The sequence below is a fragment of the Candidatus Nitrosocosmicus oleophilus genome, assembly GCF_000802205.1.
Lineage (GTDB): Archaea > Thermoproteota > Nitrososphaeria > Nitrososphaerales > Nitrososphaeraceae > Nitrosocosmicus > Nitrosocosmicus oleophilus.
On record NZ_CP012850.1, the window covers coordinates 3,171,929 to 3,287,271 of the forward strand.

At 34.0% G+C, this 115,343-nt stretch carries 111 protein-coding genes and 3 tRNA genes (2 of these 114 running past the window's edge); 50 read left to right on the plus strand and 64 right to left on the minus strand.

Annotated features, from left to right (window positions below; all coding sequences use genetic code 11):
- Together NMY3_RS15270 and NMY3_RS16765 are read right to left on the minus strand one after the other, a co-directional pair.
- A protein-coding gene (locus NMY3_RS15270) for a hypothetical protein (RefSeq protein WP_196816668.1) crosses the window boundary here: on the minus strand, positions 1-134 show its 5' portion. It extends 175 nt beyond the left edge of the window; 134 of the gene's 309 nt are visible here — the first part of the coding sequence; the start codon lies at positions 132-134; the stop codon falls past the left edge of the window.
- Positions 135-403: 269 nt separating this feature from the next.
- Positions 404-868, minus strand: coding sequence for a collagen-like protein (locus tag NMY3_RS16765; protein WP_261340106.1), 465 nt, complete (start codon positions 866-868; stop codon positions 404-406).
- Positions 869-1,153: 285 nt separating this feature from the next.
- Here NMY3_RS16765 and NMY3_RS15280 point away from each other — a divergent pair.
- Positions 1,154-1,228, plus strand: a tRNA-Val gene (locus NMY3_RS15280).
- Positions 1,229-2,433: 1,205 nt separating this feature from the next.
- Positions 2,434-2,637, plus strand: coding sequence for a hypothetical protein (locus tag NMY3_RS15290; protein ID WP_196816671.1), 204 nt, complete (start codon positions 2,434-2,436; stop codon positions 2,635-2,637).
- A 56-nt stretch (positions 2,638-2,693) separates the two neighbouring features.
- On the opposite strand, the gene NMY3_RS15295 is transcribed toward NMY3_RS15290, so the two are convergent.
- Both NMY3_RS15295 and NMY3_RS15300 read right to left on the minus strand, forming a co-directional pair.
- The gene (locus NMY3_RS15295) at positions 2,694-4,004 is read right to left on the minus strand and encodes a right-handed parallel beta-helix repeat-containing protein (RefSeq protein WP_196816672.1); all 1,311 of its coding nucleotides are present in this window, start codon (positions 4,002-4,004) and stop codon (positions 2,694-2,696) included.
- Between the two features lie 877 nt (positions 4,005-4,881).
- Positions 4,882-5,214 carry a hypothetical protein gene (locus NMY3_RS15300; protein WP_196816673.1) on the minus strand — a complete coding sequence of 111 codons (333 nt, stop codon included), beginning with the start codon at positions 5,212-5,214 and terminating at the stop codon, positions 4,882-4,884.
- Between the two features lie 271 nt (positions 5,215-5,485).
- Here NMY3_RS15300 and NMY3_RS15305 point away from each other — a divergent pair, with 271 nt between their 5' ends.
- Complete coding sequence (locus NMY3_RS15305) at positions 5,486-5,725, plus strand: hypothetical protein (protein ID WP_196816674.1); 240 nt, start codon at positions 5,486-5,488, stop codon at positions 5,723-5,725.
- Positions 5,726-6,916: 1,191 nt separating this feature from the next.
- Here the strand turns inward: NMY3_RS15305 and NMY3_RS15310 are convergent.
- Positions 6,917-7,150: a hypothetical protein gene (locus tag NMY3_RS15310; protein WP_196816675.1), complete on the minus strand. Its 234-nt coding sequence runs from the start codon at positions 7,148-7,150 to the stop codon at positions 6,917-6,919.
- A gap of 759 nt (positions 7,151-7,909) precedes the next feature.
- On the opposite strand from NMY3_RS15310, the gene NMY3_RS15315 reads away from it, so the two are divergent.
- Positions 7,910-8,608: a hypothetical protein gene (locus tag NMY3_RS15315; protein WP_231100123.1), complete on the plus strand. Its 699-nt coding sequence runs from the start codon at positions 7,910-7,912 to the stop codon at positions 8,606-8,608.
- A 1,026-nt stretch (positions 8,609-9,634) separates the two neighbouring features.
- Here NMY3_RS15315 and NMY3_RS15320 read toward each other — a convergent pair.
- Together NMY3_RS15320 and NMY3_RS15325 are read right to left on the minus strand one after the other, a co-directional pair.
- Positions 9,635-9,877, minus strand: a complete 243-nt coding sequence (locus NMY3_RS15320) for a hypothetical protein (protein WP_196816677.1) — start codon at positions 9,875-9,877, stop codon at positions 9,635-9,637.
- A gap of 656 nt (positions 9,878-10,533) precedes the next feature.
- Positions 10,534-10,905 carry a hypothetical protein gene (locus NMY3_RS15325; protein ID WP_196816678.1) on the minus strand — a complete coding sequence of 124 codons (372 nt, stop codon included), beginning with the start codon at positions 10,903-10,905 and terminating at the stop codon, positions 10,534-10,536.
- An 859-nt stretch (positions 10,906-11,764) separates the two neighbouring features.
- Between NMY3_RS15325 and NMY3_RS15330 the strand changes: the two genes are divergently transcribed.
- Positions 11,765-12,040, plus strand: coding sequence for a hypothetical protein (locus NMY3_RS15330; protein WP_196816679.1), 276 nt, complete (start codon positions 11,765-11,767; stop codon positions 12,038-12,040).
- On the opposite strand, the gene NMY3_RS16770 is transcribed toward NMY3_RS15330, so the two are convergent.
- Positions 12,032-12,316, minus strand: a complete 285-nt coding sequence (locus NMY3_RS16770) for a hypothetical protein (RefSeq protein ID WP_231100124.1) — start codon at positions 12,314-12,316, stop codon at positions 12,032-12,034. The two genes, NMY3_RS15330 and NMY3_RS16770, sit on opposite strands and share 9 nt — an antisense overlap.
- A 189-nt stretch (positions 12,317-12,505) precedes the next feature.
- Here NMY3_RS16770 and NMY3_RS15335 point away from each other — a divergent pair, with 189 nt between their 5' ends.
- Positions 12,506-12,718, plus strand: coding sequence for a hypothetical protein (locus tag NMY3_RS15335; protein WP_196816680.1), 213 nt, complete (start codon positions 12,506-12,508; stop codon positions 12,716-12,718).
- Between the two features lie 317 nt (positions 12,719-13,035).
- Here NMY3_RS15335 and NMY3_RS15340 read toward each other — a convergent pair whose 3' ends face one another.
- The gene (locus NMY3_RS15340) at positions 13,036-13,212 is read right to left on the minus strand and encodes a tautomerase family protein (protein ID WP_196816681.1); all 177 of its coding nucleotides are present in this window, start codon (positions 13,210-13,212) and stop codon (positions 13,036-13,038) included.
- A gap of 1,260 nt (positions 13,213-14,472) precedes the next feature.
- Between NMY3_RS15340 and NMY3_RS17125 the strand changes: the two genes are divergently transcribed.
- Positions 14,473-14,625, plus strand: a complete 153-nt coding sequence (locus tag NMY3_RS17125; protein WP_196816682.1) for a transposase family protein — start codon at positions 14,473-14,475, stop codon at positions 14,623-14,625.
- Positions 14,626-15,283: 658 nt separating this feature from the next.
- On the opposite strand, the gene NMY3_RS15350 is transcribed toward NMY3_RS17125, so the two are convergent.
- From NMY3_RS15350 to NMY3_RS15375, 6 genes are all read right to left on the minus strand, one after another.
- Positions 15,284-16,927, minus strand: coding sequence for an MFS transporter (locus NMY3_RS15350; protein WP_196816683.1), 1,644 nt, complete (start codon positions 16,925-16,927; stop codon positions 15,284-15,286).
- 751 nt (positions 16,928-17,678) lie between these two features.
- Entirely contained in the window at positions 17,679-18,209 is a 531-nt protein-coding gene (locus NMY3_RS15355; protein WP_196816684.1) for a potassium-transporting ATPase subunit C, read from the minus strand.
- A 13-nt stretch (positions 18,210-18,222) separates the two neighbouring features.
- Positions 18,223-20,460, minus strand: a complete 2,238-nt coding sequence (locus NMY3_RS15360) for an HAD-IC family P-type ATPase (protein WP_196816685.1) — start codon at positions 20,458-20,460, stop codon at positions 18,223-18,225.
- Positions 20,461-20,488: 28 nt separating this feature from the next.
- The gene (gene kdpA, locus NMY3_RS15365) at positions 20,489-22,123 is read right to left on the minus strand and encodes a potassium-transporting ATPase subunit KdpA (RefSeq protein ID WP_196816686.1); all 1,635 of its coding nucleotides are present in this window, start codon (positions 22,121-22,123) and stop codon (positions 20,489-20,491) included.
- A gap of 830 nt (positions 22,124-22,953) precedes the next feature.
- The gene (locus NMY3_RS15370; protein WP_196816687.1) at positions 22,954-23,157 is read right to left on the minus strand and encodes a hypothetical protein; all 204 of its coding nucleotides are present in this window, start codon (positions 23,155-23,157) and stop codon (positions 22,954-22,956) included.
- Positions 23,158-23,478: 321 nt separating this feature from the next.
- Positions 23,479-24,258, minus strand: coding sequence for an ion channel (locus tag NMY3_RS15375; RefSeq protein WP_196816688.1), 780 nt, complete (start codon positions 24,256-24,258; stop codon positions 23,479-23,481).
- A gap of 186 nt (positions 24,259-24,444) precedes the next feature.
- Between NMY3_RS15375 and NMY3_RS15380 the strand changes: the two genes are divergently transcribed.
- Positions 24,445-25,209 carry an MBL fold metallo-hydrolase gene (locus NMY3_RS15380; RefSeq protein ID WP_196816689.1) on the plus strand — a complete coding sequence of 255 codons (765 nt, stop codon included), beginning with the start codon at positions 24,445-24,447 and terminating at the stop codon, positions 25,207-25,209.
- A 662-nt stretch (positions 25,210-25,871) separates the two neighbouring features.
- Here the strand turns inward: NMY3_RS15380 and NMY3_RS15385 are convergent.
- On the minus strand, positions 25,872-26,342 hold the full coding sequence (locus NMY3_RS15385; protein WP_196816690.1) for a hypothetical protein: 471 nt from the start codon (positions 26,340-26,342) through the stop codon (positions 25,872-25,874).
- Positions 26,343-26,699: 357 nt separating this feature from the next.
- Between NMY3_RS15385 and NMY3_RS15390 the strand changes: the two genes are divergently transcribed.
- Both NMY3_RS15390 and NMY3_RS15395 read left to right on the plus strand, forming a co-directional pair.
- Positions 26,700-27,161, plus strand: coding sequence for a universal stress protein (locus NMY3_RS15390; protein WP_196816691.1), 462 nt, complete (start codon positions 26,700-26,702; stop codon positions 27,159-27,161).
- A gap of 558 nt (positions 27,162-27,719) precedes the next feature.
- Positions 27,720-27,968 carry a hypothetical protein gene (locus NMY3_RS15395; RefSeq protein ID WP_196816692.1) on the plus strand — a complete coding sequence of 83 codons (249 nt, stop codon included), beginning with the start codon at positions 27,720-27,722 and terminating at the stop codon, positions 27,966-27,968.
- Between the two features lie 419 nt (positions 27,969-28,387).
- Here NMY3_RS15395 and NMY3_RS15400 read toward each other — a convergent pair whose 3' ends face one another.
- Entirely contained in the window at positions 28,388-29,608 is a 1,221-nt protein-coding gene (locus tag NMY3_RS15400) for a hypothetical protein (protein ID WP_196816693.1), read from the minus strand.
- 248 nt (positions 29,609-29,856) lie between these two features.
- On the opposite strand from NMY3_RS15400, the gene NMY3_RS15405 reads away from it, so the two are divergent.
- On the plus strand, positions 29,857-30,339 hold the full coding sequence (locus NMY3_RS15405) for a hypothetical protein (protein ID WP_196816694.1): 483 nt from the start codon (positions 29,857-29,859) through the stop codon (positions 30,337-30,339).
- A 480-nt stretch (positions 30,340-30,819) separates the two neighbouring features.
- On the opposite strand, the gene NMY3_RS15410 is transcribed toward NMY3_RS15405, so the two are convergent.
- From NMY3_RS15410 to NMY3_RS15425, 4 genes are all read right to left on the minus strand, one after another.
- On the minus strand, positions 30,820-31,911 hold the full coding sequence (locus NMY3_RS15410) for an NAD(P)-dependent alcohol dehydrogenase (protein WP_196816695.1): 1,092 nt from the start codon (positions 31,909-31,911) through the stop codon (positions 30,820-30,822).
- A 326-nt stretch (positions 31,912-32,237) separates the two neighbouring features.
- A complete protein-coding gene (locus NMY3_RS15415) occupies positions 32,238-33,131 on the minus strand; it encodes an IS5-like element ISThar1 family transposase (RefSeq protein ID WP_196815659.1) in 894 nt (297 codons plus the stop codon).
- A 71-nt stretch (positions 33,132-33,202) separates the two neighbouring features.
- Complete coding sequence (locus NMY3_RS15420) at positions 33,203-33,790, minus strand: methyltransferase domain-containing protein (RefSeq protein WP_196818606.1); 588 nt, start codon at positions 33,788-33,790, stop codon at positions 33,203-33,205.
- Positions 33,787-34,095: a hypothetical protein gene (locus tag NMY3_RS15425; RefSeq protein ID WP_196816696.1), complete on the minus strand. Its 309-nt coding sequence runs from the start codon at positions 34,093-34,095 to the stop codon at positions 33,787-33,789. The genes NMY3_RS15420 and NMY3_RS15425 overlap by 4 nt, the downstream gene beginning before the upstream one ends.
- A gap of 293 nt (positions 34,096-34,388) precedes the next feature.
- Here NMY3_RS15425 and NMY3_RS15430 point away from each other — a divergent pair, with 293 nt between their 5' ends.
- Positions 34,389-34,766 (plus strand): DUF4760 domain-containing protein, encoded by a 378-nt coding sequence (locus tag NMY3_RS15430; protein ID WP_196816697.1) that lies wholly within the window; start codon positions 34,389-34,391, stop codon positions 34,764-34,766.
- Between the two features lie 217 nt (positions 34,767-34,983).
- Positions 34,984-36,210, plus strand: coding sequence for a lactonase family protein (locus NMY3_RS15435; protein WP_196816698.1), 1,227 nt, complete (start codon positions 34,984-34,986; stop codon positions 36,208-36,210).
- A gap of 307 nt (positions 36,211-36,517) precedes the next feature.
- Here NMY3_RS15435 and NMY3_RS15440 read toward each other — a convergent pair whose 3' ends face one another.
- The 3 genes from NMY3_RS15440 to NMY3_RS15450 form a co-directional block, all read right to left on the minus strand.
- On the minus strand, positions 36,518-36,925 hold the full coding sequence (locus NMY3_RS15440; protein ID WP_196816699.1) for a DUF1428 family protein: 408 nt from the start codon (positions 36,923-36,925) through the stop codon (positions 36,518-36,520).
- 559 nt (positions 36,926-37,484) lie between these two features.
- Positions 37,485-38,627 (minus strand): DNA primase noncatalytic subunit PriX, encoded by a 1,143-nt coding sequence (gene priX, locus NMY3_RS15445; protein WP_196816700.1) that lies wholly within the window; start codon positions 38,625-38,627, stop codon positions 37,485-37,487.
- 23 nt (positions 38,628-38,650) lie between these two features.
- Positions 38,651-39,592, minus strand: coding sequence for a cache domain-containing protein (locus tag NMY3_RS15450; protein ID WP_196816701.1), 942 nt, complete (start codon positions 39,590-39,592; stop codon positions 38,651-38,653).
- Positions 39,593-40,019: 427 nt separating this feature from the next.
- Between NMY3_RS15450 and NMY3_RS15455 the strand changes: the two genes are divergently transcribed.
- From NMY3_RS15455 to NMY3_RS15465, 3 genes are all read left to right on the plus strand, one after another.
- Complete coding sequence (locus NMY3_RS15455) at positions 40,020-40,247, plus strand: hypothetical protein (RefSeq protein ID WP_196816702.1); 228 nt, start codon at positions 40,020-40,022, stop codon at positions 40,245-40,247.
- 461 nt (positions 40,248-40,708) lie between these two features.
- Entirely contained in the window at positions 40,709-40,960 is a 252-nt protein-coding gene (locus tag NMY3_RS15460; RefSeq protein WP_196816703.1) for a hypothetical protein, read from the plus strand.
- Positions 40,961-41,592: 632 nt separating this feature from the next.
- Positions 41,593-42,618: an alpha/beta fold hydrolase gene (locus NMY3_RS15465; RefSeq protein ID WP_196816704.1), complete on the plus strand. Its 1,026-nt coding sequence runs from the start codon at positions 41,593-41,595 to the stop codon at positions 42,616-42,618.
- A 162-nt stretch (positions 42,619-42,780) separates the two neighbouring features.
- Here NMY3_RS15465 and NMY3_RS15470 read toward each other — a convergent pair whose 3' ends face one another.
- Entirely contained in the window at positions 42,781-43,674 is an 894-nt protein-coding gene (locus NMY3_RS15470; protein WP_196815659.1) for an IS5-like element ISThar1 family transposase, read from the minus strand.
- Between the two features lie 473 nt (positions 43,675-44,147).
- Here NMY3_RS15470 and NMY3_RS15475 point away from each other — a divergent pair, with 473 nt between their 5' ends.
- Both NMY3_RS15475 and NMY3_RS15480 read left to right on the plus strand, forming a co-directional pair.
- Complete coding sequence (locus NMY3_RS15475) at positions 44,148-44,993, plus strand: sialidase family protein (RefSeq protein ID WP_196816705.1); 846 nt, start codon at positions 44,148-44,150, stop codon at positions 44,991-44,993.
- Positions 44,994-45,198: 205 nt separating this feature from the next.
- Entirely contained in the window at positions 45,199-45,999 is an 801-nt protein-coding gene (locus tag NMY3_RS15480) for a PsbP-related protein (RefSeq protein ID WP_196816706.1), read from the plus strand.
- 496 nt (positions 46,000-46,495) lie between these two features.
- On the opposite strand, the gene NMY3_RS15485 is transcribed toward NMY3_RS15480, so the two are convergent.
- The 3 genes from NMY3_RS15485 to NMY3_RS15495 form a co-directional block, all read right to left on the minus strand.
- The gene (locus tag NMY3_RS15485) at positions 46,496-48,469 is read right to left on the minus strand and encodes a DEAD/DEAH box helicase family protein (RefSeq protein ID WP_196816707.1); all 1,974 of its coding nucleotides are present in this window, start codon (positions 48,467-48,469) and stop codon (positions 46,496-46,498) included.
- A 388-nt stretch (positions 48,470-48,857) separates the two neighbouring features.
- A complete protein-coding gene (locus NMY3_RS15490; RefSeq protein ID WP_196816708.1) occupies positions 48,858-49,478 on the minus strand; it encodes a hypothetical protein in 621 nt (206 codons plus the stop codon).
- An 800-nt stretch (positions 49,479-50,278) separates the two neighbouring features.
- Positions 50,279-50,491 (minus strand): hypothetical protein, encoded by a 213-nt coding sequence (locus NMY3_RS15495; RefSeq protein ID WP_196816709.1) that lies wholly within the window; start codon positions 50,489-50,491, stop codon positions 50,279-50,281.
- Between the two features lie 396 nt (positions 50,492-50,887).
- Here NMY3_RS15495 and NMY3_RS15500 point away from each other — a divergent pair, with 396 nt between their 5' ends.
- From NMY3_RS15500 to NMY3_RS15510, 3 genes are all read left to right on the plus strand, one after another.
- The gene (locus tag NMY3_RS15500; RefSeq protein WP_196816710.1) at positions 50,888-51,847 is read left to right on the plus strand and encodes a GNAT family N-acetyltransferase; all 960 of its coding nucleotides are present in this window, start codon (positions 50,888-50,890) and stop codon (positions 51,845-51,847) included.
- A gap of 543 nt (positions 51,848-52,390) precedes the next feature.
- The gene (locus tag NMY3_RS15505; protein WP_196816711.1) at positions 52,391-55,144 is read left to right on the plus strand and encodes a glycoside hydrolase family 38 C-terminal domain-containing protein; all 2,754 of its coding nucleotides are present in this window, start codon (positions 52,391-52,393) and stop codon (positions 55,142-55,144) included.
- A gap of 345 nt (positions 55,145-55,489) precedes the next feature.
- Entirely contained in the window at positions 55,490-56,809 is a 1,320-nt protein-coding gene (locus tag NMY3_RS15510) for a cupredoxin domain-containing protein (RefSeq protein WP_196816712.1), read from the plus strand.
- Positions 56,810-58,221: 1,412 nt separating this feature from the next.
- On the opposite strand, the gene NMY3_RS15515 is transcribed toward NMY3_RS15510, so the two are convergent.
- From NMY3_RS15515 to NMY3_RS15530, 4 genes are all read right to left on the minus strand, one after another.
- Complete coding sequence (locus tag NMY3_RS15515) at positions 58,222-58,629, minus strand: hypothetical protein (protein WP_196816713.1); 408 nt, start codon at positions 58,627-58,629, stop codon at positions 58,222-58,224.
- A gap of 261 nt (positions 58,630-58,890) precedes the next feature.
- The gene (locus NMY3_RS15520; RefSeq protein ID WP_196816714.1) at positions 58,891-59,751 is read right to left on the minus strand and encodes a DNA double-strand break repair nuclease NurA; all 861 of its coding nucleotides are present in this window, start codon (positions 59,749-59,751) and stop codon (positions 58,891-58,893) included.
- A 102-nt stretch (positions 59,752-59,853) separates the two neighbouring features.
- A complete protein-coding gene (locus NMY3_RS15525; RefSeq protein ID WP_196816715.1) occupies positions 59,854-61,854 on the minus strand; it encodes an AMP-binding protein in 2,001 nt (666 codons plus the stop codon).
- Positions 61,855-61,940: 86 nt separating this feature from the next.
- On the minus strand, positions 61,941-62,603 hold the full coding sequence (locus NMY3_RS15530; protein WP_196816716.1) for a hypothetical protein: 663 nt from the start codon (positions 62,601-62,603) through the stop codon (positions 61,941-61,943).
- A gap of 86 nt (positions 62,604-62,689) precedes the next feature.
- Between NMY3_RS15530 and NMY3_RS15535 the strand changes: the two genes are divergently transcribed.
- On the plus strand, positions 62,690-63,511 hold the full coding sequence (locus NMY3_RS15535) for a class I SAM-dependent methyltransferase (protein ID WP_196816717.1): 822 nt from the start codon (positions 62,690-62,692) through the stop codon (positions 63,509-63,511).
- 153 nt (positions 63,512-63,664) lie between these two features.
- Here the strand turns inward: NMY3_RS15535 and NMY3_RS15540 are convergent, their stop codons facing one another.
- The 4 genes from NMY3_RS15540 to NMY3_RS15555 form a co-directional block, all read right to left on the minus strand.
- On the minus strand, positions 63,665-64,753 hold the full coding sequence (locus NMY3_RS15540) for a tyrosine--tRNA ligase (protein ID WP_196816718.1): 1,089 nt from the start codon (positions 64,751-64,753) through the stop codon (positions 63,665-63,667).
- 93 nt (positions 64,754-64,846) lie between these two features.
- A complete protein-coding gene (locus tag NMY3_RS15545) occupies positions 64,847-66,013 on the minus strand; it encodes a hypothetical protein (protein WP_196816719.1) in 1,167 nt (388 codons plus the stop codon).
- Positions 66,014-66,141: 128 nt separating this feature from the next.
- Positions 66,142-68,319 (minus strand): CDC48 family AAA ATPase, encoded by a 2,178-nt coding sequence (locus NMY3_RS15550; RefSeq protein ID WP_196816720.1) that lies wholly within the window; start codon positions 68,317-68,319, stop codon positions 66,142-66,144.
- A gap of 187 nt (positions 68,320-68,506) precedes the next feature.
- A complete protein-coding gene (locus tag NMY3_RS15555; RefSeq protein WP_196816721.1) occupies positions 68,507-69,286 on the minus strand; it encodes a hypothetical protein in 780 nt (259 codons plus the stop codon).
- 270 nt (positions 69,287-69,556) lie between these two features.
- On the opposite strand from NMY3_RS15555, the gene truD reads away from it, so the two are divergent.
- The 3 genes from truD to NMY3_RS15570 all read left to right on the plus strand — a co-directional run bounded on the left by truD (position 69,557) and on the right by NMY3_RS15570 (position 72,103).
- Positions 69,557-70,837 (plus strand): tRNA pseudouridine(13) synthase TruD, encoded by a 1,281-nt coding sequence (gene truD / locus NMY3_RS15560; RefSeq protein ID WP_196816722.1) that lies wholly within the window; start codon positions 69,557-69,559, stop codon positions 70,835-70,837.
- 97 nt (positions 70,838-70,934) lie between these two features.
- Entirely contained in the window at positions 70,935-71,222 is a 288-nt protein-coding gene (locus tag NMY3_RS15565; protein ID WP_196816723.1) for a hypothetical protein, read from the plus strand.
- A 140-nt stretch (positions 71,223-71,362) separates the two neighbouring features.
- Positions 71,363-72,103: a hypothetical protein gene (locus NMY3_RS15570; protein ID WP_196816724.1), complete on the plus strand. Its 741-nt coding sequence runs from the start codon at positions 71,363-71,365 to the stop codon at positions 72,101-72,103.
- A gap of 24 nt (positions 72,104-72,127) precedes the next feature.
- On the opposite strand, the gene NMY3_RS15575 is transcribed toward NMY3_RS15570, so the two are convergent.
- Positions 72,128-72,634, minus strand: coding sequence for a DUF4149 domain-containing protein (locus NMY3_RS15575; protein ID WP_196816725.1), 507 nt, complete (start codon positions 72,632-72,634; stop codon positions 72,128-72,130).
- A gap of 88 nt (positions 72,635-72,722) precedes the next feature.
- On the opposite strand from NMY3_RS15575, the gene NMY3_RS15580 reads away from it, so the two are divergent.
- The gene (locus tag NMY3_RS15580; RefSeq protein ID WP_196816726.1) at positions 72,723-73,223 is read left to right on the plus strand and encodes a hypothetical protein; all 501 of its coding nucleotides are present in this window, start codon (positions 72,723-72,725) and stop codon (positions 73,221-73,223) included.
- Between the two features lie 71 nt (positions 73,224-73,294).
- Here the strand turns inward: NMY3_RS15580 and NMY3_RS15585 are convergent, their stop codons facing one another.
- Positions 73,295-73,765, minus strand: a complete 471-nt coding sequence (locus tag NMY3_RS15585; RefSeq protein WP_231100126.1) for a MarR family transcriptional regulator — start codon at positions 73,763-73,765, stop codon at positions 73,295-73,297.
- Positions 73,766-74,181: 416 nt separating this feature from the next.
- On the opposite strand from NMY3_RS15585, the gene NMY3_RS15590 reads away from it, so the two are divergent.
- Complete coding sequence (locus NMY3_RS15590) at positions 74,182-74,319, plus strand: LapA family protein (protein WP_196816727.1); 138 nt, start codon at positions 74,182-74,184, stop codon at positions 74,317-74,319.
- Between the two features lie 326 nt (positions 74,320-74,645).
- Here NMY3_RS15590 and NMY3_RS15595 read toward each other — a convergent pair whose 3' ends face one another.
- Together NMY3_RS15595 and NMY3_RS15600 are read right to left on the minus strand one after the other, a co-directional pair.
- Complete coding sequence (locus NMY3_RS15595) at positions 74,646-74,915, minus strand: hypothetical protein (protein WP_196816728.1); 270 nt, start codon at positions 74,913-74,915, stop codon at positions 74,646-74,648.
- A gap of 392 nt (positions 74,916-75,307) precedes the next feature.
- Complete coding sequence (locus tag NMY3_RS15600; RefSeq protein WP_196816729.1) at positions 75,308-76,657, minus strand: adenylate/guanylate cyclase domain-containing protein; 1,350 nt, start codon at positions 76,655-76,657, stop codon at positions 75,308-75,310.
- An 819-nt stretch (positions 76,658-77,476) separates the two neighbouring features.
- Here NMY3_RS15600 and NMY3_RS15605 point away from each other — a divergent pair.
- The 4 genes from NMY3_RS15605 (at position 77,477) to NMY3_RS15620 (ending at position 80,085) form a co-directional block, all read left to right on the plus strand.
- The gene (locus NMY3_RS15605) at positions 77,477-78,418 is read left to right on the plus strand and encodes an ATP-binding cassette domain-containing protein (protein WP_257720035.1); all 942 of its coding nucleotides are present in this window, start codon (positions 77,477-77,479) and stop codon (positions 78,416-78,418) included.
- A 35-nt stretch (positions 78,419-78,453) separates the two neighbouring features.
- Positions 78,454-79,236 (plus strand): ABC transporter permease, encoded by a 783-nt coding sequence (locus NMY3_RS15610; RefSeq protein WP_196816730.1) that lies wholly within the window; start codon positions 78,454-78,456, stop codon positions 79,234-79,236.
- 273 nt (positions 79,237-79,509) lie between these two features.
- Complete coding sequence (locus NMY3_RS17130; protein ID WP_196816731.1) at positions 79,510-79,668, plus strand: helix-turn-helix domain-containing protein; 159 nt, start codon at positions 79,510-79,512, stop codon at positions 79,666-79,668.
- Between the two features lie 30 nt (positions 79,669-79,698).
- Positions 79,699-80,085 carry a hypothetical protein gene (locus tag NMY3_RS15620; RefSeq protein WP_196816732.1) on the plus strand — a complete coding sequence of 129 codons (387 nt, stop codon included), beginning with the start codon at positions 79,699-79,701 and terminating at the stop codon, positions 80,083-80,085.
- A 589-nt stretch (positions 80,086-80,674) separates the two neighbouring features.
- Here the strand turns inward: NMY3_RS15620 and NMY3_RS15625 are convergent.
- The 7 genes from NMY3_RS15625 to NMY3_RS15655 form a co-directional block, all read right to left on the minus strand.
- Positions 80,675-80,800 (minus strand) — tRNA-Gly (locus NMY3_RS15625).
- An 85-nt stretch (positions 80,801-80,885) separates the two neighbouring features.
- Positions 80,886-81,497, minus strand: coding sequence for a hypothetical protein (locus tag NMY3_RS15630; RefSeq protein ID WP_196816733.1), 612 nt, complete (start codon positions 81,495-81,497; stop codon positions 80,886-80,888).
- A 73-nt stretch (positions 81,498-81,570) separates the two neighbouring features.
- Positions 81,571-82,344 carry a precorrin-3B C(17)-methyltransferase gene (gene cobJ, locus NMY3_RS15635; protein WP_196816734.1) on the minus strand — a complete coding sequence of 258 codons (774 nt, stop codon included), beginning with the start codon at positions 82,342-82,344 and terminating at the stop codon, positions 81,571-81,573.
- Between the two features lie 182 nt (positions 82,345-82,526).
- Positions 82,527-83,927, minus strand: coding sequence for an aspartate kinase (locus NMY3_RS15640; protein ID WP_196816735.1), 1,401 nt, complete (start codon positions 83,925-83,927; stop codon positions 82,527-82,529).
- Positions 83,928-84,076: 149 nt separating this feature from the next.
- Positions 84,077-84,826, minus strand: coding sequence for a proliferating cell nuclear antigen (pcna) (pcn, locus tag NMY3_RS15645; RefSeq protein WP_231100427.1), 750 nt, complete (start codon positions 84,824-84,826; stop codon positions 84,077-84,079).
- A gap of 60 nt (positions 84,827-84,886) precedes the next feature.
- Positions 84,887-85,231 (minus strand): transcription factor S, encoded by a 345-nt coding sequence (locus NMY3_RS15650; protein ID WP_196816737.1) that lies wholly within the window; start codon positions 85,229-85,231, stop codon positions 84,887-84,889.
- A gap of 19 nt (positions 85,232-85,250) precedes the next feature.
- A complete protein-coding gene (locus tag NMY3_RS15655) occupies positions 85,251-85,529 on the minus strand; it encodes an RpoL/Rpb11 RNA polymerase subunit family protein (protein WP_196816738.1) in 279 nt (92 codons plus the stop codon).
- 55 nt (positions 85,530-85,584) lie between these two features.
- Between NMY3_RS15655 and NMY3_RS15660 the strand changes: the two genes are divergently transcribed.
- Together NMY3_RS15660 and NMY3_RS15665 are read left to right on the plus strand one after the other, a co-directional pair.
- On the plus strand, positions 85,585-86,100 hold the full coding sequence (locus tag NMY3_RS15660) for a hypothetical protein (RefSeq protein ID WP_196816739.1): 516 nt from the start codon (positions 85,585-85,587) through the stop codon (positions 86,098-86,100).
- 53 nt (positions 86,101-86,153) lie between these two features.
- Entirely contained in the window at positions 86,154-86,300 is a 147-nt protein-coding gene (locus tag NMY3_RS15665) for a hypothetical protein (RefSeq protein WP_196816740.1), read from the plus strand.
- A 58-nt stretch (positions 86,301-86,358) separates the two neighbouring features.
- Here the strand turns inward: NMY3_RS15665 and NMY3_RS15670 are convergent, their stop codons facing one another.
- Positions 86,359-86,712, minus strand: coding sequence for a Rieske (2Fe-2S) protein (locus tag NMY3_RS15670; protein ID WP_196816741.1), 354 nt, complete (start codon positions 86,710-86,712; stop codon positions 86,359-86,361).
- A 66-nt stretch (positions 86,713-86,778) separates the two neighbouring features.
- Positions 86,779-87,042 (minus strand): winged helix-turn-helix domain-containing protein, encoded by a 264-nt coding sequence (locus NMY3_RS15675; protein WP_196816742.1) that lies wholly within the window; start codon positions 87,040-87,042, stop codon positions 86,779-86,781.
- A gap of 481 nt (positions 87,043-87,523) precedes the next feature.
- On the opposite strand from NMY3_RS15675, the gene asnS reads away from it, so the two are divergent.
- From asnS to NMY3_RS15695, 4 genes are all read left to right on the plus strand, one after another.
- Positions 87,524-88,834: an asparagine--tRNA ligase gene (gene asnS, locus NMY3_RS15680; protein ID WP_196816743.1), complete on the plus strand. Its 1,311-nt coding sequence runs from the start codon at positions 87,524-87,526 to the stop codon at positions 88,832-88,834.
- Positions 88,835-89,648: 814 nt separating this feature from the next.
- Positions 89,649-90,809: an aconitase X gene (locus tag NMY3_RS15685; protein ID WP_196816744.1), complete on the plus strand. Its 1,161-nt coding sequence runs from the start codon at positions 89,649-89,651 to the stop codon at positions 90,807-90,809.
- Positions 90,810-90,853: 44 nt separating this feature from the next.
- Complete coding sequence (locus tag NMY3_RS15690) at positions 90,854-91,279, plus strand: aconitase X swivel domain-containing protein (RefSeq protein WP_196816745.1); 426 nt, start codon at positions 90,854-90,856, stop codon at positions 91,277-91,279.
- Positions 91,280-91,643: 364 nt separating this feature from the next.
- Positions 91,644-91,820 carry a hypothetical protein gene (locus NMY3_RS15695; protein ID WP_196816746.1) on the plus strand — a complete coding sequence of 59 codons (177 nt, stop codon included), beginning with the start codon at positions 91,644-91,646 and terminating at the stop codon, positions 91,818-91,820.
- On the opposite strand, the gene NMY3_RS15700 is transcribed toward NMY3_RS15695, so the two are convergent.
- From NMY3_RS15700 to NMY3_RS15710, 3 genes are all read right to left on the minus strand, one after another.
- The gene (locus NMY3_RS15700; protein WP_196816747.1) at positions 91,817-92,761 is read right to left on the minus strand and encodes a TIGR00269 family protein; all 945 of its coding nucleotides are present in this window, start codon (positions 92,759-92,761) and stop codon (positions 91,817-91,819) included. The genes NMY3_RS15695 and NMY3_RS15700 overlap by 4 nt on opposite strands.
- Before the next feature lie 570 nt (positions 92,762-93,331).
- Positions 93,332-93,841, minus strand: coding sequence for a hypothetical protein (locus NMY3_RS15705; protein WP_196816748.1), 510 nt, complete (start codon positions 93,839-93,841; stop codon positions 93,332-93,334).
- Positions 93,842-93,932: 91 nt separating this feature from the next.
- Complete coding sequence (locus tag NMY3_RS15710) at positions 93,933-94,355, minus strand: zinc ribbon domain-containing protein (protein ID WP_196816749.1); 423 nt, start codon at positions 94,353-94,355, stop codon at positions 93,933-93,935.
- Positions 94,356-94,451: 96 nt separating this feature from the next.
- Between NMY3_RS15710 and NMY3_RS15715 the strand changes: the two genes are divergently transcribed.
- The 7 genes from NMY3_RS15715 (at position 94,452) to NMY3_RS15745 (ending at position 99,666) form a co-directional block, all read left to right on the plus strand.
- Positions 94,452-94,898 (plus strand): 30S ribosomal protein S15, encoded by a 447-nt coding sequence (locus NMY3_RS15715; RefSeq protein WP_196816750.1) that lies wholly within the window; start codon positions 94,452-94,454, stop codon positions 94,896-94,898.
- Between the two features lie 3 nt (positions 94,899-94,901).
- Positions 94,902-96,428: a hypothetical protein gene (locus NMY3_RS15720; RefSeq protein ID WP_196816751.1), complete on the plus strand. Its 1,527-nt coding sequence runs from the start codon at positions 94,902-94,904 to the stop codon at positions 96,426-96,428.
- Entirely contained in the window at positions 96,412-96,690 is a 279-nt protein-coding gene (locus tag NMY3_RS15725; protein WP_196816752.1) for a KEOPS complex subunit Pcc1, read from the plus strand. Before NMY3_RS15720 ends, NMY3_RS15725 begins: the two co-directional genes overlap by 17 nt.
- A complete protein-coding gene (gene serS / locus NMY3_RS15730) occupies positions 96,683-98,023 on the plus strand; it encodes a serine--tRNA ligase (protein ID WP_196816753.1) in 1,341 nt (446 codons plus the stop codon). Before NMY3_RS15725 ends, serS begins: the two co-directional genes overlap by 8 nt.
- A 171-nt stretch (positions 98,024-98,194) precedes the next feature.
- Positions 98,195-98,470 carry a hypothetical protein gene (locus NMY3_RS15735; protein ID WP_196816754.1) on the plus strand — a complete coding sequence of 92 codons (276 nt, stop codon included), beginning with the start codon at positions 98,195-98,197 and terminating at the stop codon, positions 98,468-98,470.
- A 62-nt stretch (positions 98,471-98,532) separates the two neighbouring features.
- The gene (locus NMY3_RS15740) at positions 98,533-99,186 is read left to right on the plus strand and encodes a hypothetical protein (protein WP_196816755.1); all 654 of its coding nucleotides are present in this window, start codon (positions 98,533-98,535) and stop codon (positions 99,184-99,186) included.
- 87 nt (positions 99,187-99,273) lie between these two features.
- Complete coding sequence (locus tag NMY3_RS15745) at positions 99,274-99,666, plus strand: hypothetical protein (protein WP_196816756.1); 393 nt, start codon at positions 99,274-99,276, stop codon at positions 99,664-99,666.
- A gap of 7 nt (positions 99,667-99,673) precedes the next feature.
- On the opposite strand, the gene NMY3_RS15750 is transcribed toward NMY3_RS15745, so the two are convergent.
- The 6 genes from NMY3_RS15750 to NMY3_RS15775 form a co-directional block, all read right to left on the minus strand.
- Positions 99,674-100,150: a cupredoxin domain-containing protein gene (locus tag NMY3_RS15750; RefSeq protein WP_231100128.1), complete on the minus strand. Its 477-nt coding sequence runs from the start codon at positions 100,148-100,150 to the stop codon at positions 99,674-99,676.
- Positions 100,151-100,265: 115 nt separating this feature from the next.
- Positions 100,266-102,062 (minus strand): cytochrome b, encoded by a 1,797-nt coding sequence (locus NMY3_RS15755; RefSeq protein ID WP_231100129.1) that lies wholly within the window; start codon positions 102,060-102,062, stop codon positions 100,266-100,268.
- Positions 102,043-102,657 (minus strand): ubiquinol-cytochrome c reductase iron-sulfur subunit, encoded by a 615-nt coding sequence (locus tag NMY3_RS15760; protein WP_231100130.1) that lies wholly within the window; start codon positions 102,655-102,657, stop codon positions 102,043-102,045. The genes NMY3_RS15755 and NMY3_RS15760 overlap by 20 nt, the downstream gene beginning before the upstream one ends.
- A 216-nt stretch (positions 102,658-102,873) precedes the next feature.
- Positions 102,874-103,845 (minus strand): rhomboid family intramembrane serine protease, encoded by a 972-nt coding sequence (locus NMY3_RS15765; RefSeq protein ID WP_196816757.1) that lies wholly within the window; start codon positions 103,843-103,845, stop codon positions 102,874-102,876.
- Between the two features lie 397 nt (positions 103,846-104,242).
- Positions 104,243-104,473: an Lrp/AsnC family transcriptional regulator gene (locus NMY3_RS15770; protein ID WP_144728919.1), complete on the minus strand. Its 231-nt coding sequence runs from the start codon at positions 104,471-104,473 to the stop codon at positions 104,243-104,245.
- A 78-nt stretch (positions 104,474-104,551) separates the two neighbouring features.
- Positions 104,552-105,361: a helix-turn-helix transcriptional regulator gene (locus NMY3_RS15775; protein ID WP_196816758.1), complete on the minus strand. Its 810-nt coding sequence runs from the start codon at positions 105,359-105,361 to the stop codon at positions 104,552-104,554.
- Positions 105,362-105,473: 112 nt separating this feature from the next.
- Between NMY3_RS15775 and NMY3_RS15780 the strand changes: the two genes are divergently transcribed.
- A tRNA-Asp gene (locus tag NMY3_RS15780) sits at positions 105,474-105,572 on the plus strand.
- A 355-nt stretch (positions 105,573-105,927) separates the two neighbouring features.
- Here NMY3_RS15780 and NMY3_RS15785 read toward each other — a convergent pair.
- Positions 105,928-106,203, minus strand: coding sequence for a hypothetical protein (locus NMY3_RS15785; RefSeq protein ID WP_196816759.1), 276 nt, complete (start codon positions 106,201-106,203; stop codon positions 105,928-105,930).
- 821 nt (positions 106,204-107,024) lie between these two features.
- On the opposite strand from NMY3_RS15785, the gene NMY3_RS15790 reads away from it, so the two are divergent.
- Positions 107,025-107,189, plus strand: coding sequence for a hypothetical protein (locus tag NMY3_RS15790; protein ID WP_196816760.1), 165 nt, complete (start codon positions 107,025-107,027; stop codon positions 107,187-107,189).
- A gap of 547 nt (positions 107,190-107,736) precedes the next feature.
- Here the strand turns inward: NMY3_RS15790 and NMY3_RS15795 are convergent.
- Together NMY3_RS15795 and NMY3_RS15800 are read right to left on the minus strand one after the other, a co-directional pair.
- Positions 107,737-108,123 (minus strand): response regulator, encoded by a 387-nt coding sequence (locus tag NMY3_RS15795; protein ID WP_196816761.1) that lies wholly within the window; start codon positions 108,121-108,123, stop codon positions 107,737-107,739.
- Positions 108,124-108,456: 333 nt separating this feature from the next.
- A complete protein-coding gene (locus tag NMY3_RS15800; protein WP_196816762.1) occupies positions 108,457-108,690 on the minus strand; it encodes a hypothetical protein in 234 nt (77 codons plus the stop codon).
- Between the two features lie 456 nt (positions 108,691-109,146).
- Here NMY3_RS15800 and NMY3_RS15805 point away from each other — a divergent pair, with 456 nt between their 5' ends.
- Complete coding sequence (locus tag NMY3_RS15805; RefSeq protein ID WP_196816763.1) at positions 109,147-109,428, plus strand: hypothetical protein; 282 nt, start codon at positions 109,147-109,149, stop codon at positions 109,426-109,428.
- A 112-nt stretch (positions 109,429-109,540) separates the two neighbouring features.
- On the opposite strand, the gene NMY3_RS15810 is transcribed toward NMY3_RS15805, so the two are convergent.
- From NMY3_RS15810 to NMY3_RS15820, 3 genes are all read right to left on the minus strand, one after another.
- A complete protein-coding gene (locus NMY3_RS15810) occupies positions 109,541-109,984 on the minus strand; it encodes an anti-sigma factor (RefSeq protein ID WP_196816764.1) in 444 nt (147 codons plus the stop codon).
- Positions 109,985-110,167: 183 nt separating this feature from the next.
- Positions 110,168-110,374, minus strand: a complete 207-nt coding sequence (locus NMY3_RS15815) for a hypothetical protein (RefSeq protein WP_196816765.1) — start codon at positions 110,372-110,374, stop codon at positions 110,168-110,170.
- 89 nt (positions 110,375-110,463) lie between these two features.
- Positions 110,464-111,000, minus strand: a complete 537-nt coding sequence (locus NMY3_RS15820; RefSeq protein WP_196816766.1) for a hypothetical protein — start codon at positions 110,998-111,000, stop codon at positions 110,464-110,466.
- 120 nt (positions 111,001-111,120) lie between these two features.
- Here NMY3_RS15820 and NMY3_RS15825 point away from each other — a divergent pair, with 120 nt between their 5' ends.
- From NMY3_RS15825 to NMY3_RS15835, 3 genes are all read left to right on the plus strand, one after another.
- Positions 111,121-112,032 (plus strand): transcription initiation factor IIB, encoded by a 912-nt coding sequence (locus tag NMY3_RS15825; protein ID WP_196816767.1) that lies wholly within the window; start codon positions 111,121-111,123, stop codon positions 112,030-112,032.
- A 213-nt stretch (positions 112,033-112,245) separates the two neighbouring features.
- The gene (locus tag NMY3_RS15830) at positions 112,246-113,517 is read left to right on the plus strand and encodes an NAD(P)-dependent malic enzyme (RefSeq protein ID WP_196816768.1); all 1,272 of its coding nucleotides are present in this window, start codon (positions 112,246-112,248) and stop codon (positions 113,515-113,517) included.
- A 379-nt stretch (positions 113,518-113,896) separates the two neighbouring features.
- Positions 113,897-115,343 carry the 5' portion of an NAD-dependent epimerase/dehydratase family protein gene (locus NMY3_RS15835; protein WP_196816769.1) on the plus strand. The gene runs 11 nt beyond the window's last position, so the window shows 1,447 of its 1,458 coding nt (coding positions 1-1,447); it begins with the start codon at positions 113,897-113,899; its stop codon lies beyond the right edge, outside the window.

Genomic DNA, 115,343 nt, shown 5'->3' on the forward strand with positions numbered 1-115,343 from the left:
TCAGTTGTATTTATACCAAAATCATATAGGATTTCTTTGGCAGCAATCTTGATTATCCCTAAAGGAATATCAATTGGAATAAGATTAAATTCATAGCCATCAACGGGGTCAGGTTGGAATAAGAATTTTGACACAGTTGTAAATCTTCGAACCTAATGGATATTAAGATATTTAGTAATAGTTCGTGGATTGAAATTATTAGACAAACAAAAAGGAGTTAAGGGTTGTCGAAGCAAAATGCAAAAGCCTGAAACCTCATCGTGTCACCAGTATTGCCTTGTGCATCCACCCTGAATGTATCTCCGCTCGGAGGTATTTGTTCACGGATCTGTTTAATGGAGCCAGGATTATTTGCATTAGCTACAGAATGAAATCCAGAAATTAGACTATCACCTGTGTTGCATTAAGCATCAGATGGTGCAGTATTTGGTGAAATCACTACAACAAGATTCCCATTAACCGTATAGATTTTACCTCCAACAGATTGGAGTCCGGCTGCTCCTGTTGCTCCAGTTTCACCTTTTGGCCCTTGTGATCCTACCGCACCTGTTGCTCCAGTTTCACCTTTTGGCCCTTGTGATCCTACCGCACCTGTTGCTCCAGTTTCACCTTTTGGCCCTTGTGATCCTATTGGTCCAATGAAACCTTGTGGGCCCTGAGCCCCATCTGGTTCCATAGGTCCAGTCGCACCATCTTTACCAGGTTCACCTTGAGGTCCTGTAGTACCGGTAGCACCATCTTTACCTGGTATTCCTTGCGGACCACGTTCACCTTGTGGTCCAAGAGGTCCTTGTTCTCCCGGAACAGAGGTACCTATACTTACTGAAGATAGATTGTTATAACTTAAAGAGGTCCTTTCCCCAGACACACACATACTATTTTGATTAGTTACTTGGGAACTTGATTTGTTCTTTATTACCTAATCTTGAACTTACTAAATTCAGTAAGATTCAAAATAAAGATAGGAGGTTAGATGATCTTACCAAAAACAGTAAGAATTCTAAATATGTTCATAATCAAGGTGAAAGCAAGAAGGACACTGAGGTTTCAAAAGGCTTTAGGAACCAAGATAGACCTTCACCTTCCAGCGAGGAAGAAAATAATGAACAATTATATATAAAGAGCAGAAAGAAATTGAATAATTGTAATACAAGGGCCGGTGGTCTAGCCTGGTTAAGATACCGCCTTGACATGGCGGGGGTCGTTGGTTCGAATCCGACCCGGCCCATTCGGAAATTTAGCCATTCTGAATAGATTTATTGAGATTTTCATGACTAATTGGCGTACTAGTTGAAGGATTTGGAGAACACCTTATAATATTTACAGAATTGCTGGAATTACTATTTTTCGTAGCGCCAGTGTCTTGGACATTACTAAATTCCGTAGCGGGGGTCGAATCTTCCTTAACTGAGGATGAACTTTTGAATTGAAGAGAATTAGAATCAATGTTTGAAAATTTTAATACCGCGTTATGGTAGCTTCCCTATATTTCTCCCTCATCAAGCCCTTGCGATATGGCTTTGTTCTTAACTTATACTTACAGCATGGACAATATGAATTTTCATCCCATTGTATGAAAAGCTCACATACGGTGCATCTTTTCTGTCCTCCCGGATATCTAGATGGGATATTGGGATTTCTTTTGACTCTGTATCTTTCGCATATTCCATTACAATTCAATTAACGTATTTTACGAAGAAATTTATACTTATAATCATTCTGGTACTTTTTTTTGTACAAAATATCTATTATATATTTACATTTGGTTGTACAATGGTTCGAATTTTGGATTTGAATAGTCGCCCAATTGGTGCACCTGGCTCTAATTTGGAGTTTGTGTTCATATATTTTGGTAAAAATGAGGTTGGTCTAACTAACTGAAATATCACCTGACCTTTTTTTTATATTACCATTGCTAGAAAAGGTAAAACACAGGGAACGGAACATATCGATCTCGATATTAGGGATCCAAAGCAGTTCGAGCCTATTATTACTATCCCAATTCCAAATTCGAGCTATTCTGCGATTCTCTTTGTCGATACCTATAGTAGTGTTAATTCATTCTTTTTATCATTAAATAATATTTTGAGATAATATCCTACCAACCGATCTACTATCGACAAGGCTCATCTAAGTTTCTAGAATGAGTAAAGAGGAACAACTTTTAGTTTATCCTTTTCTACCCAATTCTAGTTATTCCTTATGTAAACCGTTCTTAGCTTTTCGTTTAGACTAAAATCTTAATGCCTATCGAAAGAGATTTGAGATCTTGTTGGTATGATTATAATGTTTTGTTGATATTGTATATTGAGATAACCAGAATGGCCAGAGAATTTTGTTGACACATTTAGAGAAGATTATGAAAGTGAATGTATAAAACATGATTTAGTGATTTTTAGGTATTCTGGAGATCAAAGAGGAGTTTACTACCTAATGTATGGACGTAATATTGCAAGTGCTCCTCTAGTGTATTGTCCAAGTTGTGGTAAAAGGCTAGTTGAATCTCTAGAATCCTACAGGCAAGTAACCAATGTGGCTGAGCTTTCAGCTTATGAAAAATTCACCATAGTTCAACAACGTATGGAAATTGGTGCAAATTATGATATTCTAAGAAATTTCTGTTCCTATTTCCAATAAATATCTAATTAATTCTATTAAAAAAAGAGAAGATACAACCTATCTATTAAAGGATGTTAAACAATCCTTGCTGTGGTTCCAAAGTTCCGCACTAAGTCAACTCCTATATTTCCCTTGTTAAGGTTGACAAAAGAGTTGAGATATTTTGTGTCTATCGCTATGCCGTTTGTATTACCTTGTTCCTGTACACATCCTACTGGAAACTTTGTACCAGATTTGTAGAAGGTGTTGTTTACAAAACTGTTCCATTCGTTCTTGGGAATAAGGATAGTATTGGAATTATAGGCAATTATTCCACCCGTCCCCTGAAAAGTGTAGTACCCCAGTAATCTGTCTGAATGGTTCCCATAATTAGTATCCGTAAAAATGTTATTATCCAATACTGTTCGCAAGAAGGATCCTTGGATTCCGTTTCTTTCGGTTCTGTAGAATTTGTTTCCTGAAATCTCATCATCTATTGATATTGCTGCTTCTATTCCACCAACACCATAACTAAAGTGATTGTTAACACATTTGTTGTTTCTAGATATGTGTATGGAATTCTGTTCCCACCCTCCAGACAACTTTATTCCATAGGTATTCCAAAGTATGTTGTCAGAGATGAGGTTGTTTTCACAGAGGCTTTCATAACCTACACCATTACCTACGTTTAGGAACCTATTGCTTTGGATTATGCTGTTAGTTGATGCCCCCACACCTATAGCTTGGGCTGTGAGATTTCGAAACTCGTTGTGCGAAAAGTCACAGTCTACTAGGTTCCCACAGCCTAACATATCTTGACCCATTAAAGGCCCTTCAAATCTGCAATTCTGTATAATTAATGATTGATTGTTGTTTGTATTTTGAGCTGTGTCTAGGAAAAATCCAATGGTGGGGGTCGCTGGCTCGGAGAAAGACTTTAGCCATATATTAGATATGCGGCAGTTTTTAGTACCAGAAGATATCCATGCAGATTCAGACCGTCCAGTGCCATTGCCATTACAATTGTTTAACTCGATTTTTAGATTAGAAAGTGTAAAATCTTCTAAAGGAGTTGATGAAGGGCCTTGCCAATATCTGAATACGGTATCAGTAGTAAGATGGGACCGGAGTATGGTTTTTTCTGGATCTTCGCCTACCAAACCAGTAAAATGTTTTAAGATTATGGGTTTGTCTGCAATAGGATATAACCCGTTACGGATACAAGCTATACCACCCCCCAATGCATACATGGCCGTTATCACAGAATTAAATACAACAGATGCGCTTAAGTTTTTGAATTCAATTGCACCTGTGATGGTGTTTTTAGCCTGGAAACTACCTCCATCTAAGAATATTATAAAAGAAAAGGGACTCATTTTCTCAATTCTTTCTAATATAACTCGCAATCTACTATTTCAGTCCTTTCTCCTCTTGTCTTGCAGAATTAAAACCTGATAGGCAGAATTAAGAATTTGATTAAGGATATGGAGAATATCAAAGCGAATGGTATATTGATTGAATAGATAGATTGATTTTTCACTGGTATTTTTAATCAGCTTGAACATGCTTACAACCCTTTTCTAAAATAGGTTTTTGATAACATTGCAATAACATATTCATCTTAAAAAAGCAGACCTGTAGGCGATTTTGGCAAGAATGTTAACTTATACGGTGAAACAATCAGGTTATATCCTATTTAGGATCCCTCACAGGATATAACGCTGAACACATAACACTTAGACATGAGATTGCATCGACGGCCGATTCAACTATATCTAATTAGGATTTTAAAGATTTAAGTTTTTCTCATTTATTCAAATCGTATTCGATAGATCCAAATTTTATTATTGAGTAGGGCTGATAGAATACAGTGAATTGTGATCGTTTAGTCTTATTTTTGAGATTGGTCGCTGGCTATTTAACAAAGCTCGCTTACTAGCACCATATACAAAATGAATCAAAATTGAACAGATAGAATTGAGACATGTTAACAGAGATCAACTGTCAATATTCTGGCTAATCATTAAATCGACGTATAGAAATTAATAGTATGAATCAGCCCACAACTTGGACAGATTTTTTGGATTGGTCTTTGGTCATCAAGTTAAACCGAATTGATGAAAGTGTAAGGAGAAAAGATGAAGATATCAAAAAAGAATTTGAGAGGTTGTATCGCTAATTGGCTTGACTTCCTGTAATAAACCCCGTTAGAATAACAGAGTAGGTCATTTATCTGATTTGACCAAATTTGAAAGTGGGTGGCCCGTCATATTGGCAAAAATTTCATTGTTTTTTTTCTTTTAGATTAATAATTTGATTTTCTAGTCTTTTCATTTGCGAATTTAGTTGGTTTATCTGATCCTTAAGCTCTTGTTTTAATCTAAACATCTTTAATTCAATAGAGATATCGGCTTTTTTATATTGTAATGACAATTTATCAGCTTCAACTAATGGCATGGAAATTGCCTTTTCATACAGGGATAATCTCTGGTTAAGTATCTTGTAGACTTCATTGACCTGTAAATCCTTCCCCGCAATTTTGGATGCCAATTCAATATCGAGTTTTATGATTTTATTAACAAAATCATGGCTTGCCTCTCGATTTGATTCATCCATCAACTTATATGAAAAAATTTTACTAATTTAATGTTTTTCATGATATTCGATTTTTGATACAACATTGTATCAGAATTACAAAAGTTTAAAATATCATTGGATATTCTAACACAATTCAATAGTATTCATGAGATACATAATTCATAAACGATTTCAAATCTATGGCTATGCACTTAGGATCCTAGTAGATAGGTTTCCTAGAGGTATTCTGACTCTATTGTATAGAACTAAAAAGCGGAAATGTTAAAAAAGTTAAAATCAGTATATATTTTTGGATGACTTCATATCCCAAGACAACTGGTTGGGTGTCTGGATGAATATAGGTAGTGGATTATATGGTCCTGCCACAAATGTAACTCCTAATGGCGAGAAGCACTGGCCTCCCCTCAATGAGAGAGCAAGAACAGAATATATGGATAAATTGTGGCTTGATGAATGTAGTGCGGAACGCATGTTTCTTTCTTGGTTGACTAAATGTAAACATTATACTGCAGAATATTATGAAGATTGATTATCCATCTTGATGAATATTGAGTTTAATTCGGTGTTCGATGCCGCTAGAGGCCTTAAATCTTAAATTGTTGGAGAAAAAGGGCAAGAGTCAGCCTAAACCATAGTAGACAGATTCAAAACGATCATTTTTGATTTGTACATTTCAATGACCCATCTGGTTGTGTAAGTCGTAGAAGTGGGGACCTGTCTCTTCTCAAATTATTAATATCATTTTTCATCTGTATTTGTATCTAGAACCTCAACATAGTATGTGGAGAAAATGTATCTTTGTAAAAACTTTCTTCAATAGGATGACAGATTTTTATCTCTTTTTAGTTCCAAAAATTACTAAAGATGATAAATATTTAAGATAGAAGTTTAACGAAGTAGAAGACTAAAGGGATAAACTTCTTACATCTATATAGAGTGGTAAAAAAATGCTCTAAGAAAAACACCCTTTAGCATCTCATTACCAAGGCCTATCAAAAAATGAATGGCCTTGAAAATTTGGCCTATCCTATACTGATAATCGCTGTTTGGCATTATTGGAATATTTCGAGTCGGATTAAAAATGTCATTTTAAACCCCTTTTGAATATTAGCGTAACTATCGTATTTACCATTTAGAGCTTAAAGTGACCATTTGGGATGAAACGAATAAAAATCGCGACGTCGTATACTTGAGTATGAACTCTTACAAGGTTACCACTAATCTCAAGCTATTGGTCTACACGATAAAGACAAGACTATTTGGAAAATCAAAGCGGGTCGAAGTCTAACTAGTTAGTTGATTTTAACATATATTTGTCCTCATCTCTTGTAAAAAATTTGACCCATGGCAAAACTTGTAGAAATTGAATATGATAATCCAATACCTATTCTTCTAACAAAAAATTTCTAAATCTGAGGTATATACTAAAAAGCTCAACATTAGATTAATGCAATCAGAAGATGATACAGAATGTTTAGTCTAATGGTAACAAGATTATAGCTGGTGGGAGTTGTTGTGGTCGTGGCCTTCTCAAGTTGTCGTCCAAGAAACAGTAGAATGATCAGAAACATTTGAATATGGATACAGATTATTCAGCATTTGAAAAACTCCAAATTTCAAACTTAAAATATGGCTTGTGTATAAGTCAGCCTTAATAATTCCATATAGTAAACTTTTGTAACTAGCTGGATGTAGGCCTATTCAAACGATATACTCTTTCTCAAGCAACAAGTTGATCTTTTATCTTATCTATTTGAGCCTTCGATTCGATTAAATTTTTTCTATCCTGTATAATTTTGAATATTCTTAATTCAAAGCAAATCTCATTTATTCTGTAGTCCAAAAATTTTCTATCATCCTCAATTAGTGGCATATTTGAGGCCTGTTCATACAATGATAGTCTTTCCCTAAATATCCTGTAAATATTCTTATCGTCTGATATGTTCTCGGACATCCTAGATATTAACTCAGCATCTCTCTTTAGGAGTTCATTGACATATATTCCACTTGCTTCACTAGATGGTGAATAATACATCACTGTTAAAAGCATTTTGAATATATATAAACTTTTTCATAGTATTCAAACTTTATTGCAATTATCGACTAATCTTTATAATCTAAAGATGTTATGAAATGTTGAATACAATTAGAATTATCTCAGGATGTATCAAAAATCAGCATGTATGTAAAATTAATATTCGTTAGCATGCACATACCCAAGTATTGCTATCAATTGGTACTATGCTTAGATTCACCAATCCTATGCTTTAGATCGTCGGAGAGGCGCATTGAAATATTCCACAACTCTATGAAATAGCGAATATTGAATATTACTATAAGGGTTCTCAAATAGGTAGCAGCTAATACTGAATTTTTGTATTCTTACTGAAAATACAGAATGTGCTTGGCATCTTTGCTACTTAGAGAACCACTAAAATAAAGTCCATGTAATCGAATATTGATATAAACACTGACACTTTTCTTATGTATTGCATTTTCTTGAACATGTGTCGGAAATCAAGGAAAGAGTAAAGGTCATCTCATGATGACAAGTTTGATAAAAAATCCAATTTAATCTATCGATAGTGTTTAAAAATCAATACCATGGCATAGGCAACTAATTAGTAGAAAGTCTAAAATTGGATGATACTTTTCTTAATTGTGGTGTATTAGGATAATAAGGAATTGGTATGGTGCCCATGTCGAAAATTTGATGCTCATACCCATATTAACCATAGCAACCATTTTCATTATTCTCTCCACAATACAATCCATACATGCTTTTCCCATTAACAATATTGATTCTACAAAACTCCAATTACCTAATCCACAGAAATCAATATCGCTAAATGAGATGAATATAGGTAAAATTATTCTGTATAGCATAGTAATCATAATTTTGGTTGTTACCAGGCTCAAATGGGCCAAGCATGGAAGAAAAGTAACGAGAAAGAAAATCATAATCGAGTCGATTTTCTTTTTGGCAATAGGCTCTATTGTTATCTTTGATTCATTTTATAATGTTGGTATCCCGATTTTATATCTTATTCCTTATCTGGTTGTGTTTTTTGGTTTACAGCATTATTCATTTCTTCATTCAAATAGCTTCATATCGTTCTGGGCAGATTCAAAGACTAAATCTATTTATGTAAAGGGCGGAACACACATACATTTAGCATATGTAATAGGAACAGCATCCCGTATCATTATATCTGTCTTGTTTATTGGCAGTTTGTTTACGCCTAGCCGACATGGGGTAATTTACATTGATAATTCGACGCAAGTACTTGCAACTGTTGTATTTGATTTGCTATTGATGATTTCTCTTGGTTTGTTAGTAGGAATAAATAGGAGAATACTCATTCGATATAATTTAATTAACACAGGAAAAGAAAAAATTTCTGAAAAGTAAAGATATGATTGTATAAATTCCTTATCAGATTGGGATTTTCAACCCATGGATTAAAAATTTAAACGTCGATAACTCCCTCCTTACTTCATTCCTAGGTATCGGAGGTAATACCATATGCTTCCACAATGTAAATATTGTCATGGTACTAATTATAGGATATTTCTAACCTAGATATTTTGACTAGAAAATCATGACTTGTGCTCAGTATATAACATTGTGACCTCAATCCTCAACCGAAAATTACTTACACACTTCTACATCATGTTTCTTTACATTTTTTATCATTTCTTCATCTGTTCCAGATTAGATTGTGTCGGAATACACATGGTCCAACATCTTAGATCAAGACGGAGCTCCACATACTTGAAGTATTTTGCTTCAAATTAAAGTTAACTTTCAAATTCCTTCTTTTAATAGAAGGTAAAGGAAAACCATTCTTTAATTTTAACGATTTGTTACCTACATTTTTAACAGGATCGTAACATCACAATGGACTAATTCCCTCTCGCGAAAACCGGTAAGGATGTGCATAATCTTTCGATCAATTCATTCTTGCATTATCGTAAATGACAAGATAAATCCCACATTATTAAAAGTACTTGATCAATTTTTGATTTTCTGTAATCGACTTTTAAAGAACTGTCCCAATACATTTGGGATCATTAGATTTAGTGATTCAACAAAGATGGTTGCTTTCCAATTTGAATGTGTAATGTCACGGAACTAAATTGGGTGGATCCGAATCCGTAGTAGACGATTGTAAGAAAACAAAGGTAGATAACTAATGGGGTGTAGACTACTATCGTATTTCTTACACGGGTCAATCCAACTGACTACGATAAAGTATAAGACTAGTCGTATATTTGACTAAATAAATAAAAAAGATCAGCTCAAACCTTTTGATGAGCAATATCACTCGAGAAAATTAAGGTAAATTTTTCAACCCTATTATACCAATATTTGAGAACACTCAACCTGTCTATATAGGAATTAAGTCGTTTTGAATAGAATTATCGAAATATTTTTTTATAGAGATTTGCCTAGATTTTCAAGAGTTCTGACTATCAGGTAGTCCTTGTCACCATACATGAACCCGACTCTTTGCACCCCATTAATACCGTGAAACGCTATGTAATCCAATACAAATTGTTCACAACCCTGTCTAATTTCCTGATATGAGGACCCGCTCCCAACAAACTCCAAATAAACATCACTTCTCCTTGCTACTGCTACCTTAACCTTTACAGTTAGAGTTATATCAAATGCCATATTTTTGCCCTGAGAAAAGAGACTATAGGACTAAGTATTTGTTTGTTTGTTTATGTGAGAAAATACTAGGTATGGTTGGTAAATTACCTTGTCTTGATGAATTCTTTCCATTCCACAATTTGTTTGGAAGTACTTCACCCATCAAGATCTGTGAATGATATTGGTCTATAAGATGCAATAGAGTCATAATTTCTGATATCTTTTTACCAGGGAATCGGATGAAATGCTCCCAGACTTTTTTATAAGGTCTATTTAGTCACAAAGGTCTTGATTGGCATCTCTATAACTATGTTTGATTTTCTTGTTATCCATTCGGGGCTTTGCAAACATCCCCAATTACTGCCCCAACTGCTGATTATCCACCTAAGTTTGCGTTTGTTGTTTGACCTAGTACATGGTTTGCTTTTTCTGTTGTTGCAATAGCATTGTCTGTGAAGTGGGTTGGGGTTAAAGGTGGGAAGCACATCACTCACATCAACAACTTCACTTTGAATTACTCGAAATTATCAATAATTGATTTTGACAACAAAGGAATTTCCATTCGTAGATCTTTTAACCTCTTTCTAGTCAGGCATTCCAACTTTCTTTCATATGATTGAGAAACTTTACTTACAAGTAGGTAGAGGGACAATCGAGGAACTAAAAGTGTTGTATTATCATCTTTTGGTAAAAATGATTATTGCAGTAATTATAACGTATGATATCTGAAATATTTCTATTGCAACTGCCAGTTCAAGTACCCCAGGTGGTGTCAACTGCGGATTCCTAACCGATTCAATGACTACGTAGCCAGTTAGACCCACTAATACAGCGGTACCCGCAAATCCAATAACATTCCAAATCCTACCCCATTTTTTTACCATCGGCAAAACCCAAAAGAGCTGTGCCAAACCAGAAATCACAAAAAACGTTGTGTATTGGATACCAGCAGTAATTGAGCTTGGAACTAGCATGAGGTGTAAAATTCCAGCTATACCGGTACATGCTGCAGCACCCAGATAAAGGAGTGTTCTATTAATATTTGCCATTTCTGATCCAAACTACCTATCTATGATTAATGCTGTGAATTGTCAGCACTCCGCTATATAATCCATTTGTTGTGGGCTAATTTATCTAATGAGTCGACACAGTATAAAATACAAAGTAGCATGATGCATAGAATAAATAAAATATGAACATTCTATCCTGGACTAAATTATTGGTAATTAATTCCAAAAGTCCATCACAACAAAGAAACTGATATTCAAAATTATTTTCCCACGATAGCATCAAGATCTTTTACACCGTCTCATTGTTTTATCTTTAATATGATTATTTCCTTAAAATAAAGTACATGTCCATATACCGTTTTATGCTTGGTCAGTAATTCGACGATATTAACATGTTAGACGAATACAAAAGGAAAAGAAATTTCAATTCTACTTCAGAGCCTAGCGGGATGCAATACTGCCAATAAAAGTTCCTATCTAAAATTAGTAAGCAGATGAGCGGAAACTTTCGATTACTGACATACTTGACCTGAAGTTCGGGATCAATTAAAATTTTACGATGGCATTAGAATATGAGGTTGGATTGAGAGCACTGTTCTTGATTATCAAAATTGATTCAGTTGTCATCAGTTGGGCGTTACTGTTATAAAGTCTACTGAGCCAGCTTATGAAAAACACTTCTCTTGAAAATTTGTTACCATCTATGTATGAAAAACTCCTTACCGCAAGGAACTTAATCCCCCGCGTATCCGGGCCCACTACTCTATTATAATATCTATTTGAGTAAGATAATAGTAGGATTTTCAAAGATTCAATATTCTTTCTAGACGATGAAATATCAGATTTTTAAATAACTATCAATCAAAATCTTTATTTTTAGTCTCGTATCTACTTCAAGGTGTTTGAAGATAGAGATATTGCTGGAATTGATGCAACAGTAATTGCAGGTATCTTGATTTTAGCAGGTGTTACCACTGTTAATCCGAACATACCTGAACAACTAAGAATTTCTGAAGCATTTGCTATAACCTGGGAAATGATTTTACCATTTGCAATTTCAGCAGTATTCGCATTGGCTGGGCGTGTAAAGATTGCTAAAATTCTTACTGCTGCTGGTTTTATACTTCTCATCATAATGTTATTTGCAACATGGCAAGAAACTTACCTAAGGTAGAACTCCATTGAGTTTTATTGGAGAATATGATGGAGGGATCGACTGAACGTTAACTAAATTTGAATAATTGTAGATTGTATTCAAACTGTTCGCTTGCATTAGAACCCTATTGTCACGAGGAACATATTCCACCCCGCATGAGAACTGAGATGGAATATAAAGATATTGTTTCAGAATGATGTGATTGGGTGTTCGATTTGTAGTTTTTGTTTTATCATCTATTTCAATTAGATCAATCTTGTAATCTACATTCTTAAGAATATGTAAAGTATTCATTCAATTTTACATGTGTTACGATTACTGATACCTAAATATAAGACCTTATTTTACATAACATTTATGAGAAAAAAGATAAATATTTATGATGAAATCTTTTTCTTGGAAAAATGAAGACCATTCCAAAAAATCTTTGGTGATCCAAAGCCCTACTAAGAATATTAAATATATAGATGATGAGGTAAAGACATGGAAAGTACTAATGATTCCATTGAAATATTAGCTAATTTGGAAGGAAACAGCCTATCAATAGTAGGTGATACTTATCGAATTATAATAGGCAGCGAACAGACCAGTGGTGCTTATTCCATCGTGGATATGCTAATTCCTCCAAATGTGGACCCACTACCTCATTCTCATAGCAAGTTCCAAGAGGCATTCTACATAATAGATGGAGATTGAAGTAATAACAAAGGGTAGAAAATACACTGCAGGAAAAAGTTCACATGTAAACATTCCCTTTGGTGGACCAGGACAGAAACTATAAATTTCGAATTATTTGGACTAAATCTACATGAATTAATTTTTGTCGAACTTTTTTTCTAAAACCGATATATTTTACTCGATCTGTTTTCATGTCATATTTGCAACTTCATCGTAATTGCAGACTAATAAGTCAAATTGAGGAAACCAATTAGGAGATCTTTGAACCGTACTACTATCACTACTGCTGCGACATGGAACTAAAAGTTAATGGATAATATTTTCTTAGTTGTACCTTACAGACGGACACCAGATGCATACCAATTTCCATGAGGTGCTTCAGTAAATACTATTACAACTTCTTCTTTACCAACTCTCAATATTTTAACTACATCCTCTGTAATTGCTTCTGCCAATCTGTCTTTTTCTTTTTGAGTTCTTCCAGTAAATAGTTGTACATTAACTATAGGCATGGTAAATATGCGTTATGGACACTAATAAGATTTCATTTGATTTCAATATCTATGTGGTCATAAACATATGAACGCGATTCCATAAATGCTACTTTAGAACAATAATTTTGTGTTCTCTTTGAATACTATAGAAGATATGCCTGAGCAATCGAAGACAGATAAAATGATAAAATAAAAAAGGAATTAGAAGAAAAAATTGTCAAAAAATGAACAATTATCTTCATCAAGTAATCATTGAGTTAGATTATCAGTTCAATGTAATGTGATGGACGGAATATAAGAGTTATGAGATTTTTTGCTATTTGGTCCAAGGATGTTAACTAGATCTCTTGCTTAGTTAGTCCAAGCAGCACTTTTGAAAAGATGGTCATGAATATCGTAATTTCTCTAAATTATTTTAAAGGATACTAGAAAAATTAAACGATGTTTGTCTTATAAAGGGAGGAGGTTAGATTTTCTAACGGTTTAATTTATTTATAAATGAGATTGCCTATAGATATATTAGGGGAAATTAATTAAATGAATGTGTCTCAAGTGACACAGGTTAACTTTTCTTAAAAAACAAAACTAAATTCCTATTGATAATAAAATCCACAATCCAATCACCAGATTTTGACTATATAGTACATAGTATGTTAATAAATATAAAAGATAAAAGTGAATCTACATTTTTCAGGTCTTGGAGTGGTTTTATAACATATCAAGAAATAAGTCAATGTTTTATAAAATTCATTTGACCGATATTTAACACGATGTCTGATAATTCTTTTACTGGTTTTCACTAAAATGCTCCTAATTATCTTTAAATTGAGTTAATCAGATCTTGCGTATAGCCAAACAGCTTTATTTCCATCCTTCTCTGTTATGTAAAGATGTCATTTCCCTTTGTTATCCTACTCCAAATTATCCAGAAAACCAATTATTTTCATATCATTCACAGTTCTTTCGGTCAAACAGTTTGACGACATCTATAAGGAAATAGAATCAAAGTATGCAAAACACGAGATAAAGCTTCTGTCTTCCAAAAGAAAAAGAGGACGAGATATAGGTGTGGGGATGCGTTTCAAGCTTATTTTGAAGGATAGAGTATTCATGGTTTTGGTGTACTGTAGTCTGTACGTCACCTATACATTGATGTAATTTCTATTTGGTTTAGACCAGAATAACGTATGCAGGGATATAGAAAAGATAGAATCCTTGATTAAAAATTGTTTACCAATCCATCAAAAACTGTACAATGTAACTAAAAGGTTGAAAACGATGGAAGAATTTGAAGAGTATTTCCCTGGCTTTATGGCTTTTGTAGACTGTACAGAACAGCCTATACCAAGACCATCAAAGAACAAAAAGAAAAGAAGACTATTCTATTCTGGTAAGAAAAGGATGCACACGGTCAAGATCTGTACGCATTAGGGGACTGATAATCCATAAAACAAAACACAACCAAGGAGGCAAAAAGCATGATTACAACGTTTACAAAATTAATCGTCCTGTTGATATCTCAAAGAATGTCCTAAACATGTTTGACCTTGGGTTCTTTGGTGTAGAAGAAGACTATCCGGAACAAAAATCATCGCCACATATCAAGAGGGGATAGACCGCGAGTTATTTGTAGAAGAAAAGGAGCACAACCGTAATCATTCCAGAAGTAGGATAGTAGCGGAACATGTCATCTGTTGGAAAAAAAATACAGGATAATGAATGAGGTATTCAGAAACAGACTCCGAAGATACGATAATATATCAAGCATACAGTATCAGGACTGGTAAACTATAGAATAATGAATTTCATATAGTTAAAACACTAATAATAATAGCCAGAAGAACACATTAACCTGTACTAATTATGCACTAGATCGCTTAACCAAGACTGAAGCCGGTCCTTTCTTGTATAAAATGATGTTAGTTTTCATTTCTACTTTTTTCAAGGAAATGTTTGGTTGATGAACAAACTAATTGAAGAAGGAAAAGTAAGGACACAAAGTATCATAGGGCTAATCTCAAGGATTTTCGAAATAAACCCAGTAAAGTTTGAATTTATTCTTACGCGCAAATATGACTCTATAGAGAAGCTATTTGAGAGGTGATTTTCCTATATAGTGCGATATTGTAGGTGTGGGGCAATTCTTGATAAGTGCACGGATTCTATCTTCCATAACTTGAACGTTTTTGGTAACATATTCATGCTGACGCATATGATCAGTCCAAGTATCGGCTATTCTGATTTCTATGTAGTGACCGGTATCTGTGGGATCTTGGAATAATTCCCAATATGCCATTCCTTCACTCTTAAGAAGACGTCCTAATTCATGTACATTATGCTCAAACTCATCAGAGAGACTTGGATCAATCTTGTTATATTCAATTGTTATTAGTGCTTGATTTTCATACTGTGAAGGGTCAATTGAAGATTGAGGGGGAAGAGACCAATGATCGCTTACGGGTGTAAAATCCAGATCGTTCAACAAAGTGCTGCTATAACGTTTCTTGGCAATAATGGTTGCAGCCAAGGCTAATGAGGCAACTGAAAGTGTGATTTGGATACCAAATACATTAGCAACTGTACCCCAAATTACACTCCCTATCGCCAAGCCACCATTGAGTACAAGAAGATAGATTGCTAACACTCTAGCTCCAATCCACTTTGGTGCAGATTTTATTCCAATCGTATAAAATGTTGACAATATTGTAATGTAACCTGCTCCACCAAAAGCCATTACGATGCAAAGAATTAAGAGATCTTGTATATATCCTATTGCAAATGTTACAATAGAAAGTAATACTACAGAACCTGTAATCAGAGATTCTACCGACGCCTTAGGGCGTAACCTTGGCAAAATTGCAATTCCACCAGCTATAGCGCCCATACCAAATGACCCTAACAGGAGTCCAAATCCAGTGGAATCAAGCCCTAATTCATGTCTAGCTAAGAATGGTAAGAGAGATAATACAGCACTGCTACATAATGTAAACAGACCAGCACGCACAATTAATACACGTGCAGCTTGAGAATGACGTATATACCGTATCTGAACCCGGATAGCTCTTACTATATTCTCTGGCGGTAGTGAGTTTTGATTTTGCGAAATATCAGACTTTCTTGGCAATCTATTTACGATAATGATCATTCCAATAAAGGCAGCTGAATTAATGAAAAATACGGCCCAGGGCGCAATTGCGGCCACAATGAGACCACCAACTGTTGGGCCAATTACACGGGCTATGTTACCACCCAGAGCACTAAGAGTAAGAGCCGCAGGCAGTTCGGATCTTGGAACGAGTCCGCTCAATGTGGGGATGATAGGAGTTTTAATCATAGTCAGACCCGCGCCTAATGCAAAAGTAAATATCAAAAGTACTGTTGGAGTGGTAAGACCAATGAGAGTAAGAATTCCTAGTAAAGTAGATATTATAAACATGTATGCACAAGTAACAAGGAGTATGCTGCGCCGATCAAAAATGTCAGATAATATTCCTGATGGTAACGCAAATAGAAAAATTGGTAAAGCAGTAGCGGTTGTGATGAGAGAAACAAATAATGGATTAGATGAAAGAGAAGTCATTAACCAAGATGCCCCCACGTCGTACATTGCGGCACCAACATAAGAGAAGAGAGCTGCTATCCAGAGTGTTCTATACATAGCAGATTTGAAAGGACTCAGTCCTGATTTCGAAAAATTTTCTTGTTTGTCATCGATCCTTTCATTTTCATTCATTGAAAATAGGTAAGTGAGAGTTAGTCATACGTTTTTCTATGTGTCATGTTATCCATATGCAACATAAATCTCAAATGAGGTTCAAGCTAGGCAGTTTTGAGATTTATTTGATCTAGCAAGGATAATTTTAGTCCCCTTAACTTTCATCTCATTCTGCTTTGATGTATTTTGAGCAAAGAAATTGGTAGTAGGGTAAATAAGAAACTGTGATCGTACTTTTGAACAAAATGTCCTTAATGGAATATTTTAACTCCCCGAGTATTAAGCCATCTGTTCCTCTAGTATCAAATGCTTTGTATAGTTATTGTAGTTCTCTAGTTAGATCAAATGAACTTCTAATGATCTTATTAGAATTAGGATTCACTATAAGAATGCTAACAAGAGGATCAAATTACAAAAAGTTAAAATTAATACTACTATTATGACCGACCAAAGTACAGCATTAATATTTCTTTGTTCAATTCTTATATTTCCAAATTACAAATAAACGTGCTCCTGGACAACACTCATAACCAGCACATATCAAATCAGACACTGACAGGAAATGACAGTCCGTGGAAAACAAAGTCACAGAAGCTATGAGTCAGGATGAATAGCTGCTAGTTCTGCCGTGTAATTATCTAATACTATTTCTCTGCTTTAACCAATGAGTATCCTAAAGAAACTGCAGATATCACCAAAAAAGAGATAAATGCACTAACAACAATCAATCCTTCCAATTATTTAATCACCTCTCTTCCTTTCATCTTTTTCAATTGAGATTAGATACCTCCGAGCGATTGTAGACTTCTGGGTACTGATTTACTAATTCTAAGTTTACTTGTAATACATTCACGTAATCTGGAGCAAAGAAAAGTGCATTTGTTACCTTGTTCTGTTCAATGTTTAGGTTCAGCAAGGTTCTCAGCGTATTTTGATGTATCCCCGTAGCTTCACTTACGTTTTTGATTTGAGCATATGCCGATTCTGGAGTTAAATGGGGATCTACTGTTGAAGCAGAATCGCTTGGCGGCCTTGAGTGAAAGAACATGTCTGAATCAAATTCCTGAGCTATCAATTTTGAACCAGTTTTCTCGCCTTTAAATTCTATAATGCTACCACTAGATTGGAAAGGCAAAGTCAGCTGTCCTACTTCGGCCAGAATAAGTGGATAGGCAATTCCAAGAACTACTACCATGACAACCAAAACTCTAATTGCAGTTTTCAGGTTACCAAGTATCAAACTAGCTGTAAGCTTTTCGTTATTAGATTCGTTTTCTTTTTCATAGTTTTTATTTTCCATTTTTTTCACCTCTTTAACTCATGAATGTTGAAAGTAACATGTCTATTGCCTTTATTGCTACGAATGGTAATGCTGCGCCCCCTACTCCATAAATAAGAATATTTCGCACAAATAACTGCTGTGTTTGCTCAGCTTTGAATTTTATTCCTCTTAATGAAAGAGGAATAAGTGCAGGAATTATCAGAGCATTAAAAATTAATGTTGAAAGAATTGCAGTTTCTGGACTTGAAAGTTGCATTATGTTTAGGGATGCTAGTTTAGGATTATCATCTGCAAACATCGAGGGAAGAATTGCGAAATATTTTGCAGCGTCATTAGCGATACTAAAGGTAGTAATTGCACCTCTAGTCATCAACAATTGTTTTCCTAGTTTTACTACTTTGAGGATTTTAGATGGGTCAGAGTCAAGATCTACCATGTTTGCGGCTTCTTTTGCAGCAGCTGTTCCACTATTCATGGCTAATCCTATATCAGCCTTAGCCAATGCAGGTGCATCATTTGTCCCATCGCCAACCATCCCTATAATGTGGCCTTTTTGTTGTTCTTCTAATACTCTCTGTAGCTTGTCAGTTGGTTTGGCTGCAGCCATTACTTGATTAACGTTTGCTTCTCGAGCTATTACTTGAGCCGTTACCTGATTGTCTCCTGTTATCATAATAGTAGTTATTCCTGCAGTATGGACTTCATCGAGTTTTTGACGGATATTTTCTTTGAGGTTGTCCTTTAAGACTACCAATCCTATTACTTCGTCGTTAATCGCAATTGCTAACGGGGTTTCACCCTTCTTGGCTACTTCTTGAGCTTTCCATTTTAGTTCGGCAGTATTTAAGCTAGGATTCGACTTTGCTAATTCAATAATTACATCCACCGAACCTTTGAGAATTTTTACTGGATTTGCAAATGAGTTTTTCTCCATATCTAGTAACATATCATGTATTTTACCATGACTAGACCTGTCGATAACATCTTCCAGATTCTCAAGTGTTGATGAATCTGCTTCTTGTTGACTTGTAACTGTTTTTGCAAGATTTCGTAGCTCTTCTTCATCGTCTTTATCCAGTTTAACAACTTTACTTGGGATGAATTCTATGCCACTTACCCTAGTTTCTGCAGTAAATTCAATAGGTCTTGCAGAAATCATTTTTTCTAGCATTGGTGGAAGATGCTTTCTCTCCTCAGATAGGTCCACAATTGATTTACCTTCATGAGTATTGTCTTGTATAGATGCTGCATATGCTGCTTGACCTACATCTTCTTCGGTATATTTTGCCATAGGAATAAATTCAATAGCACTTCTGCTACCTTCTGTTATTGTTCCTGTTTTATCTAAGATAAGAATATCACAATCCCCGGCTGCCTCAATTCCTTTACCTGACTTGGCTATGATATTATCTTTACCTAATCTAGTAATACCTGCCACACCAATAGCTGGAAGTAAACCTCCAATGGTGGTGGGCATTAGCGCAACCAATAATGCTACCAACGTGGCTATGTCTGTATTGTAGCCCAAAAAATAGGCAGAAAACAACAAAGTTACAATCACGGTAATAAAAATAAGAGACAGACCAGCCAAAAGAATGGTCAAGGCTATTTCATTTTGTGTTTTGGGTCTAGTTGCATTTTCAATTAAGCCAACCATTTCGTCTAAATAGCTTTTTCCAGCTTCTGCAGTTATTTCTACTACGATACTATCTGTGGTTACTATGGTCCCACCCAGTACGTGATCATCTTTTTCCTTAAATACAGGGTTGGACTCACCTGTCATCATTGATTCATCGATAAAGGTTACCCCGCTTACAACCAATCCATCCCTAGGAATATATTCGCCAGCATACACTTTTACTTCATCACCTGGTTTAAGCTGAGATGATTTGACGACTACTTCCTTTCCGTGTTCTAATTTTCTTGCAGTCACCTCCTTTTCCAACTTCTTTAGCGAATCTACACGAGCCCTTGCTTGAGCTTCGGACAAAGACTCTGAAAAGGTAGCAAACCATACCGTGAGAATAAGGATGATGGCTACTTCTATATAGAATATTTGATTTTGAGATACAAACGTTTCAGATATGTTCGGGAATATTGCCGCAAAAAGGACAACTAGAAATCCTAGTTCTACAGTGAACATAACCGGGTTGTTTTTTGCAAGGTACCTTGGATCCATCTTTGTTATTGAATCAAGTATTACTATGGAATTAATAGCTGATATTATACTGCTTTTACCGTTATTGTTATTTGATTTTGATACAGTCATATTCCTGTTATCCTGGCTCCTTAATCTCCTAAATTGAAAATGGCCCCAAAATTATGAACGGGAAGAAAGTCAAGGCGGTTAGTAAGAAGGTAAGCGTAACTAATACCGTTATAAACAGTGGACCCTGAGTTTTAATTGGTTCTATTACTTCTTTCCTGTCCTTAAGTGTAAATGATCCTGCTATTGCTAACATTAAGGCAAGTGGCAAATATCTGCCAAGAAACATCACAATTGCAGTAGAGTAGTTCCAAAATGGAGTATCTGCTGATGCGCCAAAGTAATCCGACCCGTTATTAGCGGCTGCTGAGGTATATTCATACAATGTTTGAGTGTAGCCCATTGGGGTAACTTCGTTACCTATTATCGCCTGTGCATTTCCCGTACCTAACGCTATAACAGTGGGTATCAATATTATTGCAGGATGTAAAAGAAAGATATAGACGGCTAACTTGATGTCCTTGGGTCTTATTTTCATGCTCATAAACTCTGGTGTTTTACCCACCATGAGTCCTACTATAAACAGGGTCAATAGAACGAAGATAATCATACTCATCATTCCTGTCCCTACTGCTCCGGGAATAGCTTGCACAAACATAGCTAGGAAAAAGGAAATCGTGGCTTCAGGCGACATTCCCGCTAAGGCAGAATTTGCCGCTCCCGTGTTTGTTCCTAAAGAAACGGTATCAAATAGAATACTTCCAAAACTTCCAAATCGGGTTTCAAGTAGTAACGGACCGCTTTCTACTGAAGTTGCGATTACAATTAGAGTTCCAAATCCGATCAGCATGGCTATAAGAATTGCTATTCCTCTCCCCTTACCCATTAATCGAGCATATGCTATTGGAAAGGAGAGTGGGATTATAAGCATCAAAAACATCTCATACATATTTGATAATCCAGTTGGGTTTTCAAATGGATGAGCAGAGTTAGAACCAAAGAATCCACCACCATTACTACCTAGTAGTTTTATTGATTCAAGAGATGCAACGGGTCCCATATTGATAGTTTGAGTATTTGATGAATTATTATTTACAAGCCCTTCTAGTGTGTTTGTCTCTATAGAAGGTTGAAGGGTCTGTGGAAGTCCAATAACCATCAAGACAAGTGCAGAAACGACAGCCACCGGAAGTAAAAGTGTTATAATAATTCTTGTCAAATCTACATAGAAATTGCCAAGGCCATAGTTTTTTCGTATGAAGGAGCGGATAAATGCAAATGCAGCCGCAATTCCTGATGCCGGGGCTATAAACATCGTAAAAGTTATAGCGACCATCTGAGAAGTTATGGAAAATTGCTGGTCGCCAACATAATGTTGTAAATTTGTATCAGTGATAAAGGAAATCGCCGTATTAACAGCAAGATCGAAAGAAAACCCCCCCTTACCTTCTGATAAAGGTAAATAATTCTGAAATGTTAAAATGAGGATAATAAATACAACTACTGCCATATTTGTTATAAATAAAGCAAGAAAATACTCTTTCCAACTCATTTGTTTAGTTGCGTTTATTCCAATTACTCTATAAAAGCCGCTTTCTACTCTAGCTAGAGTTTTTTCCAATGGTCTCATTTCGAAGGTTATCATTCTAGCAAGGTAAGTACCAAAAATGGTTGCTAGACCTATAGTCCCCACTATGAGAACACAAAACTGAATTGTCGTATCCAACTATTTCATCTGGTTTTTAATTTTAGTAACCTAAATCCTCTTAACAGAACGCTAATATATAAGGATTATCTTATCACAAAAAATGGAATGGTAATTCATAGTTGAAAATATATATAGTATCACTTCAATTTGATATAAATATTACATAAAATTAATCTAAATATCAATATAATTATATCAAGTCACAGAAAGACTGAACAAATAAAAAAAGGTCATGCAGGTCATAATACTCTTAATTCCTATATGCATTTTAGAGACAAGTTATTGAATTTGTTCACAAACTTTGATCTTTAACTATATGTATTTGACCGCATATCATAATATTAACACAAATAAGAAAAGGGTAAAGAAGCAAGAATCAATTTTGAAGGACAGTTTGGGATTTAGGCGACGACTAAGACAGGTTACATGGAACTAAAGGATCGAATGCTATATAGAAAGAATTGTGCTCAAGTATATCTGACTATGTTTAAATCATGAAAACATTTTGATGATGTCAGTCATAGTTGCTGTGATAAAAAACGATAGTATTATTAGGAACGTATATGCTATATTAATCATCGATTCGCAATCGTAAAAGATATTGTCCATTTTTGTTTACTTCGAATTACTTTTAGTCTGTTTTAAATAGTTGCCAATTTAGTATCCAATATTTTGAAAATCATAGCCAAATAATGATATCCTCAATAATATTTTTTAAATTAAGGAGGTTTTTGAGATAATAAACCGTCACTTCTGACTCTTAATTTGAGAAGATCAAAATAGATATTGATAGAAAAAAAAAGGAGGTAATAAAAAATTAATTTTGCTGCTTTAAAGGCAACTTACACCTAATACGGTGCAGTTGAGTTGTCTGTGCCAGTGACGTTTCCACTGGTTCCTGTTGCATTTGAGGCGGCTGTGTCTGTTGTTGAGCTTGCGTCACTACTTGGTGTCGTTGGGGCTTGAGCCATTGCTGTGAACGTAAAGGTACCTGCCATCAAGGAAGCTGTTGCAAGAATACTTGCTATTGCAAATAAGTATATTTTATTCATGGTTTTTTAGATTATGAATTATCACTTATATTTATTATCTAAAACATTGCTATACTTTTATTACATTCAGGTTATATAGTATGTTGTAATTACAAGGTTTTTATTCATACAATAAATTACAATATAACCATATCTGTATGTTCTCGTTGCTATTTAACTTGGACTAAGTAGGTAATTAAGAACTAAATCCATCCATCCCATTTCACCAGTAATTGTTTAACAGATTCTAACATATTCTCATCTCATCAACCATTTGTGTGGAGTAAGATCATGAAGAAAGGAATTCACAATCTTAGCACGCTTCTTCCCTGAAGCATTTGATTAATTCTTTCCTTCAGATGATATCAACCTTTTAAGTTCTAAAAAAACTTCTTTGGTAATCTCGCCCTTTGCTAATCTCATCTTGAGTATCTGTTCGGGGTCGTTTTCGTTGTTAGGTGTATCTTTAATCCGGGACTTGGTCAATCCTGCAGCAAGGGTTGAAATAAAAGTGCCAGTAATTCCAACACCAACAAACATAGTAATAGTTCCTACTATTCTGCCCACGTCGGTAGTTGGATTGGGTCCGAAAGTAGCTGTTGATGTAGTTTGGATTGTCCACCAGAGGGCATCACCCATATTTTTTATTTGAGAATTGGGGGTTTTATGTTCTGCAGAATAAAACAAGAATGTTAAGATTATAAGAGTCAAAAAGAAGATTATAAACAGTTGCAATAGTACGTGCCCGCCCAGTATTTTTGATTTTTCCTCCAAATTAGGCGATAGCTTAAATGCATTTATCATCGCTAATCCTCTTAACATTACTCCTACTGTAATGATTCCATCAGGAATATCTGACCCTTGTGCAACCAAAGCAAACACTACAATTGGGATCATTCCAGGTATTTCATACCAATACTTGAACAGGAATCCTTTCCTATGTTTGGATACTTTTAATCTTCGACTAAAACTAAAAGCGAGAAGACAGACTACCAAGAAATCAAAGGAATAAATAATGCCCCCTGTGGCATTGGTGGGTAAAGTTAGAAGCATTCCAACAAGTACAATTAGATCCGCTATACTAAGCAGAACAATTAGAAGAGGTCCTATTTTCCTTTTCATGGCCAAGTAAAGGTACTGAAATTAATAAGACTTGCTCTTTTTCGCGTTAACTAATGGTAGCATGAACTAAATTTCTGACAGATTATTCAATATGATAACCGGTTTTGCGATATAGTGGCACCCAATCGGAATTGATATAAAACTATATAAGTTTACAAATCCATTTGGTTAGCTAATTGAAATCGTATGGCACAGATAACTCCCAAGGTCTACTCAATTGAAGGTATAACCCATCCTGATCCCCGCGGAAAGGTATTCCCTTACTTGTTTGTAGAAGATCAAAATGATTTGACATTGATCGATCCTTCTTTTCTTTCACAGTTACCAATACTTGAAGACTATCTGATCGACATTGGTTATAATATTAAGAATGTAAAACGTATAATCTTAACTCATGTCCACATGGATCATTCACAAGCCGCCAATGAAGTAAAAAGGAAATCTGGAGCTAAGATTTATTCCCATTGGATTGAGGCAAGATATCTGAGCCATAACCCACCCTATAGTGGTCCTCCTACCGCACAAGAAACAGTTAATAAATTAGAAAAGCTTGGAGTCTCAATGGAAGCATTGACAAAGGAATATGGTAGTTTCGATGTCGAACCTATTATGGTGGATGAGCAGATATCTGATGGTGATACGATTGGAAGTCTTAAGGTCATTCACACTCCAGGGCATACACCGGGACATATTTCACTTTACTATGAAGAGGATAAACTCCTTCTGGGAGCAGACAGTATATCCAAACATGTATTTGGAGCAGACGGTATGTATATTTCTGCACCTCAAGTATCGATAGATCCGGTTACTGCAATAGTGCCTGCACAGAGACTCTCCAAGGTCAATTTTGACAAGTTATTGATGGCCCATCAGGATTCTCTATTATTGGAAGGGGCAAGAGAGGCTGTTGAAACACTAGTTGTTCAAAGCATTCAAAAACTAAAGAGATAACGGATTTGATCTATTTATGTTACTTTTTTGGTTAATTCTGCAGATTTACATACACTTGCTAGTTATGCAATAAAGCAGACCGGGTAGTCTGTGGATCTGTGGATCAGACATATTATAATCTTTCATCTTTAGGGGTTTTACTATTGTCATGTTGGGATCGTGATAATCCATGAACTCTGGTTTCATCTGTTACTCCAATATAATATTAATCGTCATAAAGATCAATATACTTTTTTGTCTTACTTTTTTCAATTTTCATTAATTAGAATTTATTGTAGACCTACAAGTCAACTTGAAAATAAAGAAACAAAAGAACAAATGGAATATTATGTCTGAAGCCTGTTCATCTTGTGGATCATTCCAATAGAAAAATCATGTGAAGAAATTTAGCCCGAGTTATCTGTAAGATTATTACTATGGTTATAACAATGTCTATTTGCAAAAAAAGGAACTTTGTTAAATAATGATAAATCCTAGCCTTATGCTTTATTCTCTAGCGATCTTTATAGTAAGGATTATTTAGAGCAAATATGTTAGATTTGAATCGAGAAATCATATTTAATTTAGAATTGCGATGTGGATAATCCATCTAGCTAGTTTGATTTACAAGATACTATGAAGATAACTAAAACAAATAAAATGAAAAAGATTAAAGATATGTATTATTGTTGTCCTAGTGCGTTGTTTCCAGAATTTTCTTGGTTTTGGAAGTTGAAATTGTTTCCTGAGCCTATTGAATCTCCACCAGAAACTACTTGGCTGTTCTGCTTTGATGATTGGGATTGAACAATAGCCTGTGAAGCACTATTACCACCATCATCATCACCATCGTTGCTCTGTGCCAAAGCGTTGTTACCTTCGTTTTCTTGGTTTTGGAAGTTGAAATTGTTTCCAGAATCCTCAGTATCGCCACCAGAAACTACTTGGCTGTTCTGGATAGAGTGTTGAACTTGTGCTATAATTTGTGATGCACTATTACCATCATCATCATCGTTGTCATGGTGTTTTCCACCTGCAAATGCGAAGTTGTTAGAAAAGTTCATTCCAACTGGAGACACGGTCATTACAATTGCCATCGCTGTGACTACAGCCAAAATCGAGATTTGTTTCTTGTTGATATTGATATTGGTCAATTTGATAAATAACACTTAATATTATACGATATAACTTGTATCAAAAATCGTTAGGGTAAAATTATCGATAAGAATGTAATATAACAGTTTACTATTTTCTTGACAAACATAAGAATGGATTGAAAATAGCAAGACTGAACTCATGACTAATACGGCATAAATGGATGATGCTTACAAGGATGACACATTATCTCAGAATACTAAATTCAGTAATTACAATTTACAATGGTAACAATATAGCACAAAGGTCTACTTACCCATTGATTTTTCTTCTAATTCTAAACTGAAAACGACTGTTTTAAGTTTTGTAAAATAATTCTCAGATATTATTAAATAATTCGTTTTAATAATATACCTATGTTTCCAGATCCGACAGTGTTTCCAGATCCGAAAGAGTTTATTTCCGAATTTATTCTCCCATCCTTTAGAAAAATTCTAGTAACTCATGATGGAAAAGATAAATCAAATAAGGCAATTAATTATGCTATTTATTTATCAAAATTGTCAGGTGCCGAGATAACAATTCTACAAATCATTAATGATGTAAAAAAACAAGATAATGTGAATAATATTGAAGGTGACTTGATAGATTCAATGGAAGAGAAAATAAAGAAGATTAAACATGCTGGTTGTGAGAAAGTCTCATATAAATTTAAGACAGGTAACACCATAGATGAAATAGTTGATGAAATTAATGAAATGAATTATGACTTGGTTGTATTGACATCTTCTCATTTGAGTTCCTGGATGGAATCACTATTTAGTAATACTAGAAAGATAATTAGTAACATACACACTAGTGTTTTGATACCTCAATAAATAACATTATTAACAACTTCTCGAAAGAAACGGAAGTTTTTACTATCAGATCCCTCTGATTTCGGTTTGAGCAACGTATTGAATTATCTTAATAGTTTTCCAAATAAGCATTTAGACCAATTGGATATATACGATACAATTTATCTAAATCCAATTCCTTGCAAGTTTAAAGTATTAATTATTTGCTTCTAGCAAGATTCACTATTATACAAAATGTTTAATCCTATTTGTTATATTAACGAATGACAATCAAAATACCGTATCATTTAACATACAGGGTCACAATTCATTCAAACCATGGCTATAGTTAGTATCTCATTTCTAACAGCGCAGCAATTCTAGATGATCAAGAGTGATTTGATATCCAAGGATCAACCGCAATTTTTCTGTCATGTTCAAACTCCATTGGAAAGATCAAACTAATTTGCTCGTCCCCTTGTAAATTAAAAAATGTAGACAATTAATTATTTAATCAGAATGTTTGTTATTTTGATATCCAATAAAACAAGTTTGAATTTCATGGAAATTTTTCATATGTGAACGTATCATGAAAATTCAATGAATCCTCAGTCTAAAACTTTTTTTACTGTCGCACTAATCGCTTTTGGTCTCTTTAGTATGATTGAAATCAACATATATCAGTCGTCGTATGCAACAATTTGTTTTGATTGTCCTGATGCGAACTCTCATTTAGATGAAGCAAAGAAATCAATAGATAAAGGTGATTACAGTGGTGCAAAAAATCATATCGACCAGGCTAAGCAACTGATTGGACAACGTGATTCCACTAATCAGACTGATGCCTAGAATCAACCAATTCTACTTATGTTGCAGGTCGATGAAAAAAAACATAATCAATAACTGAATTATTAATTTACCCATTATTTCTATAGACTTTCTAAATAAGAATCATGTAATTATGAAATATAATTTGAGATGGCTCATATTGTAGATTAAGGAGATTACTTACATAGTGGATGATTAAACCTTTGTTACCTGTATCACTTCGAACAAGGGGTTCAATGAAATTCTATTACTACAAGGTATTTAATCTCCCACTAATTCGATCCAACCGTTGTTTGAATAAGTAATTTGCAAAATTCTCATGATTTGGTAGACTAATCAGGTCATAAGTTAGGATATTTTCTACCGCGTACATTGACTTGAATTATTGCAGGTGTTAATCATAAAGTAGTAAGGCATTAGTTGAACAAAGACTACGCCGATTACTGCGCCGGATTCTTATTCTTATTCTTATTCTTTCTTTCTTTTATATATTCGAAGAATAATGTTGACAACCCGCCAGCAAATCCTGCCATTATTAATGTTATCATCGAACCATAGGCCGACCAAAAGTTTTTTAATTCCTCTTGAAAAGTTAATGGTTCGATCACATTAACTGTGAAATTCCCGTTTTTGATTTCATATCCTTTAGTATCAATAAAAATTGGATATTTATTCTGAAACTCGATAAAATTTGAAGGAAAATTGGATCCAAATGAAATATTGGCCGTAACCGGAATAGTATGTATCCCTATTTTAGCATCTTCAGGTGCACTAATTCCGATTTGGATAGGTTCGGTAGTTGAACCTCCGATTGTGGAATTAGTAAGATTATCGTTTTGATTTATTAATTCAACGTTAAGAGATGTATAATTTTCAAGGTCGGATAGATCGGTAATGGCAGATATTTTCCCACTACTAGATAAAATTTGCAATCCTATAGTTTTTGTCTCACCCTTTCTTAATGTGATTTCTTCAGGTGAGGTAGATATTGTGAATGCATCATCAGGAATATTTATCCAATTGGTTAAATCGATTCCTATCGTCCCATCATTATACGATACTAAGTTATAAAACATCATTCTGTATGCTGGGCTGACAGAAATCTTTCCCATGTCGAGTGAAAATACTACATAATTATTATTCTTCCCTTCAAAGCTAGGATAACCAGTATAGTTTTGCCGCAAATCTATAATTTTATATTGACCTAGAGAAGAATATTCCAGTAACAGTTTGTTCCAATTTTGCAAGTTTAGTGAACTAGTGCTATTAATCCATTGGAGTTCTAACTGGTAGTCAACGCCTTCTTTACCAGTTGAAGAATCTCTGTCACCATCAATTAATATTCCATATGCTACAGAAGAGATATTATTGATGTCGTTCGAACTTAGTAGGTTATCACCAACCCACATTGTAGAATTTAATTGATTTATTTTTTCAAAAAATGCAACTCGTTGTACATCTAGTGCCGATGTCGAGAGGGTATTTAATGACCTATTCTGAACAACCTCTCCAGTTTCTAGACTTATTATTTTAACATCCTTCAAATCATCCATTATTTCTTTTCTTGGGATATCAGAATAAACGGAGCCAATGGATACTAGGATAGAACATAATAACAGGTATGGAATCAAACACACTAGAACAAGGATTACTGACTGCATCTTCTTAACAAACTTCAAGTTGACCAAAAAGTTATTTGTTTGTTGCTTGTAACTTACCGCTGAAATTCGACCCTGTGGTAATAAACCACAGGAAAGATATACACTATTTCAAGGATAACGAATGAGATTTGATTAATCTAGGTCCAATTCTTCCACCCTTTGGCTAAATATTAAAGAGAATTTGAGATCTCCATCATTCTCGTATATACTCCAACATAATAGCAAATAACCATATTGATGGGTATCAAGTGAATCGAATAAATATTAAAATGGATGGATGGTATAAAGATAACTATAATATGCTTCTTTTTTACTTTGCTTCGTTGTCTTTGTTTGTCATGCTTGCATTTTTTATAACAAACAACTTCATAAACAATAATTCAATCTTTGGAATTTCATTCCAGAAGGTTTGTTGTCAGCCTCTGCTTCTATCACCGATGGCCTCTTCGGGAAATAATCTCTATATCGTATGGCCGGATAATAAGACTGGAAATTGGGAATTATTTTTTACCAGAAGTGTGGATGGAGGACATACATTTGATATCCCAGTTAACATAAGTAATAACACTTCTTTTTCAGCCAATGCTACAATAATAGCTCATGAAAATCATGTTTCCATCTCATGGTGGGATAACAAAACCGGCGAAATACAACCATTTGTAAGATCAAGTCATAACAACGGCGAGAGTTTTGAGAATACATTGATGCTAAATACATCTTTCACTGGTTAGAACTCTCGAAGTATATTTATAAGAGGATCCCTAGATTAGTAATTTATAATATGAATCGGTTACTTCGATTTTACTTTTACCAAGGTTAAATGTCAATGCAAAAGGAAAATCTCTAACTGTAATCGTATTTATTATATTATTATCTTTGTCTATAACTACACTGAATCTGATTCTTTGTTTCCAAAGTTGCGATTCCAATACTATGGTTTATACCATGCCATCTGGAAAAGGTAATATTTGATTATCTAAATATCATTTTGTTTATTGTAATTAACACTACTTTACCTAATATAGGGTTAAAATACTACTAATGATATCATCAATAGTAACATATGAATAAACCCATTGATTAAGCTTTAACAAGGCAATATTGGTTCATATTATGTTACCATAAAATTGATGAGCATAAATATTATTGTAAATTTTAGCTCCTATTGAGCTGTTTTAGACATAAAATTAAAAGTAGTAGGCCTCGCCATGTTACTGAGATTTAAGAGAGGACATATCAATTGAGAAGCGATACTTTACATCTGCACGGGACAATCGCTCATAAGCCTCGTTTACCTTTTGGATCGGGATGATTTCCACATCAGCGGTAATGTTATGTTTGCTACAAAATTCGAGCATCTCCTGTGTTTCGGCAATACCTCCAATAAGCGAGCCAGAGAGGCTGCGACGATTGAATAAAAGACTTAAAGCAGAGACAGCATGAGGCTTGTCCGGAGCGCCAACGAGTGTGAGGTTGCCATCGGGGCGGAGTAATTGTAGGTACGCGTTAATATCGTGCTCTGCAGAAACGGTGTCGATTATAAAATCGAAACTGCCTACGTGCTTATTCATCTCATCGGTATTTTGCGAAACAACCGCTTCGTCTGCGCCTAAGGTCATTGCATCTTCTTTCTTCTTAAGTGAAGTAGTAAAAACTACGACATGGGCCCCAAGTGCATGAGCAAACTTTACGGCCATATGACCTAGTCCTCCAAGGCCTACTACCCCTACCTTTTTCCCCGTGGTAACACCCCAATGACGCATGGGAGAGTATGTAGTTATACCAGCGCATAAGAGAGGAGCGGTTCCAGCAAGATTCATGTTGGAAGGAACGTGTAGAACAAAGTGCTCTTTGACGACAATACTATCGGAATAGCCTCCATATGTGACACCTCCAAGGTGTATATCTGAAGAGTTGTAGGTCAGGGTCATGTGCGGACAGAACTGCTCCAGACCAGATTGGCAGTTGGGACATTCGCCATCAGAGTCGACCAAGCAGCCGACGGCAGCTAGGTCACCGGGTTTGAACTTTGTGACTGCGTTGCCAACCTTTGTGACTCGGCCAACAATCTCATGTCCAGGAACGCATGGATAAACGGTAGGCATTGCACTCCACTCATTACGAATTTGATGTAGGTCAGAGTGACAAATACCACAGAAAAGGATCTCGATCTGAACATCGTCATCACCAGGATCTCGTCTTGGGATCGATGTTGGGACAAGTTGAGATTTTGGGTCCGCGGCAGAGTAAGCCCTTGCTTCATACTGTCCACGTGATTGTGAACTAAATTGAGTAGTTGACATGGCAGTATGAATGAGGGTTGGATATAAATGGATTGGTGATCAGGGCTTCCATCTCCCCATAGACGTTACGTGCATTTTTGTCTTGACCGGGATAAGAAAAATAAAGCATTAATATTTCGCAAACGACCCTACATATATCAAAAATGCATCCTTGTGGACCATAATTAAGACTAGTAAATTAACAATCTAAATTCATTATCTAGTAGATTTTTGTTTGATATTGCAATCAAGCATAGGAAAGCGCATGGACCTTCCATCAGGAATCATCAATCGAACTGCTTTGTTGCATAATTCCTTATTCTCCGGTTATCATCATGATCATCATGTTATATTCTTCTAAAAATGTTATACAATGATACTTTTATCATGATCTCCTTTACCATGTTTTGAAACCTGTTTGCTGATGTGTATTCACCAAACATTCTCTTTATAGCTGAGAACACAGTTTCAGATATCCATCTCTGTCCGTATTTTCTTTTTGTCTTCCATTTCAACAGATCCTTTGCTTGTAACTTTACTTCGTTGTTCCTTAACCTATTGTTTTTAGGAGAAACAATAGAGTTCCTTCTTACCTTTATACCTGGATTGATCTTTTTGTCCTCAAGATACACAAAGTTTGGATTTGAATCATAGGCTCCATCAGCTAGTACCGATTTTATCTTTACAGTGTTTGGTTCTCTCGAATCCAAAACATGATTGACTAGTTTCTTTAGCATTTTCCCATCATGTACCTTCTCATCTGTCACTTCCAAAGCAATGATTTTCCTGGTCTTTATGTCTACAGCAACGTGGATCTTGAGATATCCTTTTCTATTTTGTGTATTCCATTTCTCATCCATCCACTGACCTCTGTTAGTAATCTTGATACCTGTACTGTCTATTGATATTATTAGGTCATCATCGTCATCCATCTTGTCTCTTTTAATATCGATGTTTAGCTTGTTGATTCGTTTACAGATGTGACCATAACTTGGTGGATTAGCAGGTAACCTTTTTCCTGTGGCCTTAATTATACCTTGGGTTTGTCTGTATGGTAGGTGAAATAAATAGCGAATGTAACCAATGGCCAAGATGAAAGAATCTGGAAATACAAATGGTTTACCCTTTTTGTTTATATTCATATTCTCTATCTCTGAACCCCAACCATCAAGGAAATCATACGAGAAGAGGATCTCACCGCGTTGAACTAATGAGCGATTGTAAGAGGGCCAGTCTATCACAAATAATCAATCTGTTCATTCCAGCTAAATATGTTGAGTTAGGCGACAAAGCACAATCGAACACTAATAGATCATTTATTGCTAGCAGTTGCAATTAGTACATCCCAAGGAAAATTAAGTAATCCAGTTTTATCTGTAAATTTATTAGCGTTTATTTTCAAATCCTCTTTAATAGTTGAAAGTTCATGTGTACCTTCTGACTCAATTGTAGAACGTATTGAATTTGCAGTGGAAGACATATAGTCAGACCAATACTCATCAAAAGTACCTGCCTTATAAAAATAAGTGTATTTCTTAACTGAAATATCATAAAAACATGCATTTTCTAATGTAATGTATGAATCGCCAGGATTACCAAATGTATGAACTGATGGAGATCCTTTTGGTCTAATATCAGGAATAGATTTTAAAATAGAATTCATAATACAGCTAAAATAAGGAACACATTCAGAAGTTCCGTGAACAGATATGACCAATTTTCCTCCCTTGATCAAAAGATCGTTTATCTGTTTAAGAACATGTACTGTATTTGGAAAAAACATCAGACCAAACTGACACAAGACCTTATTAAAAGAGGCTTTACGAAAGCCTAAATTCTCCGAATCCATTTCGACAAAAAATGACTTTTGGAATCTACGGGTTATCGATGATTTAGCTATTGAAAGGCGACTCTAGATATATCAGTTCCCACCAGAACGGCTCCATTATTAATATGATCATCATGGTGATTATCATAAATGCGTTTAATTACTTCATTTGCAACTGCACCTGTTCCGCAAGCTAAATCCAAAACTACGTCATTTTGATTTATTTGAGCTAGTTTAACTAATTCAATTGTTGATTTGAAAGGTCCTGTGTAAGTGCTGGCCCAATCCTCATAATATTTAGGAGCAACTGTATTCCAATTTAACCTTGTATTATTCTCATATTGAATGGGATCAAAAATATAATTAGTATAAGTCAAAGATCAATTACCTAATTCCCTTACTAATATTCGTGGAATAATAATTATCATTATGAATAATATTTTCTACTATCTTGAAATTAGTTTTTTCTCCCTCCTAACCACAAGAAGATATTAGAGTAGTATCTCTATTGTAAAGGACCTTGCCTAATCCTACTATATTAGCTAACTCATCTCAGCATCAACTCAAAACAACATGAGACTTAACCCGCGGGGTTCAGTAATTAAATAATATTAGTAAACCAGCAATAGATATTCATATCTTTATCAGGCACAATATAATGTAGTATAACGTGTCTTCCGATAATCAAGCAGGTCTAATTCTAGACTTGTACAAAATATATGATACTCATAGAGATTCCAGACTATGGTTTTTAGATGAATTAGATGCTATTAGTTACAAAGAGTACCATGAAAAATATTCTGGAACATCAAAAGAAAGATCGCATTTTGTTGCAGTGTGTGGATTTTTTGAATTGTCAGGGACATTTATTAGTCATGGTCTAATTTCCGCGGACATTTATTTTGATATTTTTAATCCTAGCCCATTTTGGCATAAGGCAAAACCCATAATAGATGGAATGAGAGAATCAAGGCCCCATATATACGAAAATTTTGAGAATCTAACTGAAAAGAGAACCAATTGGAAAAAGAAAAATCAGAAAATTTAGAATATGGTATAAGGTACGATCTAAACGTTTGCAGGAAATAAGATAAAGTCCTGCGAATAGGCCGGACAAAACAACAATCACATGATCGCAAAATAATCAAAACTATAATTCATTAATATTTTGCCTCATTTTTGATGCTACCGAACTAAATTAGATACACATTTACAACATGTGATCAAGTAGAGATTTTGATATATCACTAGGAACTCTTGTTTGCTTGAGCAAGAAATTTATTTATACTAGTTATAGATACCAATACGATCTATTAATGACAGAGAAAACTACTCTATTTGCTCTCAGAATTCCACTCTTAATGACTGCATTAATAATTCCAGCTTTATCCATGGGAATAAATCAATCCTATTCAGAGCAAACATTTGTGTATGTTTCTAATGGCGAAGATGGAGATATTACAGTCATGAAGCTGGATCCCGAAACAGGTGACATTAAAATAGTGGAAAAGGTGCCTGCTGGATCTAATGTAAAGCATATGGCTTTGAGTCCAGATCATCGATTCCTTTATGCCTCGGTTCGTTCAGAACCTTTTTCAGTGATTACATATTCTATCAATCGGGAAACTGGTAACCTAAATCAGCTATCTAAAGAATTATTACCTCATAACATGGCTTACATCTCAGTTGATCAATCGGGAAGGTATCTTTTTTCAGTATCATATACCGATGCTAAAATTGAGGTAAATCCAATAGGACTAGACGGGGTTGTGAAATCAGAGCCTGTTCAGGTAATTTCCACGGGTCCCAACCCCCATTCAATTCTAGTTGATCGATCAAATCAGTTTGTTTATGTACCTCATTTAGGTAACGCACAGATAAAGCAATTTTTGTTTAATGAAACCTCAGGAGTTCTTACACCAAATGACCCGGAGGCGGTATACACTCAAGATGATTCTGGACCAAGACATATTGATTTCTCACCAGATAACAGATTTGTGTATGTATCGAATGAAATGGACGGTATGGTTTATTCCTATAAGATAGACAACGAGACAGGGATTTTAGATGAAATACAAAGAATTTCAGCAATACCTCGAAACCTAAGCCCTGAACCATCAACTCCTGCAGATGGAGATGGAGATGGGGCGCAAGAAACAGAAGATGAAGTTACTACTTTTGGAGTTGCAGATATTCACATTACGCCTAATGGTGAATGGCTTTACGTAAGTGTAAGAGCTACTAATACAATTACTGCCTTTGGTGTTGACCCTCACTCAGGGAATTTGACATACATTGGAAGTTATGATACTGAAAAAATACCTCGCGGTATTAACATTGATCCTAGAGGTAAATTTGTGATTGCAGCGGGGCAAGAGTCAGGTTATATATCTATACATGCAATTAACGAAGAAACTGGTGAACTAAAATTTTTGAATAGATATGAGGTAGGCAGAGATCCCAACTGGATTGAATCTGTTGAATTTAAGTAAGAGAATATTACAGTAAAATGGATTCTAGGAAAAGTCCCAGCATAATCAGCAGGTAAATCAGCTCTAGATGGTTCATCGGCCAAAGCCCACCATACTAACGGCATATTCGAACCAAAGATAAAACCAAAGGGACTTTAAAAGTTAAATGGTACAGAGTTAAAAATAGAATGGCAAGTAAACCCTATATCTTTTTTTGGGCTATTGTAAATTACCGTTTCCAAGCGACTTCCTATTATAGTAACTGATTTGAATAGATTTTTTGCAAAAAAAGGGGAAATAAAAGGAAAAAATTCGATGAGTTAGATATCTAAGATATTTGTTCTAACTTACTAAAATCCCCAAAAGTAACTATTGAACCTGGTGTAATAAGCTCCATAAAGTCCTTATACATTTCATCACCACTTTTATCACCTTCCATTGCCTTCATAAATTCCTGTACATGCTTGGCATCTCTATATGACTGGATTTCAAGCCACACATCCTCATCATCATTAGCAGAAATAGTCTTTGATAAGTTTACAAAATCCATCATGTTTTCTCTTGAATTGAGATTAAAGACTTCAAATTTTGATACTCCGTGTTTCATAAAAAAATCATGAGAGTGCTTGTTTATCTTTACTAAAGCATCATGATTTTTCTTTGGGGAGCGGTATAGGAAAATGGCTACCTGAGCCTGAGAACCTTTTTGGTTTGCAGAATTATCCAAATTACTCATAAGATTGGTAAAGTAATATGATATAAAAATAGTTAAGGGATCAAAAGTATATTGGTACTTGATAGATTATCTCAATGTTTGTTTGAACTGTGGTTTTTAATTTAATTTATGATGATACCTTGGATAGGATCTAATATTAAGGACAAATACACCCTATATCCATTCTGGACGAATTATGAAACCTTAACAAATGCCTCCAAAAATTATTGTCGACCTATACCTTAGTACCAAATAGATATGGTTTCTATTATTATTTATTTTATGCTTACCATGCTTTCTCACAGGACCACATTCAATTAGGGACAAGTCGATTCCATGTAATACACAACATCATTGCATTATTTGTATTTGTTTTGTGGAGGCCATAGTCTTATTTTATTGAGGCAGAACAGCATCCTGATCTCTAGACAACTAATTATGTTGGCATTTTTGGAACATCTTACCCGTTCTGTGAGAGTATTATGTGTTATTACAATGAGTACCATATTCAGGGTGGGAGACTTCTATGTGATGGTCAAATTTCACTTAATCGACATTAATAAGAGATTTGATAAAAAATCTATTTGGAAATATTTTCTAAATTCTTCTTCTGTAGGAACAAATAAAGTTCTTCATTTTCATCCTTAAGTTTAGAGTAAGAAATTGGCTTGAATCCTTTATTGCCCTTAATTATACCATATATCTTGATTCTAGGTTCAAAATCTAATTTCTTTAGATGACTACATTGGTATAACCATTTTTCCATCGTTTTGGCAGTTTCTGCTTCTGAGATATGTTTAACATTCAGTAGGTACGGACTAATAATTCGCCACAAGCAGTATTTTCTTTGATCGTCTATAGGAATTTGTAAAAGCCGTTCAATCCATTCAATTCTAAAGCTAGATTTGTCTTGATGATGACTCTCTCCTGTGCCAAGGTATCTAGTTCTATTTTTTTTAGTAGGATTGGACCTATTAGAAGATGAATTGTTCAGATTAATCTCTTGTCTTATTAACCATATCAAAAATTCGTGCGTGATGGCATCACCGTCAATTCTTTTTCCATCCCATTTCTGAAGGATTCTTACTTTGGAGTCCTCCAAGCTTAATCCTCTATTCAGACATTTGGAATTAAAAGTATCAGGGATCCTAATTAAACAAGTTTTGTATTTCGGTCGATGGTTGGGATCGGCCCTTCCACTTGTGAAAAAATCTTCTGCATATTGCATGAAGGCTTCAGATACAAAGTACTGTGAATATTTTCCCTTCAAAGAAAATAACTTTGGAAACTTATCCTTAGAAAAAACATACTCATTGTCCAGAACTGAAACGTTTATAGGCAGGTAAATATGATAACCATTCCCAGTCCAAGAAAGTGTCGGATGTGAACCATGCATTTGTTCCATTTTTCTCAAAGTACTGTTTTTTACTTTATTCAATTTGTTAATATCATTATCAAAATTGCCTAGATCCAAGTCAACAAAGACAAAGTTTGGCGCTTGAATTAGCATGCCTTCCTTCACTATAGTTTCAGGATACGCATTAATGCGACAATCTTTAAAGTCAGATTGCTCACAACGTTTCAAGATTTCTTGTTTTGTATTTACGGTAAACTGTCCATTTGATCTAAAGGTCATCATTTTACAAGGAAATTGGCCAGAGGAACTATCGAAATGTGACAAAATGAAATCTATTGGAGGGTTAGGAATATTGTCTTTACCCACTATATTCATATCATAATTGTGAATCAATCTTTCGTCGACATTAACAATACAATCCAGTTAGTTTGAGCAAACTTTATTGGAGTATAGGAAATGTACATGTTTTTGCCATTTACTTTCTCTACCAATATCCCTGATTCACCATTTTTGGCATTTTGAAAACTTTGAAGCTCCTTATACAATTCCATGTTTTTGTTGTCAGAGGACGAATCAGCTATTTCTGTACCGTTGCTATCTATTATTACAAACCTCTTATTACTATCCTCTGGTAGCATTGCTGATTTCACCAGATCATTGAAGTAGGTATAGTTCAAACCTAACACTTGCACTCCTATCAATGTATTATTGTTTTTCGCATCTGAATAAATTGGGTTCGCAAGTATCGCAAGTGGTTCACCTGTAGATACTGCATTTAATGTATTACTCAAGTATGGTTGATTTGTTTCCACGGCACCAATAAAGTGATCCCTATACGCAAAGTTGGTTATAGAACTATTAGTTTGATATGGTGAGTATGGTTCACCAAAATAGCGATCTCCATTTGGTAACAGCAACCCTACATATAGTAAAGCCTTGTTAGTAGCCAGTAGTTTTTTAGCTTCATTTCTCTTTTCTAGGTCTAGGTCGCTAGGGATCCCATGATATTTCATTTTCATTTCACTTGTAATATTTACCATAGGCATGTTTCCAAAAGAATTAGAGCCGTTCATTGAGGCTTCTGCTATATCCATTAAATCCGATATGGTATTATTCAGACTTTGAGAAAGAGTATGAAGATCCAGCTGTTTCAATAATGTAAGGTTTGTAGTAATGGAAAATTGTGATTGATTTGTATTACTATTATTTTGGTTTTCATTCATTACTGAATACGTGCTCATGGAAGGAATGAACATGAATGTTATGGCAGAAATTCCGATTATCAGAAACAAGACAGGTATTACCATCAAACCTAATCCTTTTACCATCATCTATAAAATATCCTTGTTATTAATAAGAATTGTCACTTTATCCAGAATTGCCGGTTTGTATTGAAATAACCATAGATTTTGACTAATTAGTCAAATATCACACAAGATATTGTACTTGAGATAAATGTAGAATATTTTGGATAAGGGACAATAAACTATTAAAGGAAATTACACCCACATTTCGGTTACACACTAGACAACAAATTGAGTATATTCCAATTGTCAGATGAAAATATTAACCATTCAATATCAAATGACTAAATGCCATTATGGTGGAAAAAATTGAAATATCATCTATATTCGTGTATGCCATTTGAAACAGATGTTTGAGCGATATAAACTTCAATATCATAGTAGAATTATTCAGCTATTTTCATAGTAAAAAATCCGGGTATACCTTAAATCCGACAATGCAAATAAATGTCATATGACTAAAATAATTAAACTTCAAGTCATATCGCCGTCTAACGCAGAGAAAAGGACAATTTTTAGTAGTGATGATAAGGATGCGTTAGTCAAAGGGGTCGAACTGGAATCCCACGTTTGTGGCTGCTGTGGATTTGTTTTAGCAGAAAATGTAATGACATACAATTATCACAATATAATATTACAATGCCCCAATTGTAAATCCTATAACGAGGCACCAAAAAATTAAAAATTCGGTCACATAACTTTTGCAAAATATATCAAAAAATTTATCAACCTAACATATTATGCAAATAGAGAGCATATTTGCATGCTACCGGCTAGTTTGGCATGTTTTCTAGTTTAACTTTCTTATTTTAAGAGAAGAAATTAGTGTGAGAGATTAGCTGTCTCCATCCACATGAGTTTTGTATGTTTTTTTGTTTATAACAAATAGATAATCTAGTAAGACCTGCATTGAGTATAAACATGAAACAAAATATGAAAATCAACCAATTTGCTATCATTTCATCGAACTTTATTGCCTTTGGTTCAAATATATTTATGGATACTGAAAATATAAGATGTATCTTAAATTTACAGTTCCAATTTAGATCATATATAAAAAATCTTCCAGGTTCAAACTATTTGTAATTATTGACAAGAATAGGAAAATGACAGATTATATTGATAGGGGGTGAAATTAAAAGAGTGGACATCAAGAATCCTTTTGACTCCCCCAGCTCTGCAAACCCAGAAAGAGACAGGTGTCCTATTGATTTTGTATTTTGTAATATTTGTTCGACTGCTATCTATGTGGAAGACTTGCAGGATGAAGATATTATATGCGTAGATTGTAAAGCAGAGGTTGAATATTTAAGATCAATACTATTAGATAATAAGAAACATTATAACCTGAACTATTTTCTGCTAAGTTTTATTTGGGCGTGTATGTTTCTTTAAAGCTCTAATGTTAATGCCATTGAATCAATTCTAGTAATCTTAAGCAAATTAAACTCCTAACCTTTGAAAAGCTTTATCCATGCTTTTTCTACGTTGGTAATCAGAGTCTTTGCTTATCATATACTGAATTTAAGACCCAAATTTCTTGTTCAATTTTCCCCTCCCCCCACCATCCTTCCACAGCCTCCATCACAGTCTTTGAAATTATGGATCAATCTGTGAATCAATTGGTTACTAAAACGTCCAATAGTCTTCCTTCTTATTGCGATCTGTAATTTACTAAAATTATCAACTTTGTTGTGAGCTAAGTGTTACTGATATTCTTAATATTCACATAATATTGATAACAATTCCAAATTTGTTTAAGGCAACAACCATAGAATATACGTGATTTTTTATGTTTTTACCTTGTTTTCAAACTTGAAACCATTGTTGTATATCTATATTGCGAACCAAATTTCATCTAATCACGCAAACATCTCATAATTGATCAGAATGTCAAAAGAATTAAAATGAATTTGCAAGTTGATACGTTTAGTGATTAGTTTTATCCAAAAATATCTCCATTCAATATGGGATTGCAAAGTTGAACGATTAATCATATTATATACAGAATAAAACAAATAAGACTCATGAAAGGGGAACCGTCCTTCTTTGGCCAAATCTTGGTAGCGATCGCAATCATAACTATGGCTGGATTGACAGGCTTTATCACTGGTCAAAAGTTACAAATTTCAAATTCGATATCAGCTAGCGGCCAGGTAGAATCTATTAGTAATAATGAATCAACACTGCCTGATAGTAATTCTGAGTCTGTATCGATTGATAAAGTCAACACAAAAAAAGTCATTGTGGGAGATATAGAAATGGCATACAAGACTTTTGGAAGAGGAGAGCCAATCATACTCATTAGCGGTAGCGGGAATGTAATGGATGTCTGGCCCTCACATTTTCTGAATGAATTGGCTAAAAGTCATAAGGTAACTATCTTTGATAATCGAGGTGTTGGGAATTCTACAGAGGGAACAAAACCTTTCTCCGTAAGACAATTTGCAAATGATACTGTTGGTTTAATGAATGCTCTAGGAATACAAAAAGCTGACGTGCTTGGATTTTCCATGGGTTCTTTTGTTGCTCAACAGTTGGTTATTACTTACCCAGAAAAGATAAACAGATTAGTATTGTATGGTTCATCATGTGGCGGGCATGAAGGCATTCCTCAAAATCCCAAAGTGATTAGTATATTAACGGATTTTGTAAATAATCGCACGAAAGATGCCTCTGCCTTCTTAGAAGTTACATTTCCACTCCAATGGATCAAAGAAAATCCAAATTTTTTAGAATCGATTCCAAAGACCTCTGAAACTATCCTTTCCTCTACAGTAAAAAAACAGTTTGAGATAAATGAGCATTGGCTTTCTACTTATTGGTCTGGAATCTGCGATTTACTCCAAAAAGTGACTAAACCCAGTTTAATCATAACGGGTATCGAAGATGAAGCGGTTCCTTCTGGAAACTCACTAATTCTTGTAGATAAGATCCCAGGATCATGGCTTGTCCAAATCGAAGGTGCTGGACATGGCTTGATGTATCAATATCCCAAAACCTTTACCGAAATCGTTGAAACATTTTTGAATGTATCAGAAACAATAAGGTAACAATCAGACAAGCCTACCTTTTCTCGGACCATCCTCTAACATTGGCCAGTATTGAATTCTCGTGAATGTGTTTGTTATGATTATTAACTTTCTTGAAATATGTATTTCATTATGCTTTGTTGCATAATTCCTTATTCTCCGGTTATCATCATGATCATCATGTTATATTCTTCTAAAAATGTTATACAATGATACTTTTATCATGATCTCCTTTACCATGTTTTGAAACCTGTTTGCTGATGTGTATTCACCAAACATTCTCTTTATAGCTGAGAACACAGTTTCAGATATCCATCTCTGTCCGTATTTTCTTTTTGTCTTCCATTTCAACAGATCCTTTGCTTGTAACTTTACTTCGTTGTTCCTTAACCTATTGTTTTTAGGAGAAACAATAGAGTTCCTTCTTACCTTTATACCTGGATTGATCTTTTTGTCCTCAAGATACACAAAGTTTGGATTTGAATCATAGGCTCCATCAGCTAGTACCGATTTTATCTTTACAGTGTTTGGTTCTCTCGAATCCAAAACATGATTGACTAGTTTCTTTAGCATTTTCCCATCATGTACCTTCTCATCTGTCACTTCCAAAGCAATGATTTTCCTGGTCTTTATGTCTACAGCAACGTGGATCTTGAGATATCCTTTTCTATTTTGTGTATTCCATTTCTCATCCATCCACTGACCTCTGTTAGTAATCTTGATACCTGTACTGTCTATTGATATTATTAGGTCATCATCGTCATCCATCTTGTCTCTTTTAATATCGATGTTTAGCTTGTTGATTCGTTTACAGATGTGACCATAACTTGGTGGATTAGCAGGTAACCTTTTTCCTGTGGCCTTAATTATACCTTGGGTTTGTCTGTATGGTAGGTGAAATAAATAGCGAATGTAACCAATGGCCAAGATGAAAGAATCTGGAAATACAAATGGTTTACCCTTTTTGTTTATATTCATATTCTCTATCTCTGAACCCCAACCATCAAGGAAATCATACGAGAAGAGGATCTCACCGCGTTGAACTAATGAGCGATTGTAAGAGGGCCAGTCTATCACAAATAATCAATCTGTTCATTCCAGCTAAATATGTTGAGTTAGGCGACAAAGCATTTCATTATGCTGACAAAATTTAATTCCAGATTTGGTCAATAAAGTAGGAAACCTATGTTGAGTATTTTCCCTGTGGATGAGATAAGTAGTCATTACTGACTTTCATACCACTTTTTTTCTTACCTCATAAGATTTTGATTAGCTATTCTGTTAGAAAAATAATTCATCAACAAAGTATCAATGCTTTAAAAAAGGTTACCTAAACGACATTTTCAACACTTAGATAAATTGTCCTAATGCTTTGTGACACAATCTCATGGATCAGAATTCTATTTTATTAATTTGGGGATTCACGATATCTACTTATGGGGTAGAACAAAGCAACTAGAAATTCAAAATCATCAGATGACTTTTTATCCAATTTTTATTATTTTAAACAAGAATATTTGTTTTTATAATACCCGTCTATAGGATTAATAATGAAAAATAAATTAGAGATAAAAATAATTTTATCGCTATGTTTTGTAACAATAATCACTGCGGTAACTGCAGTACCCCTCCAATCTGCACATGCCTTCTCTTGGCCTTGTATCGACAGAAGCGACGGTAAGGCTCCTATCGCCGTGTCTGATGACAATGTCTACGTTGCATGGTGGGGAAATACTACCGGAAATTATGAGGTAATGTTCAAGGCATCTAATGATGGCGGTAAGACCTTTGGTGATAAGATTAGCCTGAGTAACTCTACGAATGGAACTTCAGTAGAAGCAGATGTAGCTGCATTTGGCAATAATGTTTACATTACTTACGCAGACAACAAGACAGGAGATGCCGATGCTTATATTAGGACATCTAATGATAATGGAAAAACATTTGGTCCTGAATTCAAATTGACAAACAATTCTGACTCCAGTCTCACATCTTCATCACTCCCTCAAGGAATGAAGTCGTATGATAACGTCAAAACTTCCCCATATGAACTCAAGGTCGCCGCTGAGGGCGACAATGTCTATGTAATTGCTACTGGAGGTGACAAAAACGATACGACCTATCAGCCTGATGTATTCATAAGAGTATCAAATGACAGTGGAAAAACATTTGGTAAAGATATCAACTTGAGTGAATCAAAGGGGATTGTATCAGAGCGCACAGAAATTGGTGTATTAGGTGATAAAGTATTCGTTACTTGGTGGGATAAAGGCTCTGATGGGACAGACACGCCATTATTGAGAATAAGTGACGACAGAGGACAAACATTTGGTGACATCATAGATCTTTCAGCGAATGCTACAGACTCCAACACAACAAATACAACGTCCTCCTAATTTTTTTAATTTGTTCTTAATATAGAATAGAAAAAAGACAGTAAAATGTGATATAAACTATCACTTTCGACTTTAATATTTTATATTCACATAACAAATGAAATTTTCAATCAATAACAACATTATTCTGTTCTGAAATCAATGTTTTTGCAAGGACGATTGTCATTAGACAGCTTAAATAGTATCCAATATAAATCAGAATAACTTGGTCATTAAATCCTCAACATTATCGATATCCATATCTGTTTCAGTTTCATTTATTATTATCATGATATTTGTTTTATCCTTAACAAATGGTGAGAACAAATTTTGGAATATTTCCGCCTTAACAGAAACACCTGAATTTGACCTAACCACTCAAGACAATAATAGTAATATTAAAAATATTACAAAAGAGAATAATTTCTCTTTATCTTTACCCTCAGTCTCATACTCTAACTCAACTTATGGAATAAAAATAGATTATCCATCAGATTGGACAATAAAGGAGGGAGGAGCAGCAACAATTTTTCATAATCAGAGTAAATCACTTAATGTTGTAGCTGAAATCTTAGCTCCTATTCAGAGTGATTACTATAATCCCAAAATAGGAGCTTCTCACAATAGTATCCGATTAGTTGTTGAAGATTATGACACCTTTGGAGATTTCACAAATAATAATATCTTTAAATATATGGAAAAAAATGATCCTGAAGCAGACAACAAAAATAAACTTTTGACTGTAGCCACTAAGAGAATAGGTGCAATAGGGATTTATTGTCATAATTTTGACCTTAAAAGTTGGAATCAGAATGCAACTTTAGCAGGTAACCCCGCTCATCAAATATTCTTAGACTATAGTTACGACAAAAACAGCAAAGACGCTACAGAAATTTGGACCATAAAGGATGATAAAATTTACATTATTGAGTTTGTGGCTCAAGACAAGTACTATGAGTTATACTTGCCAGTTGTAAACGAAATTATTAACTCATTTCAGATTACGAACTCTACTAGTAAAGGCTGATTAGCACTCAGAAGAATCTAGTTCATACCCTTTGCTTGCCGATTGTCGTATCAATATTAATATTGATATTGATTCTGTGTGCTGTAATTCGAGTTTTGGTTTCATAGTATCTTTTACGATAAAAATGTTACATTACCAATATTGAAATTTTTTACTCTCTAACAGTAATCATACATTTTTTGTCAATCATGGGATTGTATCATGATATGTATTGAATGGAATAAGGATAAAACATTCTAAAAATCTTGATTACCTTGACAGTCTTTTGAATGCATTAGTGGCTTACAAACTATGGAATTGATGTTATTTGATAAAGATATATTAAAATGATATTATCTTTTGATTCTCATACTTTTCCTCAGCATATATACGAGTTGCTTTGACACTCAAATTTGGCATATCAATTTTTCGAAAAAAAATAGGCACCCTCTTAGAGTAGGTCGTTTATCTGCAAGACGAGACGAGACGAAAAGGGAGTTATTTACAATAACTAAATTTATGTGGAAATAAATTCAGCTGCTATAATGTGTTTACATTTTACTTGCCTGTAAATAAAGTCATTACAAGTACAACTCTGTTCCTCCAAGTTTACAAGATAATTTTTTTCTTTATCCATAGAACTCCTTACCTTGTAAATTCTCCTACTAGATCCTAAAGATTCGTTATCGAGTTTTGAGTTATTCTTTTCTTTTTTAACAATTGGTTTGAAATGCTCTTCAACTATTAGAGATGCTTCATTAAGAGTTGACTCTACAATATCATATGCTTTGTGAATTCTATTCTCATAATTTTCTTTTTTAACGTTCTTTTTCTTAGATACCTTTTTTGACCCTTTCTTTGTCTTGTTTGATAAAGGGGTAATTGATAGTGTTTTCTGTGATAATAAAGAAGATTTTAGAGTGGGAGGTGGAGGTGGAGGTGGAAGTGAAGTTGCCGCTCTTTTCATCTCCATGCTCTTTGAGATGGTCTTAAGGTTTTGTTTCTTGACAACTTTAATCCCTTCATTTTCAATTGTTATGGCCTTATTTACTACTTCGATCACATGGTCATCTTTTGTATCAGGAACATATACTACATATATCAATGCAATATTCTTGCCCTCATATTTTCGAAGCACTCGGCCTATTCTTTGGACTATTTGGTTTATGTTAGATGTTGTAGCCAAAATGATCTCTATCCTAACTTGAGGAACATCATAACCGATTTCTAAAGTATGCACGGATAAGAGTACGTTAAAAGTAGTACCCCAGGAATTTAGAATCTTTTGTCGATCTATTGTTTTGACTTTAGCATCAATAATCTTCGATTCTACTCCCCCTTCTTTCAAAATATCCCTCAACTTTTCAATGGATTCTATTGTCTCACTAAATACCATAATTTTTTCATCTGGAAATTTATTTTGAATTATGTTTGCTGCTGCGGATAATTTATTATCAGCATAGCTTAACAACAACTTTCTCTTTCGAATGTTTGCAAACCATGCTTTTGCCATTCCACTTGCAAATCCACCTTTTTTCAAAAGATCAGTCATTGAACTGACATCATATCTTTTGAATCTATTTGAAATATTCTTTATTTTCGCGGAATAGACATTGTATTCTTTTATTTCATTTTCTGTCAGAGAAACTTTTATTGGAATTACTACGGGTTTAGCTAGTCTTTTATCTTTTACTGCCTTCTCAATTGAATATCTTTTTACTGGCGGTAATATTGCAAGTATAGTGCTGTTTTTAAAATCTCTCTCATCTAACGTGGCAGTAAGACCTAAGATTGCCTTTTTTGAGTCTTCGATTACAATATCAAAAATTTTAATAAATGACTTTGAAGTGTCTCTTATCAAATGCACTTCATCAAATATCACCATATTAGAACGTCGAACTAGTAGTGGATTTCTTAATACACTATGGTAAGTGCATATCATTATTTCCTTTTTTTCTTTGCGTTCTCCAAAATACACCCCAACTTTCTCTTTAGGGATGCCATATGAAATTAATCTATTAAGAGTTTGATCTAATAGGGATATCCGGGGTACCAAAAACAAAATATTGAAAAAAGAAAAAGACGGTGTATCTTTTTTGCTAATGGGCTCTGCAGTAGTTTCAAACTGTTTAGAAACAGAAGTGGTATTTTTATCATCATTTGATATCAAATCGGTGGAGTACTCTTCATCCATTTTTGATGACGATCCTCTCCTTTTGTGCGAGAGGAGTTGACCCACTAATCTTCTGGCACATTCAAATGCGATTTCAGTTTTCCCTGTTCCTGTACTGTAGAGGATAGTTCCCCTATTGTTATTTTCCATCCAGGCGTTGACTGCTGCTAACTGATCATCCTTTAAACTGAAAGGAAACTTTAACGACGAAATAGATGGTAAAAAAGTTTGTGTAGGTGGTGGGATAACTGTATTTATTTTCGATTCCCCATCTATGATTTTTGAATCCTTTTTATTGTGATTAGGGCTATGTTTCATGGCTAAAGATGCGTAGTATAACGTATAGTCCTAAATAGATCATTATTTTATTTTGCCACTTTTTATAGCGACAATTTGATTAATATACTTTTACGAGGAGTAGAATTAATCTCGAAATAAAGTATATGGAGAGTTTAGGAGAAGACAAAAGCCTAGATGAATCTTGAAAAGTGAAATAAGAAGAGAAAGAGTAAGATCACTTTACTATTTTTAATAACATGGATTCAGTCTCTAAGAGAAAGCTAAATCTCACGATCTAAATAATGGAATTAGGAAAGCATAAAGAGGATTAGAAATGATATGGAGAGTTTGTCACTCCTATTATAAATATTCATGAATTTTTTTGCTAAAATGTTTTTTCCTTTTTCTTCTTAAAATCTTGTTTATTTCATTGCTGGCCCAGCCAAACCTTAAACTCTTGTATTATTGGTTTTACTTCAATCAGATTTCCATCCCATTCTTGGAGGATTTTAACCCGCGATTCTTCTAGACCCATTCCTTTACTCAAACTATCCATATTGTAAGTATCCGGGATTCTGACCATACTGTTTGAAAATCTGTGCTGATGTGAAAGATCAGACTTTCCGCCTGTCAAATATCTCTCCGCAAATTGCATAAAAACTTCTGACATATAGTAATCATGGTATCGACTATTCGATGAAAATAGATTCTGAAATCTGTTTTTAGAAAATTCAAATTCAGTTTCTAGAATCGGAACCTGTACCGGTAAATAAATGTGATATCCACTACCGGTCCATAACACGGTAGGTTGGCCGTGGATTTCTTCTTTTATTTGCATTAGAGTTTGTTTTAAGATATAATTGAGTTTTCTAATTGGGTAGACGCAAGTTTTACAAAGTGAAAGATCCAGATCTATGAGAATAAAATTGGGTGATTGAATAAGCATTCCGTTAATTTCTATAATTTCAGGATAGGCATTTATCAGGCATTCTTTATAATCTGCTTCTCTGCATCTTTGTGATATCTCATCTTTTGAATTGATTGACATGTGACCTCTCGAAGTCAAGGTCATCATTTTGCGTGGATACATACTGCTAGTGGTACTTTTGAAATGGGATAGAATAAAATCAATTGAATTTATATTTATGATTTGTCTCCTCCCCTCCAGCCTTTATATTTTAGAGTTATTGGTAATAAAATACATTGGTAGGTTAATTATTCTTGTTAAACCATATTAGTTCTTACTCAAGCCAATAAGTTGCCTCATTCTCGAATTCTTGTCCCAAAAGTAAACCTAATAAATAAATTTTTGTTAATTATAGAATAGATTAAAGAGAAAGGTAACTTTTAGATCAAGTCTATACCCAAGTCTACATCTTTGGTTTTAAATCCCAGTCAAACAAATAATACACAGAGAAGATTTGAGAATAAAATTCATTTTCTATTTTTGTTTATAGTCTTTACTTCGAAAATCTTCGAATCCTCAAATCCATTAAAAATTGGTTTGATTCCTTTTCCAACTATCATAGGACATAGGAACATAACATACTGAACACTTACTAGATGATAGGTTACCTCAAGACCAACCAAATCTGTCCAAATGAAACATCACATAGCCTAGAATTAACATCGGATATAGTTCATGTTCATCTAAAAACATTTACAGGACATCAGCTTCAAAAATATCTAAATATTATCATATTCTATTATTCTGTTTAAAATAAGAATATGATATAAATACTATTTTAGGTATACAAAGTCAACATAAACTTTGATACGATAAGATTTTCGTAGGAATGGGATGTAATAGATGGATGTAATGTGTTCTGCTACCGTCTCTTCCCATTTCTATGTTTGAGGTTCTAAATAGTCTATTAGCTCTTGGTTTTCAAATTTAGTTACAGATACGTTAAGAGTAAGATTATTTTCAACTATACTTACCACCTTTCCACTTGTTCTTTTCATCATTTGAAGATAAAAAAAGAATTTCGAGTTTGCAAGGCAGAAATATACGAATTCAGCAATTTTTATTGCTATTTTTGTAGGTTCAATTTTTGACAACCTTATTAATCAAAGTCCTTTGAATAGTAACAAACGGTCAAATTTATAATGAGAGTAAACTCCCATAATACAAGCCCAGATTAGACTGGTCGTGGAAACCTAAAGTAAAAATTTTTATCGCTATGAGTTTAGATGGTTTCATGTCAAGAATAAATGGAAGTCTAGATTGGCTAAATAAATCTAATTCAAAGTAATTTAAGCTGTGGATTTTGGTATTTCACATTCTTTTAGTTAATAGTTGCCAATTCCACCTACCGAAGTACCGACCCAATCCCTAAATTAATTGCAAAATTAAGCATTGTAATCAATTCCCAAGCAGTTTCCAATAAAGAAATAATATTAATAATACAAGTACGATTGTATTAGAGAATATTTATGAATGTCAATGTGAGAAATTTGAGAGAAGATGACCTTGATGATGCAGACACTATACTCAGACTCTCATTTGGTACCTTTATGGGTCTAGATGATCCCATGTCCTTTTTTGGCGACTCAGATTTTGTTAGATCTAGATATACCACAGACCCAAATTCTGCGTTTGCAATAGAGATTGATGGGAACCTGGTCGGGTCAAATTTTGTTACTGACTGGGGTAGCGTTGGGTTTTTTGGTCCCCTATCAATCCATCCGACCTATTGGAACAAAGGGATTGCCAAGCATTTGATTATCCCTGTATTAGAACGATTAGCAAAACTTGAAATCCAGTACGCAGGATTGTTTACGTTTGCTCAAAGCCCAAAACATGTTTATTTGTATCAAAAATATGATTTTTGGCCAAGATTTCTAACATCCATAATGACTAAAACAATTACTGAAAAAAATGACGAGAAGAGATTAGAATTATCTCAGAAACATGAAAAGCCTCATGATGTCAGGTTTACTGAAATACGAAATGATGTAAAGTCATTAGTTTTAGATGACTGTAAATATCTTACCAATGGTATTTTTCCAGGACTAGATTTGCAAAAAGAAATACTTGCTGTTGACAGTCAAAAGTTAGGTGACACAATATTACTTTATGATCCTTCTGGAAACAAGTTAACTGGAATTGCGATATGTCACTACGGCAAGGGGACGGAGGCAGGCAGCAATGTTTGTTATATCAAGTTTGCAGCTATATCAACAAATAATAATTCTCACTCAAATTTTGTTCGAATGTTAAATTCTGTAGAATCGATGGCATTAGAAAAAGGTATATATAAAATTACTGCCGGTAGTAACATGGAACGACACTTGGCCTACAAAGCGATGATCAACTATGGTTTCAAATCAGAGTTCCAAGGAGTATCCATGCACAAAGGAAACAAACAAGGATACAATACTCCTTCCACTTTTATAATTGATGATTGGCGATAGGAGTCAAATGCTAGGTCTATACCCTGGGTTGATATACATAGCAACCTATATTTCAACATAATAAATCCAACTCATTATTTCATCTATCTGACTCAGATTTTTCATTCAGTTTCATGAAGGGATAAAGTTTTAGATCTAATCTGTTATCTTGAGGTAATTGTCTCAAACCTCGCTTTATTATGATAAATTATGATTTGGGTTTGAAAATAATTCCAATCAATAATGAAAATCTGAAATCGATCATATCGTTCTACTAATCATGATGACAAATACTTTTTTTGTGAATCTATGATTATGTGAAAAATAAAAGGTTTAGTACTGTCAAATCAAGGGAAGAAGGACCAAGAGTAAGTACATACATTACTGAATCCTTTGTTATGAGTATGGTTTCTATTCGCTTTTTTTTAAGACATGCATCTCGTTTTTCATTCAAAAGAGTATTGATTTGTATTGAGCGCCTTTAGTATCATACAATCTTCTATTTCAATAGAATTCATCAATGGTAGGTAAAACTTACATATCTCCAAGTAACACATCATAGAATTGAATAAATCTATTGTGCATGTCGTTCCTCATAGTCATTATGATGCTATTTGGATTTTCAGTAAAGAAGAGAATTTTGATATTAATTGTAACTTTATTATAAAAAAAGCTATTGAAATTTTAAAAAATGAAAAAGATTTCAAATTTATAATTGAACAGACCTATCTCTTAGAAAATATTGAGACGAGTTATCCGGAATTATTTTCCGAAATTAAACAGTTTATCAAAGATGGGCGAATAGAAATTGCAGGAGGAGAATATCTCATGTCAGATGTAATGCTTCCATCAGGCGAAGTTTTGATCAGAGAAATTCTCGAAGGTAAAAATTATGTAAAGGAGAAATTTGGAAAAAATATTCTAGTTGCCTGGGGTGCAGATGAATTTGGTTACAATGCACAGTGGCCACAAATTCTAAAAGATTGTGGTTATAAATACTTCGCCTTTAGAAGGGGAGTAACAGAGCCACTAGTCTCTGAATTTTACTGGAAAGGCATTGATGGTACATCTATACTGTCCCACTGGATGCCCTTAGGTTATCGGGCTGGATTAGATTTGTCACTTTTACATGAAACTTTTGAACAACTTAGAAGACAATCATCTACAAGACACGTCCTAATGCCTTCTGGCAGTGGTTCCACACCTCCGCAACCAGAATTATGCGACACTATCGACAAATATAATGAATCTGCCAAAAGTATCATTGAAAATCCATTAATGAAGGTGTCGACCCCTTCAGAATTCTTTGAAGCGTTAGAACAAGAAATTGAAGAAAAAAATATCCACATGTCCATAAAAAAAGGAGAGATGTATTCGGGAAAAGCATCATTTGTATTCCCAGATAGTACTTCAACAAGATCATGGATAAAACAGGGATTTAAGGAATTTGAAACCTACCTACTCATGCTTGAAAGATGGAATACCATACTTCATTTGATATCAAAAGAAAATGATCATACAGACGACCTTAAAAAGTACTGGAAGCAAGCACTATTTTTTGCAATGCATGACTCTTTACCTGGTACTGGTATTGATGCAGTATATGATGAGATGAGATCTGCATTTGATAAATTAGAGAATACATTAAAAAAATCCTACATGGAATGTATTAATAAATTATCAAAGATATTATTTAGACAGGACAATAAAGCACATCACATCTTAGTGTTCAATTCTGTGTCATGGGACACGAAGGAATGGGTAGAAGCAAGAGTCAACTTTGATATTGACGAGGCAATCGAAATAATGGAACTTAGAACTATAAATAGTAACGAAATAGTTGATGTAGAAATATTAGATTTAGAATTACATGAAAAAGATCGAGGAATAAAAAGTGTCCAGCTAGGATTCGTTGCGAGAATACCATCTCTTGGTTTTTCCGCTTATGAAATAATATTCAGGAAGAAGGAGAAAGGTAAGAATAATAATATGGATCACTCACCCTTGCTTGCATACCCAAGATCCTATGAAACAAAATTCACGTTTGACGATTTCACATTAGAGATTGATGCTGAGACCGGGATATTTACACTAATGAAGGCTGATCGCCTATATTTCATTGGCAATGAAGTACGTATAGAAGAAGAACTAGGGGACTTGTACTACCATAAAGATGTAACTGGGATAATTAAATCAGAAAGTGGTGAGGGCATTCCATTTGGAGTGTTTAAAAAAGAAAAATACAGTGTTTTGAATGGAAAGATCAGAACTAAAATAGTGTTTCAAAACAAATATTACGCTATTCGTTGGCCATATAGACTTAATGAAAAATTACCAACTATTATTTACCAGCATAGTTTCTTGACTGTAAGGAAAGAAATATCCATCTACAAGGGACTGTCTAGAATAGATTGCACAACTTATATAGAAAATAACCACCCCCATGTGAGAATTAGAGTCAAGTTTGATGTACCATTTAAAGGGTACACTTATTGGACCGGCACGCAGTTTGGTGCGATCCAAAGACCAACTAATTTATTTTACTTAAACAAAGATCCCGATGTACTAAAGAAATGGAAAGAAATACCCAGCGGTACATTTCCTTCTGTAGAATGGATAGACTTTTCCAACAAAGAACAAGATATGGGCGTAACACTGACCCATTTAGGAATACCATCACATGAAATTAGGGACAATAGTATGTACCTCACACTATTAAGAGGAGTAGAAACACTTTCTGGAGATGGAACCAAGGGTCCTTGTATTGCCACCCCTGATGCAGCAGAAAAGAGACCGTATACTTTCAAATATTCGCTGCTCCCGCATGACGGAGATTGGCGCGATGCATCAAGTTATAAAGAAGGGATAGCTTTTAATATGAAACCAACAGCAATTCATATTTCAAACAAAGAACAGCCTAAATGGAGCCCCATTACAAACGAGGCTGGTTCTGCAGACACCATGGTTGATACAACTTTATCGAATGGTTTCTCATTTTTGTCTATATCACCAAAGAATGTGATTTTAAGTACGCTCAAACTCCCACAAGATTCTAGCCATAGCAGTGATGCTAAAGTAGTAATATTACGATTATATGAAACTGAGGGCAAAACAGTCACTGCAGACATAAAATTCCATTACCCTATGAAATCGGCATTATATGTGAACCTGATTGAGGATGTCAAGGGTGATATATATGGTGATAATCGTGATGATGAAGATAAAGACATAGCGATTTCTGGTGCAAACAAAAACATCCTTAACTTCACGATTCATGGTTTTAAGATAATCACTTTAAGAATAGAATTTGATTTTTGAAGGCAATTGCAAATGTATGATGAATCCGCATGTTTCAAATTTTCTTGGGAAAATACCCAATCCCAATAAGCACTAAAACATAGAAACGAGTAGAAAATAGTCAGGATCATCTGAAGATCGATCCTCTCAATAAAATCATATTAAAAATAGAAATCAACTTAGGTTTAGATCTTGAAGTAGACCTTATTCTTATGGACTTTATTTAAAAAATGGATACTCAAACTAACCACGAGACGTTGAGATGTGGGTATAAACTATTTTAGAAATCGGCATCGTTTGCTTACTAGCTATGGCAATTAGGATCATAGATATATATCTGTCTTTTTATCTAGAAAATTAACATATATGAAATTACTAACTTTGGCTACAATCTTCCTTCTGATTGGCATTGCAAGTTTTGCACAGTCAGAAGCAAATGCTCAAGAAGGAGAATTCACACTTACAATTAACCCAGGTGCAACTGATAGTAATAGTTTAAGCCCCATAGAACCAGCTAACGTTACAATACCAGTAGGGGCTACTGTTGTATGGCTCAACAAAGATTCCGCATATCATCAAATAGTGTCCGGAACCCCTGAGGCTGGCCCAACAAATGTCTTTTATGGAGATTTTTTTGCTACAAATGAGGCATATAATAGAACTTTCGACTCACCTGGTGTAATCGACTATTATGATCCAATATGGACAAATATTAGAGGGCAGATTACAACCGTGAGTGAGAACAATACAGAGCCTGGATTTGGTACAACAGGTAATTTTGCTGATAATAATTTCACACCAAATAACGATGCAAATACGGGAAACGGGACTTCATTGACTAACGAACCTTTGCAATCATCGACAGCTCAAACATTCCAATCAAATAATGTCAACACGCCCAATGATGGCAGTTTTAATCAACCTCAAACTGGAGTAGCAGGAGATAATACCCAGTTATTTACTACGGATCAGCAACAGCAGCAACCAGTTCAGCAGCAACCAGTTCAGCAGCAACCAGTTCAACAGGAACAGCCTTTGCAATCATCGACAGCTCAAACATTCCAATCAAATAATGTCAACACGCCCAATGATGGCAGTTTTAATCAACCTCAAACTGGAGTAGCAGGAGATAATACCCAGTTATTTACTACGGATCAGCAACAGCAGCAACCAGTTCAGCAGCAACCAGTTCAACAACAAATCACACAAGAACAACTCCAGATACCACAACATGGCCCCATCGATAGTTTTAAAGCAAGTGGAAAAATCAATTCCTACATTGTAACGGCAGCAAGTCCCTGGAATGCAACTGGAGATTGGAGTATGATAGTAGAAAATGGCGAAATGAAGAATTTTGTCACAAACATGGCATGGTTTAATGGTACTACTGGTCATACACATGATTTTTTGAATTTTGATTCACGCGACGATATAGAACTGCCTTCTGATAATATATTAACAATAGATGGAGAAATGGACGTAGCTTCTAACGGAGTCATTACATGGGATGGAGTTGATTCAACAATTAATCTTGGAGGTGGAGGTAAAACTATAACTATATCAGTAGATCACGAAGCTACCGATCACCATTTTGCTGGACAACCAATTATCGGAACAGTTACTTCACTGACTCCCTGCTCAGATACGCCTGGAGCTAGTATGGAAATATTACCTACATGTGATTAGAAGACTCAAGAATGACAACACTAGAATAAAGACGACATTTAAAATTCCATCTAGAAACATTTCTTATTTTTTTGAATCATTCTTCGAAAATATATATTAAATTTAATTGACTAAAAAAGAACAACCAAACCATATTTAGAAGACAAACAGAAAATGATAGTGCTAAGGGACAAAATTTTATAAAGGAAGTGTAATCAAAAGTCTGATTACTTCACTCATGGACTAAGAACACCCCTTCAACAAGTATTATGATATTCCTGGGTAACTAACTAAATATCTTGCATATAATTACTAAAATAAGAATCATAATTGATTTGATTGATAAATCCGATAATTTAAAAATAAGTGGGTCGTTATCAGGAACTTGCAAAAACCCATTCTCTTTGATTATCCGCCCAAGGTTCATAAAAAAGTACTTTTGTTCTAGTTTGTCATTTCTTATGATCGATATGTAATGAGTATATCGATAATTGATAGAAGTAAGACGTCCTTTGAGGACATCAACATAGGGTGTGACCTTCTAGCCATCCTGACAGCAAAATCCGCAGTCACATATTTGTTCGCCGTAATTTTCACATGTATCATTTAATTCCATATAGATTCTTGTAAGCAACCCCTATATATTACTTACTGATTTCGGCATTTATTGGCTAGAATTAATCTAATACGTACTAATATAGCGAAAATCATATTTATAATAAAAAAAATGCCGTTTTGGTTCAATAATGTGAAACCAAACTTTACTTTAGTCATCTATTTTTATTTGGATAATTAATAAACAAATCTCCAATCTTTTGTATTTTATTCAATAAAATGCTTCAAATGATTAACAAATATCACTAAAATCATTGTTTTTTTATATTACTTTCTCTATCCAATACTTGTGTATTAGAATGGAAGTAGCAAACCATGACTGGACAAATCGATTTAATTCTGTGTCGGTGTGTACTTTCCCTGATTGCAAGAACGAATCAAGATGTCTATGTTCAAAATGTCTAACTCTTTATTGCAACTTGCACCTACAAATTCATTTAGCAAATTGCAATAACATGGCAGAATCATCTGGAAACAGCAATAGTATTGAACCCCATCAAATTATCAACGAAGTATTAGGTGATCCAAGGAGCATATGCACAATTTGATGATGAAAATGCAGAGTTTTGAAATAAATTAAATAATTAATTTCTTTTGTTTGTATTCTTGTTTGAAAGTATTGCAGTAATTGGTTTGTTGGTGGGTTTCAATGGATTATGTTAGACGAAGATAATATGATAGCATTATTTACATGCATACTAGTAATCCCACACATGCATGAATTTGATCAAAATATTGAGTAGAGCAGATATTAAGAAAATGTCGAAACAGCCAATCACAAGAGGATTGTGGAAAGGCATAGTTTTAAAGTAGAAGTACTACCTATTTTTTGTTGCCTCAATCTGTCCATTATTAGCTTTTACGACTACTTTTTTGAAATTAGAATCGCCCCCATCAGGAGATACAAAGATGGATGCAAATGGTCCCATGTTTCCTAAAGGCTGAATTGGATCGTCATCAAACTGGACAGTAACGTTATTGATAGAATTGAAATTATTGTTACTTAATTTTACACTTATTGTTTCGACAGGACCTCCCCTTTGGATTATTTCGATATTTAATCCCGCTGTTGAAAAATATACAAACAAGACGACTGCTGCAACTACAGCAAAGCCAACAAAGATTATTCTGCGAATTAATTTAAAGTAATTTCGCTTTTTGCCTGATCTACCATTATCAGGCGATCTACCATTATCAGGCGATCCTCCATCGTCCCAACGCCCCATATCTTATTGATAGATATTATTCAAGCAATTAAGTGTTCTATACTAAAATGATTAGATACCAACACAGATTTTTTTCTTGATTCGGCATTAGTATTAGTGGTTTTACTTTTTAAAGGTCAGTATCAACCATTCCTTTATGTATCAAGTGGTACTAAGCACAGTAGTAAATTCTAATCCTAACTAACTGATTAAATAAACAATTAGTCTATTTGCAGCACATCTGGGTAAACCATTCGTATGGCCTTCGTTCATTTTTTGACTTTATTCGTTTAGCGAATCTCTTGATCCAAACTCATTCTTAAATCCATATAGACTGGCCAGTCTTTTCACATCATTGTTGGTTATTTTACAAGACTGATGGGCAAGCTTCAGACAATAAGGATAGCCCTTTATACTGTGATAGCACAAACCATCAATCAAATTTTGAATTTCAGTTTGAGCAATATTTGCCCTATTAATAATTTCAATCTTTATAAGGGGAACATAGGCAGCTAGCCTTGCATATATCTCAATCACATCTAAACTATCAGAGATAAAGTTATTTTTGTTTGCAAGACTATATCCGGTCTTGTGACCTAACTTATTATAATAATAAATATCAGCTGCTCGCGATCCATATTCTTTGAACTGGGTTTTTGATGTAGAATTTTTTGAAATAAACAAAACATCGCTCTCTTCATCATTACTATCAAAGAGGGCTCGCACGTTTTCTTTATAGGTTGCATTTTTGTTATGAACTAAATTAGATATTATGGATCCATCGACACAAACATAATCTGGTTTTTGATCCAATACAGATTTGGCTAGATCGATTTCCATTTTCATAGCTTTAGCACTCAGAGAATCACCGGTAATGTTAGAGATCCCATAATCCCATCTTGATGCCAACATGTGATTATGCGAGCTTACTGCAACGCTATCAATAACAAACAGATCGATTCCTTGAAAGGATTTCTTATTCCAGCTACTATCAATACCCACACTCAAGGACGGTTTTCTGATCGGTTCATATTCCACCCACTTAGTAGATGCGATCTTCAAAAGATCATCAAATTCATCTCCATGTATAGATGAAAGCTTTTTCTCCTTATTTTTGATAGCATCCAGGTAAAGATCAGACAACAATATTATATCCAACTCAAGGACTAAATTTATTTATTATTCATAACAAGCAAGGGACGAGCCAAAGGGTTGGGAAAATTCATTTTTTTAGTACAAGGCAAATCATGATTTAATAACGGAGAAGGATTTGAGGGATTCAGGATTTTCGACTAACAAAAGGTCATCCTTTGAAATGTCAATATCTAAGAGTTTCTTACGCATCAATCTTCGCAATATCTTCCCTGATCGATTCCGGGGTAGTTCGTTAACAAAATAAATAGATTTAGGAAGTAGAAATTTACCAATCCGGCTTATCAGAAGTTTTTCAATATCCTTTTTTATCAAAAAGTTTGTCGGGTTTGTTGTATCAGCATTATTTAAAACACAGAAAATACATACCGATTCACCGGTTAATTCGTCTGGAATGCCAACAGCAGCTGACTCAACAATTCCAGAATAGCTAGTTAATACTTCTTCAATTTCACTAGGGTCAATCCTGTGTCCAGAAATTTTCATGACATCATCTACTCTGCCAGAGATATACCACATGTTTTGTGAATCAGTTCGAACCTTATCACCATGATTCCAAATATTAGGAAATTTTGACCAATATGTATGCATATATCTTTCCTCATCATTTAGGATACCCTTGGTCATCCCAGGCCAAGGATTCTTAATTACAAGATATCCCTCATTGACAGACTTACCTTGGTCATCTAAGATATCAACATCCAATCCCGGTACGGGTACTCCTACAGAAGTAGGTACATTATCTAAGAATGGAAGCATGCTTAGAATGGCTCCACCTATCTCAGTGCCACCTGACAAATTTATCACAGGACAACGATTATTTCCTACTTTTGAAAAATACCAATCCCATGCTTCCTTATTCAATCGCTCGCCCGTGGAAACCAGTAGCCTAAGGGAAGAAAAGTGAAATTTTGAAAAATCAATCTTATTTCTCATGAATTGTCTTATCGCCGTTGGAGCAGCTCCAAATATTGTAACATTCAGATCATCAATCTGCCTTGCCCAATAATCCATAGATGGATAGTCCAGCGTATCTTCAAAAATGACAGCAGTTGATCCTATAATAGGAGATCCATAAACTATCCATGTTTGACCAGTAATCCAACCTATATCAGCATACCAAAAAATTGTATCAGTAGATTTGAGATCTATCAAGTATGATGATTGATGAGCAGAAAATATAGAAAATCCTCCATGTGTCTGAATTGTACCCTTTGGTTTTCCGGTCGTTCCTGAAGTGTATAAAATGAATAAAGGATCACTAGATCCCATCAGTTCCGCTTCGAATTTTCTGTTTGGATCATGTTTTCTAAATGCCTCATCATAAATTCGTTTAAAGGAAAAGACTTTATCGTTAGGAAGAAGATCAGATTCAGTTTCCTCAGTTTCCTCAGTTTCCTCAGTTTCTGACACAATTATTTTTTTTACAAAAGTATTGGATAACACATCTTCCCAATGTGTTTTTAAATTAATTATACTACCTCTCCTTTGAAAAAAATCACTAGTAATTAAAAATGAAGAATTTGAATCAACGAGTCTCTGTTCAAGTGCTGACTTACCAAAACCGGAAAAAATAGGTACATGAACCGCTCCTAATTTTGAGATTGCATAAAGTGCAACAAATGATTCCATTCTCATAGGAAGATAAATTCCTACTACGTCACCTTTTTTAACTCCTATATCTCTTAATGCATTAGCAAATACATTTACCCTTATTTCCAGCTCCTTAAAACTAAGCTGTTTCTTTATTCCATCATGGTTTACAAAGATAAATGCAGTTTTATTTGGGTGTTTATTGGTATTACTTTGAATAACATTATCGATAATGTTACATTTTCCACCAACAAACCACTCACACCATGGTAAACCCTTTTGTACATCAACTACTTTATTGAATGGTTCCCTCCATGTAATTCCAAGATCCTCATTTACGGCCTTCCAATACCATTCAATATTTTCTACAGATTTCTGCAACAAGTCATCCAATGTATCAATACTATTTTTCTCCATAAATCGAATTAAATTATTATCCTTAGTCTGCTCCGATTTAGATGAATTAATTGAATAGTAGGGTACCCTTTGTTTTTTGACCATCTATATTTTAATCGTTTAAAATGTTTTTCAGATATATTAGTCTATTTTTATCGTGAATTTAATTGCCTCCGATGTAAGTAGTAAAATTAATTGAGTGGATATTGAAAGTCAAACGCATTTTCCCTCACTTGTGCATCACTTCCCCTATTCAGCGTATAAAAATAGGTTCCATTTACGTCATACACCTTGGAAGTAGAGGAATTAGAATTATCTGCAATTGCAGGTAAAAATTTTCCTTGAGAATCAAAAAGTGAATTTCCTTCTTCGTCCAATGGTGTCCTGTCACGAAGAACGATGCTTTGATTTCCTATTATTGGATACACTGATTCGAGAGAATCTACAAATCCCTCTGTTCTGGATCCTAGATCTCCAGAAGCTATCCTTACATTGTCAAGGTAGACATTATAGGTAACAGTTTCCAGGATTGCTGCCCCCCTATTTGGATTATATACTGTGAAAACAGTTTCCAACCTAGATTCGTTGTTTACTGGTACTACTTTCACCGAATTAATCGATAAAGATAAATTTTGGCTGTTGAGCTGCTGAGGGGTTAGTTCGGTGGTTTCAGGCGAGTTAGATGCTGAAGGCTGATTTGACTGGGGTGGTACCGCATTAGTGCCGTTGACCACTGATTCAGGATTATTGTTTGATTTTGAATTTTGAGATAAAAATCCTATATTAAACAAGTAAAAAACTACTCCTATAACTATTATACCTATTCCGACTGCGTATAAAACCCTAGTTTTCATAAATATGAGAATTTATCACTTGAGCCTATAAAATGGTTTAGAAAAATTTTAAGAATGAAACCATGTAATATTTTAAACTATACCAAATGAGGTCTTTAAGACATGAAAGAGGAAATTGGGATGCGGAAAATTATCACAAAGTTTCATCCATACAAGAAACCTGGGCAATAGAACTATTAGCTAAAAGAAAGTGGAAGGGAAATGAGGTATTAATAGATGCAGGATGTGGAAGTGGTAGGGTTACCAGAATTATCTCAAATATTTTGAAAAATGGTAAAATCTATGCTATCGATTTGGATCAAAACATGATCGAACAGGCAAAGATAAATCTAAAGGATAAAGAAAATGTGATTTTTGTCAATGCAGATTTATCCTCTGTCGAAATACCAGAACCAGTAGATGTTGTCTTTTCTAACGCAGTATTACATTGGATCAAAGATCATTACAAACTATTCTGTAACTTTTGGCAACTACTAAAGCATTCCGGGGAAATTTTAATTCAATGTGGAGGTAAAGGAAATCTAGGAACAGTCAAGCTCATGTTAGATTTGACAAGAAAGAGTAGTAAATTCAAAGGCTATTTTCATGACTGGAAGGACCCATGGAATTTTGCTTCAGCTGAAGAAACATTTTCAATAATGGAAAGGGTGGGGTTTAAACAGATTGAAACTGGTCTGACAAAAAAAATAGCAAAATTTTCTAGTTTTGAGGAATATAGACTATTTATGAAAACGGTGGTAATGAAACCATATTTATCTTATTTGCCTTCTGATTATGACAATCAGATTGTAAATTCCTTTATGGACTGTTTCTTTAAGCATCAAAAGAAGAATATTAAGGGATTTTCTGAAGATAGTACCGGCTATGCTTTAGACTATACTAGACTAAACATTCGTGCGATCAAGTGAACATTATAGTAGAAACACAATCGATTGATAGAATGTATTGTACTAGACATCAGAGAATAAAATAATAAAATATTTTGGATCAAGGGATACAAATGTCAAATGAAATCCAGATAAGCAGCTAGATTCTAAAATAGATAAGTAAATGAGTAATAATCAAATGGTAACTGGATTGTCATTTTGCAAATAGCTTCTAATAGGTGAAATTATTTTGTCTAGATACCTGGAAGTGGCTGCCTTTAGATCCATGGGATGAATCTTGTCTTGTTCGTAATCATTTTTAAGCTCATTATACGAGAAGTACGACATGTTACCCCCATATTTTTGGGGGCGTTCCAATACAAATTCATCAAACTGATGGAATATTACATGGTTAATGATTTCTAAGACTGGGTTGCCTGCTGAAATCTTTGAAGGACAATAAGCTTTTTTTATCTTTTTAGAAATCTCATCGGATGTATCATGAATTAGTATACTACTAGAAGGATTACTCTTGCTCATTTTGCTAAATATTTTATGATCATCATCTAAGACTCCATCGTCAGATTCTGTAGTGGTGTAAGTTGGAGCGGCAGTAGAAGTAATACTATTAGAAACAGGTTCAGATAGACCTGGTAACAAATGATGGTGAACGGAAACTGGAACTTTCCAACCTAATTTTGGAAAAACTTCTCTCACCAACATATGGATCTTACGTTGATCGGTTCCAGCGTGTACAATATCTAGATCTAGGGCTTTGATATCCACTGATTGCATAGAAGGATAGAGAAGTTGTGAAAAATCAAGTGAATCTTTCTCTGTTCTTCCCATAATTGTTAATGATCTTAATGTTCTTGCGAGCGTAATTTGCTTTGAGAAAAGTACAAAATTTTTCCAATAATCATCAGTTTCTTCATAAAGCTTTGTGCCGTGAATTATGTTAACGCCAGGGCAAAAAAATTTGAATGCTTTTTCATAATAATTTGAAATTTTTGAAATTAATTCCCAATCACTGTTTAGTTTATTATTGATATAAGTATGCCAATCAGCTAGAAACACATTAGCTTGGACGTCGGCCTTCAGAAAATCATTGATCTTAAAGCCTGTAACTATAAGGCTACCTAAATGTAATCTTCCGGAAATTTCCAATCCGATATAATGTCTAGGCGTTGTTTTGGTTTCAAATAATGTAGCGAGTTCATTTGACGCTATTATTTCTTCTGTTGGAGGTCTCTTAATTAATCGGATCTTCTCTTCAACGTCCATTACAAAATTTTAGTATGGAGATTATTATAAACTGTTTAATTCAACAATCTCTTTTGAACAAAACCAAATCAGGTTAAAAGTAAAAAATTTGAATTAGTCTTTTAACTTGTTAACTTTTATGCTGTTGAGCTTTCTCGGAAAAACATAAGTATCTGGTTCTGATGGACCTAAAGTTGAATCAGAGACTGTAGATATAGGATTTTTTCTACTACTTTCAATTGCAAACAATGGCTCGCAATTTACCTTAATGAATTTCTTCCTGCTACGATATTTCTTATCCATTCTAAAATACAGATAGTATTCCAGTACTCCTTCACGGACCCCGGTAGGACATACCAATAAATTGTTAAAATTCTGCTTATTTATCAATATTTTTACGATAAAACTACCTGTTGTAATTGTTTTAGCTCTTTCAGGGTCAACGGATTTTAGTTTTGATAATTCTTCAATAGATAGTCCTCTAAAAATAGTGTTTGCAAGGGTTATCATTCTTTTATCAAGTACCGCACGACTATGATAAAAAGAAGGAGCTGTATATATCATATGCGACATGAACTTGTAAATCGCCCTAATTGTTCCTCCTATTGCCACCATTTTTGTATCAGGAGATCTTCCCAAACTCAATTGAAATTTTGATGGGATATTTTCAACAAGTGATTTTTCCAATCTTTCATAATTAATATTGGACCAGGTTTCGCTCTCCTCTACACCATTATTATAATTTACGAATTCTTCAGAGAGTCTCAAAACTCCCATATCTAAACAAATCGTTTTTAATATTCTAAAATCTTGAACATACATCAATTCAAGGCTACCACCACCAAGATCAAAGAACAAGCCATTGGGGATATGCATGTAGGATTGAGCACCCAAATAAGAAAAAAATCCTTCTTCTGGTCCTGACAAAATATTGAATAGAAACCCCGTACTATCTTCTAGTGTATCCACTACGAATTTCTGGTTAGATGCGTCCCTTACTGCACTAGTCGCTATAGGAATGACTACATCTATGTTCTTTTCTTTCAAATCCTTTTTAAAATTATCAAGTGCTTTGATTGTTCTGTCAACATTTTTATCAGATATTATATTGTCGTTTCTAATTAACTCTGAACCGATTTGAACATAATCCTGTTTCTGATACTGTTTTTTATAATGCCCATTTTTGTAAATATCATAAGTAGAAATTTTTATGGAATTATAACCAAGGTCTATTATAGCAAGACTTTCCTTTTTCCCAGACTCTATCGACTCAGCATACAACTATATTAAAAACTACAAAAAAGTAGTTTATTTAATTTTTTGTTTATCGGTTATGCATACAATATACGCACCAAAACCCTACTAGAGTATAAGAAAATATGTAGAGAAAAGTAGATGGAATTATCTTATCATCTGTATTGTGAAAGCGTTACCTTTTCTCCTGGTTTCATATCTCTTTGAGTTTTTATCTTCTTTACAGCATCTTCGAAATGTTTCATTGTAACATGTGCCTCAGTTGCATGTTTTGCAGCGTCTTCGGGATTACTATATTTTTGAAGATACTCATGCAACACGAGTGAAATCGCCGTATTTGCAACTGCAGACATATCTGCACCACTAAATCCATCTGTTAGTTCGGCAATTCTCTGTAAATTGACTTCACCTGTTAATGGCTTTTCCTTTGCATATATTTCCAAGATCTTTAGCCTTGTACTTATATCGGGTTTTGGGACAAATACTATCTTGTCAAATCTACCTGGCCTTAGCAATGCACTGTCAATCATATCTAGACGATTGGTTGCAGCAATAATAACTACGCCATTTAATTCTTGAATTCCATCCATTTCTGTCAGTAACTGAGAAACCATTCGTTCAGTGCCTGCATTAACGCCTTCCATTCCTCTGATAGGAGCAATGGAATCTATTTCATCAAAGAAAACAACACATGGTGCAGCTTGTCTTGCTCGTCGGAAAATTTCTCTGATCCCTCTTTCAGATTCGCCTATCCATTTTGACAATAATTCTGGTCCTTTTACGCTGATGAAATTGGCTTCAGATTCTGTTGCGACTGCCTTGGCAAGCATAGTTTTTCCGGTACCAGAGGGACCATGCATCAGAATTCCTTTAGGTACAGAGTGACCTAGTTTTGTATAAAGATCTGGGTACCTTAACGGCCATTCCACTGCTTCCTGTAACTCTCGTTTAACATCATCTAATCCACCTATATCATTCCATTCAACATCGGGAGATTCCAGATAAACTTCCCTCATGGCAGATGGCATCACTTCTTTAAGAGCATTCTCAAAGTCAGACATTGAAATAATCAATTTTTCAAGTGTCTCGGGCGGGATTTTCTCATCTTCCAAGTTAAGTTCAGGTAACAATCGTCTAAGACATTTCATCGCAGCTTCCTTACAGAGGTATTCCAAATCTGCACCAACAAAACCATGACTTACAGATGCTATTTTTTCTTGATTTACATCTGATTCTAAAGGCATGTTTCTTGTGTGAATTTGTAGGATTTCTAATCTACCACGTTTATCAGGAACTTTGATTTCAATTTCTCGGTCAAATCGACCAGGTCTTCTTAGAGCTGGATCTATAGCATTTGGCCTATTTGTGGCAGCGATAACTATAACTTTACCTCTTGCTTCTAATCCATCCATCAAAGATAATAACTGAGATACAACTCTTCTTTCAACTTCTCCTGTTACCTCTTCTCGCTTTGGAGTTATAGAGTCTATTTCGTCAATAAATATTATAGAAGGAGCCTTTTCTTTGGTTTCTTTAAATATTTCACGCAGTCTTGCTTCAGATTCACCGTAGAATTTGCTCATTATTTCTGGTCCAGAAATACTGATAAAGTGTGCATTACTTTCATTGGCCACTGCTTTTGCCAACAAGGTTTTACCGGTACCTGGAGGTCCATACAACAACACTCCCTTTGGTGCCTCTATACCCAGTTTTTCAAATATTTCTGGATGTCGTAATGGCAGTTCTATCATTTCACGAACTTTTTGAATTTCCTCTTTTAAGCCACCGATATCTTCGTATGTTACTTGGGGTACTCCACGAAGAGTTTCTCCCCTTTCAGCAATATGAAATACAGTTTTTTGAGTAACTAAAACGGCATCAACACCAGGACCTGGAGTGACACCTATGACTTGAAATGTAAGTCTACCACCAAAATATGGCACCATCACATTGTCGCCTTTGATTAATGGTACACTTTCAAGAGCATCAGCTAAATATCGTTCATCAATTGGAGGAATAGCTTCTAATGGTGCAACTATGACTTTTTCTGCAGGAACAGCTTTAATCTTTCTAACAATTACAGTGTCTCCTATAGCTACACCCGCATTATTTCTAACCAGACCATCAACTCGAATTATACCCTTACCTTCGTCCGAAGGATAAAGAGGCAAACATTTTGCAACTGTTTTGCGTTTACCTCTAATTTCCACGACATCACCTGTAGATGCGCTCAAAGCATCCATAGAATCATAATCAATTCTAGCAACACCACGGCCTACATCTCGGGTATAAGCTTCAAGCACCTTTAAAGAAAGAGTATTACTCTGAGACATGATTACTACTTAATATTTAATAACATACTACTTATACACTTTTGTAAAACAAACCGTAGCAAAAACAGGTATTTTATGAAGCATTAAGTGTCGCATCAATAAGGACATATAAAACCAAAATACAGAACCAAAAAAACATAATCACAATTTTATGAAATAACTGATCGGGTTAACCCGATCTGGTAATCTATTGTTTTACGATACCGATAATAGGCATGTTCACAAACTCTTTGGATAATGGCGTTTGACTGTCGAAATTAACAAACAACACGCTGTTGTCGATAACCGATATCGATACACCTACACCCTTAAAGTTATTTGTCTCATCAGATATGGTTGCATTATTTGACTTTATTTCTTGGATAACATCGATCTTACCTGAATATGTTACATCTTCATTCTGTTGCTGTACAGAATTCCCCACAAAATTTGATAGAAAATATGAAGTGGTATTGCCTATAACGTTATGGTTATCAGCTAATTGGGTACTAACGCTGGTGTTATTATTAACTGCAGAAGTATCATTTCCAGATTCAATAGATGTAGCCAAGTTATAATAAACAGGTTCCTCTATAAAGCTAGCATTAAAGTCCTTTGAACCATTATCCTTCGTTATCAAAGACCAATTACCGAACATAGTGTTTATTATAACACCAGTATCTTGATTATACTCTGACCCAGTAATTGTCCCATTTAGATTAGCCTTGCCTGATCCAGAGTTAATGTTGTTAGTAGATGTTGTGGTGGTTGTACCATCATCGCATGTATTTTTTGTTGTGCTCGTTGTTTTACCATTCTCGTTAGTTTGAGACTGTATTGAGATATTGTTATTACAGTTATTATTATTGTTATTATTGCTAGATTCAATTGTTGATTGAATGTTATCCTGAGTTTGTTTCATGAAATCATCAAAATTTAATTGCGCATTTACAGGACCAATGTTAAAAGCAAGAGAGGTTGAAACCATTAAGATAGGGAGTATAAGAAAAATGAACTTATATTTATTTAGATGGATGTCAAAATTACTATGATTTTGTAACATATTAAAACTGTAGGTTTTTTTACTAGACATTAATAATTCACATTTCATATATGCAAAATATGATTTATGTTTTACTGAATAAAAGATAGGGATTTATATTAGTTTATTTTCTTATATAAAATAATTATAAATGATTTTAGTGGTACTTGAGATCTCTAGGTATTTTCGTTTCATATATGAATGAATGATCGTTTAATGAAGATATCATCACCAGATATTGATAAACTCGCGGGAATTGAATATTACACAACAGAGTTTGAAGGAATAGGTGGAACTATAAAAAAAAATACTGAGGACTTTCATGTACAAGAGATAATAAATGACATTTTCTTAAGCCAGATCTCTCCTGAGCAGACTGCAAGCAATATTTTCCCAGTTTATGAAATTAGAAAAAAGGGAATAGATTCAAGTCATGCGATTCTGACTTTGAGGAAAAAAACGGGCCTTGATCTCAAAATAGTGGGCATAAAAGATGCAAAGGCGACTACAATTCAATATGCTAGCAGCAGCACAAGAAAGGTCATAAAAAATATCGATCTTGGAAAAATAAAATTGACACTGGTTGGCTACTCAAGAAAACCAATAGAAAAGAACAATTTGGTAGGAAATACGTTTGAAATAAGAATTGTTGAACCAAAAAGAGACAAACTAGATAACATTTCACAATTTTTGTATGATATTAATAACTTGGGCAACTATTATGGATTACAAAGATTTGGAAGTGAACGGTTGGTGACTCATCTAGTTGGAAAAGCCATCCTTGAGAGAAAATTTGACAAGGCAACCGAGATCTTAATGACTTGTACCACAAAATATGACTCAAAATTTAGTCGTGAAATTAGGGAAAAACTGAGAGACATCAAAAGTAATCCAAATTTGCTACACGAAATCCCTCCTGGAATGGATATAGAGAAGAATTTGGCCCAAGCAATATTGAGGGGAAAAGATCCTATCTCGGCCTTGAGAACTATCCCTATTAATATCAGAAGACTATTTGTCCAAGCGTTTCAGGCATATCTTTTCAATAAGACTTTAAGTGTTGCTATTAGGGACGACTTTTCCCTTAACATACCTGAAGAAAATGATCTCTGTTTTGACGTTTATGATGATAGCTTGATCTTTGGAAAAATTCGCAAATATGAGAAGGAAAAACCTACTGATAGTAGAATACATAGATTACCGATTATTAGATTACCAGGATATTCTTTCCAACCTGGTAAAAATAGATTTGACAAGATACTAAAGGAATTCATGAAAAGTGAAAACATGACCGCCAAAGATTTTTTTATCAAGGAGATGCAGGAATTAAGTGAGTCGGGCGGTTTCAGGCAAGCTTGTTTTGTATGCAAAAACTTCAAACATAAAAAAGAAGAGAACTCACTGTTAGTTGGGTTCTCAGTACCAAAAGGATCTTACGCAACTATTTTATTAAGAGAGCTAATCAAACCCGCTAATCCTATTGAGTCAGGTTTTTAGAGCAATTTGGAAAGAGAGTCGCCAACTTTTTTGCAAAAAAAGAAGTGAATAATAAATAGACATAATTATGACAATGTATAAATATATACATTAGTGAGTGTGGGATAAGATTTCGACCAAGAATGATTTACCACTATTCAAAGCATTCGTAACAATAGGAATATTAGTCATATTTTTTGGTTTAGCATTTATAATTATTGATTTGGTTGTAAACGAATTCACAGAAGGTTTGAGACTAATAGGTAGTAGATTTGTAATAGTAGGCATAGTAACCATAGCCATAGCTTTTATCTATAAAAATCACGTAGTAATCGGATTCATACTCAGACAATTTAAGAATAGACTAACAGATCAGGATAGATTTTCAAAATGGTACAAGCCATAAATAATATGTATACTTTGGCTACGATTTGCTTGTAAATTATGCGCGAGATAGTAATGTACCTATATGATGGTTGAATTGGATTCAAATTGACAAAAACCAAACAGTTAAAAAGAAAAATTCTAACAAGTTGAATTAGCTAGTTGGCAATTGAAGAAATAAGATATGATTTTAGAGAACATTCTGAGCAATTTCACAGCTACTTTACAAAAATTATGAAGCTGATAATCATATCCAAACTAAATTGTCTTGAAAAGAACCTCACATCTTTGAAATATTTCAATGAGGTAATAAGCAGGATTGACGGATGTGATATTCACAAGGTAAAATATGGTAAGCCCATGATATTTACTAAGTTCTTTGGTTATGAATTCAATTATCATACAGTAAGAGTCAAGATAAGGATTACTGACAAGTATACAATAGACATATCCTTAGAGTCAATTATCCCAGATTTTGTGAAAACATTTGATAAACTAAGTACAGATACAAATGAAATCAACTGGAATACAAATAAGCATCCAACAAATGGGATTAAGTTTGGAGACGATCAAACCACAAATTCCCAAGATAACTCAAATCTTCAATTGATTGAGAAGGAAGCCAAATTGACTTTCTATTTGTTAGATTCATTCATCCAAACATTATATCTTTTGATGACTCAATCAAGTGAAAGTACTAATGGTCTAAGTGGTCGAAATATTGAAATCAAAGATATTTCGGTCTCTAGAAAAATTCTTAATATTGAAATGCTCGTCGATGAAAAAACAGTAATTTTGGATTTTCTCCCAAAGTCTAAAAATGGTGTGGTGGTTTCAATAGATAATGATGAAAAGATTGGAGAAACTATCAGGACCGTGATGTTACAAAATAGATATACCTGAGGTTTCAAATGTTTTGGTACGTATTTAGATGCTTCCTACTCCACCCCTATCTAGTAATGCAGCCAAAAACAATATTCCTATTGATAATCCAACAGTTATTCTACCTAAGAGGATTATTTTATTTCTTAAATAGGAAAAATATTCATCTGGAACTTCTCTTTTTAGAATGCGAGATTCAACATTCTTGTTTAGAAGTAAAATGTGAATAACGTACACAATAATCATCACAAATACTAATATTATTTTAGCTAAGAGAATATATCCATAGGTGGATTCAAATAGAAAGTATGGCTGATCCAAAAACGATCGAGCATTATACACGCCTGTAATGACTAGTATAATCAATGAGGCCCCACCTAGGTAGTTGAATCGACGTCCTACTACAACCATGAATGAAATTCTCTTGTTGACATCAGGCATAGTCTTCTTAAGAAGAGGTGCCAAAACAATCCCTAGAAAAATAGCTCCACCTACCCATATTGAAGAAAAAACTAGATGAATCCATGTAACTAATGGATCAAGAATAAACATTGGATAGTGTCATTTCTGTATCCTATAATATATTATTATAAACAAAGTTTTTTAATACCAATACTTTACAGATCAATTCGATAGAGTATTGTTTTTAAGTAGACGCAGATTAGTATTAATAGGAACAGTTACGGTTATCGTAGGAGTCATTGTATTATTACCTTTAATATTAACAATAACCTTACCTGACTTAAGTGCCGTTAACATAACGGTAAAGAATATAGAATTAGAAGATATTTCTGAAGATAATATTGCTACCTTAAAGGTCGTATTTAATATAAAGAATCCAACAAGTCAAGCGCTAACTACCTCAAAAATTGATTATCAATTGGATGCTAACGGAGAATTAATTGGAAATTTTACAAAGTCATATATTGACATACCTCTTAATGGTAGACCCCAACTCTTGTCAAATACAGATACCAACATTAGTTCAGAGATAGAAACACCGGCCCTTGATGAAAAAATTATGTCAGATATAAGGAATAATAATCAATCACTACAAAATATCGAATGGACAATTGATGGAAATGCAATAATAGAATCAGGATTTAGTTCAGCTCCAAAAATATTTAATGCAACATGGTAGATCTCCATTTCCATGTCAATTCTAGTATTTTTTGAGAAGTTGAATCAGATAAAAAATAAAATAAGACTATTCTAAATAAATTCTTGTTCTGATGGTGGTTGCTCTTCCTGAGTTAAAATAAATTTATCAAAAGAAGTTACAATCCATTCCTCGATGATTTGACATTTAGCTGGACTGTATTGATTTGATTCGTCCTCATTTGAACAAAGATGCTGATAAGAACAACAAAGACAAGGTGCACCTTCGACCATACTTACGTCTATAGGTTTTTGTTCTTCAGCATCCATAGAAATAGTCTTTTTCACGACCAGTTTATACGTCCATCTACCCCGATAAAGTGCTTTTTCTCGTGTAATTAATGACTGTTTTTCCAAATTTCCTACTAGTCTTGAACCATCTCTACTATCTAGTGAGAAAAGTTTGCACAATTCGGTTTGAAAAACCCCTTCTTCGCCGCTTACGGTGATGGCGTCAAACACTTTATCAATAAGATCACTTTTAGAACGAACAGATAATTTTGAACCAATAATTTCAGATGACAAAACATATTATAAACAACAAAATCATATAAATGTCTTTATAACAAAATGGCATCTCCTAGTGAAAATAGATAACTTATAGAACGCGATAGCGGAGCCGAATAAAACCCTGCAATTATCTTAAAGAATTGGTTTATTTATCAAATAAAATGGCTAGAATCATTTCTTGACTGATAAAATAACTTATTTTTAGAAAAAATCATATAAATTGGATAGGTATGAACTCAGCCGTACTAATATAGACACCTAATTAACAAGAAAATGAAAATAACAAACTCGATTCAAAATAAGCTCCTTGATAGTCAAAAAAAAGGAACTTAAAATAAAAGAACTTGTTTATTTTTAACTAACCTATTGATTCAACTATTTATTCTATCAATTTATGGATGTATACCGGAAATTCAACCGGATGTGTATATATGACAAACGCCTCAAGTACGTATTTAGGTGTACTTATTGGTGCCATAATTGGTGTAATAATATTCTGGTGGATTTATTACAGACAAAAGAAAACTACTGAAAAACAAGATGAAGTAATAAAAAAATTGAAGATTTAGAAGAATTGCACCTTACCGTACTCAAGAAAATAGAAAGACTCGATAAACAACATGATAAAACCAAGATCTATTCTAAATATAGAAGAAAGATTTGAAAAAGAAAGAATAAAAAATATGGAAGATTAATAAATTATAATGAATTATCGTTGATATATTGGAAAAAATTTGATTCTTTGGAATTTAACAGTATATTTATAAAGTAAATCGGATGAAGTATCGAACCTGTATCTGACAATATTTCGTAAAAAGAACAAAATTAGTGTCCATTAATTAGGGACATGTCATACTATCGCGCACAGTAGAGTGTTTACATGTATTTTATTAATTTAATTTTTTCTTGTGGTTTTTAAGAAATCTTTAGTTAAATTTGAAACTGCAGAAACATCTTGTCCTCTCATCTGGTTTACCATTTTCTGAAAATTTTGATTACTATCCTCGTTAGGTAGATTTTGCATACGAAATTTTATTGATGAAATAAGCTGTTCGTGTATTTGCTCGAGCTCGGACGGATTCTTCTGGGGTAGTTGGTATAAATCATGGTGATTAGCAGGATATCTTGGACCAAGTCTCTTAATATTATTATTTACAAAATCCATATAATAGGTAAATCTAATATCCAATAAAAGTATTTTTTTTATTGGATTTTCGTGGAAGAGTTGGTTTAGCTATCGCTCATACGTACACGCAATTCAGCGGGACCCGAACTGTCTTTAGTTGTAAAAGCAGAAGAGATAACAGGGCAAAAAAGGAATTTTCATATCACCGATAGGGGGTTAATAACGAAAAGTTATGTCAAAATGTAGATCTATCAATCATTAATTCATGGAGACCAATCTAATTATGATCATGTTTATTTAAGGCGTTACTATATCACAAAACTTAGGAAGACAACAAGAGCGTAGCCTACTGGTACTAAATTAATAATTCAATGAGTAAATGATCTGCATATCAGAAAAATTTGAAAACTAAATAACAAAATTATTGGTTCTTAAATCTTTTTTCCATTAATAATTTTGTTATAATAATTATGATCAATTCTTATCATCTTATCGGTCTCAGTTAATTTTATTAATTCATCAAAAAATTGACTACTTTGATTAAAGGTTTCACTACCAAAAGGATGCAACCAGAATCTTCGCCTAGTCAATGGATGATTCTGATCCTTGGGATTAATATATTTCAGGATTGGGCCAAATTGAAGTACGTATTTTCCAGACCAAAACCCAAGTCCCACATTATGTACTATTTTGGGATACTTTACTAAGATATTATCTATGTCCGAAAGATCAACATAGAATAAATTTACATTATTTTCGGAATGCCATTTTATGAAAAGTAATGAACTATTTTGATTGACGCGAATATCTTGATCCAACTTTTCTTTTTCCATAATAAGAAACCTATAATTTTTCTTGTTCGAAGTCAGATGCTTTAGTCGTCCTAACGATTTTTCCTGATGACTCAAAAGATTTAAAGGATCATTATTTTGTAATTCCCAGTACTGTCCTGGAGGTAAGTACGTTGCAGAAACATACTCCTGGCCATTTTCAAATAAAACCCTATATATCAAGCCCGTAGAAAGTAATCCGATCTCTAACCCCTTCGAAGGATTGGTTAATTCTTTGAATTTATTTAGAATAGTTACAAACCTTGCTTCACAGAAATTTTGTATGGGAGCTACAAAGTCATCAGCAAATTTTTCATATTGAATAAAGGGTTTAAGATCCAAATTAAATTCGATATCAGAATTATCTCCATATTCATCCCTCTCATAAAACGAGTATACATTTTCTAGTTCATTGTGATGTTTTAACATAATTTTACCTTTATCGTATAAAGTCAACCCGAATTTATTCTTGTCAAACAGATAATCGTTTTTTATTTTTTGATAAGCATAATCAGTTAACAATATTTGATTTGGCCTTGCAATATCCATTATTCTTCTGGCGAGAACTAACTCATGACCCCAGGGTGCAAATTCAGTATGTACACCATCTTGGAAGGAAAGAAAAGATCCAAAGCCTATTCCTATCCGTACAAAAATCTGTTCTTTATTTTCTACAGATAAGTTGTATTGCCTTATATTTTTATGAATATGAATTGAAAGTTCCAACGGATGATAATATTTCAAGAAAACGATCAACATTCCATCTCCTGTGAATGACTTGTATATTTCAGGATGTTTTTGAGTATCTAGAAATCTTGAAATCAAGTCTTTAAGTCGATTTATCTTTTCTAATTGACTTGATATTGATAAATTAGGATCAGAAGAGCCAACGATATCGATAAAAAAATACCATCCATCGCCTATGCTCTGTTTAGGGTCATTTCCATTCATATTTGTAATTATAGTTAATTTGTTGAATGATTCCAATTTATAACTGTTAGAGTATGAAGACTCAACATTCCTAGTAATAATTACTAGAAATAAAGACGCAACAACAGAATAAAAACAAAAGTGATATGAAAATAAGTACGCAGTTCATTTCGTAGAAATAGGGTCGGAATATCGTATTACATCTTCAAATTGCCAAAATAAACCTTTCTCGCTTGTTTTCAGAGGCTTTTTCAAAAAATAAAGCACCAGCCATTAGACATATCCTCCATAGTTAATCAAAGATAGAGATAATGGTTTTGAGAAGCATCAGGATCAACTATTGATCAAGCATGTTGATCAAGTCATGTGATGTGATGATGTGACAAGAAAATAAATGATACGCCAAGAGGTTGTGAATAAGATTACGATATTCACTCCTTGATTTAGGAACTAGAATAGTCTGCTAAATAGTAAATACATTCTTCCAAAAAAATAACATAACATGATAAAAATAAAATGCGCGATATCTATTGAAAAACCTTACTCCAGGTATGGACAGGCATCAAACACTGATGATATACATCTTTTAGATGGCCTCTACAAGGTTAAAATTTATTATTCAATTTTAAAGATAGAAATTTACCTAACTTTAGATATTTTTGTTGGTTTATAGTGACGGTACACTTTAAAAAAATGCAAGGATGAACATATTTATCACCTCAGATTGAACATAAAGTGTGATTTTGACCTCTGGTTAATTATACCTCTAGTATTCATAAAAATGCAATATTATGTGCCGGACTCACTAAAGTATATGGGTCACAAACTGCCGTAGATCAAATAGATTTACATATCAAAAGTGGAAGTATATTTGGCCTATTGGGTCCAAATGGAGCCGGTAAGACTACAGTGATTAAGATGTTAACTGGCCTATCTAAACCAACCCAAGGGAGAGCAATCGTTGCCGGATATGATGTTACTACTCATTCCTTAAGAGTGAAAGAAAATATAGGCTGGATTTCATCTGAGGTCATATTAGATGACTCGCTTACCTTAATGGAGAATATTTGGATTCAAGCAAAGTTGCATAGTCTTAACAATACTTGGAAGAAAAAAGCAATAGACTTGTTGAAATACTTGGAATTGGATGAAAAAGACAACAAGAAGGTTGGAAAATTTTCGACTGGAATGAAAAAGAAGTTGGAAATAATCATGGCGCTTTTGCATAATCCCAAAATACTTTTTATGGATGAACCTACCATTGGACTAGACGCAAGTTCTAGAAGATTGCTTTGGAGACTAATAAGAAAAATAAATGAGCAATACGGGGTTACAATACTATTAACTACTCATTATATCGAAGAAGCAGATGCATTGTGTGACGATATCGCAATAATTAATAATGGTAAAATTGTAGCAAGCGGTTCGCCACAACAGCTAAAGTCTAGGACCCACGGCGACATTATTGAAATTGATTTCGTCTCATATTTTGACTATAAGAGCTTAGAAAAGGTCAATGGGATACTGGAAATAGTTCAAGTAGGCCTAGAAAACATTGATCTTGAAAAAAGAACACAATCGGATCATGCTTTGAGGTTACGTATCAAAGTCGGAAATGCTGAAACTATCTTACCGGAGTTAATTTCTAAAATAACAGGGTTTCAGCCAGCCATTATTAATTCAATCAAGATAGAAAAGCCAAATTTGGAATCAGCCTTCCTAGAACTTACCGGGAAACGATTTGAAGAAATAGAAGAAGCCGCCACTAATGATCAAAAATAGAATCGCCTATAATCAATAATAAAGTCAAGACAAGAATGATCAAAGCATTAAATCAGCTTAGTGGATTGTATGTAAGGGAAATAAAGACTACTTTTAGAAGTCCAGCCATAATCGTGTTAAGCATAGTCCAACCTTTATTATGGATAATTTTTTTTGGGAGCAGCTTTGCTTCCGCGCCAAGGAGCTTTCTTGAAGATTTTTTCCATACTGATAATTATATAGCATTTCTTTTAGCCGGACAGCTCTCTACTTCTATGCTTTTTGTAGGAATGTTTAGTTCATTAAGCCTCATTCAAGATAAGAAATCCGGATATCTTAGAAGAATATTAGTCACACCTACCAGTAATCATACCATATTCTTATCAAAAGTATTAGGAGCTTCAACCCGTGGAATGTTACAAGTTCCAATCGTCTTTGTTGGTGTAATGTTGTTTGGAGTACACATCCCAGACATATTCGGAATAACGGCTTTTGTAGCGTCACTATTCCTTCTCAGCTTAGGTCTTTCTTCGGTATATCTATTTTTAACTATGAAAAGTTCAGACTGGCAAATCCCTACTGTAGTAGCTAACTTCATAAACCTCCCCCTGATGTTTGCAAGTACCGCTTTATTTACGAGCGAAAACTTTCCACCTTGGATGCAAACAATTTCAAATATGAATCCTGTTTCATTTTCGTCGACTTTTGGAAGAGAGATAATTATTTCGGGTAGTATCGCTTCTGTTAACTGGATGTATTTTTTTTATCTCTTTATTTTTACTACTTCCATGTTACTAATAGGGGTACTAATAGCGAACAAGACTTTGAAAATTGATTGATCTAGAAAGTATATGATTTTGACTTTATTTCATCCCCTTACCAAAACTTTGATCTTTTAAAGACTAAATAATCAGATTGGGTGTGAACCACGTCAAACACGACTTTCCTTTAATTGTATTCGTGCTAATATTCATCTTCAAATCTAAAGGCAACAAATTCTAGATTTATCCAAGCCATATCGAGTTGGATATACCTAGTGGAAAGTATGAAATACATGAAAACACTGGAAACGAATCATGAAGTCTTTTATACATTTTATTTTATAACAATTAATGTATATAGAACAGAAGAAAATAGAAAAAGAAGGTAAAGTAATAGAACTGTATTTAAAAGGTTATACCCGGCGACAGATTGCTAAGGAACTTAAGATGAGTACTAGAGATGTATGCAGAATAATAAATAACTACAGAGAAAAAATAAATCCCACATGAGAAGTATCAAACACATCAAAGGCCTTTACGATGTACTCCGAAGGTAAAGGACCCACAGAAGCAGTGATTGAGTTAGATATTTCACCTTCTGATGCAGAGAATATGTATTCAGACTATTTGAGATTGAGTGACCGGCAACAGGTAAATGCATTCTATGATGAATTAGAGGAACGTTTACCTGATTTACTTAGTCTTCATAAAATAGTAAAGAAATATGATAGGGTTGAAAATAGGAAAATCATTAAAAAAAGAACAACAGATCTTGAATATATAATTTCAAAACAGCTGCAGAAACTACACGATATAGAAATAGAAATCGAACAAAGCTTGGAATATAAATTCGGAATTAAACAGGAAATTCAAATATTAGAGGAACAGCTTGATAACTCTAGGAAGCGATTTACAAACCAATGGTGACAGGATGTATAATGAGTTGTAGGTGATGGTTCCTAGTCTATCAGTTACTAATACCATTTAACACTTGATGATCCTTTTTTGTGGACATTAATGCTAACACCAGTTAGACATGATCTGATCTACATGAAATGATTCAAAAACATATACTTTTGTATCAGTGTTACATAGGATTTGATAACAAACTTAATGTCCAAAAACTCACTTATCAGTTTGATCTTTTGATCGGATATTTTATTATGGTAAGGAAATATTCTTTTCCGCTGCTATCATCTACCCTTATTTCTTTGATAAACTGTTTAACCAAGGACACCTTTTAAGATCTTTATTGTGTAATTTTGAGACTCTCATGCTTGGGATAATGGTAAAATCTAAAAGAACAGTCGAATTTTTTCTGTGATTTACCGACCCAATTTTTTGATAATGTTTCTATCCTTATCAACATAAGTAATATCTCCTAAATTAATTAATATAAAAGCAAAAATAGGAATGAATTGATTAATTCCTTACCTAAGAGTTGTATCATAAAAACAGTAGTTTTAATACTTTTATATTAAATTTATTAAAACTAGTTTATGAATCCTATAATCCATGCGGTCACCGGGATTTGAATTCCCGCCATGTCTTTATTAAAAGGCACAGTCCCGGGTTACGGGCTTTCTCCATATGAAATCATATATGGAAGGCCAGTGTCCTAACCAAACTAGACGATGACCGCAACACAAATTCTTTATTTTGTTCTGATATTAAACTTTTCCAATATGATTATGTATTGTTAAAGAAAAGTTAATATTGATAACTTTTTACTTCCTCTTATTAGAAAAAATATAGTTTAAGAGTGTGTCTATTGCTTTGTTGCTTAATTTATGCTTATAATAATTGGATCCTTTTTTTGGTTCCTCAGTTAGTTTGTCCCTTTGTATAAGGTCATAGGATCTATGATCAAGTGCACCCTCAAAATGAACCTTGAATTTCTTGAGTTTTGAAACTGCAATAGAATCAAAAACCTCTTTTTGCCAAACGGACCCTATGAAATAGATGGTTGGTGGGTTTGGAAGGTTAGTTACTTTAAAGAGAACGTTATTAATAACAGCTTCAATAGTTTTAGAACTATTATCATTTTCTAAATATTGCTCAGAAATGCCGCCAGCTATCAAGCGGTCGGCAATAACTCGGGTATATTCATTTTTTGATATCAAAATTACAGAGGTGTTAAACTTGTCGGGTTTTGATTTCATTATGATATCAAATGTTTGGATGCATAATGCAATTCTTCCAGAGACAAAATCAGGAAGTGATTCATGGACAGTATTATCGGCAGATTCATCGATTATTTCACCATTTGGGCCGTCATCTCTATTAAAATTACAATATAAAAGTATCAGATTACCATAAGTAAAAGCATTATCAGACAATTTGATAATATGATATATGCTTAACAAATTTATAGATAACGAAAATCAACCAAATATGAGGTAAAGTTGATCTCTATTTTACCAATTGGTATTTAGATCGATACCCCCTCGGATTTATCATCATATCATCATAATTATACGAAGATGAATTTCCTATAATAATCGTAGTTATCATGCCCATCATGTCAGGATAATCTAACATTTTTTCTAAATTAGTGAGAACAATTGACTGACTGTCTCTAAAAGCGCCTTTTACTATTGCAACTGGAGTTTCGGGGTTCCTATATTTTAGAAAAATTTCTCGTGCATCCTTAAGTTGGTGTATTCGTTTTTTACTCGATGGATTATACACAACAGTAACGAAGTCGCCCAAAGCAGCAGCCTCAACTCGTTTAACGATAATCTCCCACGGTACCAACAGGTCACTCATGCTCACAACTGCAAAATCGGTCATCAGAGGGGATCCAATAAGTGCACTGCATGAATTCAAAGACGAGACTCCAGGTACACATTCAACATCAATTCCATTGCCTTTTTTCCATCCTTTTTCAGCGAGGATTTCATATATCAAACCAACCATTCCGTATATTCCAGGATCTCCTGATGAAACTAGTGATACAATACCCCCTTTTTCAGCGAAATCTATGGCTTGATTAGCTCGATCTACCTCTTGAGTCATCGGATATCTGTAAACTTCTTTACCGCTAATAAGATCCTCTACCAATGATACATAAGTTTCATATCCCACGATGATTTGGCTCTCTTCAATTACTTGTTTAGCGCGAAAGGTCATATGATCATGATGGCCTGGCCCAACTCCCACAACGTATAATTTTCCTGAATTCATTACAAGATATTAACCATCTGTATTCATTTATTTATTTACTTTCTTTTCTTCAAATTAATTGCGCAAATCGTTGTATCATATTAAGATTCATGATAATCTAAATGATATCTATGTAATCGAAAGAAATAATCAAATTTGGATGCTTGGATATGTCATGTAAAATGTTATGATCACAAACTAAATCAAAATGTCTTGCCTAAATTAAACTCTTTATACAATGACCTAACTGCTTTTTCACAATCATCATCCCTTACAATGAAGGCCAGATTCAGTTCAGAGGACCCCTGGACTATCATTATGACATTGACATCCTCCTTGGCTATGGAAGAAAAAACTCTGCCAGCAATTCCTTTGATTCCACGCATACCTGAACCCACTACAGTAACTATTGAAACATCCTCTAATACGTTTAGATGTTTAATCACTTTTCCCAACAATTTCAACTCCAGGGATGTTATTGCCTTGCCCAAATCGTCCTTTCTCAATACCACAGAAATACTTGATTCAGAGGGACCTTGAGATATCATCATTATGTTTACTTTATTCTTTGCCAGGGTATCAAAAATGTTTGCAGCTGTTCCAGGTGATCCCACCATTCCCCCACCACTAACGTCTATTAATGCAGTATTCCTTATTGCGATTATGGATTTAATGATATTGTTGGATATTCTCAAATTTTGGGTTATTGTAGTTCCCGGGTGAGACAAATTAAATGCATTTCTTAATCTGAGTGGGATATTTGAATCCATTACTGGCTCCAAAGCTCTTGGATGGATATATTTTGCTCCGAATAGCACCATTTCAGCTGCTTCGCTATAAGATATTTCGTCAAGTACTTGTGCATCTTTTACGATCAAAGGTTCTGCAGTTAGTAAGCCATCCACATCACTCCATAAGTATACCTCGTCCGCATTAATACAGGAAGCTATTATTGTTGCAGTGTAATCAGAACCACTTCGACCCAAGGTTGTAATATATCCATGCTGGTCTGCTGCTATGTATCCAGTAATTACAGGAATTTTTCCTTCTAGAATCAAAGGAATAAGTTTAGCATTTACTCTGAACTTTGTGGTATTCATCAAAGGTCTTGCTTCACCAAAATTAGAATCTGTGACGATACCAATCTCTTTTCCAGTAAGAAAATCAGAATCCAAGTTGTTATTTCGTAATGCATAACTCACTATTGGAGCTGCTAATCGTTCTCCAAATGATAACATATGATCCAAAGACCTTGGAGTAATTTCAGAAATTAAGACTAATCCTTCTAGAATGGCTTGGAATTCTTTCATAGTATCCAAGATTACTTTCTTGGCTTCTGCTTGCAATTTCTGATCGGTTATGGCATTATTAATCAAATCAAGATGAAGACGGGTCATTTCATCTATGAAAGTCTTTATCGCACTCCTTTTTCCCTTTATTATCAGTTCAGAAAGCATGATAATTTTGTCTGTTACTCCAGAGATAGCAGAGATTACACAAACAATCTCATTATCTTTTCCCTCTAAGTTTTTAAAAGAATTTACAATATTTACAAGAGTCTTTATTTTTGACGATGAGTCTAATACAGACCCTCCGAACTTCATTATTATTCTCATATCAACGAATTACATGGTTTATTAACCAATGGGATTAATAGAGTATTCTAAATCCAAAATTTGAACATGTTTTTCTAGGCTAATAGTCAATAAGGACATTTGAAATATGACTATAGTCTAGACAACTTTGTTCTGTTCTAATCTTGTACTCGTGGTGCTAAATAAAAATGAATTCTACCTATGTTGGCGATCCTAAATTCAAGACGTATTGGCATCTTTGTAGAATATTCAATCGCAGCTGACACACCAACAGTGCTCACCGATTTTACGATTTTCAAAAGATAGTCAAGACTATAAGTTGCCTTTGATTCTTCTTTAACATTAATCTCTTCTAATCCTTCGCTATTTGGTTCCATCGTAACAACAGCTTCACCAGTATCACTTTTGCCTACAAACTCGATCCTATCAGGGTAGGATTCAATTTCAACATATTCTGATACAACCTCTATATCAGATAAGATCTTATCAAAAGAAGATAAAGAAAGCAGGAGTTTAGAATTAAATGATAGTTTTGGTAACGGTGTAGATACAGTCGTACTCTCTATGAGACGCATTTTATATTCTCTTTTGTAACTACCCATAGTTTTTATCCTCAAGACATCTTCATCAATAATAGATACCTCCAATTCATCTTTTTTGTCTGTTCGCTTTATCAATTTTGAAAATTCAGAAATTCGGACCCCAAATTTTAGCTCAGAATCGCATTTATAACTTTCAAATGCAGTATTGGGCCAAAAAATATCAATTAATGCTACATGCGATGGGTCCATTCCCCTGAAGGAAATTCCCTCCGAAGTGGCTTCAAATGTGGCTTCATCTACTAGAGTAGATATAGCTGAATTAACAACCTTCCATTCTTCTGGGGACTTTGTTTTCGCTTCAAACATCAAATTAATCAACTAAAAGAACAATCATCTATAAATTCCATGGGATATCTAAAATCGTTCTTAAGAATAATTTCTCCAAGTATGGCTGCATTTTGTACACCTATAGAATTGAGTGGTGGCTTCATCAGCAGATCTTGTCTGCAGCATCCACCAAAAGGCCATATTATTGAGACACTTTGGACATTCCATATTCGTTGTAGGCAGTGCCTCAATAGGCTTTTCAGAGTCCATTATCTTTAGAGGATCATCAGAATAGTCATAATTAGAAACAGTTTGGATCACACTTGCAGTGGTAGTAGTACCATTTGTCTCACTCGCAACTATATGCCCACACTTTAGGCATGTTAGGACTTTTTCCTCTTGCCTATTCCTTAAACGTGCATCGCATTTTGGACAAAATTTCATTTACTAATTATCACCGCATTCAATTTCCTATCGTGAGCTTTAGCATGCCGGCAAGATCATTTGTAAATTTAATAGCTGACTCTACGGATTCACCTAGTGCCTTATAAGGCTCGTTCTTATTGGTTAGTATCTTTAACATGTATTCTTTGATTAGAGGATGCTTTAATACAACACCTGCAAACTTATTATCAGCATTCTTTTGTAGTTCATGTTGAATTATATATAAAATAGATATATCTACGTCGTGTATTTTAAATTCTAATTCTTTGTCCCTAGCATGTGTAACCTCAGCATGCATATATAAAAGACAACTACATATTGAGGATATAAATGATACCTTCTCAGTATCTAAATTGGACGAAAATGAAAGTCGAATCAGTGCTTTAACCTTGGGAGGAGCACAAGAAAGGCCAATGAATGAGAAATTGTATATGTTGACCTTAAGTTTTTCCATTGAGGGATTTATTCGACAAGTATTAACGCAAAAAAATTGGGAGAAAGCTTATAATAAACATGATAATTCACTGAGACTCACTATCAAACTAGACATCAAAAATAACGGAAGAATTATTGAATCAATAAAATTGATAAGAAAAGCTATTTTTTTCTGGACCAGAAATCCAAAAATTGATCATAGGATTTGGATTATGATAGTTAAAGATGACACCCCTTTTTATCCATTAGAGGAGGAGGAAGCTAGACAGTTGTTATTTGATTTTAACAGAGACATAGAAATAAAACCTGAAGCACTGAAGAAAGGCAAGAACAACATCGCTGTATTTGTGGAATTGTCATGGGGCAAGCATGAATTCATAGAGAAGAACACTTTGAAAAAAGAATCTAACATCCAACAGATAGAAAAAGATTAGACTTACTAATCAGAATAATTCAATTTAAATATAACATATAATTGCCATCTATTATGGCTAAATTTGATGGTATCAAAGGACAAGAGCTTCTAGATGTTGAAGAGAAAGACAACGAATTGACATTAATATTCAAAGACAATAGGTTCTTATTTGTAAAAACAGAAAACGGAAAATTGATAATTGATTCGGTACCAGAATGATATGCTAGTTAACCTATCTTAGGCCTCATGACTTGAATTTTAAGAAAATTAATCTATTTCATATTTCAACTAAAATTTTCTCATCATTTAAATGAATCTTGTAGATTTTAAGATCGTCAGAATGTCTCCATTGTTCATTTTGCTCAATCCAAGTTTCATCTTTTTTCCATGACTTCATGTTTTCTAGTTTTCCTGTAAAAATATTATATTCGTATCCGTGCATATAACAAACTACCTTATCTCCAAGAAAGCTTCCCTTGGACAGAGACGCACCCTTATGTGGACACCTATTGTTAAAAGCATATATTCTATTGTTCCTTTTTCCAATCAAAATTTCTTCTCTTTCTACAGTGATTTTCTCAAAGGAATTTTCTTTTAATTCGTTCAATTTCAAACCGGTATCAAAAATCACGAATACAATTGAAAAAATCCTCTTTATAAATTGATCAAGGTTTTGTACATCGATAAAATAAAAAAATTAGAGTATTGGTTTTGTCATGGTTATTGATTCGGTCATTTGCTTATACAGTATCAGAAATCGTCTTCCTTTTTCAGTCATCTTATAAATTTGAGCCCCATCATCATAAATGATCAAGTCGTTTTTCATAAGGTTAGATAAGTATTCTTTCATTTGAAGAAACGAAAGATATACTTTGTACATGATTTTAGCCTGTATCGCTCCATTATCACCTACTGTTTCAAGGATCATTGCTATAATTTCTAGGCGGCTTCTATTTTTCATTTTATCCAAATTATTAAGAAATTTAAAAAATAAAAACGGAGCAATACTAAGACCAATAGATATCTTTTAGTGATTTTTTAGCTTTGATGGTATTGATATTATAATATAGATGATACTAATCATTCAAACAAGCAGTTTAATATTAAAAAGATGACAATTAGGAATTTAACTAGGAGAATGAATGTTCATCTGCTGGTGAAAAAAATAAAAAGTCTTACATTTAACCAAATCTTCCTTCCTTTATTGTAATATTGGAGAATTTAATCTATTAAGCCTGAGAGGAAATGTGCTCTGATTATTAAGCACAGTGTAAATAAAGACTGCATAAAAGAAACCCCCTTTCAAATTTGTAATTGCAGCATAGATATAGATTAATAGAATATTTCAAACTGGCATAGAGTATGCTACTTTGGAGATCTTCCTTATTAATTCAATGCCATAGAGCAAAGATAAATAAAATATTTCAGTAACAAAGCATGTATTGTTTAAGCGGATCGCAGATTTAAGAACAGAAGACAATGTAGGAAAGACTATTCTATTAAGAGGCTGGATCCATAGACTACGAAAGCAGAAAGAAAAAACCTTCATAATATTAAGAGATGATAGAGGAGACATCATTCAGGCTGTATGTCCTTCTAAATTTTGTGAGAATTTGATGATCGAATCTTCCATAGAGATACAAGGAAAATTAGAAAAAGATCCAAGAGCAGTTGAAGGTGGGTACGAGGTAAAAGTGGACAAAATATTGATTTTCAACATAGCTAATGCCGACTATCCTATAGGAGAGTACCAGAGTGATGAAATCCTACTTGATTTTAGGCATTTATCACTAAGGACAAGAAAAATGATAAATGTTGGAAAACTAAGAAATTCATTATTAAGATACTCCAGAGAATGGTTTGCTAAAGACGATTGGATGGAAGTAACTCCACCAATACTCGTTCAGAGCTCTGTAGAGGGAGGGTCCACCCTATTTGAGGTGAAATATTTCAATGAAAAAGCATATTTGTCCCAAAGCTCTCAACTATACCTCGAGTCAATGATTTACTGCTTGGGTCCTGTATGGACCATTAGTCCCTCCTTTAGAGCAGAAAAATCAAGGACCATAAGACACCTAGCAGAATTCACCCATTTAGAAGCAGAAGCACCATGGATAAATATGACTGATCTTATTACGATTCAGGAGAAACTAATATTCAGTATTATAACTCAGATCAAGGAACACAATAAAAAGGAACTAGAATTTTTGAATGCTGCTGCAGCAAAAAAATTAGATGAAATTTCAACTCCATTTGAAAAAATAACCTATGACAAGGCAATAGATAATTTGAGATCCATCGAATGCAGAATCCGAGATAATGATGGAAAGGAAAGGCTAATTGAATGGGGAGACGATCTAAATCTTGAATCAGAAAGAGAACTAACGAGGGATAGATCTAATCCAATATTTGTAACAAATTACCCTTTGCGCATAAAACCCTTCTACGTTAAACAAGATCCGCTGAATGAGAAGACAGGGTTAGCGGTGGACCTTTTGGCTCCTCAAGGATATGGTGAGATTTCAGGTGGCGGGATTAGAGAAGACAATCTTGAAAAATTAACCAAAAGGATAAGAGAGACTGATCTAAATCCAAATGATTATTCATGGTATTTGGATCTTAGAAAATATGGGTCAGTACCACATGGAGGATTTGGTCTAGGCTTGGAGAGACTGCTGAGATGGATATTAGATTTTGACGACATCAAAAACGTAACACTATTTCCTAGAACAATGACAAGGATCTTGCCTTAAAGACAATTATGCGATCATAAATCCTATCTTTTTTCTCCATCAAGGAGTAAAAAATTGATGGTGCATAGTCAGACCATTTTTTAATGTAGACAATTCTTTTGATTCTAGACCTGTCCGTGTCGTCAATTGAAGGTTATAGGAGTCAGACAAGTTATCGTATCTTTTTTAGCAACAAGGTATGAGATATCATTCCTTCCCAATGGGCAAATGAAACCTAGCAGGATCTTTCCTTGAACCTTTCGTCCCAAAAATTAACTTCGCTGTTGACGTTTGTGCTCTGCACTACCTGTTGATTCACCAACACCTTTTAGAAAGTAATTCTTTGAAGATCGAAGGTGGCATAGCATCTATTTGACATTTGTTCGCCCAATCAACATGTTTTGGTATGTTATATCAAACTAGTATCGTTACTATATTTAAGTAAAACAAAACAAAGTAAAGGAATTTGCGGTTATATACAGACTGTTCTTACTACTTATCGACCTTATTATTTATTTAGTCAAAAGCCAATCAACAGATGAAAGGAGATCAAAATATTTCCGGTTGTCTTTTAATATATCAGCAACTGCTTTTTGGATTTCAGATAGATAGGTGGGTCATATGCCATGAATAACACTACCTATAATTTCTGATTGTGATTTGGGACAAAACTACTATACTGACATTCTTGGAAAACCATTGAAAGTCTAGCAATGCTGTTGTTATAATTTATCAATATGGTAAATTGAGATATTGATAGAATCGTCTAAACGAAAAATAGGTTGTCAAATAATGGGATAAAATAATATTATATTGTGCCATTAGATAACCAAAGATGCATCTTACGCGTGATGAGGAAAAAGGACTGTATGGAGAATATGGCGAGGCTACTTCTACTGCTTACAGAATATTAGTAGCAATAGGGGAAGCAACAGATGCAGAAAAGCTTGTACCCATCAAATGGGCACATGTTTCAGGAGTTAACTATAATACAATAGGAGATAGTGGATTAGAGTTTCTAAGAGAAATTAGCAAGGACGGGAAAGTGAGGGTAAACACATCACTTAATCCAATGGGCTTTGATAGAGAAAATCTACCGGAATTATCACCTGAATTCATTGAAAAACAGTTTGAAATAGCAAGTGCTTATGAAAAGATAGGAGTCACACCAACCTTTTCATGTATTCCATACGAAATTTTACCTATACCACAAGAGGGTACCCAAGTTAGTTTTGCTGAAAGCAGTGCTGCTGTTCTGGCAAATTCTCACCTTAATATTATTACAAATAAAGAAAGCGCCTTAAGCGCATTAGCCAGTGCGTTAACTGGAAAATCCCCTTATTCGGATTTGAGGATTGATGAAAATAGATCACCAATGGTAGAAATCGTTAACGAGACGGATTTAGAAAATGAACTTGATTATGGACTATTGGGATATTTTACAGGAAAGACAATTCAAAAGAGTTGTACCGGCATTTGTAGTATCTCCGAAAATACCGATATGTGGAGTTTGAAGTCACTTGCCGCGGGAATAGGAACTTCGGGTTCCTGCGGAATGTTTCAATCCAAAAAACCATCAAGATCCCTCGAAAAAGTAAATTATGGAAAAAAGGAGATGAATGAAACTAGAGATGAATTGAATACTTCAGAGGACGGGCAACTAATAACATTTGGGAGTCCGCAGCTTGGATTTGAAGAGATAAGTAAAATTCAAACACTGATGGATGGAAAGAAATTCAGTAAACCTTGTAAGATCTTTTGTCCAAAATCGGTATTTTGCAAGGCTAAACAATATGGAATCATCGACTCATTACAGAAATCAGGAGTAGAATTTATTTCTGATGCGTGTACCTGCTTAACACCGCTTATAAATAAGAAAAATTATGATAGCATAATTACTAACAGCGTCAAGGCATCATATTATATGAAAACATCAAATAAGGTTTCAGTAGCTTTAAAGAGTCTTAAATCAATATTAAAAGGATATACGGTATAAGTTAGCTTGGAATTACTTTTAATGTAATAGAGTGGAGATTTGATTTGGAAATAAAATGTAAAAAAATAGTTGGAGGGAGAGCTAAAGGCAATTTATTGTTGTCAAAAAAACCCATTAATTTTCTTGGAATGGTTAATACTCAATCAGGAGAAATAACAAATACTAGTAACGGTTTTGAAAGACAAAATTTAAAGGGAAAAATCCTCGTTTTTCCTAATTCAATTGGTAGTAGCGTAGGAGCATATACAATTTATTCTCTAAAGAGCAACAATGTAGCGCCTAATGGCATAATTTGTACTAACAACGTGGATATAACTACTGCATCAGGTTGTGCGATTTCAAATATACCATTAGCTTTCATCGACAGCCTAAGGTATAATGATTTGGTCAAATGTGTAGAACTTTCAGGTACAAACAAGGAAATGGAAATCACTTTAGATACAGAAGAAGGGAAGATTATTATCAATTAGAGAAAATCTATATAATCTATACTTTTCAACTAATGTGTCGCGGCATATGGCTTTCGATGGGCGAACGGACCATTTTAGAATGGAATGAAGATAAAAGTCCATATGCCGGGACGAGAGGTAAATAAGATTGGTCTGTAAAATTAGTTTGAGATTGAATACCTATGATGATGAATACTGGTTTGGTTTGATCTGGCAGATCTAAGATTACAATTCAAACTGCATAGTGCCGCCTTCATTGAATTACTATTCAGTGAGGAATATTCATGTTATCATAATAAGGATTGATCAATAAGCCAAAACATATTAGTATAAATCTTTACAAGTTATTATATTGGTCAAATTTTGTCCCGAATGTGGAGGTAGCTTGAATTTTGATACAATTACTAAGAACTTTATTTGTAGGGGTTGTGGTCTTTATGCTCCCAGAGAGAAATTCGAAGAATTGCATGAGAAAATAAATACGGATGATCGGAAGAATAGAAGCGATGACTATCTAGATTGGTGGCAATCGTCTAAAAAAGATAAGAAGAACGATCACTAGTTCTTTAGTTTTTTTTTATTCATATCCAACATTAATACGGTTTTGCAAACGGAACAAATTTCGTCGGTCGAGATTCCACCACAATTTAGACAAGCATTTTTGATCTGTTTATCATTATTGGAATTTTTTACTATTCTAGATAGTTTGTTCATGGAATTGAAACAATTGTATTTTATGCCCGGGTGGATTTTTTCTAGATCATTGAAAAACGCTCGAAAGTCGCTACGGATGCTTTCGTTCATATAAGGACATTCATCTGCCTGAAATTCAATACCCATATGGAAGGCGTAAAATACTATTTCATTCTCATATAACTCAACAAGTGGCTTAATTTTCTTTAATCCATTTTGATATGTTATGGGTTGAGGATACATCCAACCAATTCTCCCAACATCACCAGAAAACAAATTTATCATAAATGTTTGAAGGTGATCATCTAAATTATGTGCAGTTGCAAGAATGTCTGATTGCATTGAAAGAGCTGCAACATCTAATGCCCTTCTCCTAAATGTTCCACAAATGGAACAAGAGCTAACTTTTTTTGATGGCCTTTTTACTACCGCTTCATCCATACTCGACCCAAAAAGGTCCTTGTAACTGAAAATCTTAAAAGGCACCTCCAATTCATTGCAAAAATCCTTCACAATGGTGAGAGATTCATCACGGTAACCTTCAATTCCTTCATCGATTGTGATTGCGATAATATCATTATTGTTATTTTTTGAAATTTTTTTTAAGATGTAAAGAAGAACAAGACTGTCTTTCCCGCCAGATACTCCTACAGCTACTCGTTGACCATAATTAATCATGGAATATTTTGAAATGGTGTGCAAAGTTTTCTTTTCAATTGAATGTATGAAACAAGATTTACAGAGAGCTTCACCAGAGTAAAGCCGGTTAAACACCACTGGTCTTTTATTACATTTATTGCACGTAGGCACCAAAGCGCTAAGTACAGCATACTAACAAACAAGATAAAAGTGTTAAAGTCAAAATATCATCATCAGTTTTCAAATTTGTAAATTTAATTATTTATGTTTACTCCAACATGGTAATAATGATCGTCTATGCTCCTTTTATAATTCAAAAAAAGCATCGAAGATCAACCTAGGATCAAGTTTTGTGGTGAAATATTTCAAAGTGAATGTATAATGGTCACGATTTCTTTATCAATTAGCCCCTTACCGTGATCTTGAATCAGCGGATTATTAGTCTCTACAAAGGTTGCAGTAACTTGTGCTCACTCACGTATGTTTGTTCTAGAAAATCTTTGGATCTTCCAATAAATTATAATATCAATACGAATCCCTGGGTGAAATGTACCAGAATTAAGTCTCACATTCTTGATAAGCTTCAAAAAAAAATACTAATAATTTTAGCTCAATCTATCAAAAATGTGAAATATCTAAAAGACATCCTACTATAGGAATAGTAAGGCAAAATAAATTAATTTAATACTGTAAAAATCATCTAAAAAAATTAAGAAATGACTGAGTGGGTTAAATAAAGGTTTATTTATTTTGATAAAAAGATCTGATAAAAGCATTCCAGGCATTAAAGGCGTTTGTGATATATTCGGTATATGCATCTAATGTTTTGTTATATAGCTTTACATTTTCACGAGTAGTATCGATTGCATCAAAATTAAATTGATTATTGGCGGTAATTGCTTTTACAAAGTTATCCACATTTTCATTGGTTTTATTGAAGAGTTGTTGATATGTTTCATTAGGCTGTGATTGAGACACATTTACATATTCCCTTATCAATTCTTTTTGATGTGTAATTGTCTTGGTAATAGCGTCCTTTGAAGATTGAATCACTTCAAGTTGAAAATCAGAAACAGACTGTAGAAATCGTGGTTGAATTTTAACATATTCATCAAATGATTTTATCATATTATTTTGCAAAGTATCAAGGGTTTTTTCTGCCGATTGTTCCGAGAGGTTGATATAAGAATTTACTTTTTTTTCTACGTTGGTAGAGATATTTGAATTTGTTGTATTAACTTCTTTACTCATATGTTATAATTACAAAAGGTGACTTATAAACTTTACCAGAATTACCCATTTAATTCCAATAAAAACCGTTAAATGGTCTAAACAAAAAAAATTAGACTTTGGTTCCGCAGGCTCCACAGAACTTTTGTCCGTCGCCTATTTGGTTACCACAGTGAGTGCAGAACTTGCCACTGACAGAAGTACCACCAGCTGCAACAGCCACATGTTTCTTCTTAACACCAACGGTGCTTGCAGCAAAGAATGCAGCAGCAACTCCGCCAATAACTACAGTTATTACAATTATCATCAACACTGTGCTATCCAAATTAGTTCCAAACATTGCAGTACCAGAACCATATGCACCTTGTTGTTGAGCGTTACTAATTTTCTCTTTAGCCAAGGTAAGTTGTTCTTCCAAAGTTGCAGCCCCGGGTTGACCGCTATATTGAGCATATGCAATATTTAATACTGGTAATAATAGTATAGAACCAATTACCAATGAAAAAGCCGCTACCATTGAGTATGCCTTGTTCATATTAAAAATTACTCAGATAGGAATTATATAACTTTTATGTTAAAGAATAATGATAACATTTAAGATATGTAAATTTTCATATTAAGACAGAGAAAAATGGCGCGAACTCATGCCCACACACATGGAAAATCACATTCTATTAGACCAACTTCTAAAAATGCACCCTCTTGGGCTATCGATAGTCAAGAGATTATTAAACAAATTGTAGAGTTCGGAAAGGATGGTATGACCGCGAGTGAGATAGGATTAAGGTTAAGAGACGAATTTGCAGTCCCATTAGTTAAACCAATTATTGGAAAAACCATTACTCAAATTATGCAGGAAAATGATATTCAGAGAGCAATGCCTGAAGATCTAGAAAGACTGGTACGCAAGGCTTTGGGATTACAAAAACATTTGAATGTCCACAATAGTGATAAGAGAAATGTCAGGTCGTTGGAGTTGATAGAATCTAAAATACATAGATTATCCAGATATTATAAAAAAACAGGTAAAGTAACCAAATCTTGGAAATATGCATCAGTAATCGCTAAACTAGAGTAGAGAATGCGATATACTGATCGTGACCATATATTAAATACAGCAAGTCAAAAATTATTAAATCAAATAGAACACCGAAAAGATATTTTTATTCTTTCTAATTCAACCGTAGATGGCCTAGTGGGAAGTGCCATATTACTAAGTTCCATTCATAATTCGAACGGAAATACGACAATTAGATGTTTTAATTCATTAAAATTTGAAGACTTTAAGAAAGAATTGATAAAGGTAGTTGATGAGAAACACGATTTTTATGTTTTTGTAGATTTTGATTCAAACTTCTTTGATCTTATAGCCAACTCCATCCAAGAAAGCTATTACTTGTTTGTTAATTCAGATTCATGCAATTTGGATCAACTTATAGAAAAAGATAAAACCGTAACCTTTGTGAATTCGATGGTATGGCAGAGGGATAATGACAAAGAAACAAAACATACTTCGTCCAGTTTGACATATCTAATAGCTAAAAACTTTGATAGAAAGATAATTAATAGTTCTTTTTTACCCATCGTAGCTGCATTTTCAAAGAACATTGATTTTAACAATAATGATCAGACTGAACTCAAAGAAATCTTACAATCGGCACTGGACCTCAACTTAATCGAGAGAAAGAAGGGACTAAACTTTGGGGTAAGCGAAACCACACCAATTGTAGATGCGATGGAAAATAATACAGCCCATTTTATCAAAGGGGTTACATGGAATAAAGAAAATTCAATTAAGATATTAGAAAAGGCGGGCATCCAAATTAAGGATAATCAAAGGATTAGAACTTGGAGAGAGCTTGAGGATGAAGACTTCAACAAAATATTCAATGCCGTTGAAAAGTACATAGAAGAAGATGGTCATCATAAAAACAAAAGCGATGATAATATCAAAGAGATGAAAAAAAGAAATCGAGACTTGTTGTTTGGGTATAACTACATCTTGACTAACGAAGAACCAGGTAGTATCTTAAAAAATATTAGGTCATTTTCTAAAGCTCTAGACTTGTGTGTAAGAAATCAAACTTTTGGACTTGGATTATCCATTTGCCTCGGTGACAGAGACGACGCAATGAAACAGATAAAGAATCAATCTATAGATCATGACAATCTCATAAAAAAAGTAAGTAATAAGATATTTGATGAAAAGTGGAGATTCTTTGATGACAAGGAAACCATTTACATTAATGCGGAGGGAATTTTAGATGAAAAAAATATTGATCTTTTCACTTCAATCCTCGAAAAATCTGTTTCATTTGCAGATAGATTGATTTGTCTTAGAATCCTGTCAACGGAGAGTGATGAAGAATACAAATATACTTTAATAAAACCCAAATTAGCAAAAGTAGACTTTGTTAAAATAAAAGAAAAGATTTATGATCTTGCCGAAATCCATGGCGATTTGAATAGTAATAATACTAGAGCCAGTTCAACAACTAGTGTTATAGTAGACGTTGTTGACAAGATAGAGATCAGAGTTCCCATAGTTAATTTAGAAGTCTTTTTATCGAATATTAAAAAAATAGTTTTGGATGCAAAAAGATCCTGATATTTGTATTGATACAAAAATAGTGATAGAGTGTAAAGATGAAAAAGATGTACAAACCATTTTCAAGACTCTAAATCCCGATAACAAAGAATTTCCCAAGGGACTGGAAATGGAAGTCCAGACGAACAGAACACAGTTTTTGTTGAAAGTAGCATTCAGAGATAATAATGGGGAAAAAAATAATATTAATACGCTTATAAACACGATTGAAGAGATCATGGAGCATATTGCAATCATCAAAGAAGTGACCAAAATTGATTGATCCAAAGATCATAAAAGAAAATCAGGTATTAGTAAAGGAAATGCTAGTCAATAGAAATATGGATTTTCCCCTGGATGCACTATTCAATGCAGACAAACAAAGACGAGATTTGATAGTTGAATTACAACATGTAAAACATCAGAAAAATGTACTATCTAAGGAGATATCAGAAAGGAAGAAGAGAAAAGAGGACGTATCTTCGAAAATCCATGAAATGAGTGAGATAGGTATGGAGATAAGCAGACTGGAAGAAGAAAGTAGAATAAATGAAGAATCATTCTCAAAATACATTCGTAGCTTACCTAATTTCTTTCACGAAACTGTGCCATTGGGTAAAGATGAAAATGACAATAAAATAACAAGAGAGTACAACGGCAAGCTAAAGGTAATAAAAAAACCTACTGACGGAATTGAAAAATCAGAGAAAGAAATCATAGTCAATAAGGAAGTTCCAGGGATTTTACAAATTAAAAATCATATAGACCTTACGGATGGACTGGGTCTGATCGATTTAGAACGGGCAGGAAAAATTTCAGGATCCCGTTTTTATTTCTTAAAAAATGAAATGGTCAAGCTGAGCATGGCACTAGCTAACTTTGCAACAGATTATTTGATTAAAGAGGGATATACAGTAGTGCAACCTCCTTTCATGATCAGAAGAGACGCAATGGAAGGAGCAGTCATCTTGAGCGATTTTGAGGAAACCATTTACAAGATAGAAAATGAAGACTTGTATATGATCGGCACCTCAGAACATCCCCTAGCATCAATGCACATGAATGAAATACTGAATGGGAAAAATCTTCCCATCCGATATGGTGGGATTAGTACTTGTTTTAGGAAGGAGGCAGGTGCACACGGTAAAGATATGAAAGGACTTTTTAGGGTACATCAGTTTGAAAAAGTAGAACAATTCGTCTTTTGCAAACCAGAAGAGTCTTGGAAGGAACATGAAAGACTCTTACAAATTACTGAAAAATTTTATGAAATTCTAGAGATTCCATTTCGGACAATAATTTTGTGCTCTGGAGATCTCGGAAAGGTGTCTGCAAAGACTTACGACATAGAAGCATGGTTTCCCGCTCAAAATTCTTATAGAGAGATATGTTCGTGTTCGAATTGCACCGATTATCAAGCAAGAAGTCTAAGGATAAGGTATAGAAACAATCCTAACGATCAAACATCATTAGTTCATACACTAAATAGTACTCTTGTAGCAATTCAGAGAACCCTAGTCGCTATCCTAGAAAATTATCAGACCGTTAAGGGGACAATCATAGTTCCGGAGGCTTTGAAAAAGTACATGGGCGGTATAGATGAAATAGGTAAATAAATAAATAAAAATATAAAATATCCATGTTCTATAAAAATTCATTTATGCTATTAAGACGTTCAAATAGTTTGGTTTTCAGATAAACGGAGAAATATCATTGCTAATGAGATATTGTTTTGCAAAATAAAGTAACCAAAATGTATATATCTTAGTTGTCAGGCTCATATTATAATGAGCTTGTTAAACGTACTGTCTCAAACAAGTAGTATGTTCCAAAACTTTGGCTTACAAATCGGGCCTCAATATGATCCATTGTTCTATGATGTAATGATATACATTTTTGGAACTATGTTATTTGGAGTATTCTTGCTGAGTGTAATTTCATTTTGGTTGAGAAGGAAGGGCCTTGGGGGCGCATCTGCTAAAGAGAAATGGACCCAAGAGTTAGAGAAATACTTTGAAAAAGAACAAATAGGGTTAATACCTGACGCGACACACCACTGGTAATAAATAAAAAGGACTGATCCTTTTTATTTATATAATAAATTTTTAATTATTGTTAGTTTCTCTTGTATCAAATTATAGTTGGCCAGTGGGGATTATCTCTTGGTGAAATTGAGACCATCAACAATCTTTTTAAAGACTATTATGTTTTAGAAAATCCTCTAAATCAAAATGTAGGCTACGCAAGTACTTTAGAAATCGAGTTTTTAAAAAACAAAGATACAGACTTTTTCGATTGCATAACAATCGAAAAATGGACAGATCTGGTAGGAATTATCAAGAACATTAAGAAAAGAAGGGGAAGAAAAGGGCTGAAATTGAAAATAACTATAGCAGATTATTTTGAATCTGGAGATACCATTGATGTTGATGCTAACATCAAAAATGGTGATGATGCAGACATCGAAAGGGAGGTTGAGTTATTATTTTTTAAGAGAACAATTTTTTTACTAATGCATAAGATTGACTCGGAATTTATTAAGGGGCTTGAAAGAATCGAGGTAGCGATTGAAAACTTTACAGAATTATCCAAAAAAATATCCCAATCCTCAATTTCAGAGGATCAAAATGAAAAGAATAGACATGAATACGGCAAAGCCGAGGAGAATTACCACAGTCTAAGCAATAACTACAACATGTCTACTGGTAATAGAGAAAGCGAGATCCAAATGCAGATCTTTTTATTTGATGACAAGAAGAGGGTTTGGAAAAATCTTTAGTTCTATATTAATATAAATAAAGAAAACATAGTAGAGCGGTTGCTCAATCCATAGAATTAAAAAAGACCATCTTTAGGAAGATAAAGTATGGGGAAAAAGGATGACACAAGTGGTCTTGAAAAAACTATGGATATTTTTCTAGATTTCAAGAACAAAGAAATCAACGTTGGAGAAGAGTTAGAGTGTATAATAACAATAAACTATACTGGTAGATTTGACAGCATAAGTATTAATTCCCAGATTGAAGATTCGTCGGATGTATTTACATACACGCAGATTAACGGTAAGAAAATTAATCACCCCTATGCGAGACTTTCTATAATGAAAAAAGAACTTCAAGATCCTAGTAGCATAAAATTAAAAGCTACTACACAACATGTTCCCAAAAATACTGAATCAGTTGTAAAGCTTAGAGCCACACTAATTCAAGAACATAAAGAAATAGCATCGGATATCAAATTCATCAAAATAAAAAAATGAGATAAATTTAGCCGAAGCTAGGTTCAACTGATACCTGGCCAGTCATCCAAGGATGAGGTTCGCAATGATACAGATACTCACCCCGTTGGGTAAAGGTGAAGTCATATGTACCTTGAGGAGGAATTAGACCTATCGAATCTAGAGAATTAAATGGTCCATTCACAGGATCTACATAGTTAGTATCACTCGTTACCGAATGTGCAGTAATATCATCATTTGTCCAAACCACTTTATTTGAGACCCCCAGTGATGCTCTTATTTCTTTGGGAACAAAGAAGGTTGGATTTGCAGGCAGCGAAGAGCCTTCGGCTATTTTAATATCAGTAGTTCCAGATGGATTCAAGATTTCCTCAGATACTTCAGGTTTTGCATTTATTGCAGGAGTAAAAACGAATTGATAGTATGCTAAACTAACAGTGACTATTACTACAAAGGAAATAATACTAATCCCGCCAATTTGGGACTGTTTTTTTACATTTTCCAATTAGATTTTATTCCTTCAGTCAATAATAAATATTTTTTTTTATGAGACCCTAAAAATAGAAAGTACTTGTTATCTAAAAAGAATTAAAGGATATGATTGTAGGAATAAAAAAAAATTAGGTAAGATTCTTGTCAGGATTAGTAGTTTTTGATCCACCCATATCCGAAATTGAAGTAGTATTGGGTGATTTAGTGGAATTAGTCTGTTGGGGTAATTCTCCATCATTTTGATCATTCTTGATAGAATATAATGAACCAGCAGTTGTTCGTATATTCTGACTATAGTCATTAGCTGGTCCAGGTCCAGTACTAGCATCAACACCTGTTGCGGAATTCTTTGAGGACGGCGGTATAGAACTTCCTTTTGAAGAGGATATTTCAGGAACCGGAACGGGTTTTTTGTCTTCTAGTGACTTATCCGATGGAGCATTAAAGATACGATCCGACGAATCAGATAGTTCGCCAACTGTGGCAGGTTTGGACGGCAATGACTTTGTGGAACCTGCACCAAAAGACGGAAAAACAAATTTACGCTTATTGGTAGTTACAACTTCCACATTAGACTTGGTAAGTCCACGTCCATACCTATAAAGATGGAACATTCCCGCAAATACGAGCATCAATATACCCATCAAGAAGAGAGAGTAGTTTTTCATACCATTTAATACAGCGTAGTATGCAGCTATGTTCAAGTATACTTGGAATGCGATTAATGCTATAAAGAGAATATACAACCATTTAGATGGAAGCTGTATTGGATTTTTCTCGGCGGGTTTTTGTTTTTTCGCGTTAGCCTCTGCATTTTTAGCCAGCTTGATCATCAGGTACGTAAAGCCAAATGACAAGGGAACCAGCAAGGCCATTACGGTGTATAGGAAAATTGGGTCAATTACCAGTCTCTCCAACAAAGACTTAGTCCTGTCTGGATCGATATAAAATCCCCAATAAGTAGTAATTATGATCTGCGCTATGCTAGTTATACCTATTGCGGTTATAATCGGCCTGTCCTTCCAAGAGAATTTTTTGTATTTATCTATGAAAGGAATTATTAACAATGTGAATATGAATAGTCCAGGCCACGCTACACCGGTAGTAAACTTGTCGAATTGACTTCTTAAGAAAGAATACAATCCTGTAAGATACCATTCTGGAACAGTGATTCCCGGCGGCACATTTGGATCAAATTTAAGGCCCATATCAATTGGAAATACACCTCCGGTCAACATTATCGCCCCCGAAACGGCCATCACCATAGGAACATCAAATACCAAAAATCGAGGAAAATGTACTACCATTAAACCCAGCAGTACAATGGGCAAGAAGAAAACATGGAAAGCATAGAATCTGAGCACAAAGTCATGAAACCCAGACCCGAAAAACGCGTTCATCATGTCGGGCCCCAAAATAGGAATGGAATTAGTCAGCGACGCCGCTATAGAAATAGCAAGTTCAGCTCTTTCGCTAAAAATAATATCATAGCCGGTAAAAGCTTCGAGAATAGTTAGTACGCCTAATAGGATTCCTGTTACCCACAGCATTTCATTTCGGATTTTATATCTACCACTGAAAAACTGGTAGTACATGTGCAAAATTGCAAGCATAACCATGGCATTTGAGGCATGATAATGTATATTTCTCATATGGAATCCGTACGGTATAGTGTCGTTAATCTTACTAACACTATCCCATGCCCTATCGAGTATAGGTTCGTACCATAACATCAAGAATGCTCCTGTGATGCCTAATATGATAAAAACTACAAAAGTTAACATACCAAGGAATCCAAGTGGGCTGACAAACTTGGTGGGGAGTGTAAATTTTAGCCCCATGAATATCGTTCTATCGAAACCTGTGTAAATCCACTTGAACAGCCTTACCAGGCTGTTATCTTGATTATGTAAGGAAGCGCCCATATCCAACTACCCCGTTTCCAGATGGAGTCCAATTAGGAGGTTTGATCCAAACATTGCCTTCATCATCAACCTCAAGATCTAACATTGGTAAGACATTAGAGGGTGGCGCTTGAAGTGAGGCAGGCCCTGCAAAAGCTTCCCCAGTCATAGGATCATACATTGACCCGTGGCATGGACATTCTCCACGCTTTCTACCATCTTCCGGCCAATATTTCCACAAGCACCATAAATGCAAGCAGACCATACTATACATTCTGAAGGCAGATGCATCTTTTTTTTCGCCTCCTAGTTCTGGTGGTAACCTAATAAACTGCCATGTCCTGAAGGCCTCTTCATTTAATACAGGATCTTCCGATACTGGAAAAACAACAGCTTCAGCATGATTTATTTTGAAAGTGTTAACATTTGCTTGACTTCCGTCAGGCAGAACCACCTTTGATCGCTCTCCCGTACTTTCTCTCGGATTAGGTAAAAATTTTCCCCAATCTACGAAAGGAGTGAAGGTCATAACTGTACCTGCGGCTGCAAGCAATTTTAAAAAATCTCTACGTGAAATCTTGCCTCCGTCAACATTTGGAGGTTGTCGTTGAGACATTATATTCAAAAATGTGGAAAGATATCTTATAAATCTTTATTTAGATTTTGTGCATTTAACACCAAGATTTGCGCCACGAATAAATTCTTATTGATTTAGTTTTTTCCAAAAATAAAACTAATGCTTACCGGCATAAGATTTAGAACTGATAAAGTATAGCAATTGTACAAGAAGATAAATGTTTGTGGACATTTCTAAATTACAATTACATTAATTTCAATTCACATCTAGCCTTATTCTGATAATTCCATTTCTAGCAGAAACATTTGAGATATGGAGAATGGTATTCGCCGGATGTGAAACTGGTATATCATATCTCTTGTTAGTATCAATAATAAGTACGGATAAGGTGTTTATGGATTCATCAAAATTTGCTTGAATTTGAGTATCACTCAAAGTATCCCGATCTTCTATTATTATATCGATAAATTTATCTCCAATTATGATTTCCGGGGTAAAGGATTTTTCCAACTTATCAGTATTTATGGATTTTGAACGGTCGTCATATCTATTTGATGAATCATTTGAAAAAGGGGGTGAGGATAGAGAAGACCTTCGTCGATAGTTTTGTGAAGGGTATTGCTTTTGTTTAATTAATATATTCGAAAAGAACTTCCATCCAAAAGCTGTTCCCAAGCCGATAATGAACCCACCTATGTGAGCCAGATATGCAACTCCGCCTGATTGACCGATAAATGCAAATACTAACTGCATTATGAACCAAAATGGAATGTATGCTATTGCAGGAATTCTGACGGTAGTTATGAAAAATGCAAATATGATGGTATGAATCTTAGCATGAGGATAGAAAACTAAGTAAGCCCCTAGAACACCCGATATTGCTCCGGAGGCACCAATTGCGGGTATATCTCCTTGACCTGTAGCTACAGCGTAAATACTGTGTGCGAAAGCAGCCATAACCCCCCAAAAAAGATACAGCATTAAATACTTAAAATGACCAAAACGATCCTCTAAATTATCGCCAAAAACATGAAGAAAAAACATGTTACCTAAAAGATGTGCTATGCCACCATGCATGAACATTGAACTAAAAATTGAACCCAAGTTTTGACCTGAAAGAATCAAATCTGGTATAGCACCATAATTGTAAAATAGTGCAATAACTGCTGTTCTATTTGAAAAGTTAGAAGTGACAATAACTTCATAAATGAAAATGACAATATTCATACCAATAAGGCCATAGTTTACATATGGCCGTCCATTTAATCGAGGAGTATCATCATGAATCGGGAACATAATTCAAGCGGGTTGTCAATCATAAAATAGAAGAATATTTGTGTTTTTCATGTGCCAAAAGGGTTGAAATTAGGCATATCACTATTTGTTTCACTATGAGCTTTTCTAACATGTCGTCGTAGCCGATCATCTTCGTCGAAGATCATGTCACAATATTTGCATTTCTTTTTATTATCATCTTTCTCATTTTTTTTATTTTTATCCTTTGTATTTTTTTTAGAAAATAATTTCACAATTATTTACAAAATGAGGATATAAATTAAAGTTGCTATCAATGTCTCTTACCAAAAATCTACCAAACTTGAATAAAGTAATAAATGGAAATGGATTACTCCATTACTATCATAGTCAAAGTAGATTTAACCCCATTCAGTTTTCTTAGCTTCCATGTTATAGTTTCTTTCACTTTATCCATGCTTTCACCTTCTACCAAAGCTACTATATCATAGACACCATAAACCTGGTAAACATGTTTTACTAGATCTATTTTTTTTAATTCATTAACAATCGATTCCTCACTACCCAATTCTGCATTCATAAGCACAAAAGCTTCTGGCATATACCAGATTACTACCTATAACAAATATAAAAATGTGATTTAGAATCAAATTTATTAGTTCAATGGCATTTGAGAATATCAGATTTCTGGACTTAATTTTGATTCATCAAATAATTTAGCCCTGGCCCATTCATAATCGAAAAAGTCTTCACACCATTCATGGAATGCGGCGTCTTTGCTATAAAACATGATATTAAGATCAGGTTCCCCCTTTAAGGTTGGAAAGGATATGCAGGATTCTTTTTCATTAAATATTGTCACTATGTTTGTTTTATCCATCATTCGTCGTTCCACAATTCCTTTAGATACAAGATTTTTCCACCCAAGTTTTTTTAATAGTTCATTTCTCCCTTTGGGTATCACAACATTAGCAGGGAAGATGTAACAGAATTTAACATTATTATTCACTCTTTCAGCAATGGTTTCTATTAAATCGATTGGAACTTGGGAGATAACTTCCTTGATATAGTCTTGAGAATTGTGATAAACAGCCTTCCACCGTTGAAGAACAGCCATTACACCCACAACCACTTCACAATTGTTTAAGGAACCAATTCTCTGAATGAATTTTAATGGTAGGTTACTAAGTGTATGTTCTTGAAAATAGTCTTTGTGTTTAAATGGGAAATTAAAGTTTGGAATAAGAGAAACAATAATCTCGCCGTACGGAGTTAATAACAATTCGCCTTCTCCTGTTTTTTTCACAAGTTTTGAATCAATTAGGCGGTTTATATTACGATGTGACTCCTGCATGGTGGCATTTAGGTCCGTTGCCAGCTGAGATAAGCGATAAGGTTTTATTGATAATTTCAGGAGCATGTATATTCGCAGGTCTCCTGCAAGTTCAAAGAAAACTGATTGAAAGTCATCGTCGGCCTGGCTGAGCATACGTTAAATTGAGAGAACTGGAATTTAAACTTGATAATTTAAATGAAGTGAACCTACGTAGAGTATAAAACAAAACGTTTTAATTGGTTTTGGTAATGATAAAATTTGAAGTGCCCGGGTAGTATAGAAATGCATTAATTGCATTGTAAAGTCCGGTCCAGTATGGGGGACTGTCACTCCCTTGACCCGGGTTCGAATCCCGGCCCGGGCGCTTTATAGATTCTAGTTTTTGGCTTGGGATAACTCTCATTAAGGTTCTTGATAATAGGACGTTTTCAAAGAGTCTATATCAAATTAATAATTTTGTTAGCACTGCAAATAGAGGTTGTTGAATTCAAGTGCCATCAATCGTTAAATATTATTTAACAATAGTATCAATGACCAAACTAGAGGAACTTTATTGCAGACATCAAATGTTTTATTGGGTTTACTAAACACGCCATTCTGTGGGAATTCAGGTCTAGAGAATAATGAAGACAGACAGTCAGAAAGTAGTAGTAGTAATGCAAATATCCAAAAATTGACCAAAACTAATTTTAGTCAATTGTTAGATATTGATTATGGTTTTAGGATGGAATGGCTGGATTCTTTTTGTCCGTCTTGGTATACCATCCAAAGAGCGATACAGCCCATCCAACAATAATTAACATAATAGATACCACTTCTGCGTCTACCATCGGATTTCGGAATTCTACTTCATTTGGAGGAGATTGTATATTATATTCCGTATCAGGAATGGAATCTTGAATTACAACAGGTGCTGTAATAGATACCCCTATTACCCCAACAACTACCATGATTAAACCAGCTACTAGTATTGGTTTATAACTGACCTTGACCATGCAAAGAACTACATTTTTTCCCTTATAAATATAACTCTATTTCAATAAAGTTAAAACAGCCTACATCCATATGTTAGCCACTTTATACCTAACTATCCGATGATCAATCAACGATAAAATTAAGAAGCAGCAATATATAATAGAAAATTGATCTTCATCACCTAGCAAAAGTAATAAAAGATATTTTTGATAATATCAGAAAAGTGAGTTGATTATTTCATATCTAACCGGTAAAGTTTTCAGGAGATTCGACCAAATTGAATCTCTACAAATTGATTCATGAATATTTTTCAATATGCCCAATAGCATATGTTAATACAGCTGACAAAAAAACATCAACAACAACAAAGTAGTCACACTATATCATACCAAGATTCCTAAAAAACTAAATGCAGTAAACGTCACTATTAATTGAGTTTCTTTTTCCAAATAACAACTGATAATATTATACGGTGCCATTTGATTTCCAAAACAGGATCCATTTCTTTGACATGAATCAAATATCACAACCTACAAAGTTACTTTCCTATGAATTTTTTCTATTTATTGTCTTAAGGTTAATCGTGGCCCATTGATAAAAACATCAAAATGATCAAACTATACTGTACAAGATATTGATATTTATTGAAGTAACATAATACATCAAGATTATTATTGTTATTAGGCGTTTCACTAATAAAATTATGGTAATTATATAAGTAGTTAAACTTATTCGTAAACATCAAATACATTCTCTAACACACCTTTGCTTTTGTTTTTTCTTGGAAACATATTTATCAAGAATTTCAAAGTTTATTTATTGTTCTTGTACTATGGTGCCTATGGATAATAATGATGATGAGAAAAATGGAGAAACACTGAATAGCGACAAATTAAAAAGAGAAATGCTTAAGCCTATAACCAAAGCAAAAACCGAAGTAGACGAAGAACTAAAGGAGTTAGAAGTAGAAAGTTCGGGTGGCGGAAAAGACGGAGGAGGAGGGTAAGAAAATTAATCCTACAAATGAAATGAGAAGATATAGTAAATGATATTTCTATAATTCCCACATTTTCAAACTTGGATATGTTTTTGACTACATATTCATTAATGATCAAAAACATTCACTATTTCAATAACTCGTTTTCTATACCTAATGCATTGCCATCTATACTCAGGCACCATGTATTTCTATTTCATAAAATGCCATAATCATTGAACCTCACAAAAATCTGGCATCGTTTAGTGCTTTCGCTTTATCTTCATCATAGGATGTTGGAATAATTATCACTTTTTCTATTCCACTTTCCCTTAACATTTAGTTCTTTTCCCTTTTTGATCTCCTCAATAGCAGTTATCAAAATGTCTTTTAAGTTAGCATGATTTGTATCGTCAGTAACTAATCCATCTCTTTCTTCTCAGGCCAGTCTCGCAGATTGCAGACCTGAACTAACGATACAGAAAGAAATTACGCACAGATTTATTATTCTAATGAGAATTTTTGACATAACTTATACCCTATCTTACGAACAATCTCATTAATGGTAACAATAATATTAGTTTCTGATTTGTCTATTTGATTGTTTGTTGACTAAATCTATTGCTAATTCATTCAGCTTAGATAGCTTAAATGGTTTAATCAGCAATTTAATGTTTTTAGCGACGAATTTTTTCTCGCTATTAAAAGATTGTTTAACTGAGTCATATGCAGAAATGATCAGAATGGATGCAAATGGATATTCTCCAAATATCTCATTTGCCGCTTCAAGCCCATTTTTACCATCTGGTAGTTTGTAATCCAAAATGACAAGGTCGGGTTTGAATTCTTCATAGTCACTCAGAACATTTGAAGCGGTGGTGTTTGTAACAGAAATGTGATATCCCTTGTTTATCAGAAAATCTTTATAAAGATTTAACAAATCCTGCTCATCTTCAATGATCATTATCTTTATCACTTCAGTAAGATATCAAGTACAACATACATTAATAAATTCTAATGTATGTATTTAGCAGATAAGACCAAAGTGCAGATTTGGTATACATAGGTATGATTAAAAATATTTATCCATCAGATCGTATATTAAATAATTCCATCATTCCGTCAGCCATCAATAGCACCACATGTTTGCTATCCATTCGTTACTAACATCTCAGTTGGAAATCACATTTCAGGAATTTAAACATGCATCATTGATTCCAAACAAAACGAGTGATTCTTGCCAAAACGCAGATTTGGTATAAAACTCGTAGAATTTGGTAATTCTTACAATTTCTATCTACTGTTTATATTTAGAGGCATCTTGTTCAGAGACGTTAAAATGCAAATTATGTCCATCAAAGTTAGATACTAATATTTTAGGTATCATGAATCTAGTTTTGTCAACTACGCCTTTTTCCGCAACAATATAGTCTTCACTAATTTCTTGGACCTCTCCCAAATCATAGTCGTTAACTCCTCTTGCTTCTTTTTTAATTACATCTGACCAGTTTATATTCAGATTACCTGACATACAATGTCATATAAAACAAGTTTTAAATAGATCACATAATAGGATAAAAATTTTATTATTTATTTTGAATGAAGGTAATCTATAGCCAGATTGCTGATAGATGCTTTTCTTGTTCTTCCAGATCTAATTAACCAAAGAAATTGTTAGTCAAGAGATTGAAAGAAAACTACATTGGAATAAATAATGTTATACTCCGATATTGGTTATCGTCCGGTCTTATTACAGACCCTAAAGTAATTATCTGGAATTTCTGCAATAATAACAACAAGGTAGTCCCACAATAATCGAAACAATATTCCATGACATGATTCTTGAGGTGTGCTAACTTAATTATTTGAGTTGGCAAGATCAAAAATGAAGGACAACCTATTATTTGTGAGACATTTTCGACTTAACTAGACTAGACTTGGATATTCAGCAATAAATATAATAACTTCAAATACAATAATAGATTGGTTGAACACAGAAAAAGAAAGTAATGTTCCTACACCTGCTGCCGCGAAATCTGTGGAATATGTTCTTTTAGATGGGTTTATAAACGAATTATGGGAAGTGGATTATGAAAATGGAATTGCATTAAATGTCACAGAGATAATAAAAGCAGAATCGGCTGGAAACATAATAAAGTATTCCGGCAAGATCGAAGATTTCCTATCAAATGAAAGAGGTTTCAAGAAACTTCACTTTCATGAATCAGTCAACTTTCCAATGCGAGTCCATTTTGAGACTTTAAAGTAAAAAGTAAATTAACAAGAATAATATATATTTAAAATTGCACCCAAAGTTATTCTACGGATCAGATATTTAGATCAAAGACTAAAAAAACAGAATTTTTTAAAATTACGATATCTCAATTATTACCCAAAAGGAGGCTGTAATTCAGCTCCCCATACGTTCCTACTGCATTTGGATCGGCATCACCGTTTGGTTCTTCAGTTATAATAAATTGTATATATGTATATGGGTTAACCATATTCTCAGAAAACTTCAAATTGCTTACTTCTATTACACCCAAACTCAATTTATAGTTTGAACCATCGGCCTGAACTAACCAACCTTCAAATACCTTATCTTGTTTTGGAGTAACGATTAGGTTTGCAGAAACATCCAATGTGTTATTATTAGAATCAATGGTAAGGGTACCTAATTTATCAGTACCAAATCCAGGACCCGGTTCATTAGCTTTATTGATATCCATAGTCACGGGTTCGGCCACGCCCGATTGTATAAACCGAGTCATTGAAAATATAGTTGCAATCACAATTCCAAATAACGACAGACTTATTTTAGACATTGAAAAGATCAACTGTTCAAACTATAAACAGGCCACATGAAGGAAGGACTCAAATATATTAATCTAGAATTTAAGAAAAAATTCCCACATGAAGTAACAGTCTTGGCGCTCAACCGAGGTTACCATGTAAAATATCAACAATCAAGACAGAAAAAATGATTTTAAATATGTAGTGTAAAATACTTAAATATCTTTTACTTCTTCCTTTAGCTTTTTTTCTCTGTATTCGGTACCAAGGTCAACATTTGGATCTTTTATTTTGTTTCCCATCGCTTTAGCGCCAGCTTTTATCGTATCTCCTGTTTCGTCAAGGCCTTCTTCCACATGATCTGCTGTATCCCTTATATCTTGTTCAACGTCATCCTTTCTGTTAATAGGTTCTTCTGACATTACAACATCCTATATAACAAAGTTTTTATTTATCAATAGAAAAAAGGACTGGCGAGAGTTGTTTTTGCTTGTATGAAATAACAGACCATTTATTCCGATAAACTAATCTTTATTTTTACAGAGTACTCGGTAATATCAATTTCGGCATCTATACCCAAAGTTTGGTCGAGTAATGATTTAAAAAATCCTGATAGAAACTTTGAACCCTTTCCTTCCAATCTATGTCTAATTACAATTACTTTGTACTCACTGGTATTCAATTCATCGTATGTTCCAATATATCCATAAGTACATACTATTTTTTCAATATACTCCAAAACACCATCAAACGTGATATCTTTTTTCCAGAATAGAATAGTATCATTAGGAATGTCCTTGCCCATTTCAAGGCCAAAGTTATATACATCATCGTCATTTAATCGGCACAGTAAAGATTTGAATACTTCACGATTTACAACAAGCATGTCTAATTTTGACTGAAATCTCGTAAATTCAGTATACTGTTTAAGGACCGAGTTTATCATAGCATTTACAGATATACCCATTCGCTCTGCCTCTGAATTTAGAATTTCAGAAAGGGATTTATCAATACGAAAGGATCTGACAGTAGACGATTGGCCACCCACGACATTACTTTGTATTCATATCTTAAAACTGTAACTGCTTGTAACCGTTTGTAATCGAATTACGATAAATGCAATTCGGTATACATAGTCGCCTTATATCCTGCGACACAACATCCCTCAATGTATAATAAGTTAATAGTTAAAAATATAGAAAAATATTCACCAGTACACCAACATGCTGTTATTTATGACTACGAAAAAGGTGAAAAGCTTTGCAAGTCATGTGGTGTCATCGTACAAGATAAGATATATGATGCCGAGTTGGATACTGATTTTCATAAATATAAAAGCGATACTAACACCGTATTGCCTCATTCCATTATTCTTAATGATAAAGGAATGTCAACAGCAATTGCAGATTATGATACAAGTACATCTAAAAGATTTTCAAATAGGAAAGAACATAATAAGATAGAGTTTCTGAATAAAATAGTTAGCTGCTCAAACAAGAAGAGAAATTTGAAAATAGTTATAGATCTTTTGAATCGTATAAAAGATAAATTATCCTTGACATCGTTCTGTATAGAAGAAGCACTGTCCTATTACAAGAAGGCATTAGAAAAGGGACTAATTAAAGGAAGATCAATAAAGGAAATGATTGTTTCATGCGTATATCTAGTTTGCAAGAAAACCAACATTCCAAGAACATTGCCAGAAATCTCCCAAATAGTGCAAGCTGATGAAATCTTTGCCGCCAGGTGCTATCGTCTTTTAATGAGAGAGTTAAAAATTACCCATGTACAATTCAAACCAACTATTTTTATAAGAAAGATAGCAGACGAGGCAGAAATTAGCGAGAGGACAGCAAGAGAGTCAATAGATTTGCTTTTGGCCATACAAAATGAGAATGTTTTCTCTGGTAAGAACTCGCTCTCAATCGCAGCAGCCATCCTTTACATAACATGTAGAAAACATAAACAAAAAATATCACAGGCAAAAATCGCTTCGGCAGCTAATATTAACATAATGACTCTAAGAAAAAGACTTTCAGAAGTCAAAAATGTAGTAGTAAATGCATCATTTCTTAATTAATGCTTTTTTTTATAACTTGTAACTTTATTTAAAATTACAACAAATAATATTATATTAGAATCTGATCTTTTGAAGGTAATTTTTTTTGTCTTGCCGACTGATAAATTTTATTCAAACATCCTATAACCATTGATATCGTTTATGACCTATTTTAATACAAATAATAACAAGAATGATTCGTTTAAATAATTTTCATGATATTCATAACAGTAATTGACATTAAAGGAGGACGCAATAAATTTACATCGATTACTTAGAGGGAAAATAGAGATCTCAAGCAGGATATCTTCAGATAATATTTTTGAAAATTCAAAAGAAGAGGGCAAAGGAACATTAAGCTCGATCTATACTCCAGGAGTCGCCTATGTTTCAATTGAAATCCAAAAGAATAAAGAATTGGCATATGAATACACCTCAAAATGGAATAATATAGCAATAGTGTGTGATGGGACGAGAGTCCTAGGACTAGGCGATATCGGCCCAGAAGGAGCATTACCCGTAATGGAAGGAAAAGCAGTCTTATTTAAAACCCTTGGTAATGTAAATGCATTTCCCCTTTGCATATCTATCAAAGATAAGGAGGAAATTATCAAATTTGTCAAAGCTATTGAACCTTCATTTGGTGCCATAAATATAGAGGATATCGAATCTCCCAAGGTTTTAGAAATAGTAGAAAGACTTCAAAAGGAAATGTCAATTCCAATTTTTCATGATGATAGGCATGGTACAGCTGTCATCACGTTTGCTGCTTTAATAAATGCATTACGAATAGTACGAAAGAACTCAAAGAATGTTAAAGTGGTGATTGCTGGTGCAGGATCTGCAGGGTATGGCATCTTTAAGATTTTGTCTAGGGCAGGCTTCGAAGAGGTAATAGTAATAGATAAGGAAGGAGCCATTTACGACGGAAGAGATAACAGAGAAAATAATGAAAAATTAAGCAATCTCGAATTAAACAAACGAAGCGATTCAAAGCACGATAGTAGTGTTATCTTGAATTCCTTTAAGAGAGAAATAGCCTTAAACTCCAACCCAAACAAAATAAAAGGTAATCTAGAAACAGTAATCAAAGAATCAGATATCTTTATTGGAACATCAGGGATCGGAAATCTCATGAATTCACAAATGGTAGCATCGATGAAAAAAGATCCAATTATTTTTGCATTGAGCAATCCTACACCAGAAATTTTACCCGATGATGCAAAGAATGCAGGTGCTAGAATTATTGCCACAGGTAGATCGGATTTTCCAAATCAAATTAATAACGCGGTAGTTTTCCCATCAATATTTAGAGCACTACTAGATTTAAGAGTAAAAAATTTAGATGAAGATATATTGATTTCTATTTCAAAGTCTATAGCAGACCTAGTTGACATTAAGCATTTGAATGAAGAATTCATCATACCTAAAATAAACGATCCGAGGATACTACCAGTAGTTACTAATTCCCTAAAGGAATATATCATGAATCAAAATCCAAGTTGATCTGAATACAATTCAAAAATAAGATCATGATGTATCAGGCAACGGCATACTTAGAACCATCAAATAAGGTCAAATTTATCAAACAGGTATTTTACCTGTCTAAAGGAAAATATCAAATATAATTATCAAGTTTCTTTAAATATGGAAACATCCAAGAATCATGATTTTAATCTCAATGAGAATGCAGCAGACCATATGATGAGCATGTTATAAGAAAGAAGAAGAAACAAAGTATATCAATAATATAGAAAAAGATGAATAAGTAAGTATAACTTCTATTTTATCAAAACTTAGATCCTAGTGGTAACAAAAATAAAAATTTGGTAATCTTATTAAGAGTTTAGCATATCATAGCTAATCATAGTAGGGAACAGGGGTTATGAAAAGAGACGACATTGACAACTCTCAATACGAAAGCACAGATAAGAAAAATAGTAATCCCAACGGTTTGGATTTATATAAAGATAAAATAGTTATCTTGATCACCGGTGCGAGCGGGTTTATTGGAAGTAGACTATTGAACGAATTAATTGAAAATAAAGAACATAAAAACTTTAGTTATTCTATACGAGGTTTATCTAGACATAAAATCCAATTTGACATTGAAAAATTAAGGGATTCGAAGGTTCCAGTTGAAATTATTGAAGGTGATTTAAGTAATCATAATGATTGCATAAGGGCATTATCAGGTGTTGATATAGCCTATTACCTTGTTCATTCAATGGAAGGGTCATCTAGAAATTGGAAAAAATTCTCAGAAAGAGAAAAAATTACTGCTGAAAATTTTAAGAACGCAGCAAATCAATGTAGTGTAAAAAGGATCATCTATCTAGGCGGATTAATCTACGGCAAAGACGATGAATTATCTCAACATATGAAAAGTAGAAAACAAGTAGGAGACATATTAAAAAGATCAAAATCCCAGGTAACAATTTTCCGTGCAGCAGTAATTTTAGGTAGTGGCGGAGGATCATTTGAAATGTTAAGGTATTTGGTGGAAAGATTGCCGTTAATGGTATGTCCTAAATGGGTATTGACAAAGTGTCAACCAATATTCGTAGGCGATGTAATAACATATCTTTCTAAATCTACAGAGATAAAAGAAACAGAAGGAAGGACCTTCGACATAGGAGGTCCAGACATACTTTCCTATTTAGACATGATGAAGATCTACGCCAAAATTCTTAACAAATCTTTCAAGATACTAATAATCCCTTTTTTGACTCCAAGGTTGTCCTCATATTGGGTAGATTTAGTAACACCTATAAAAGCATCATTAGCTAGACCTTTAATTGACAGTCTAAAGCACGAATCAACAGTAAGAGACGATTCAATTCTCAAAATTATTCCAACTGAATTGAAATCGTTTAAGGAATCATTAGAATTCTGTATGAAGGAAGAGAAAAAATACAAGAAAAAGGGTACAAGAAATTTGAAGAAAGAAAGAACATCTCTGTCAATAAATTATAAGATTCTGCTAATTTCTTTATTATTACTACTAGTTATAGGAACTACCTACTATTTTCTGGATGATAGAAAGACCTTCTTGGAACCATTTTGGTTATCTATAGCGATCGTTTGGTATATACTAATTTTAACAGCCATTTACTTTGTACGCTTCGGGGCCAGGCTTGGTGCCTTGATTGCTGGAATACTTGCCTGGGTAACACTATTCTTCTGGATCTTGGATAATGCATATGTTGTATTTGGATATCCAATAATAGCACAAAAACCAGGAGCAGATGAAACATGGAGAGACATGATTGGCATGATAATTGCAGCCTTTACTATTTTATCAGCACACAATATCTTTCACAAGATTAGAC

Coding starts and splice junctions, on each gene's coding strand:
- NMY3_RS15720 (WP_196816751.1), top strand. CDS start 94,902: ATGCGATATACTGATCGTGACCATATATTAAATACAGCAAGTCAAAAA.
- NMY3_RS15340 (WP_196816681.1), bottom strand. CDS start 13,212: ATGCCTATAGTTAATGTACAACTATTTACTGGAAGAACTCAAAAAGAA.
- NMY3_RS15555 (WP_196816721.1), bottom strand. CDS start 69,286: ATGGTTTCAACCTCTCTTGCTTTTAACATTGGTCCTGTAAATGCGCAA.
- NMY3_RS15475 (WP_196816705.1), top strand. CDS start 44,148: ATGAAAAATAAATTAGAGATAAAAATAATTTTATCGCTATGTTTTGTA.
- NMY3_RS15400 (WP_196816693.1), bottom strand. CDS start 29,608: ATGCAGTCAGTAATCCTTGTTCTAGTGTGTTTGATTCCATACCTGTTA.
- NMY3_RS15665 (WP_196816740.1), top strand. CDS start 86,154: ATGGCTAAATTTGATGGTATCAAAGGACAAGAGCTTCTAGATGTTGAA.
- NMY3_RS15525 (WP_196816715.1), bottom strand. CDS start 61,854: ATGGTCAAAAAACAAAGGGTACCCTACTATTCAATTAATTCATCTAAA.
- NMY3_RS15735 (WP_196816754.1), top strand. CDS start 98,195: ATGAGCTTGTTAAACGTACTGTCTCAAACAAGTAGTATGTTCCAAAAC.
- NMY3_RS15710 (WP_196816749.1), bottom strand. CDS start 94,355: ATGAACAAGGCATACTCAATGGTAGCGGCTTTTTCATTGGTAATTGGT.
- NMY3_RS15815 (WP_196816765.1), bottom strand. CDS start 110,374: ATGTCAGAAGAACCTATTAACAGAAAGGATGACGTTGAACAAGATATA.
- NMY3_RS16770 (WP_231100124.1), bottom strand. CDS start 12,316: ATGAATACTTTACATATTCTTAAGAATGTAGATTACAAGATTGATCTA.
- cobJ (WP_196816734.1), bottom strand. CDS start 82,344: ATGAATTCAGGAAAATTATACGTTGTGGGAGTTGGGCCAGGCCATCAT.
- NMY3_RS15455 (WP_196816702.1), top strand. CDS start 40,020: ATGACTAAAATAATTAAACTTCAAGTCATATCGCCGTCTAACGCAGAG.
- NMY3_RS15725 (WP_196816752.1), top strand. CDS start 96,412: ATGCAAAAAGATCCTGATATTTGTATTGATACAAAAATAGTGATAGAG.
- pcn (WP_231100427.1), bottom strand. CDS start 84,826: ATGTTTGAAGCGAAAACAAAGTCCCCAGAAGAATGGAAGGTTGTTAAT.
- NMY3_RS15770 (WP_144728919.1), bottom strand. CDS start 104,473: ATGCCAGAAGCTTTTGTGCTTATGAATGCAGAATTGGGTAGTGAGGAA.
- NMY3_RS15465 (WP_196816704.1), top strand. CDS start 41,593: ATGAAAGGGGAACCGTCCTTCTTTGGCCAAATCTTGGTAGCGATCGCA.
- NMY3_RS15510 (WP_196816712.1), top strand. CDS start 55,490: ATGAAATTACTAACTTTGGCTACAATCTTCCTTCTGATTGGCATTGCA.
- NMY3_RS15790 (WP_196816760.1), top strand. CDS start 107,025: ATGGATAATAATGATGATGAGAAAAATGGAGAAACACTGAATAGCGAC.
- NMY3_RS15650 (WP_196816737.1), bottom strand. CDS start 85,231: ATGAAATTTTGTCCAAAATGCGATGCACGTTTAAGGAATAGGCAAGAG.
- NMY3_RS15530 (WP_196816716.1), bottom strand. CDS start 62,603: ATGAAAACTAGGGTTTTATACGCAGTCGGAATAGGTATAATAGTTATA.
- NMY3_RS15795 (WP_196816761.1), bottom strand. CDS start 108,123: ATGATCATTGAAGATGAGCAGGATTTGTTAAATCTTTATAAAGATTTT.
- NMY3_RS15640 (WP_196816735.1), bottom strand. CDS start 83,927: ATGAAGTTCGGAGGGTCTGTATTAGACTCATCGTCAAAAATAAAGACT.
- NMY3_RS15375 (WP_196816688.1), bottom strand. CDS start 24,258: ATGAAAAGGAAAATAGGACCTCTTCTAATTGTTCTGCTTAGTATAGCG.
- NMY3_RS15765 (WP_196816757.1), bottom strand. CDS start 103,845: ATGAATATTGTCATTTTCATTTATGAAGTTATTGTCACTTCTAACTTT.
- NMY3_RS15755 (WP_231100129.1), bottom strand. CDS start 102,062: ATGGGCGCTTCCTTACATAATCAAGATAACAGCCTGGTAAGGCTGTTC.
- NMY3_RS17130 (WP_196816731.1), top strand. CDS start 79,510: ATGTATATAGAACAGAAGAAAATAGAAAAAGAAGGTAAAGTAATAGAA.
- NMY3_RS15440 (WP_196816699.1), bottom strand. CDS start 36,925: ATGAGTAATTTGGATAATTCTGCAAACCAAAAAGGTTCTCAGGCTCAG.
- NMY3_RS15370 (WP_196816687.1), bottom strand. CDS start 23,157: ATGAATAAAATATACTTATTTGCAATAGCAAGTATTCTTGCAACAGCT.
- NMY3_RS15325 (WP_196816678.1), bottom strand. CDS start 10,905: ATGGCAAATATTAATAGAACACTCCTTTATCTGGGTGCTGCAGCATGT.
- NMY3_RS15515 (WP_196816713.1), bottom strand. CDS start 58,629: ATGGGGCGTTGGGACGATGGAGGATCGCCTGATAATGGTAGATCGCCT.
- NMY3_RS15540 (WP_196816718.1), bottom strand. CDS start 64,753: ATGGACGTTGAAGAGAAGATCCGATTAATTAAGAGACCTCCAACAGAA.
- NMY3_RS15655 (WP_196816738.1), bottom strand. CDS start 85,529: ATGCATGCTGAGGTTACACATGCTAGGGACAAAGAATTAGAATTTAAA.
- NMY3_RS15575 (WP_196816725.1), bottom strand. CDS start 72,634: ATGTTTATTCTTGATCCATTAGTTACATGGATTCATCTAGTTTTTTCT.
- NMY3_RS15620 (WP_196816732.1), top strand. CDS start 79,699: ATGTACTCCGAAGGTAAAGGACCCACAGAAGCAGTGATTGAGTTAGAT.
- NMY3_RS15395 (WP_196816692.1), top strand. CDS start 27,720: ATGAATCCTCAGTCTAAAACTTTTTTTACTGTCGCACTAATCGCTTTT.
- NMY3_RS15315 (WP_231100123.1), top strand. CDS start 7,910: ATGCTCATACCCATATTAACCATAGCAACCATTTTCATTATTCTCTCC.
- NMY3_RS15485 (WP_196816707.1), bottom strand. CDS start 48,469: ATGAAACATAGCCCTAATCACAATAAAAAGGATTCAAAAATCATAGAT.
- NMY3_RS15675 (WP_196816742.1), bottom strand. CDS start 87,042: ATGAAAAATAGAAGCCGCCTAGAAATTATAGCAATGATCCTTGAAACA.
- NMY3_RS15410 (WP_196816695.1), bottom strand. CDS start 31,911: ATGTCAACTACTCAATTTAGTTCACAATCACGTGGACAGTATGAAGCA.
- NMY3_RS15335 (WP_196816680.1), top strand. CDS start 12,506: ATGGAAAGTACTAATGATTCCATTGAAATATTAGCTAATTTGGAAGGA.
- NMY3_RS15785 (WP_196816759.1), bottom strand. CDS start 106,203: ATGGTCAAGGTCAGTTATAAACCAATACTAGTAGCTGGTTTAATCATG.
- NMY3_RS15800 (WP_196816762.1), bottom strand. CDS start 108,690: ATGTCAGGTAATCTGAATATAAACTGGTCAGATGTAATTAAAAAAGAA.
- NMY3_RS15810 (WP_196816764.1), bottom strand. CDS start 109,984: ATGTCTAAAATAAGTCTGTCGTTATTTGGAATTGTGATTGCAACTATA.
- NMY3_RS15760 (WP_231100130.1), bottom strand. CDS start 102,657: ATGTCTCAACGACAACCTCCAAATGTTGACGGAGGCAAGATTTCACGT.
- NMY3_RS15745 (WP_196816756.1), top strand. CDS start 99,274: ATGGGGAAAAAGGATGACACAAGTGGTCTTGAAAAAACTATGGATATT.
- NMY3_RS15590 (WP_196816727.1), top strand. CDS start 74,182: ATGACAAACGCCTCAAGTACGTATTTAGGTGTACTTATTGGTGCCATA.
- NMY3_RS15600 (WP_196816729.1), bottom strand. CDS start 76,657: ATGAATGGAAATGACCCTAAACAGAGCATAGGCGATGGATGGTATTTT.
- NMY3_RS17125 (WP_196816682.1), top strand. CDS start 14,473: ATGGAAGAATTTGAAGAGTATTTCCCTGGCTTTATGGCTTTTGTAGAC.
- NMY3_RS15390 (WP_196816691.1), top strand. CDS start 26,700: ATGTTTCCAGATCCGACAGTGTTTCCAGATCCGAAAGAGTTTATTTCC.
- NMY3_RS15320 (WP_196816677.1), bottom strand. CDS start 9,877: ATGGCATTTGATATAACTCTAACTGTAAAGGTTAAGGTAGCAGTAGCA.
- NMY3_RS15825 (WP_196816767.1), top strand. CDS start 111,121: ATGTATAATAAGTTAATAGTTAAAAATATAGAAAAATATTCACCAGTA.
- NMY3_RS15705 (WP_196816748.1), bottom strand. CDS start 93,841: ATGAGTAAAGAAGTTAATACAACAAATTCAAATATCTCTACCAACGTA.
- NMY3_RS15715 (WP_196816750.1), top strand. CDS start 94,452: ATGGCGCGAACTCATGCCCACACACATGGAAAATCACATTCTATTAGA.
- NMY3_RS15550 (WP_196816720.1), bottom strand. CDS start 68,319: ATGTCTCAGAGTAATACTCTTTCTTTAAAGGTGCTTGAAGCTTATACC.
- NMY3_RS15300 (WP_196816673.1), bottom strand. CDS start 5,214: ATGGATGAATCAAATCGAGAGGCAAGCCATGATTTTGTTAATAAAATC.
- NMY3_RS15595 (WP_196816728.1), bottom strand. CDS start 74,915: ATGGATTTTGTAAATAATAATATTAAGAGACTTGGTCCAAGATATCCT.
- NMY3_RS15350 (WP_196816683.1), bottom strand. CDS start 16,927: ATGAATGAAAATGAAAGGATCGATGACAAACAAGAAAATTTTTCGAAA.
- NMY3_RS15535 (WP_196816717.1), top strand. CDS start 62,690: ATGAGGTCTTTAAGACATGAAAGAGGAAATTGGGATGCGGAAAATTAT.
- NMY3_RS15380 (WP_196816689.1), top strand. CDS start 24,445: ATGGCACAGATAACTCCCAAGGTCTACTCAATTGAAGGTATAACCCAT.
- NMY3_RS15450 (WP_196816701.1), bottom strand. CDS start 39,592: ATGATGGTAAAAGGATTAGGTTTGATGGTAATACCTGTCTTGTTTCTG.
- NMY3_RS15355 (WP_196816684.1), bottom strand. CDS start 18,209: ATGGAAAATAAAAACTATGAAAAAGAAAACGAATCTAATAACGAAAAG.
- NMY3_RS15685 (WP_196816744.1), top strand. CDS start 89,649: ATGCATCTTACGCGTGATGAGGAAAAAGGACTGTATGGAGAATATGGC.
- NMY3_RS15290 (WP_196816671.1), top strand. CDS start 2,434: ATGTATGGACGTAATATTGCAAGTGCTCCTCTAGTGTATTGTCCAAGT.
- NMY3_RS15360 (WP_196816685.1), bottom strand. CDS start 20,460: ATGACTGTATCAAAATCAAATAACAATAACGGTAAAAGCAGTATAATA.
- NMY3_RS15610 (WP_196816730.1), top strand. CDS start 78,454: ATGATCAAAGCATTAAATCAGCTTAGTGGATTGTATGTAAGGGAAATA.
- NMY3_RS15775 (WP_196816758.1), bottom strand. CDS start 105,361: ATGCTCAGCCAGGCCGACGATGACTTTCAATCAGTTTTCTTTGAACTT.
- NMY3_RS15490 (WP_196816708.1), bottom strand. CDS start 49,478: ATGTCAATCAATTCAAAAGATGAGATATCACAAAGATGCAGAGAAGCA.
- truD (WP_196816722.1), top strand. CDS start 69,557: ATGAAGATATCATCACCAGATATTGATAAACTCGCGGGAATTGAATAT.
- NMY3_RS15310 (WP_196816675.1), bottom strand. CDS start 7,150: ATGTCCGAGAACATATCAGACGATAAGAATATTTACAGGATATTTAGG.